The 111,545-nt window shown below is 66.6% G+C and carries 106 protein-coding genes and 2 tRNA genes (2 of these 108 cut by a window edge); 58 read left to right on the top strand and 50 right to left on the bottom strand.

Features of this window, described 5'->3' with window-relative positions; all coding sequences use genetic code 11:
- On the top strand, positions 1 to 1,866 hold the 3' portion of the coding sequence (locus QRN13_RS00245) for a glycosyltransferase (protein WP_284876378.1). It extends 228 nt beyond the left edge of the window; the window shows 1,866 of its 2,094 coding nt (coding positions 229-2,094); its start codon lies beyond the left edge, outside the window; its stop codon occupies positions 1,864 to 1,866.
- A 50-nt stretch (positions 1,867 to 1,916) separates the two neighbouring features.
- On the opposite strand, the gene QRN13_RS00250 is transcribed toward QRN13_RS00245, so the two are convergent.
- Together QRN13_RS00250 and QRN13_RS00255 are read right to left on the bottom strand one after the other, a co-directional pair.
- Complete coding sequence (locus tag QRN13_RS00250) at positions 1,917 to 6,257, bottom strand: M57 family metalloprotease (RefSeq protein WP_284876379.1); 4,341 nt, start codon at positions 6,255 to 6,257, stop codon at positions 1,917 to 1,919.
- A gap of 118 nt (positions 6,258 to 6,375) precedes the next feature.
- Entirely contained in the window at positions 6,376 to 7,752 is a 1,377-nt protein-coding gene (locus QRN13_RS00255) for a glycosyltransferase family 4 protein (RefSeq protein ID WP_284876380.1), read from the bottom strand.
- Positions 7,753 to 7,798: 46 nt separating this feature from the next.
- Here QRN13_RS00255 and argB point away from each other — a divergent pair, with 46 nt between their 5' ends.
- From argB to dapD, 3 genes are read left to right on the top strand one after another with little or no spacing between them, the layout of a single operon-like run.
- Positions 7,799 to 8,728, top strand: coding sequence for an acetylglutamate kinase (gene argB / locus QRN13_RS00260; RefSeq protein WP_284876381.1), 930 nt, complete (start codon positions 7,799 to 7,801; stop codon positions 8,726 to 8,728).
- Positions 8,725 to 9,384 (top strand): pyrimidine 5'-nucleotidase, encoded by a 660-nt coding sequence (locus QRN13_RS00265; RefSeq protein WP_284876382.1) that lies wholly within the window; start codon positions 8,725 to 8,727, stop codon positions 9,382 to 9,384. Before argB ends, QRN13_RS00265 begins: the two co-directional genes overlap by 4 nt.
- Positions 9,381 to 10,250: a 2,3,4,5-tetrahydropyridine-2,6-dicarboxylate N-succinyltransferase gene (dapD, locus tag QRN13_RS00270; RefSeq protein ID WP_284876383.1), complete on the top strand. Its 870-nt coding sequence runs from the start codon at positions 9,381 to 9,383 to the stop codon at positions 10,248 to 10,250. Before QRN13_RS00265 ends, dapD begins: the two co-directional genes overlap by 4 nt.
- Here dapD and QRN13_RS00275 read toward each other — a convergent pair whose 3' ends face one another.
- From QRN13_RS00275 to QRN13_RS00305, 7 genes are all read right to left on the bottom strand, one after another.
- Positions 10,251 to 11,555 (bottom strand): sensor histidine kinase, encoded by a 1,305-nt coding sequence (locus tag QRN13_RS00275; RefSeq protein WP_284876384.1) that lies wholly within the window; start codon positions 11,553 to 11,555, stop codon positions 10,251 to 10,253. It abuts the gene before it with no gap.
- Positions 11,556 to 11,741: 186 nt separating this feature from the next.
- On the bottom strand, positions 11,742 to 12,242 hold the full coding sequence (locus tag QRN13_RS00280; protein WP_199059360.1) for a YciE/YciF ferroxidase family protein: 501 nt from the start codon (positions 12,240 to 12,242) through the stop codon (positions 11,742 to 11,744).
- Positions 12,243 to 12,341: 99 nt separating this feature from the next.
- Positions 12,342 to 14,270 carry a threonine--tRNA ligase gene (thrS, locus tag QRN13_RS00285; protein ID WP_153924503.1) on the bottom strand — a complete coding sequence of 643 codons (1,929 nt, stop codon included), beginning with the start codon at positions 14,268 to 14,270 and terminating at the stop codon, positions 12,342 to 12,344.
- The gene (gene yidD / locus QRN13_RS00290; protein ID WP_082503497.1) at positions 14,267 to 14,503 is read right to left on the bottom strand and encodes a membrane protein insertion efficiency factor YidD; all 237 of its coding nucleotides are present in this window, start codon (positions 14,501 to 14,503) and stop codon (positions 14,267 to 14,269) included. The genes thrS and yidD overlap by 4 nt, the downstream gene beginning before the upstream one ends.
- Before the next feature lie 79 nt (positions 14,504 to 14,582).
- Positions 14,583 to 15,038: an iron-sulfur cluster assembly scaffold protein gene (locus tag QRN13_RS00295; RefSeq protein WP_284876583.1), complete on the bottom strand. Its 456-nt coding sequence runs from the start codon at positions 15,036 to 15,038 to the stop codon at positions 14,583 to 14,585.
- 54 nt (positions 15,039 to 15,092) lie between these two features.
- Positions 15,093 to 15,752, bottom strand: a complete 660-nt coding sequence (locus QRN13_RS00300) for an HAD-IA family hydrolase (protein WP_284876385.1) — start codon at positions 15,750 to 15,752, stop codon at positions 15,093 to 15,095.
- Between the two features lie 42 nt (positions 15,753 to 15,794).
- Positions 15,795 to 16,631 carry a tetratricopeptide repeat protein gene (locus QRN13_RS00305; RefSeq protein WP_284876386.1) on the bottom strand — a complete coding sequence of 279 codons (837 nt, stop codon included), beginning with the start codon at positions 16,629 to 16,631 and terminating at the stop codon, positions 15,795 to 15,797.
- Between the two features lie 85 nt (positions 16,632 to 16,716).
- Between QRN13_RS00305 and QRN13_RS00310 the strand changes: the two genes are divergently transcribed.
- Positions 16,717 to 18,099: a leucyl aminopeptidase family protein gene (locus QRN13_RS00310; RefSeq protein ID WP_284876387.1), complete on the top strand. Its 1,383-nt coding sequence runs from the start codon at positions 16,717 to 16,719 to the stop codon at positions 18,097 to 18,099.
- A gap of 83 nt (positions 18,100 to 18,182) precedes the next feature.
- Positions 18,183 to 18,965: a C40 family peptidase gene (locus tag QRN13_RS00315; protein ID WP_284876388.1), complete on the top strand. Its 783-nt coding sequence runs from the start codon at positions 18,183 to 18,185 to the stop codon at positions 18,963 to 18,965.
- On the opposite strand, the gene mmcB is transcribed toward QRN13_RS00315, so the two are convergent.
- The 4 genes from mmcB to thpR are packed head-to-tail and all read right to left on the bottom strand — an operon-like array spanning position 18,962 to position 21,153.
- On the bottom strand, positions 18,962 to 19,405 hold the full coding sequence (mmcB, locus tag QRN13_RS00320; RefSeq protein ID WP_055754257.1) for a DNA repair putative endonuclease MmcB: 444 nt from the start codon (positions 19,403 to 19,405) through the stop codon (positions 18,962 to 18,964). The genes QRN13_RS00315 and mmcB overlap by 4 nt on opposite strands.
- Before the next feature lie 45 nt (positions 19,406 to 19,450).
- On the bottom strand, positions 19,451 to 19,975 hold the full coding sequence (locus QRN13_RS00325) for a lipocalin family protein (protein ID WP_284876389.1): 525 nt from the start codon (positions 19,973 to 19,975) through the stop codon (positions 19,451 to 19,453).
- A gap of 57 nt (positions 19,976 to 20,032) precedes the next feature.
- Positions 20,033 to 20,617, bottom strand: a complete 585-nt coding sequence (locus tag QRN13_RS00330; RefSeq protein ID WP_284876390.1) for a GNAT family N-acetyltransferase — start codon at positions 20,615 to 20,617, stop codon at positions 20,033 to 20,035.
- Positions 20,614 to 21,153, bottom strand: coding sequence for an RNA 2',3'-cyclic phosphodiesterase (thpR, locus tag QRN13_RS00335; RefSeq protein WP_284876391.1), 540 nt, complete (start codon positions 21,151 to 21,153; stop codon positions 20,614 to 20,616). The genes QRN13_RS00330 and thpR overlap by 4 nt, the downstream gene beginning before the upstream one ends.
- A 130-nt stretch (positions 21,154 to 21,283) precedes the next feature.
- On the opposite strand from thpR, the gene QRN13_RS00340 reads away from it, so the two are divergent.
- The gene (locus QRN13_RS00340; protein WP_055754260.1) at positions 21,284 to 22,033 is read left to right on the top strand and encodes a Bax inhibitor-1/YccA family protein; all 750 of its coding nucleotides are present in this window, start codon (positions 21,284 to 21,286) and stop codon (positions 22,031 to 22,033) included.
- A gap of 171 nt (positions 22,034 to 22,204) precedes the next feature.
- Positions 22,205 to 22,948: a hypothetical protein gene (locus QRN13_RS00345; protein ID WP_284876392.1), complete on the top strand. Its 744-nt coding sequence runs from the start codon at positions 22,205 to 22,207 to the stop codon at positions 22,946 to 22,948.
- 1 nt (position 22,949) lies between these two features.
- Here the strand turns inward: QRN13_RS00345 and QRN13_RS00350 are convergent, their stop codons facing one another.
- Both QRN13_RS00350 and QRN13_RS00355 read right to left on the bottom strand, forming a co-directional pair.
- Complete coding sequence (locus QRN13_RS00350; RefSeq protein WP_184279866.1) at positions 22,950 to 23,285, bottom strand: DUF2794 domain-containing protein; 336 nt, start codon at positions 23,283 to 23,285, stop codon at positions 22,950 to 22,952.
- A gap of 319 nt (positions 23,286 to 23,604) precedes the next feature.
- Positions 23,605 to 24,936: a trypsin-like peptidase domain-containing protein gene (locus QRN13_RS00355; RefSeq protein ID WP_284876393.1), complete on the bottom strand. Its 1,332-nt coding sequence runs from the start codon at positions 24,934 to 24,936 to the stop codon at positions 23,605 to 23,607.
- A 171-nt stretch (positions 24,937 to 25,107) separates the two neighbouring features.
- Here QRN13_RS00355 and QRN13_RS00360 point away from each other — a divergent pair, with 171 nt between their 5' ends.
- The 4 genes from QRN13_RS00360 (at position 25,108) to QRN13_RS00375 (ending at position 28,047) form a co-directional block, all read left to right on the top strand.
- The gene (locus QRN13_RS00360) at positions 25,108 to 25,407 is read left to right on the top strand and encodes a DUF6356 family protein (RefSeq protein ID WP_284876394.1); all 300 of its coding nucleotides are present in this window, start codon (positions 25,108 to 25,110) and stop codon (positions 25,405 to 25,407) included.
- Between the two features lie 81 nt (positions 25,408 to 25,488).
- The gene (rlmN, locus tag QRN13_RS00365) at positions 25,489 to 26,649 is read left to right on the top strand and encodes a dual-specificity RNA methyltransferase RlmN (protein ID WP_284876395.1); all 1,161 of its coding nucleotides are present in this window, start codon (positions 25,489 to 25,491) and stop codon (positions 26,647 to 26,649) included.
- Positions 26,650 to 26,760: 111 nt separating this feature from the next.
- Entirely contained in the window at positions 26,761 to 27,201 is a 441-nt protein-coding gene (locus QRN13_RS00370; RefSeq protein WP_017506264.1) for a DUF350 domain-containing protein, read from the top strand.
- Positions 27,202 to 27,213: 12 nt separating this feature from the next.
- Positions 27,214 to 28,047, top strand: a complete 834-nt coding sequence (locus QRN13_RS00375; protein ID WP_284876396.1) for a S1 family peptidase — start codon at positions 27,214 to 27,216, stop codon at positions 28,045 to 28,047.
- A gap of 56 nt (positions 28,048 to 28,103) precedes the next feature.
- Here QRN13_RS00375 and QRN13_RS00380 read toward each other — a convergent pair whose 3' ends face one another.
- Positions 28,104 to 30,968, bottom strand: coding sequence for a M16 family metallopeptidase (locus QRN13_RS00380; RefSeq protein WP_284876397.1), 2,865 nt, complete (start codon positions 30,966 to 30,968; stop codon positions 28,104 to 28,106).
- 247 nt (positions 30,969 to 31,215) lie between these two features.
- Between QRN13_RS00380 and QRN13_RS00385 the strand changes: the two genes are divergently transcribed.
- A complete protein-coding gene (locus QRN13_RS00385; RefSeq protein WP_284876398.1) occupies positions 31,216 to 32,937 on the top strand; it encodes an ATP-binding protein in 1,722 nt (573 codons plus the stop codon).
- Here the strand turns inward: QRN13_RS00385 and QRN13_RS00390 are convergent.
- Positions 32,934 to 33,803, bottom strand: a complete 870-nt coding sequence (locus QRN13_RS00390) for an isoaspartyl peptidase/L-asparaginase family protein (protein ID WP_284876399.1) — start codon at positions 33,801 to 33,803, stop codon at positions 32,934 to 32,936. The two genes, QRN13_RS00385 and QRN13_RS00390, sit on opposite strands and share 4 nt — an antisense overlap.
- Positions 33,804 to 33,902: 99 nt before the next feature.
- Between QRN13_RS00390 and QRN13_RS00395 the strand changes: the two genes are divergently transcribed.
- Entirely contained in the window at positions 33,903 to 34,904 is a 1,002-nt protein-coding gene (locus QRN13_RS00395) for an NADPH:quinone oxidoreductase family protein (RefSeq protein WP_205682180.1), read from the top strand.
- Position 34,905: 1 nt separating this feature from the next.
- Here QRN13_RS00395 and QRN13_RS00400 read toward each other — a convergent pair whose 3' ends face one another.
- Positions 34,906 to 35,304 carry a YkvA family protein gene (locus tag QRN13_RS00400; protein ID WP_055754271.1) on the bottom strand — a complete coding sequence of 133 codons (399 nt, stop codon included), beginning with the start codon at positions 35,302 to 35,304 and terminating at the stop codon, positions 34,906 to 34,908.
- Positions 35,305 to 35,359: 55 nt separating this feature from the next.
- On the opposite strand from QRN13_RS00400, the gene QRN13_RS00405 reads away from it, so the two are divergent.
- Both QRN13_RS00405 and QRN13_RS00410 read left to right on the top strand, forming a co-directional pair.
- On the top strand, positions 35,360 to 36,142 hold the full coding sequence (locus QRN13_RS00405; RefSeq protein ID WP_284876400.1) for an SDR family NAD(P)-dependent oxidoreductase: 783 nt from the start codon (positions 35,360 to 35,362) through the stop codon (positions 36,140 to 36,142).
- A gap of 118 nt (positions 36,143 to 36,260) precedes the next feature.
- Positions 36,261 to 36,335 (top strand) — tRNA-Gly (locus tag QRN13_RS00410).
- Positions 36,336 to 36,410: 75 nt separating this feature from the next.
- On the opposite strand, the gene QRN13_RS00415 is transcribed toward QRN13_RS00410, so the two are convergent.
- Positions 36,411 to 36,875 carry a DUF3429 domain-containing protein gene (locus QRN13_RS00415; protein ID WP_284876401.1) on the bottom strand — a complete coding sequence of 155 codons (465 nt, stop codon included), beginning with the start codon at positions 36,873 to 36,875 and terminating at the stop codon, positions 36,411 to 36,413.
- Between the two features lie 95 nt (positions 36,876 to 36,970).
- On the opposite strand from QRN13_RS00415, the gene QRN13_RS00420 reads away from it, so the two are divergent.
- From QRN13_RS00420 to QRN13_RS00430, 3 genes are read left to right on the top strand one after another with little or no spacing between them, the layout of a single operon-like run.
- Positions 36,971 to 37,327 carry a thiol-disulfide oxidoreductase DCC family protein gene (locus QRN13_RS00420; protein ID WP_055807269.1) on the top strand — a complete coding sequence of 119 codons (357 nt, stop codon included), beginning with the start codon at positions 36,971 to 36,973 and terminating at the stop codon, positions 37,325 to 37,327.
- Positions 37,328 to 37,339: 12 nt separating this feature from the next.
- The gene (locus QRN13_RS00425; protein WP_284876402.1) at positions 37,340 to 38,878 is read left to right on the top strand and encodes a cryptochrome/photolyase family protein; all 1,539 of its coding nucleotides are present in this window, start codon (positions 37,340 to 37,342) and stop codon (positions 38,876 to 38,878) included.
- Positions 38,842 to 39,702, top strand: coding sequence for a M48 family metallopeptidase (locus tag QRN13_RS00430; protein ID WP_284876403.1), 861 nt, complete (start codon positions 38,842 to 38,844; stop codon positions 39,700 to 39,702). The genes QRN13_RS00425 and QRN13_RS00430 overlap by 37 nt, the downstream gene beginning before the upstream one ends.
- Here the strand turns inward: QRN13_RS00430 and QRN13_RS00435 are convergent, their stop codons facing one another.
- Genes QRN13_RS00435 through ccmA form a run of 6 tightly spaced genes read right to left on the bottom strand, consistent with a single transcriptional unit; the run spans position 39,703 to position 42,896 of the window.
- Positions 39,703 to 39,966: a hypothetical protein gene (locus QRN13_RS00435; protein WP_284876404.1), complete on the bottom strand. Its 264-nt coding sequence runs from the start codon at positions 39,964 to 39,966 to the stop codon at positions 39,703 to 39,705.
- Between the two features lie 45 nt (positions 39,967 to 40,011).
- The gene (locus tag QRN13_RS00440; protein ID WP_284876405.1) at positions 40,012 to 40,572 is read right to left on the bottom strand and encodes a DsbE family thiol:disulfide interchange protein; all 561 of its coding nucleotides are present in this window, start codon (positions 40,570 to 40,572) and stop codon (positions 40,012 to 40,014) included.
- Entirely contained in the window at positions 40,569 to 40,802 is a 234-nt protein-coding gene (gene ccmD / locus QRN13_RS00445) for a heme exporter protein CcmD (protein WP_284876406.1), read from the bottom strand. Before ccmD ends, QRN13_RS00440 begins: the two co-directional genes overlap by 4 nt.
- 4 nt (positions 40,803 to 40,806) lie before the next feature.
- The gene (locus tag QRN13_RS00450) at positions 40,807 to 41,526 is read right to left on the bottom strand and encodes a heme ABC transporter permease (protein ID WP_284876407.1); all 720 of its coding nucleotides are present in this window, start codon (positions 41,524 to 41,526) and stop codon (positions 40,807 to 40,809) included.
- Positions 41,527 to 41,565: 39 nt separating this feature from the next.
- Positions 41,566 to 42,276, bottom strand: a complete 711-nt coding sequence (ccmB, locus tag QRN13_RS00455; protein WP_284876408.1) for a heme exporter protein CcmB — start codon at positions 42,274 to 42,276, stop codon at positions 41,566 to 41,568.
- Entirely contained in the window at positions 42,273 to 42,896 is a 624-nt protein-coding gene (gene ccmA / locus QRN13_RS00460) for a heme ABC exporter ATP-binding protein CcmA (RefSeq protein ID WP_284876409.1), read from the bottom strand. The genes ccmB and ccmA overlap by 4 nt, the downstream gene beginning before the upstream one ends.
- A 208-nt stretch (positions 42,897 to 43,104) precedes the next feature.
- Here ccmA and acnA point away from each other — a divergent pair, with 208 nt between their 5' ends.
- On the top strand, positions 43,105 to 45,831 hold the full coding sequence (gene acnA / locus QRN13_RS00465) for an aconitate hydratase AcnA (protein ID WP_284876410.1): 2,727 nt from the start codon (positions 43,105 to 43,107) through the stop codon (positions 45,829 to 45,831).
- A gap of 78 nt (positions 45,832 to 45,909) precedes the next feature.
- Here the strand turns inward: acnA and QRN13_RS00470 are convergent, their stop codons facing one another.
- From QRN13_RS00470 to QRN13_RS00480, 3 genes are all read right to left on the bottom strand, one after another.
- Entirely contained in the window at positions 45,910 to 47,283 is a 1,374-nt protein-coding gene (locus QRN13_RS00470; RefSeq protein ID WP_284876411.1) for an NAD-dependent succinate-semialdehyde dehydrogenase, read from the bottom strand.
- 93 nt (positions 47,284 to 47,376) lie between these two features.
- The gene (locus QRN13_RS00475; RefSeq protein WP_284876412.1) at positions 47,377 to 47,628 is read right to left on the bottom strand and encodes a hypothetical protein; all 252 of its coding nucleotides are present in this window, start codon (positions 47,626 to 47,628) and stop codon (positions 47,377 to 47,379) included.
- 63 nt (positions 47,629 to 47,691) lie between these two features.
- Positions 47,692 to 48,591 (bottom strand): hydrogen peroxide-inducible genes activator, encoded by a 900-nt coding sequence (locus QRN13_RS00480; RefSeq protein ID WP_284876413.1) that lies wholly within the window; start codon positions 48,589 to 48,591, stop codon positions 47,692 to 47,694.
- Positions 48,592 to 48,736: 145 nt separating this feature from the next.
- Between QRN13_RS00480 and katG the strand changes: the two genes are divergently transcribed.
- Complete coding sequence (gene katG / locus QRN13_RS00485; RefSeq protein WP_284876414.1) at positions 48,737 to 51,007, top strand: catalase/peroxidase HPI; 2,271 nt, start codon at positions 48,737 to 48,739, stop codon at positions 51,005 to 51,007.
- Positions 51,008 to 51,076: 69 nt separating this feature from the next.
- On the opposite strand, the gene QRN13_RS00490 is transcribed toward katG, so the two are convergent.
- Positions 51,077 to 51,850 carry a glutaminyl-peptide cyclotransferase gene (locus QRN13_RS00490; RefSeq protein ID WP_284876415.1) on the bottom strand — a complete coding sequence of 258 codons (774 nt, stop codon included), beginning with the start codon at positions 51,848 to 51,850 and terminating at the stop codon, positions 51,077 to 51,079.
- 5 nt (positions 51,851 to 51,855) lie between these two features.
- The gene (locus QRN13_RS00495) at positions 51,856 to 52,683 is read right to left on the bottom strand and encodes a TerC family protein (protein ID WP_055807309.1); all 828 of its coding nucleotides are present in this window, start codon (positions 52,681 to 52,683) and stop codon (positions 51,856 to 51,858) included.
- 344 nt (positions 52,684 to 53,027) lie between these two features.
- Between QRN13_RS00495 and QRN13_RS00500 the strand changes: the two genes are divergently transcribed.
- The 7 genes from QRN13_RS00500 to QRN13_RS00530 all read left to right on the top strand — a co-directional run bounded on the left by QRN13_RS00500 (position 53,028) and on the right by QRN13_RS00530 (position 59,684).
- A complete protein-coding gene (locus tag QRN13_RS00500; protein ID WP_284876416.1) occupies positions 53,028 to 53,582 on the top strand; it encodes a F0F1 ATP synthase subunit delta in 555 nt (184 codons plus the stop codon).
- Positions 53,583 to 53,654: 72 nt separating this feature from the next.
- Positions 53,655 to 55,187 (top strand): F0F1 ATP synthase subunit alpha, encoded by a 1,533-nt coding sequence (gene atpA, locus QRN13_RS00505; protein ID WP_055754289.1) that lies wholly within the window; start codon positions 53,655 to 53,657, stop codon positions 55,185 to 55,187.
- A gap of 33 nt (positions 55,188 to 55,220) precedes the next feature.
- Positions 55,221 to 56,099, top strand: coding sequence for a F0F1 ATP synthase subunit gamma (locus QRN13_RS00510; protein ID WP_066628192.1), 879 nt, complete (start codon positions 55,221 to 55,223; stop codon positions 56,097 to 56,099).
- A 37-nt stretch (positions 56,100 to 56,136) separates the two neighbouring features.
- Entirely contained in the window at positions 56,137 to 57,675 is a 1,539-nt protein-coding gene (atpD, locus tag QRN13_RS00515) for a F0F1 ATP synthase subunit beta (protein WP_055754291.1), read from the top strand.
- 2 nt (positions 57,676 to 57,677) lie between these two features.
- Entirely contained in the window at positions 57,678 to 58,196 is a 519-nt protein-coding gene (locus QRN13_RS00520) for a hypothetical protein (RefSeq protein ID WP_284876417.1), read from the top strand.
- Positions 58,196 to 58,465 (top strand): ATP synthase F1 subunit epsilon, encoded by a 270-nt coding sequence (locus tag QRN13_RS00525; RefSeq protein ID WP_039243854.1) that lies wholly within the window; start codon positions 58,196 to 58,198, stop codon positions 58,463 to 58,465. Before QRN13_RS00520 ends, QRN13_RS00525 begins: the two co-directional genes overlap by 1 nt.
- 85 nt (positions 58,466 to 58,550) lie before the next feature.
- Positions 58,551 to 59,684 carry a serine hydrolase domain-containing protein gene (locus QRN13_RS00530; RefSeq protein ID WP_284876418.1) on the top strand — a complete coding sequence of 378 codons (1,134 nt, stop codon included), beginning with the start codon at positions 58,551 to 58,553 and terminating at the stop codon, positions 59,682 to 59,684.
- Here QRN13_RS00530 and QRN13_RS00535 read toward each other — a convergent pair.
- Genes QRN13_RS00535 through QRN13_RS00545 form a run of 3 tightly spaced genes read right to left on the bottom strand, consistent with a single transcriptional unit; the run spans position 59,669 to position 63,197 of the window.
- Entirely contained in the window at positions 59,669 to 61,183 is a 1,515-nt protein-coding gene (locus tag QRN13_RS00535) for a DHA2 family efflux MFS transporter permease subunit (RefSeq protein WP_284876419.1), read from the bottom strand. The two genes, QRN13_RS00530 and QRN13_RS00535, sit on opposite strands and share 16 nt — an antisense overlap.
- 25 nt (positions 61,184 to 61,208) lie before the next feature.
- Complete coding sequence (rarD, locus tag QRN13_RS00540; RefSeq protein ID WP_284876420.1) at positions 61,209 to 62,135, bottom strand: EamA family transporter RarD; 927 nt, start codon at positions 62,133 to 62,135, stop codon at positions 61,209 to 61,211.
- A 15-nt stretch (positions 62,136 to 62,150) separates the two neighbouring features.
- Complete coding sequence (locus QRN13_RS00545) at positions 62,151 to 63,197, bottom strand: aspartate-semialdehyde dehydrogenase (protein WP_284876421.1); 1,047 nt, start codon at positions 63,195 to 63,197, stop codon at positions 62,151 to 62,153.
- A 143-nt stretch (positions 63,198 to 63,340) separates the two neighbouring features.
- Here QRN13_RS00545 and zapE point away from each other — a divergent pair, with 143 nt between their 5' ends.
- Together zapE and QRN13_RS00555 are read left to right on the top strand one after the other, a co-directional pair.
- Positions 63,341 to 64,432: a cell division protein ZapE gene (gene zapE / locus QRN13_RS00550; RefSeq protein WP_284876422.1), complete on the top strand. Its 1,092-nt coding sequence runs from the start codon at positions 63,341 to 63,343 to the stop codon at positions 64,430 to 64,432.
- Positions 64,433 to 64,467: 35 nt separating this feature from the next.
- The gene (locus QRN13_RS00555; protein ID WP_284876423.1) at positions 64,468 to 64,968 is read left to right on the top strand and encodes a YbjN domain-containing protein; all 501 of its coding nucleotides are present in this window, start codon (positions 64,468 to 64,470) and stop codon (positions 64,966 to 64,968) included.
- An 85-nt stretch (positions 64,969 to 65,053) separates the two neighbouring features.
- On the opposite strand, the gene mdh is transcribed toward QRN13_RS00555, so the two are convergent.
- The gene (gene mdh, locus QRN13_RS00560) at positions 65,054 to 66,016 is read right to left on the bottom strand and encodes a malate dehydrogenase (protein WP_066553143.1); all 963 of its coding nucleotides are present in this window, start codon (positions 66,014 to 66,016) and stop codon (positions 65,054 to 65,056) included.
- Between the two features lie 138 nt (positions 66,017 to 66,154).
- Between mdh and QRN13_RS00565 the strand changes: the two genes are divergently transcribed.
- Complete coding sequence (locus QRN13_RS00565; protein WP_284876424.1) at positions 66,155 to 67,048, top strand: SIMPL domain-containing protein; 894 nt, start codon at positions 66,155 to 66,157, stop codon at positions 67,046 to 67,048.
- Positions 67,045 to 67,446 carry an HIT domain-containing protein gene (locus tag QRN13_RS00570; RefSeq protein WP_502868564.1) on the top strand — a complete coding sequence of 134 codons (402 nt, stop codon included), beginning with the start codon at positions 67,045 to 67,047 and terminating at the stop codon, positions 67,444 to 67,446. Before QRN13_RS00565 ends, QRN13_RS00570 begins: the two co-directional genes overlap by 4 nt.
- On the opposite strand, the gene QRN13_RS00575 is transcribed toward QRN13_RS00570, so the two are convergent.
- On the bottom strand, positions 67,443 to 68,279 hold the full coding sequence (locus tag QRN13_RS00575; protein ID WP_284876426.1) for an aldo/keto reductase: 837 nt from the start codon (positions 68,277 to 68,279) through the stop codon (positions 67,443 to 67,445). The two genes, QRN13_RS00570 and QRN13_RS00575, sit on opposite strands and share 4 nt — an antisense overlap.
- Before the next feature lie 47 nt (positions 68,280 to 68,326).
- Here QRN13_RS00575 and QRN13_RS00580 point away from each other — a divergent pair, with 47 nt between their 5' ends.
- Positions 68,327 to 69,325, top strand: coding sequence for an alpha/beta fold hydrolase (locus QRN13_RS00580; RefSeq protein ID WP_284876427.1), 999 nt, complete (start codon positions 68,327 to 68,329; stop codon positions 69,323 to 69,325).
- Here QRN13_RS00580 and QRN13_RS00585 read toward each other — a convergent pair.
- Positions 69,295 to 69,759, bottom strand: a complete 465-nt coding sequence (locus tag QRN13_RS00585) for an AprI/Inh family metalloprotease inhibitor (protein ID WP_284876428.1) — start codon at positions 69,757 to 69,759, stop codon at positions 69,295 to 69,297. The genes QRN13_RS00580 and QRN13_RS00585 overlap by 31 nt on opposite strands.
- Before the next feature lie 78 nt (positions 69,760 to 69,837).
- Here QRN13_RS00585 and QRN13_RS00590 point away from each other — a divergent pair, with 78 nt between their 5' ends.
- Both QRN13_RS00590 and QRN13_RS00595 read left to right on the top strand, forming a co-directional pair.
- On the top strand, positions 69,838 to 71,589 hold the full coding sequence (locus QRN13_RS00590; protein WP_284876430.1) for a type I secretion system permease/ATPase: 1,752 nt from the start codon (positions 69,838 to 69,840) through the stop codon (positions 71,587 to 71,589).
- Positions 71,586 to 72,929 (top strand): HlyD family type I secretion periplasmic adaptor subunit, encoded by a 1,344-nt coding sequence (locus QRN13_RS00595; RefSeq protein WP_284876431.1) that lies wholly within the window; start codon positions 71,586 to 71,588, stop codon positions 72,927 to 72,929. Before QRN13_RS00590 ends, QRN13_RS00595 begins: the two co-directional genes overlap by 4 nt.
- Before the next feature lie 4 nt (positions 72,930 to 72,933).
- On the opposite strand, the gene QRN13_RS00600 is transcribed toward QRN13_RS00595, so the two are convergent.
- The gene (locus QRN13_RS00600; protein ID WP_284876432.1) at positions 72,934 to 73,920 is read right to left on the bottom strand and encodes an LLM class flavin-dependent oxidoreductase; all 987 of its coding nucleotides are present in this window, start codon (positions 73,918 to 73,920) and stop codon (positions 72,934 to 72,936) included.
- 102 nt (positions 73,921 to 74,022) lie between these two features.
- On the opposite strand from QRN13_RS00600, the gene QRN13_RS00605 reads away from it, so the two are divergent.
- From QRN13_RS00605 to recA, 7 genes are all read left to right on the top strand, one after another.
- On the top strand, positions 74,023 to 74,301 hold the full coding sequence (locus QRN13_RS00605; RefSeq protein WP_284876433.1) for a ribonuclease: 279 nt from the start codon (positions 74,023 to 74,025) through the stop codon (positions 74,299 to 74,301).
- Between the two features lie 75 nt (positions 74,302 to 74,376).
- On the top strand, positions 74,377 to 74,877 hold the full coding sequence (locus tag QRN13_RS00610) for a hypothetical protein (protein WP_284876434.1): 501 nt from the start codon (positions 74,377 to 74,379) through the stop codon (positions 74,875 to 74,877).
- Entirely contained in the window at positions 74,874 to 75,671 is a 798-nt protein-coding gene (locus QRN13_RS00615) for a phosphatase PAP2 family protein (RefSeq protein ID WP_284876435.1), read from the top strand. Before QRN13_RS00610 ends, QRN13_RS00615 begins: the two co-directional genes overlap by 4 nt.
- Before the next feature lies 1 nt (position 75,672).
- Entirely contained in the window at positions 75,673 to 76,623 is a 951-nt protein-coding gene (locus QRN13_RS00620; RefSeq protein WP_284876436.1) for a right-handed parallel beta-helix repeat-containing protein, read from the top strand.
- A 67-nt stretch (positions 76,624 to 76,690) separates the two neighbouring features.
- A complete protein-coding gene (locus QRN13_RS00625) occupies positions 76,691 to 78,541 on the top strand; it encodes a M20/M25/M40 family metallo-hydrolase (protein ID WP_284876437.1) in 1,851 nt (616 codons plus the stop codon).
- Positions 78,542 to 78,620: 79 nt separating this feature from the next.
- Positions 78,621 to 80,261, top strand: coding sequence for an MHYT domain-containing protein (locus QRN13_RS00630; protein WP_284876438.1), 1,641 nt, complete (start codon positions 78,621 to 78,623; stop codon positions 80,259 to 80,261).
- Positions 80,262 to 80,430: 169 nt separating this feature from the next.
- A complete protein-coding gene (recA, locus tag QRN13_RS00635) occupies positions 80,431 to 81,513 on the top strand; it encodes a recombinase RecA (protein ID WP_055807377.1) in 1,083 nt (360 codons plus the stop codon).
- Positions 81,514 to 81,918: 405 nt separating this feature from the next.
- Here the strand turns inward: recA and QRN13_RS00640 are convergent, their stop codons facing one another.
- From QRN13_RS00640 to QRN13_RS00655, 4 genes are all read right to left on the bottom strand, one after another.
- The gene (locus tag QRN13_RS00640) at positions 81,919 to 84,111 is read right to left on the bottom strand and encodes a 3-hydroxyacyl-CoA dehydrogenase NAD-binding domain-containing protein (RefSeq protein WP_284876585.1); all 2,193 of its coding nucleotides are present in this window, start codon (positions 84,109 to 84,111) and stop codon (positions 81,919 to 81,921) included.
- A 17-nt stretch (positions 84,112 to 84,128) separates the two neighbouring features.
- A complete protein-coding gene (locus QRN13_RS00645; RefSeq protein WP_284876439.1) occupies positions 84,129 to 85,334 on the bottom strand; it encodes an acetyl-CoA C-acetyltransferase in 1,206 nt (401 codons plus the stop codon).
- A 204-nt stretch (positions 85,335 to 85,538) separates the two neighbouring features.
- The gene (locus tag QRN13_RS00650; protein ID WP_284876440.1) at positions 85,539 to 85,760 is read right to left on the bottom strand and encodes a hypothetical protein; all 222 of its coding nucleotides are present in this window, start codon (positions 85,758 to 85,760) and stop codon (positions 85,539 to 85,541) included.
- Positions 85,761 to 85,818: 58 nt separating this feature from the next.
- Positions 85,819 to 87,054 (bottom strand): PQQ-dependent sugar dehydrogenase, encoded by a 1,236-nt coding sequence (locus tag QRN13_RS00655; RefSeq protein ID WP_284876441.1) that lies wholly within the window; start codon positions 87,052 to 87,054, stop codon positions 85,819 to 85,821.
- Between the two features lie 189 nt (positions 87,055 to 87,243).
- Between QRN13_RS00655 and QRN13_RS00660 the strand changes: the two genes are divergently transcribed.
- Positions 87,244 to 87,320 (top strand) — tRNA-Met (locus tag QRN13_RS00660).
- Between the two features lie 75 nt (positions 87,321 to 87,395).
- Positions 87,396 to 87,707: a hypothetical protein gene (locus QRN13_RS00665; protein WP_055754317.1), complete on the top strand. Its 312-nt coding sequence runs from the start codon at positions 87,396 to 87,398 to the stop codon at positions 87,705 to 87,707.
- 7 nt (positions 87,708 to 87,714) lie between these two features.
- Here QRN13_RS00665 and QRN13_RS00670 read toward each other — a convergent pair whose 3' ends face one another.
- Positions 87,715 to 88,380: a TlpA family protein disulfide reductase gene (locus tag QRN13_RS00670; RefSeq protein ID WP_284876442.1), complete on the bottom strand. Its 666-nt coding sequence runs from the start codon at positions 88,378 to 88,380 to the stop codon at positions 87,715 to 87,717.
- Here QRN13_RS00670 and argH point away from each other — a divergent pair.
- From argH to QRN13_RS00695, 5 genes are all read left to right on the top strand, one after another.
- The gene (gene argH / locus QRN13_RS00675; RefSeq protein ID WP_502868563.1) at positions 88,379 to 89,818 is read left to right on the top strand and encodes an argininosuccinate lyase; all 1,440 of its coding nucleotides are present in this window, start codon (positions 88,379 to 88,381) and stop codon (positions 89,816 to 89,818) included. The two genes, QRN13_RS00670 and argH, sit on opposite strands and share 2 nt — an antisense overlap.
- On the top strand, positions 89,815 to 90,045 hold the full coding sequence (locus QRN13_RS00680; RefSeq protein ID WP_066628127.1) for a hypothetical protein: 231 nt from the start codon (positions 89,815 to 89,817) through the stop codon (positions 90,043 to 90,045). The genes argH and QRN13_RS00680 overlap by 4 nt, the downstream gene beginning before the upstream one ends.
- 1 nt (position 90,046) lies before the next feature.
- Positions 90,047 to 91,321, top strand: coding sequence for a diaminopimelate decarboxylase (gene lysA, locus QRN13_RS00685; protein ID WP_284876443.1), 1,275 nt, complete (start codon positions 90,047 to 90,049; stop codon positions 91,319 to 91,321).
- A 49-nt stretch (positions 91,322 to 91,370) separates the two neighbouring features.
- Positions 91,371 to 92,027 carry a hypothetical protein gene (locus QRN13_RS00690; protein ID WP_017504919.1) on the top strand — a complete coding sequence of 219 codons (657 nt, stop codon included), beginning with the start codon at positions 91,371 to 91,373 and terminating at the stop codon, positions 92,025 to 92,027.
- A gap of 78 nt (positions 92,028 to 92,105) precedes the next feature.
- The gene (locus QRN13_RS00695) at positions 92,106 to 93,095 is read left to right on the top strand and encodes a cation diffusion facilitator family transporter (protein WP_284876444.1); all 990 of its coding nucleotides are present in this window, start codon (positions 92,106 to 92,108) and stop codon (positions 93,093 to 93,095) included.
- Positions 93,096 to 93,099: 4 nt separating this feature from the next.
- Here QRN13_RS00695 and QRN13_RS00700 read toward each other — a convergent pair whose 3' ends face one another.
- Positions 93,100 to 93,957, bottom strand: coding sequence for a glutamate racemase (locus QRN13_RS00700; RefSeq protein WP_045809950.1), 858 nt, complete (start codon positions 93,955 to 93,957; stop codon positions 93,100 to 93,102).
- A 129-nt stretch (positions 93,958 to 94,086) separates the two neighbouring features.
- Between QRN13_RS00700 and QRN13_RS00705 the strand changes: the two genes are divergently transcribed.
- Positions 94,087 to 96,273 (top strand): M3 family metallopeptidase, encoded by a 2,187-nt coding sequence (locus QRN13_RS00705; RefSeq protein ID WP_284876445.1) that lies wholly within the window; start codon positions 94,087 to 94,089, stop codon positions 96,271 to 96,273.
- 138 nt (positions 96,274 to 96,411) lie between these two features.
- Positions 96,412 to 97,377, top strand: coding sequence for a magnesium and cobalt transport protein CorA (locus QRN13_RS00710; RefSeq protein WP_055807418.1), 966 nt, complete (start codon positions 96,412 to 96,414; stop codon positions 97,375 to 97,377).
- On the opposite strand, the gene ppc is transcribed toward QRN13_RS00710, so the two are convergent.
- Complete coding sequence (ppc, locus tag QRN13_RS00715) at positions 97,378 to 100,077, bottom strand: phosphoenolpyruvate carboxylase (protein WP_350224828.1); 2,700 nt, start codon at positions 100,075 to 100,077, stop codon at positions 97,378 to 97,380.
- Positions 100,078 to 100,279: 202 nt separating this feature from the next.
- On the opposite strand from ppc, the gene QRN13_RS00720 reads away from it, so the two are divergent.
- Both QRN13_RS00720 and QRN13_RS00725 read left to right on the top strand, forming a co-directional pair.
- Positions 100,280 to 101,470: a divergent polysaccharide deacetylase family protein gene (locus QRN13_RS00720; RefSeq protein WP_284876446.1), complete on the top strand. Its 1,191-nt coding sequence runs from the start codon at positions 100,280 to 100,282 to the stop codon at positions 101,468 to 101,470.
- Positions 101,470 to 101,946: an RNA pyrophosphohydrolase gene (locus tag QRN13_RS00725; protein WP_284876447.1), complete on the top strand. Its 477-nt coding sequence runs from the start codon at positions 101,470 to 101,472 to the stop codon at positions 101,944 to 101,946. Before QRN13_RS00720 ends, QRN13_RS00725 begins: the two co-directional genes overlap by 1 nt.
- A 49-nt stretch (positions 101,947 to 101,995) precedes the next feature.
- On the opposite strand, the gene QRN13_RS00730 is transcribed toward QRN13_RS00725, so the two are convergent.
- The gene (locus QRN13_RS00730) at positions 101,996 to 102,475 is read right to left on the bottom strand and encodes an Hsp20 family protein (RefSeq protein WP_284876448.1); all 480 of its coding nucleotides are present in this window, start codon (positions 102,473 to 102,475) and stop codon (positions 101,996 to 101,998) included.
- Positions 102,476 to 102,746: 271 nt separating this feature from the next.
- Here QRN13_RS00730 and QRN13_RS00735 point away from each other — a divergent pair, with 271 nt between their 5' ends.
- From QRN13_RS00735 to QRN13_RS00745, 3 genes are all read left to right on the top strand, one after another.
- A complete protein-coding gene (locus QRN13_RS00735; protein WP_284876449.1) occupies positions 102,747 to 103,553 on the top strand; it encodes a class I SAM-dependent methyltransferase in 807 nt (268 codons plus the stop codon).
- A 95-nt stretch (positions 103,554 to 103,648) separates the two neighbouring features.
- The gene (locus QRN13_RS00740; protein ID WP_284876450.1) at positions 103,649 to 104,569 is read left to right on the top strand and encodes a class I SAM-dependent methyltransferase; all 921 of its coding nucleotides are present in this window, start codon (positions 103,649 to 103,651) and stop codon (positions 104,567 to 104,569) included.
- Positions 104,566 to 105,615, top strand: coding sequence for an alpha/beta fold hydrolase (locus QRN13_RS00745; RefSeq protein ID WP_284876451.1), 1,050 nt, complete (start codon positions 104,566 to 104,568; stop codon positions 105,613 to 105,615). The genes QRN13_RS00740 and QRN13_RS00745 overlap by 4 nt, the downstream gene beginning before the upstream one ends.
- Here the strand turns inward: QRN13_RS00745 and QRN13_RS00750 are convergent.
- The 4 genes from QRN13_RS00750 to QRN13_RS00765 form a co-directional block, all read right to left on the bottom strand.
- Entirely contained in the window at positions 105,612 to 106,838 is a 1,227-nt protein-coding gene (locus QRN13_RS00750; RefSeq protein WP_284876452.1) for a S41 family peptidase, read from the bottom strand. The two genes, QRN13_RS00745 and QRN13_RS00750, sit on opposite strands and share 4 nt — an antisense overlap.
- Positions 106,839 to 106,903: 65 nt before the next feature.
- Positions 106,904 to 107,479 carry a hypothetical protein gene (locus QRN13_RS00755; protein ID WP_284876453.1) on the bottom strand — a complete coding sequence of 192 codons (576 nt, stop codon included), beginning with the start codon at positions 107,477 to 107,479 and terminating at the stop codon, positions 106,904 to 106,906.
- Positions 107,480 to 107,554: 75 nt separating this feature from the next.
- A complete protein-coding gene (hisN, locus tag QRN13_RS00760) occupies positions 107,555 to 108,340 on the bottom strand; it encodes a histidinol-phosphatase (RefSeq protein ID WP_284876454.1) in 786 nt (261 codons plus the stop codon).
- Between the two features lie 70 nt (positions 108,341 to 108,410).
- Positions 108,411 to 108,791 (bottom strand): helix-turn-helix domain-containing protein, encoded by a 381-nt coding sequence (locus QRN13_RS00765; protein WP_284876455.1) that lies wholly within the window; start codon positions 108,789 to 108,791, stop codon positions 108,411 to 108,413.
- Positions 108,792 to 108,979: 188 nt separating this feature from the next.
- On the opposite strand from QRN13_RS00765, the gene QRN13_RS00770 reads away from it, so the two are divergent.
- Positions 108,980 to 109,234: a GlsB/YeaQ/YmgE family stress response membrane protein gene (locus QRN13_RS00770; RefSeq protein WP_055754335.1), complete on the top strand. Its 255-nt coding sequence runs from the start codon at positions 108,980 to 108,982 to the stop codon at positions 109,232 to 109,234.
- A gap of 143 nt (positions 109,235 to 109,377) precedes the next feature.
- On the opposite strand, the gene QRN13_RS00775 is transcribed toward QRN13_RS00770, so the two are convergent.
- Positions 109,378 to 109,884, bottom strand: coding sequence for a hypothetical protein (locus tag QRN13_RS00775; RefSeq protein WP_284876456.1), 507 nt, complete (start codon positions 109,882 to 109,884; stop codon positions 109,378 to 109,380).
- A 153-nt stretch (positions 109,885 to 110,037) separates the two neighbouring features.
- Here QRN13_RS00775 and QRN13_RS00780 point away from each other — a divergent pair, with 153 nt between their 5' ends.
- Positions 110,038 to 111,545: the 5' portion of a GNAT family N-acetyltransferase gene (locus QRN13_RS00780; protein WP_284876457.1), read on the top strand. The gene runs 148 nt beyond the window's last position; the window shows 1,508 of its 1,656 coding nt (coding positions 1-1,508); its start codon is at positions 110,038 to 110,040; its stop codon lies beyond the right edge, outside the window.

Genomic DNA, 111,545 nt, shown 5'->3' on the forward strand with positions numbered 1-111,545 from the left:
CGGCCCAGCTATGCCCACGCCTACCTCCAACTCGGTTTGCTCCTGCAGGAGCAGGGGCGAACGCGCGAGGCGGAAGACATTTTCGCTCAGGCCCTATGCATGGAGCCAGGTTTCACGCCTGCTCGCGACAAGCTGATCGCCATCGGAGCGCGCCATCGCTTGCCAGAGGCGGACTACGGCCGATCCGCTGCTACGGACGTGGCGGGTCGCATCAGCGCCAATCTGACCGCCGCCGCCGAAGAGGTCGGACGCTACGCCGTCGTTTCGTCCTATCCTGCGAGGGCCTACGACGCCTTTGCAAAGGCCTATCCCGTGAGCCCCCCGCCCGCCGGAGGTGGAGACCTCGCGGACCTCACTGTGTTGGTAGATGCTGCCGATGGATCGCCGTCGAAGCTACGTCGAACCTTGACCAGCCTGTTGGATCAGCGCGATGGCGCCTGGCGTGCCATCGTCCGAGGCGATGCGCGCCTTTTCGAGCACTCGGTCACGAGCTACCAGGCGTTCGAGTCCCGGATTCAGTACGAGTCGGCCGATCAGGCGATCATCGCTCAGGTGATGCAGGCCTCCGCCATTCTGCAGGTTTCCAGCGGCCTTGTCCTTGACCGCGAAGCGGTGGGATGGATTCGCCTGGCCCTGGCGTCAACGACGCAGGCCGCCGTGATTTTCGATCAGGACCAATTCAGGGAGCATTGGCGCGACGGCATGGAGCGGTTTGATCCGGCGCTTTTCCCGCGTCAGGACGTTCTCGAGATGGAGACATGCCCGATCGTTCCCGCCGCTGTCGCGGTCAAGCCGGCGCTCTACCCGGAACTTTGCGCCGGCCTGGGACAAGAAGGCTCTCAGCTTCGTCGATCGCTTCTCATGCAAGCGTCACGCGGCAGCGGCGTCGCCAATGTGCCGCGAATTCTCTTCAGCGTTCCAGCCGATCAGGTCCGCCTGGAGAACAACACCTCGGGCGGGACAGATCTGGCCGCTGTTCCCGAGGAGCCGATCACAGTCATAATCCCGACCCGCGATCGGGCCCACCTTCTTCAAGCTGCGGTTCTGAGTCTCGTCAGAAAGGCGTCAAACAGGCGCCGCTTGAGTTTCATCGTGATCGACAACGGTTCTTTGGAACCACGATCAAAAAAGCTGTTCGACCGGCTGCGTACCCGGTTCGGAGTAAAAGTGCTGGTCAGCCCCGGTGCCTTCAACTGGCCCCTTCTGAATAATCTGGCCGCTGACACCTGCCAGGACGGCATTCTGGTGTTCGCAAACAACGACGTGGAAATGACGACGCAAGGCTGGGATGAGGTTTTGCGATCCAACTTCTCCAGAAGGGAGACCGGTATCGTTGGCGCGCGGCTGCTTTTTCCTCGCGGCACCGTACAACACGCCGGCATTGTTTTGGGTGCAGGGGACGGACGGCCCGTCCATGAAGGCGAGGGAGCGGACGCGACAGATCCGGGGCCGCTGGGGCGTTGGCGACGACGACGAACCGCAGCCGCCGTGACGGGGGCTTTTATGGCTGTGCGACAAACCGTGTTCAACGCCGTAGGTCGTTTCGATCCTCGCTTTTCCATCGCCTACAACGACATCGATTTTTGTCTGGCCGTCAGAAGGACGGGCCTGGAGGTCGTTTACGACCCTGCTGTCGAACTGGTTCACCATGAATCCGCGACGCGCGGTCGAAACGACAATTGCGAAAAGGTCGCGTGGGATGACGACGAGCTTCGAGATTTGCATCGCAAATGGGGAGCGATGCTGACATCCGACCCCACCGTGAACCTGCAATGGAGCAGCGCGATGGGGCGGCCTTACGAGGGGTTCCGCGATATCAGCTCGCGGAGAGTCCTCGACCATCTCGCGCAAAGCGGAGCGGCCTGAAGCGGGGCGGGACGCGACCTGTTTTCGAGACCGCGTCCGGGGCGCTCCTGTCAGAGAATATGGTCATACATCATGAGCAGGGCCTCATGATCTTGGACCCGAAGGTGGAGATTGTGGGCCGGAAGGTGGAGGTCGGCCTCCATATCATTGAGGCATATGACCGGCCCCTGAGCTTTGGAGTCAGACGCAAAATCCCAAAGATGCGGAACGGTTTGCGGCTCTCCAATCAAGGGGGTGTCGGGACTCCAATGTTCCCCGTCCCCGGCTTGCAGGTGAGGCAGCACCAGGGGTTCACCATCGAACTTGACCGCAGGGATTTCCGAGGCGCTGGCGCTGGCGCTGGATCCAGTCGACAGATTCACAACGTAACTGCCAATGGCGGCGCCGTTGCCGCCAACCACGATGTAATATATGCCGCCGTAGGATGTGAACGACACTCGTCCGTCTGCGCCGGGCCCGGAATCGTTATCAAACGCCACATACCGGCCAAGAGCATCGTAAATGGCGACTAAGCCGTCAGACAGTGTGCCGGCACCGCTGCCAGCGCCCCGAACGTCGATGGTGACGGTTTGCCCCGCCGCGACATCGACCTGATACCAATCCCGATCGCCGTTCTGGTCTATCCGGCCCGACGCCTGCCCTTGAAGGAGGACATGCGAGGATTGCTCGCGGCCAAAATAACTGTCGCCAACACGGGACTGCCGCACGCCCGTGCTTACCCAGTGAGACAAGGCCTGATCCGGCGTCAGGCCGCCCAGATCAACATAGGACAGCAGGTACGCCACGGAATCAAAGCCTGACGTGGCGCGACCTTCGTAGTTGCCGTGTTGGATGTAATGGGTCAGGGCGCCGCGCGTATCGGCTCCCAGCCAATTCGCCAGATCGACGTTGACGGCCAGATATTGCATCGCGTTGAAGCTTTGGGTGGCCCGACCTTCGAACACGCCGTTCTGCAGATAATGAAGGGTTGCGGCGGCGCTGTCGGCGCCAAGCCAACGCGCGAGATCAAGATTGCTCGCCAGATATTGCAGGCCGTCGAAGCTCTGGGTGGATCGGCCCTCCGAAAGACCGTGTTGGACGAAGTGAAGCGCCGCCGCATTGGCGTCAGCTCCAAGCCAGCGGGCTAAATCGATATTGCTGGCGGCGTATCGGAGCGCGTCAAAGGACGCTGTCGATCGGCCTTCGCCATAGCCATGCTGAATATAGTGCGTGGTCGCGGCATTGGAGGCGGCGCCGAGCCAGCGCGCCAGATCGACATTGCTGGCCAGATACTCGATCGCGTTAAAGTTGGTCGTGGAGCGACCCTCGGCGAAGCCATGCTCGACAAAGTGACGAGCGGCCAGCCCTTGGTTTACGCCGATGTAGTTGATGAGGTCGACGTTGCCCGCGACGTAGGTCAGGCCATTGAAGGTCGAAAGCGAACGTCCTTCGGTTCGGCCATGTGCCTCGTAATGGCGGTAGGCGTCTGCCGGACGCGAGCCATAATAGGAGATCAAGTCGGTGTTGCTGGCGACGTACCGATAGACGTCGAAACTGCGCGCTGCGGCCGTCTCGATCGAAATGGCCGTGCCCGACCCGAACCGGATCATCTCGATGCTTGAAAGCGTGTCAACGTCGTTGGGACCTTGGTAAACCGACCACCCCGAAGCGGTTTGCTGGAAATAGTAATCGGTCGCCTGGCCTGACAGAACCAGGGTATCAACACCCGCACCGCCGTCGATAACGTCCGATCCCGGGCTTCCGATGATGAAGTCGTCGCCGCCGAGGCCGCGAATGATGTCGTTTCCGGACGTTCCAGAAAGCGTATCAGCCGCCTCCGTCCCGTTTATTCCGTCGGCCTGCAGGAAGACTACGCGATCGGAAAACTGAATACGCTCGACGTTGATCAAAGTATCCGTACCATGCCCGGCGCCGGACACAGTTGTTACGCCGTTAACGGTCGAGATGGTGAGATCGCCCGACACATCATTGTAGACAACTGTGTCGAACCCAGCGCCACCGTCGAAGCGATCGTTGCCGTTCCCGCCAATCAGCGTATCGTCGCCGTCCTCCCCGTAAAGCAACGAGCCGATCACGCTGGACGCCACCACGCTATGGCCCGGCACGGACACATGGAGGGTGTAAGTCCCGCCGGCTGGCGGCGGCGTGCTGGCGAAGCTGACGCCCGAGCCCTGACTGCTCCATTGGCCCACCTGAACGTAATAAGTGCCGCTGGACAAGAAGTTGTAGGTGATATCTGAATCGGTCGAGGCGCCGTCCTTCAGGTCGCCGTCGTCGTTCTGAATCATTTCGACGCCGTTGGCGTCAAAGATGCGGATGACGGAGTCGAAGCTGGCACCGTCGATGTCAAATGTCACGGACTGGCCCGCCGTCACGGTGAAGGCGTAATATTCGTACTGACCCGACGAAGTTGCTACCACGGTGGCGTGCGGGATCAACTGGTTGGAAACGCCCGCCCTGTCCACCAGATCGAAGCTGTTATCCAGCGAAACGGCTGTGGCTATCGTGCTGTTTACGACGTCTCTAGCCTTCACGACGTCGGGCGCGCCGTCCGTGACGCCTGCGCCGGCGACGAGGGTGTCGTTGCCGCCGCCTCCACGCAGCGTATCCGAACCGCCGTTGCCGCGCAGGATGTTGGCGTTGGCGTCGCCAATCAGCGTGTCGTTGAAGGCCGAGCCGTTGACCTGTTCGATCTCTCTGAGAGTGTCCGATCCGGCCGCCCCCGTGGCGGTTCCGATCGACAGATTCACGATCACACCACCGCCAGCCACGGCGTAATCGGCCGTGTCCCATCCCGCCCCGCCGTTGAGGGTGTCGTCGCCCTGTCCTCCGACCAGGGTGTCATCTCCCTCTCCGCCGTTCAGAACATCGTTACCGGAGCCGCCGCTGAGATAATCGCTCCCTCCCAGGCCATTCAAGGTGTCGTTGCCGCCGGCGCCGCCCAGGCTGTCGGCGAAGTCGGTGCCATTGATCGTGTCGTTTGTCGCGTCGCCGACCACGATTAGGCCGCCTGTCGGCTGCGCCGCGACCGTCTGATCCGCAAATCTAAGAAACTCCACGTTGGTTACGGTCGTGGTGAAGCCGTTCCCGATGATCGTTCCGGTTTGTCCGTTCCAACTGATGGTGTAGTTCGCGCGCGCTCCAGCGAACACGACCGTATCTGTGCCCAGGCCGCCGTCTATGGTATCGTCGCCGCCGTTGCCGGTAATGGTGTTGCTAGCGGAATTCCCGTAGATTCTGTCCGCCCCGGTCCCGCCGATCGCGTTTTCAATCACGGCGCCCAAAGCGATAGAGACGTTACCAGTCAAGCCGCCTACGCTTGAAAACCCGCCTTGGCGCAAATCTATAGTCTGTGTGACGGTGTAGCCGGAGAAGTCCAGCGTGTCCGTCCCGCCCGCATCCCATACCGCGAAGATCATGCGGTTGTTGGTTCCTGGCGCATACCAAGGCGCACCCGCATTGGAGTTGAAGCCGTATACCGTGTCACCCGTTCGGGTGCTCATATTCGCCCCGTATAGGCGCTGAATGGCCGCTATGTCGTCGAGCAACGGGGCGGAAGCATAAGACCCGGCAAAAGATGCGCCTGTGTTGGATTCAGAAAAATAGCTCATCAGCGTATACTGACGAGAGTCTTCAAAGTATACTGCATGCTGGGCGTATGTTATCGAAACGCCCTCACTTGCATTGTAGTCGGCGGGATGTCGAAGTCCTAGCGCGTGTCCGATTTCATGCGTTAGAACCTGCTGTCCGTAACCCAGCAAAACGGGCGAAGCGTTGTAGGATAATGAGGAGTTGATCCAGACGTCGCCGGAGCTTGAGGTGACGTTCGCGTTTCCCGGCAGATAGGCGAAAGCCGCCGCGCCAGCAGAGCCGCTGGAGTAGTTGCCGAAAAGTATTATGGCGTTGTTTGAATACCCAGTGCCATCGTCCACACGTAGGAACGTAATGTTTGCCACATCCGACCAGGAGCGAAGCGCCAGAAGCGTCGCTGATATTTGGGCTGCGGTGAACTGCGTAAACCCAGCAGTGTCGTCCGGCATAGTCGTCGGGCCAGTCGAACGGAAAGCGAAGGAGACCGAGGCGGCGGTGCCGAGAGGTTGGCCGGCAAGCCAGGACAAGTTTCCTCGGGTAATCTGTGCGCCCGCATCCGTGGTCAGCAGAGATGGCTTCCCGTTGGGGTTAAAGCCTCCCCGATCATCGGGCCCGACAATGGCAGCCAAGTGCTGATCACCACCGAGGCTGGCCGATACGATGCGGCCGCAGCACCCGCAAGGCGCGAAGGCGGATATTCCGTCGCCTGTAGGACCGTAGCCGGTGGCGCCGCCTTGGTCGGCGTCCTCGACAAAGCCTTGAAGGCTGGGATTTCTCACGCCTGGGAAGTTGTCGAACATCGGACGCTCTCGAGCTCTGTATACCCACTCACTCTATTGGACGTGGGTGCGGATGCAAGCCGGAAGCGATTGGTGGAGAATCGGCACACTTTGTCGGGCCGAAACTTTGTGCACAGTGTCAATCCGTAACGCCGACTTTGGCGTACATGTCTCGCAAGCGGTTCTGATAAGCGCCGGGAGAGAAGCGAGTTGCTTGCGACAGTCCGGCATCTTCAAGCGCCGAGCGAAGATCTCCGTCGGAGTCCAAAGCAAGGATACCTGCGGCGATGGCGGCGATGTCATTTGGCTCCACAAGGACTGCAGCCTCGCCGGCGACTTCCCTCAAGCTGCCATTCGAAGATGTGAGAACTGCCGTAGAGACGGCCATTGACTCCAAAACCGGCAAGCCGAAGCCTTCATAGAGGGATGGAAACAAAGTCGCTTTTGCCCCGCGTATCAAAGCCATGAGCATAGGGCGCGACACATATTCGAGGAACTGGATACGGTCCTTTTGAGCGGACTGCCGACGGAACTGATTAAGTAAAACCAATTCATCATCGCCAAGCCAGCCTGGCCCTCCTACCACCACAAGTGGCGTCTGCACGCCGGAGGCGAGATAGGCTTCAACCAGCCGCCCAAGATTTTTTTTGGGTTCGACGGCACCGAAGTGAAGAAAATACCGCTTCCACTCAAGCGCAAAAGTACTTTCGATCTGTCTCTCCGCTCGTACCCTGACCTCGTCGCCGGTCTCGGGTTGCGCGATCGCTTGATAGGTGTTGGTCACTCGATCTTCCGGCACACCCAGAATGCGCACGACGTCCTGTCGTGTCGTTTCTGATATGACGGCGATATGATCGGCCTTTCGGACCGCAGCCCTGTGGAGCGACAGGAAGGCATCCCGGTCGTGCAAGGTGGTGTGAGGAAGTCGAACGGGGATCAGGTCGTGGATGGTGTAGATGTTTGGGATCGACGCCGCGACCAGCGGCATCGGTGTCGTCCAGTGCATGACGTCGGGCGATTTTAAGAATTCCTCTCTGCTGAACCGGACCTTCGTAAACTGTCTTTCAGACTTGAAGCGGCGTTGCGCGGTCTTAAAAAGATTTTGAGCCGCCCAATAACCCTCTGCCGGCAAAGCGTTCGGCCAGATAACTTCGTTTGAAGGTGTGATTGGTTCAACGGTCATGCCCCAACGGCTCCACCAGAGCTTGAAATCACGCAAGATGCGCTCTTTCCGGCGCAATCTTGCCGTAGAAGTTTCGCGATTAAGCAGAGCGGCTTCGTTCGCGATGTTGTCGGATGATCGTGGAGCCGACGGGCCGAACATTATCTGCACTTTATGGTCTATCTGATCGACCGCCTCCGCCAGATTTCGGCCGTAGGTAGCTATGCCTGTGCCTCGCGGCAGGGCGATGTTGAAACCGTCGATACAAATGCGTCCCAAGTCGTCGGTCCCATAATCGAAAATGGGGGAATAATGCGCGCGTTGATCCGTGCCTAGAGACAAGATGAAGTCCACGTTCAGACGTGACTCTCCGTCCATCCCCCGCTATCTCGCGCGCGTGATGAACGAAACAGAACGCCAGTCCGAGGAACGCAGCTGGGAGACGGCGAAGACGCTCGCCGAGGCCTTGCCGTATATTCAGGTGTATGACCGCGAGACTGTGGTCATCAAATACGGCGGTCACGCCATGGGCGAGAGCGCCGTGGCGCGTCAGTTTGCGGCCGATGTGGTGCTGCTGAAGCTAATGGGCGTGAACCCGGTGGTGGTGCATGGCGGCGGGCCGCAGATCAGCGCCATGCTGGACAAGGCGGGGGTGAAATCCAGCTTCGTCGACGGGCTGCGGGTCACCGATCCGGCGACGATGGAGGTCGCCGAGATGGTGTTGTCGGGCGCGGTCAATAAGGAGATCGCCCACTGGATCACCATGGCCGGCAAGGAGGCGGACGTGCGCGGCGTCGGTCTGTCGGGCAAGGACGCCGGTTTGCTGACCGTCGAGAAGACGCGTCGGACGAAGCGCGATCCCGACAGCATGATCGAGCACGAGGTCGACCTGGGCTATGTCGGCGAGCCGACGAAGGTGGATCCCAAACTGATCGCGGGCTTGATCGCGTCGGAGACCGAAGACTGGGTGCCGGTCATCGCCCCGATCGGCGTGGCCGAAGACGGCCAGACCTACAACGTCAACGCCGACACGGTGGCGGGCGCGGTCGCGGGGTCGCTGAACGCCAAGCGGATGCTGCTGCTGACCGACGTACCGGGAGTCAAGGGCGCGGATGGTGACATCATCCGTCAGATGACGCTGGACGAGGCGCAAAACCTGATCGACATCGGCGTGGCCACCGGCGGCATGATTCCCAAGCTCGAGACAGCCATGGCGGCCGTTCGCGCGGGCGTCGAAGCCGTAGTCATTCTGGACGGGCGTCGGCCGCACGCCATGCTGGTCGAGTTGTTCACCGAGTTCGGCGCCGGCACCCTGGTGAAGGCGTCTTGAGCGACCTGTCGCATGTGCGCGCCTGGGTGTTCGACATGGACGACACCCTGTATCCGCGCGAGCAGGGTCTGATGCGGCTGGTCCAGGCGCGCATCAACGCCTTCGTGGTTGAGGCCGTCGGGCTGGAGCCCGAGGCCGCGGCCGCGATGCAGCGTCAGTTCTTGGACGAGCACGGCACAACCCTGGCGGGGCTGATGGCCAACTATGCAGTCGATACCGAACGGTTCCTGCGCGAGGTGCACGACGTGCCACTGGATGGGGTCGAGCCCAATCCGCGTCTGGCCGAGCGGCTGAAGGCGCTGCCCGGCCGTTGCTATGTCTTCACCAACGGCGCGCGTGACTACGCCCACCGTGTGCTGGACCGGATCGGCGTCGCTGACTGTTTCGAAGGCGTTTTCGCCATCGAGGATGGGGATCTGACGCCCAAGCCCAATCCCGCGACCTTCCGCCGGATGCTGGAGCAGTTCGGCATCGATCCGCACCGATCCGCCTTCTTCGAGGACACGCCCAAGAACCTGGAGCCGGCCAAGGCGCTGGGCATGTCGACGATCCTGATCGGCGACGGCCATGGCAAGCCGATCGGGCCGCATATCGACCATGTGGCCCCGGACCTTTTCGACTTCCTTTCCGATCTGAGCTTCAAGGACGCCGCATGACCGATCTGTCGCATCTCGAATCCGTCGTCGAGGCCGCCTGGGAACAGCGCGCCGAGGTGTCCGCCGCCACGCATGGCGAGGTGCGCGACGCCGTTGAAACCGCCTTGGCCCTGCTGGATTCCGGGCAGGCGCGCGTCGCCTCGCGTGGCGCGGATGGCGTCTGGACCACGCATCAGTGGCTGAAGAAGGCGGTGCTGCTGTCCTTCCGCCTGAACGACAACCAGATCATGCGGGCGGGCGCGCCATCCGTCATGCCGCTGTCGGTGGATCATCGCGTCGCCGTTGGTCCCTTCTGGGACAAGGTGCCCAATAAGTTCGGCGACTGGACCGCATCGGATTATCAGTCGGCCGGCTTTCGCTCGGTGCCCGGCGCCATCGTCCGTCACGGCGCGCATATCGCCAAGAACGTGGTGCTGATGCCGTCGTTCGTGAACATCGGCGCCTTCGTCGATGAGGGCTCGATGATTGATGCCTGGGCCACGGTCGGCTCCTGCGCCCAGATCGGCAAGAATGTGCACCTGTCAGGCGGCGCGGGCATCGGCGGCGTGCTGGAGCCGCTGCAGGCCAATCCGACCATCATCGAGGACGGCTGTTTCATCGGCGCCCGCGCCGAGGTGGCCGAGGGCGTGATCGTGCGTGAAGGCGCGGTCCTGGCCATGGGCGTCTATCTGTCGGCCTCGACCAAGATCTTGGACCGGGCGACAGGCGAAGTCTTCCGGGGCGAGGTGCCGGCCTATTCGGTGGTCGTGCCGGGTTCGCTGCCGGATCCGAATGGCGGGCCGTCGTTGTACTGCGCCGTCATCGTCAAGCGTGTGGACGCGCAGACGCGGGCCAAGACCGGCGTCAACGAACTGCTGCGCGACTGATCAGGCGGCGGCGCGGACAGGCTGCATCGCAGGCGCGTCGAACGTCGCGTGGAGGGTGAAGGTCGATCCCTGGCCGGGGATCGACGTCACCGTGATCTCGCCGTCCATCAGGGCGGCCAGACGCTGACAGATGCTGAGGCCCAGGCCGGTGCCGCCGAACTTGCGGGTGGACGACCCGTCCACCTGAGAGAAGGGTTGGAACAGGCGCGTCAGATCGTCGGCGGCGATGCCGATGCCGGAATCGACCACACCCAGCCGCAAGGTCGTGCGACCCTCGCCTGCCGGCTCGCTGTCGATAATCAGGCGAACCTCGCCCTGGGGCGTGAACTTGATGGCGTTGGCCAGCAAGTTATGCGTCACCTGCGCCAGGCGCAGCGGGTCCATTCTGAGAAGCGGCGGCAGCTCGCCGCGTATGTCGGTCGTGAAGGTCAGTCCGCGCGCTTCGGCCTGGGCCTTGAATGGGCCCGTCAGGCGGGCGGCGAGGGTCTCGGCTTCGACATCGACGAAGTCCAGTTCCATCTTGCCGGACTCGATCTTGGTGATGTCGAGGATGTCGTTCAGCAGCACCATAAGCCCTTCGCCGGAGTCGCGGATGACCCCGACGAACTCCTTCTGACGATCGCTGAGCTCGGACATCTGCAACAGTTGCGCAGCCCCCAGAACCCCGTTCATCGGCGTGCGAAGCTCATGAGAGATGACGCCCAGGAAGTTGGACTTGGCGGCGCTGGCGGCGTTGGCCGTGTCGCGGGCGGTTTCCAATTCGGCGATCAGTTCGGCCTGCCGGCGGTTGACGGCTTCCAGGTCGCTGTCCTTCATCTGGGTGATGGCCACCTTAATCAACAAGGCCAGCGCCAGGACCGGGATCATGCTGACGACCACCCAAAAGCCCGGTGTGCCCCACAATTTCGCGAACAGCAGCACCACGACCACCGAATAGGGCGCTGATGCGATCAGGGCCTCGCGGGGGGCGGCGCGCATCTGGGTGAAGACCAGCACATAGCCGGCCATCAGAAGAGCCACGCCCAGCGGCACGCCATAGGCGCCGCCGTAGAGGAAGGCGAGCAGAGGCGCTGCTGACCAGGCGATGCAGGAAATGGTGGCGGCCGTCAGCTTGATCCGGCCGTGAAGCCCCTCATCCCGCAACACCAGCACACGTTCGGCGAAAGTCCGCAGCAGGCCCGACGCGGTCGCCGCTGCAAACCACAACACTGCAGTCGCCAAACCGGTGACGGTGAACAAGGCGACCGCCCAACTGGCGATGATCAGATACCGCATATGACCGTTGGCGATCAGATGCTGCAGCAATGAGCGATCTTGGCCTGGCGTGTGGTTCGTCATCGTCGGATCTCGGGGTTCGATGACGCATCGTCGCCCAAATCCGACTAAGAGACTATGAACGCTAAGCTTTATGCGTGAAGTGTCCGGCGTCGGACATAGCGCGGAATGAGCGGAAAGGCAGGAAGCGGTCGTCAGCAGCCTCCCATCCCTGTATCAGGCGGCCGTCTTCATGGCGTCCGTATTGACAGCCGCGTCGGCGATGCCGGTGAGGTCTTCGTCTGTCTGGGCTTCCTCCTGAAGCGTCTCGTCCAGAAGGGCGGCGGCGTCCTTCAAACCCAAAACCAGAGCCCAGCGTTTCAGTGTGCCGTAGCGGGTGATCTCATAATGTTCGACCGCCTGGGCGGCGGCCAGCAGGCCGGCGTCCAAAGCTGCAGTGTCCTTATATTCCTCCATGATCTCGTCGCCTTCGGCCAGGATGCCCTCAATGGCGTCGCAGGTCTTGCCACGCGCGGGCTTGCCGATCAGCTCAAAGACCTGTTGCAGGCGTTCAATCTGGCCTTCGGTCTGACCTTTGTGCTTTTCGAAGGCGGCCTTCAGCTCTGGCGACTGAGCCGCACGGGCCATCTTGGGCAGGGATTTCAGGATTTTGCGCTCAGCGTAATAGATGTCTTTGAGCGTGTCGTGGAACAGGGTGTCCAGGGTCTTGTCGGCCATGGTGAGGTCTCGCATCTGTGATGGAGCGCAGGCGCGCGCCGCATCACAAGCAATCCATCCCATTAGTGTTCCTATGCGCGAATTCGCGCGCGCAGCGGATCAGCCCGCGCGCTTCAGATCCGGCGGGGTCGCTTCGTCGGTCAAGATGCGGATGGCCTCCTCGACCGTGACCAAGGTCTGGGCCTGAGAGCCCAGGCGGCGGATGGCGACCATGCCGTCTTCCGCTTCCTTCCTGCCAACCACGGCGATGACCGGGACCTTGCCGACCGAGTGTTCACGCACCTTGTAGCCGACCTTTTCGTTGCGCAGGTCGATCTCGGTGCGCAAGCCGGCGGCCTTGAACTTGGCCATGACGTCGCGGGCGTAGTCGTCGGCGTCAGACGTGATGGTCGCCACCACAGCCTGGGTCGGGGCCAGCCACAGCGGGAAGGCGCCGGCGTAGTTCTCGATCATGATGCCGATGAAGCGCTCGAACGAGCCCAGGATCGCGCGGTGCAACATGACCGGGCGGTGCTTCTGGCCGTCCTCGGCGATGTAGGTGGCGTTCAGGCGTTCGGGCAGGACGTAGTCCAGCTGGATCGTGCCGCAGGTCCACTCGCGGCCGATGGCGTCCTTGACGATGAAATCCAGCTTGGGCGCGTAGAAGGCGCCGTCGCCCTCGGTGACGACCGGCTCGGTCCCAGCAGCACGGGCGGCCTCGGCCATCAGGGTCTCGGCCTTGTCCCAGAATTCGTCCGTGCCGGCGCGGTTTTCGGGGCGGGTGCCCAGGCTGATGTAGGCGGTCTCCATGCCGAGGTCGGCATGGACGCTGCGGGCCAGTTTGATGAACTCGGCCGTCTCCTCGACGATCTGGTCCTCGCGGCAGAAGATATGGGCGTCGTCCTGGGTGAAGCCGCGCACCCGCATCAGGCCGTGCAGCGATCCGGACGGCTCATAGCGATGGCAGGCGCCGAACTCGGCCATGCGCAGCGGCAGTTCTCGGTAAGACCGCTGGCCCTGGTCGAAGATCTGAACGTGACCCGGGCAGTTCATCGGCTTCAGGCTCAGTTCCTCGCCCTCAACCGTCTCGCAGACGAACATATTGGGGCGATACTTGTCCCAGTGGCCGCTCTGTTCCCAGAACTTGCGGTCCAGCACCTGGGGCGTCTTGACCTCGACGTATCCGGCGGCGTCCAGGCGGCGGCGCATATAGGCTTCCAGAACGCGCCACAGGACCCAGCCCTTAGGGTGCCAGAAGACCATGCCCCGGCCTTCTTCCTGCATATGGAAGAGCTCCATCGCCTTGCCGACCTTGCGGTGGTCGCGCTTCTCGGCCTCTTCCAGACGCTGCAGATGGGCGTCCAGATCCTCCTTGGTGGCCCAGGCGGTGCCGTAGATGCGTTGCAACTGCTCGCGCTTGGAATCGCCCCGCCAATAGGCGCCGGCCAGCTTGGTCAGTTTGAACGCCTTGCCGACGTGACGCGTCGAGGGGAAGTGCGGGCCCCGGCACAGGTCGATCCAGTCGCCCTGTTTGTACAGGGTGATGGTCTCGGTCCCCGGCAGGTCGCGGATCAGCTCGGCCTTGAACTTCTCGCCGCGCGCCTCGAAGAATTGGATGGCGTCATCCCGCTCCCAGACCTCGCGTTCGAACTTGGCGTCGCGATCCACGATCCGGCCCATCTCTTTTTCGATGGCGGCGAAGTCATCGGTCGAGAAGGGCTCTTCGCGGTAGAAGTCATAGTAGAAGCCGTCCTCGATCGCCGGGCCGATCGTGACCTGGGTGCCGGGGAACAGGGTTTGTACCGCCTCGGCCAGGACGTGGGCCGTGTCGTGGCGGATCGTATAGAGGGCGGCGGGGTCGTCGCGCATGATCAGGCGAAAGTCGCCGCCCGTCTCCAGCACCCGGCCCATGTCGCGTTGCTCGCCATTCAGTTCGGCCAGCACGGCCTTCTTGGCCAGCGAAGGCGAGATCGAGGTCGCGACGTCGCGCGCCGTCGAACCGGCCGGGTATTGGCGCACCGCGCCATCGGGGAATTTCAAGTCGATCATGGCTTCGTCTTTACTGGCGGAACCGGGTCGTATCCCGACCCGCCGAAGGGATGGCATTTACAGAGCCTGCGCACGGTGAGCCACCCCCCCTTTACCGGGCCGTGCTGGATCAGGGCGTCGCGCCCGTAATCCGAACACGTCGGCAGGAACCGGCACTGCTGGCCGATCAGGGGAGACAGCGTCAGCTTGTAGCCCCGATGGGCCGCGCGCACGCCGCGTTCATAGAGAGACATATGTCCCTTCGCCGGGGGCTTGAGAGGTTCGCCGCGCTTATCCCCTGTCATCGCAGGGGGATCAACCGGTCGTCGCCCGTCAGGCCGCGCCGGCGAGACGAGTTCGGGCGGCGAGGGCATTGTTTACCGCCTCCAGGGTCGCTTCGATGGAGACGAGGGTCGAGGCGTGGCGGGCAGGGTAGTCGGCGACCTGTTTCAGCAGACGCAAATCCTCGAACCGACCGACGGGTCCGTCGCCGCCGGATTTCAGCATGGCGGCCATGGCGTCGCGGGCGTCCTCGAGATCATCGACCGACGCGCCGATCACAGAATGACCCAGCACCCCGGCGGCGGCCTGGCCGAGGGCGCAGGCTTTGACGTCCTGGGCGAAGTCGGCGATGCGGCCTTCGTCGTCCAGCGTCACATCTACCGTCGCGCGCGACCCGCACAGTTTCGCCACCCGTTCCCCGGTGCCCTGAGGCGTTGGCAGACGCCCCGCATGCGGCAGGTTCGCCGCCAGCGACAGGATGCGGGCGCTGTAGAGGTCGTCGATCATGGGGCGAAGATAGGCGCTCAATCCTCCCCCGTGAAGCGCAGCCTGATGCGAGGATTACAGCGTCAGGACGAGACGCCCGTCGGATCGGACCTCCAAACTCGCATCCGCATAGTCCCCCAGAGTGGGATGATCTGTCTCCAGCCGATGGGTCCAGGCAGCGGTGACGACCAGCACGTCGGCGCCGGCCGCCTCGCCCGCCTCGATGCCGGCCTCGGCGTCCTCGAACACCAGGCAGTCGGCGATGTCGAAGCCCAGGGTCGCGGCGGCCTTCAGATAGCCTGCGGGGTCGGGCTTGCCGCGTTCGACGTCCTCGGCGGTGACCATGACGGCGGGCGGCGTGACGCCTGCGGCCTTCAGCCGGGCGCGCGCCAGGGGGACCGAGGCGGACGTGACCACGGCCCAGCGGTCGGGCGGCAGGCGTTTGACGAAGTCGACGGCGCCGGGAATAGGGGCGACGCCGTCCACGTCCTCGATCTCGCCGCGCTCGACCCAGGCGACCTCGGCCTCCAGGTCGATATCGGGCAGGTTCTGGCGACGAATGGTGTCGATCGCGCGCACGCCGTGGATCGTAGGGATGAAGGCAGCGGCATCCAGCCCGTGGCGCTCGGCCCAGCGGGTCCAGACGCGCTCGGCGGCTAGGGTCGATGTGATCAGGGTGCCGTCCATGTCGAACAGGAAGGCCCGATAGGCGCGGGACGCGGGGAGGGCGGTCATGGCCTCATCCACCATGCGGGCGATCAGACCGCAACGGGCGGATCAGCCGCCTTGCAGCGAATTCCACGTGCGGGCGGTGTCGGTCGCGGGCGACGGACTTGCCGCGCCGCCGCCGGACGTCGCCGCGCCGCCCGTGCTGCGCGAACGCAGCCATTGCAGGTTCTGCTCGGCCTGTTCGGGCGGCAGTTCGCGGCGCAGGATCTGTTCGGCCTCGCCCATCTTGCCCTGAAGGCCCAGCACCATGGCCAGGTTCTGGCGCACCTTGGCCGAGGCGGTCGGCTGGGCCACGGCGCGGCGCAGCAGGGTCTCGGCGCCCGGCGCATCGCCATGCGTCAGGGCGGCCGTGGCGGCGTTAGTCAGGACGTCGGGGTTGTCGGGCGACAGGGCCAGGGCCTGGTTCCAGGCGGCGCGGGCGTCGTCGGTGCGACGCACCTGCTCATAGGCCACGCCCAGAAGGGAGTAGGGGCGCCAATCGCGCGGCGCCAGGTCGCGCGCCTGCTCCAGCGGCGCGACGCCATAAAAGGCCTGGCCGCGCGCGATGTGGGCGCGGCCCAGTTCCAGCAGGGCGTCCAGATTGTTGGGCTGGACCGTCAATGTCGCCTGGGCGGCCTCGGCCGCCTGATCGTATCGACCCAGCTCACGCAGGGCCTGGGCCAGTTTCACGCCCGCCACGGCGTCGGTCGGATCGGCCTGCTGCTCCGAGGCCCAGAAGACCGAGCGCGACAGGGCGTCCATCCGGTCATAGGTGGCCCGCACCGAAGCCGACGACGGCGCGCGAGCCTGGGCCGCGGTCGCCGCCGTCGGATCAGCCGCCAGCGTCGGCGTGCCGGACAGGGCGATCAGGGCGACGGTTGCGAGAAGGGCGGGCATGCGCGACATGGGTCAGGTCCAGACGGTCCTAGAGGTCTCGCCCTAGAATCGCCGGTTCGCGTCAACCGATGGTTAACTTCGTTTCGAGGGCCTCATGTCCGTCTCGCATCCCCTGTTGGTTGCCGCCCAAGACGGCGACGGCGCCATCCCGATCCGCTTCGTTCAGGCGGGCGGCGTGCTGAACGATCCGGCCCGCCGCTGGGGCGCCCTGCACGGGTTCGAAGGCAAGCCGGGCCAGCTGTTGGTCGTGCCGGACGCGGACGGTGAGATCGGCCAGGTGGTCGTCGGCGCGGGCGCGACCTTTGACCCGATGAGCGTGCGGGGACTGTCGGCGCGGCTCCCGGGCGGCCTGTATCGGCTTGAGGTCGCCGCCCAGGACGCGGAACTGGCGACCCTGGCCTTCCTGCTAGGGGCCTATGTCTTCGACCGCTACAAGGCCCGGCCGGACCGGACGCCAGTGCGTCTGGTCGCGTCGGACGGGGTGGATGTCACAGAGGTCTCGCGCATCGCCGCCGCCTGCGCCCTGGCGCAAGAAATGGTCGATACGCCCGCCGCCGACATGGGGCCGTTGCAGATCGAAACCATCGCCCGCGAGATCGCAGAGAGCGCCGGCGCCGAGATCACCGTCACCACCGGCGACGCCCTGCTGGAAGACAACTATCCGGCCGTCCACGCGGTGGGGCGCGCCGCCGCCCCGCACCGGGCGCCGCGCCTGATCGAGATCGGCTGGAAGCTGGACCGGACCGACCTGCCGCTGGTCGCCCTGGTCGGCAAGGGGGTGGTGTTCGACACCGGCGGTCTGGACCTGAAGCCCGCCGCCGGCATGCGCAATATGAAGAAGGATATGGGCGGATCGGCCCATGCCCTGGCGCTGGGGCGGCTGGTGATGCAGGCGGACCTGCCCGTGCGGTTGGTGGTCATCGTCGCGGCGGTCGAGAACGCCGTGTCGGCCGACGCCTTCCGGCCCGGCGACATCCTGCACAGCCGCAAGGGTCTGACCATCGAGATCGGCAACACCGACGCCGAAGGTCGGTTGATCCTGGCCGACGCTCTGACACGGGCGGCCGAGCACCAACCCGACCTGACGCTGGACTTCGCCACCCTGACCGGCGCCGCGCGGATCGCCCTGGGACCGGAACTGCCGCCGCTTTATACAGACGACGAAGCCCTGGCTGGGGGGCTGCTTGCTGCGGCGGGTCAGGTGCGCGATCCCCTGTGGCGGATGCCACTGTGGCCCGGCTATCGCGGCGCGCTGGACGCCGAGATCGCGGATCTCCGGAACGACCCGGCCGGCTGGGCCCAGGCCGGATCGGTGACGGCCGCCCTGTTCCTGCAGAAGTTCGCTCCGACCACGGGGGCCTGGGCGCACATGGATATCTTCGCCTGGAACCCCCGCGCCCGTCCCGGCTATCCAGAAGGCGGCGAGGCCCAGGCGCTGAGAGCCTGCTTCCAATATCTCAGAACGCGGTTCTGTTGATTTTCTTTCGCAAAAGCGTCTCGCGTTAACGGCCCCTAAGCCATCGGGGGATAAGGCTGTGGGTTCAGCAATGCGAGTTCACGTTGACCGACGTCCTCGACCTTCTTCCGCCCGGCGACCGCCTCGTTCGCCCTGACCTCGCCGAACAGGCGCTGGAAGGGCTGGTGCGCGCAGACGCCTATCGGGCGACCGAGGCCATGCATTGTCGTGTCGCCGTGGCCGACATCCTGTCGGACGCCGACGGTCGGATCGACCAGCTGCTGCATGGCGAGATCTTCGACGTTCTGGATCGGGCGAACGGCCGGGTCTGGGGCCGGGCGCGCCGCGACGGCGTCGTCGGCTGGGTCGTATTGGACAGTCTGTCGGCCGGCGCGCCGTTGGCGACGCACTGGATCGCCGCCGTGGATGCGGCCCTGCCGCTGAACGCTCTGGTGGTCGAGACGAAGGATGTGGCCGAGGCTGATCTGAAGCCGATCGGCGCGTTCGAGACGGATCTGGTCGCGGTGGCCGAGCGGCTGCTCGGCCGTCCGCATGAGTTGGGCGCGCGGTCTTCGATCTCCACCGACTGTTCCGGCCTGGTGCAGCAGGCCCTTCTGGCATGCGGCCTGCCCGGTCCCCGCCGGTCGGACGCGCAGGCCCACATGGGTCGAGCGGTGTTTTCGTCGGACCTTAAGCGCGGCGATATCGTCGTCTGGCTGGCGCCGAACGACGATCAGGACTGGACCGGCCATTCGGCGCTGATGCTGGATGGCGAACGCATCATTCACGCGACAGGCGGCAAGGGCGTGGTGATCGAGCCTTTGGCTGAGGTCGAGGCGCGTCTGGCCGCCGAGGGTTTCGCAACCGCCGTCTTCCGCCGACTTTAGTCCCGCAAAGTCCGCATCGCGCCCAACCGGGCGAAGGCCAGCGTCAGCGCCTTGCGGCGGGCGGGCGCCAAGCCGATCACCGGCGCGTCTCGCACGACCGCCCCGCCGAAACCGTCTGCGACGATCAGGCCCGGTTCGTCGGGCAGGATGTCCTGCGGAAACTCGGGCGCGACGGCGAAGAAGAAGGCGTCGCAGAACGGTCCGTATTCGTGCCATTTGCGATCGACGCGATAGTCCTCGACGCCCGACTTCACCTCGCAGATGACGATGTCGCCCTTGCGCCCGATCGCCATGACATCGGCGCGGCGACCGTTGGGCAGGCAGACTTCCAGAAGCGGCGCATACCCCATGTCCATCATCAGCCGCGCCGCACCGCGCGTGACCGAAAGGGTGGTCTCGGGACGGCTGAAGACGAGTTCGAGATGGGCGACGGCGGACATGCCGACAGCTTATGTTCCTCCTACGTTCCTATCGCAAGCGGTGCCTTAGAGGCCGGTGTGGACCAGGCGGCCGGTGCTGAAGCCCAAGGCGCGGACGCGGCTCAGAATGCGGTCGCGCTCAGCCTGCGAGGCATTCTGGTTGCGGTGCCAGATCCACCAGTTCGATTTGTCCGGCAGACCCATGATGGCCCAGCTGTAGTCCGGGGCATGGTCGTAGACCCAGTAGTTCTGACCCGCCAGGCCGCCGAAGCTGAGCAGGCCGGTCAGGCTGAACCGGAATTTCGCATTGGTCGTGGTGTCGGTGACGCGGGCGTTGGCGCGCAGCGTCTCGACCTTGCCATCGGCGCGGCGGGTGCAGGTCACGGCGATGGCGTAGCGGTCGGCGGCGTCGCGCGGGGTGAAGTCGATCTGAGCGCGGCTGCAGTCCTTCTGGACAGTGTTGTGATTGCGCTCGATCTCGAACCAGCGGCCGTCGAAGCGGTTCAGATCGACGTTCGACGCCTGGGCGAATGCCATGGCGGGCAGGAAGGCGAGGGCGGCGGAGGCGGCGATCAGGCTGGCGCGAAACATGGGCGTATCCTCGTTCGGTTTGGAAGGGATACGACGCGCCGACGCGTTCGGTTGTGATCAGCGCTTCAGGCGCGTCCGATTGATCGCCCATTCGTCGCGGGTCTGGCCCCACAGATCGATGGCGATGTCCTGGAGCGGTTCGGGCAGGGCGCCCGGCCCGCGATTGCGCGATCCCAGCCGTGTCGCGACCGCCGCCGAGGGCAGGTTCTCGGGCGCGATGCAATGGATCACGTCGTCCCAGCCCAGCACCTCGAAGGCGTAGTCCATCGTGGCTGCGGCCGCTTCGACGGCATAGCCCTTGCCGGTGGCGTCGCGATGCAGGCTCCAGCCCACCTCGCGGCCGGGCCAGCCATAGGGGTGCAGCGGCCCGATACGGCCGATCCACTGGCCGGTCTCCTTTTCCAGGATGGAGAACATCCCCTCTCCGGTCAGGGCCCACATGCCCGCGACGGTGCAGATCAGGCGCCAGACCTGGGGTGCGGGCTGGGCCCCGCCGATGAAGCGGGCGGTCTCGGGATCGGCCATGAACTCAGCCCAGCGCGGAAAGTCCTCAACCGCCGGCGGACGCAGGATCAGTCGTTCCGTCTCCAGCGTCGGCCCCAATGTCACATGGGGCGGAACGGTGTATGCGGCAGTGGTCACAGCAGATACTCCCGCTCCAGTTCGTAATAGCTGCCGCTGTCGGTCAGGACGCTGGAATAAAGGCCGAAGCGGTCGATGCGGATCGGCGGCGAATGCAGCAGATTGTGCCCCGACACCCAGGCGCCGAGCCGGTCGGGATTGGTCTGGGTTTTCAGATAGGCCAGGGTCACATGCGGTTTGTAGGTGCGCGCCTCCATGCCGATCCCGGCGCGTTCTCCGGCGGCCTTACAGCGGCCGGCGAGAACCGACAGGCGCTCATTGGGCGTTTCGACCCCGGCCCACAGCGTATGGCTGCGGTGGTCGTCGCCGAAACAGCCGACGCCCTTCAGCGCGATCTCGAACGGGCCGCCCGTCACGCGCGTCAGCTCCGACGCCAAATCGTCGGCGCGGCGTTCATCGATCTCGCCATAGAAGGCGAGCGTGACGTGCAGGGCGTCCAGCGGCCGCCACCGTGCGCCGGGCAGGCCCGATTGCCGTCGTTTAAGCGTCTCTGCGACGTCGGGCGGCAGGGTCAGGGCTGTGAACAGACGAAGCATGCGACCGAAAGTAGCGGCCGGAACACAAGCCTCCAAGTCCGGTTTTCCTTGCAGCGCGGGCCTCGGCTCACGATATTCAAAGCCTGTGACCGGAGAAGCCTCTCCGGCCAATCGGAGAAAGTTCGTCGCCATGAGCGATTTCAACAACGGTTACGCCCGTCCTCTGCCGCAGACGGCCGACATGTCGGTCGACGCCGGCCTGCGCAGCTTCATGCTGGGCGTCTACAACAAACTGGCTCTGGGCCTCGTGGTCGCCGGCGCCCTGGCCTATGTCACCGGCAATGTGCCGGCGGTGCAGCAGCTGCTGTTCGTCCAGACGGCGGACGGCCGGATCGGCCTGACCATCCTGGGCATGATCGTGCAGTTTTCGCCGCTGGTGATGCTGTTCGGCTCGATGTTCTTCATGAAGAACCCGACCGCCAAGGGCGTGAACATGCTCTATTGGGCCGTGGTCGCCACGATCGGCGCGGGTCTGGGCATCCTGTTCCTGCGCTATACGGGCGGTTCGCTGGCCACCACCTTCCTGGTGACGGCGGCGGCCTTCGGCGGTTTGAGCCTGGTGGGCTATACGACCAAGAAGGACCTGACCGGCATGGGCACCTTCCTGATCATGGGCGTGATCGGCCTGATCATCGCCTCGATCGTGAACATGTTCCTGCAGTCCGGGACCTTCTATCTGATCATCTCGGGCCTGGGCGTGCTGATCTTCTCGGGTCTGATCGCCTACGACACCCAGCGTCTGAAGATGACCTATTACGCCTTGGGCGGAGACCAGAACGCGATGGGCGTGGCGACCGGCTTCGGCGCTCTGAGCCTGTTCATCAACTTTGTGAACCTGTTCCAATTCCTGCTGGCCTTCATGGGCGGCAACCGGAACTAAGGTCTGTCGAAAAACGGATACAGAAAGGGCCCCTCGCGGGGCCCTTTCTTTTTGAGTGATGGTATGGATACGTCAGGGTTGTGCTGATTAGTCGCCCCGAATTGAAAGCGCTTTATGAGCCGTCGAACCTTATCGCTCCTTCTTGCCCTGTGTGCGCTGGGCGGCCCTGTCATGGCGCAGGAGCGCCCCGCACTCGTCCAGACATTTTCAATCGCCGATACAGGGCGGTTGGGTCAGGCGATCTGGCGTCAGGACGGCGCGGCCGCACGCGCTACCGATGCGCTGCTGGCGCAATCTGGCGGTCAGGCGCCCGAAGGGTTGATCGGCTGGATCGTGACGCCGGAGGGTGACGCCCAGCGGGTCCGTTTCTTGGCCGGCTCACCCGATGCGCCGCGTGCGCTCAAGGACGTCGTCGTCGACTCGCAGTTCAAGGCCGGTGTCGTCATCGACGCTGAATATCCCGAACTGACGCCCGAGGAGCTGGCCCAGTTCGCGGCGCGCAACTCAGCGGCCCAGGCCGTCGGTCCGCTACGATGCGCCGCGCGGTATAATGCTGTGGTGCTGAAAGACACGGATGGCGAGGGCTGGCTGGTCTGGCTCCTCGCCTCTACGACACAGGCGAATATCGTGCCGATGGGCGGCCACTACCGCTTCCATGTGAGTGCGGACGGCAAGACCGTGGAGAAGCGCGAGCAGCTATCCGGCGGTTGCCTGGATATGGATCGACGGCAAGCCCAACAAGGGGGCCAAACCGTCGGTCTGGTCACCAATATCGTCGTGGCGCCGCAACCGCTGGAGGTGCACGTTTTTCTGTCACTGCTCAATCGACTGCCGATCTACGCAATGGCCGGCGACAAGCTGTGGGCAGTCGAAGGCGCGCGCATCCGTGACGCAACACCGCCCGCCCGCCGATGATCTACTCGACCACCTGAAACCGGCGACCGTCGAAGACGCGCAGCACCTGGGCCAGGTCGCGGCCGCGTTTCAGGATTTGGCCGCCTTCGCCGATGACGGCCCACTGGCCCTGGCGGGTCTGGAGGGCAGGTCGCTTTTCGATCCGGTAGAGCGGGGCGTCGCCGCTGCGGCGAAAGACGGCGAACTCGGCGAAATCCTTGTGCCCGACCATGGCGTAGTCGCGCCATTCGCCCTGCGCGACCATGCGGCCATAGACCCTGAGGATCGGGTCCAGTTCGCGACGGTCGAAAAAGACGGGGCCGGGCGCCGGCGTCGTGTCGTGAGGGTTCAGACTCATAGGCTCAACTTAGGCCGCTGGCGGCCCGACGCCAGAGGCGGCCAAGAAATCGACGCAGACACGAAATGGCCCCGTTTCGGTCCTTCGCCCGCCCGTATGCGCAACGAAATATCGACCATCGGCTCGTCGGAGTTCGGAAGCGTCCCGGATCCTGAACAGCCCCCCCAGCCCCCCTGGATGTTTCCAGTTTACGGGCTCCGGCGGCCGATGCTTCCTCCAAGCGAGCGCCCGCCCTGCCTTTCCCCTCCCCCTCCCTGGCAAGGCGGGCGTTTCGCTGTCTGGAGCCTGCCAGCAGCGAAACGTCGGCGTTTGATCCCGCCTAGAGCGACAGGGTCAGGTTCAGGGTCTCTCCGTTTCTGAGCACGGTCGCTTCGACCGATCCCGAGGCGCCCTGCAGGGCGGTGGCGGCCGCGCGAGCGTCGGCGACGGGCGCGCCTGCGATGGCGGTAATCACATCGCCAGCCGTCAGTTCGGCCTGAGCGACGGGCGAGCCGGCCGCGACGGCCGTGACCTGGGCGCCGCCGTCCTGGTCTCGCAGCGTCGCCCCATAGGCCAGCACCGACTGGGCCCCAACGATCACGGGCTGATCAGCGGGTGTCTCGACCGCCAGCGACGTGGTCGCCTCGCGGCCGCCGCGCAGATAGGAGACGCTGAGATCCGAGCCCGGCGCGGCGATGCCGATGGTGGCGTTGACCGAGCCGGCGTTGGCGACGGGGCGGCCCTGGATCCGGGTAATGACGTCGTTGTGGCGCAGGCCCGCCCGTTCTGCCGGCGATCCCGGCGCGACATCGGCGACAACGGCTCCGCGCACGATGCCCAGGTGCAGATCGCGCGCGCGTTCGGCGTTCAGCGAGCCGAAGATGGCCCCGGTCGCGCCGCGCTTGACCTCGCCGTTCTTCTTCAGCTGGTCGGCGACATAGAGCATGATCCGCGTCGGCACGGCGAAGGCGATACCGTCGTTGCCGCCGCCGAGGCCTCCTGACAGGATCGAGGTGTTGATGCCGATCAGCCGGCCCCGGCTATCCAGCAGCGGCCCGCCGGAGTTGCCCGAGTTCACGGCCGCGTCGGTCTGGATGTAGTCCTCGACCGCATCGCCCAAGCCTGAGCGGTTCAGGCCCGAGATGACGCCCATGGTCAGGGTCTGGTCCAGGCCAAGCGGATAGCCGACCGCGAAGGCCAGGTCGCCGGTGCGCAGGGTGTCGGAATCCACCGTCTGGACCTGTTTGAGGTTCAGCGGCCGACCGTCAGGCGTGATGCGAAGCACGGCGATGTCGGTCGCCTTGTCCGCCCCCACGAGCACAGCGTCGAACAGGCGGCCGTCCGTCAGATCGACGGTGAACTTTCGCCCGCCCTCGACGACGTGATTGTTGGTGATCACCAGCCCCTCGGCCGCATCGACGATGACGCCGGAGCCGGAGGCGTAGGGTTTGGGGTCGGCCGCGTCCGAACTTGGACCACGCGACTGGCCCAAGGTCGTGACCTGAACCACCGCCGGAAGCGAGCTCTCGAGCCCCGACGAGAAGCTGAAGACCCCGCGCCGGGCGTCATAGGGCAGGCCTGCCGCGCCCGATTGCGCCAGCACCGGCGTCGCTGAGGCCAGCAGGGCCAGGGCGACGGCCATGGAAGAGGCGGGCGAAAGGCGGATCGGCATGGGCATTTCCTTGATCGAACGCCGACCCTAGACCGAGTTTTCGTTTCTGACGATGGGTCTGAAGCGAGCGGGTCGCGCGTCGGTCACGTCCAATGAACAGATCGCGATGGGGGTTGCGTCGCCGGCCGTCCGGCGTGACCATAAGGCGACGAAGCAGGGAAGGCCGCCGCCATGAGCCAGACGACGATCGACCGCCGCCGTTCGGGCTCGACCCCGTTCGACCGCCTGTTCCGCGACCACCCGCGCGAGGTCGACGAGGCCTATCTTCAGCACATGGTCGCTTCGGCGGGTTTCGGCTTCAAGCTTTTGGGTCTGGCGGGCGCCGCGTTCGCCCACGCGATCGTGCCGGGCGTGCACAAGGCCACCGTCTCGACCGCGATCCGCAGCATGGCCAAGGATATGGGCGGCCGCGCCGAGGAGGCGCGCGAGACCCGGATGCGCGACGCCGGCGTCTGGGACGTGGGCCTCTAGGGCCGTCGAATCCGTCCCGGCCATGCAATCGCCGGGATCCGTGCTATATAGGCCGGCTAAACCTCACGCAGGATCGCCGCCTTGAGCATCACGCTCGATCTTTCGCGCGTCTCGAACGCGCCCGCCGTCAAGGCGCTCGTCAACCTCAGCGGTCTGACGCGCGCCGGCCTGCGCCAGGCCCTGATCAACGCGAACGTCTGTCCGCCCGAGAAGGCCAAGATGCGCGCCAGCCAGGTGTGGAGCTGGATCCACCACTTTGGTGTGACCGAGTTTTCGGCCATGAGCAATGTCGCCAAGGACATGCAGGCCAAGCTGGCCGAGCATTTCACCCTGGCGCGCCCCGAGGTCGTCGAACGCCAGGTGTCCAAGGACGGCACGCGCAAATGGCTGATCCGCACCGCGCCGGGCATCGAGATCGAGACCGTCTATATTCCCGACGTGGGCCGGGCCGGCGCCCTGTGCGTGTCCAGCCAAGTCGGCTGCACCCTGAACTGCACCTTCTGCCACACCGGCACGCAGAAGCTGGTGCGCAACTTGACCGCCGCCGAGATCGTGGCCCAGGTCCAGGTCGCGCGCGACGACCTTGAGGAATGGCCGTCGCCCAAAGAAGACCGGCGCCTGTCCAACATCGTCTTCATGGGCATGGGCGAGCCGCTCTACAATCTGGACCACGTCGCCGACGCCATCGACATCATCTCGGACAATGAGGGCATCGCCCTGTCGCGCCGTCGGATCACGGTGTCGACCTCGGGCGTGGTGCCGCAGCTTCAGGCCTTGGGCGACCGAACGGCCGCCATGCTGGCCATCAGCCTTCACGCCACCAACGACGCCCTGCGCGATGTGCTGGTGCCGCTGAACAAGAAGTACCCGCTGGACCAGCTGATGGCGGCGATCCGGGCCTATCCGGGCCTGTCGAACGCGCGTCGGGTGACGTTCGAATACGTCATGCTGAAGGGCGTCAACGACAGCCCCGAAGAGGCGCGCGCCCTGCTGAAGCTGATCGAGGGCATTCCGGCCAAGATCAATCTGATCCCGTTCAACCCCTGGCCCGGCGTCGAATACGAATGCTCGGACTGGAAGACGATCGAGCGCTTCGCCGCCATCCTGAACAAGGCCGGCTACGCCTCGCCCATCCGCACCCCCCGCGGCCGCGACATCCTGGCCGCCTGCGGTCAGCTGAAGTCCGAAAGCGAGAAGGTCAGGGCCAGCGCGCTTAGGAAGGCGGAGCAGGCAGCGGCGTGATGCTCATGTCCTCTTTTGAGGAGAGGACACAACCTTCGGACACATAATGTCACGCAGTGTGTCCCCGGCGCGCTTGCGGATTGGGGCGACAATCGGGCAAGGCGTCTGGGCATGGACCCCTCCTTGTCGAATGTCCTTTCCAGCGCCGAGGTGCAGGCTTTCGCCTCGGGCTTCCCGGTCATGGTGATGCACCTGATCGTGACCCTGCTGCTGCTCGCGGCGGGGGCGACGGTCTATGCGCTGCTGACGCCGTGGAAGGAGGTCGCCCTGATCCGTCAGGGCAATGTCGCCGCCGCCATCGCCTTCGCCGGCATTCTGGTGGGATTGGCGGTGCCGCTGGCGGTATCGCTGTCGGTGTCGACCTCGGTGCGCGACATCGCCATCTGGGGCGTGGCGACGGTGGTGCTGCAGCTTCTGGCGTTCCGGGTCGTGGACCTCCTGCTGACGGGCCTGCCAGAGCGGATCCGCCACGGCGAGATTTCGGCGGCGGTGGTGCTGCTGGGCGCCAAGCTGGCGACGGCCGTGATCCTGTCCGCCGCGCTGACCGGCTGATCGGCTGGAGCGATGCAGTTTCCCCGCCTGCCGGACTGGGCCATCTATGGAGCGGTGGCGGCCGTGTTTCTGGCGGTGTCCTTGGGGCGACGCGAGAACGCCGACGCGCCGCCGGTCGCGGAGACCGACGCCGATGTCGCCGAGGGCGCGCTGCTGGGTCCCATCACCCCCTTTGACGCCGCCGTCACCGTCGATGCGGGCGAGGCGCCGTTCAAGCCGTCGTCGGGCACGGCCTTCTCCATCGCAGGACGGGGGCGCTGGGTGACGGCGCGCCATGTCGTCGAGGGGTGCCGCAAGCCGGCGTTGGTCGTCGGCGAGGGGCGGGCGGTCGCGGCCGACGTCCGTCTGGCGCCGCGCGCCGACGTCGCCTTGCTGATCACCGACGGCGGTCCCGCCGCGCTGCCGGTCGCGGTCGAGGCGCCGCTGCGCAAGGGTCAGCGCGCCTTCCATCCGGGCTTTCCGCAAGGGCGTCCCGGCGAGGTGACGTCACGCCTGCTGGGACGCGAAACCCTCAAGGTCTTCGGGCGAGGGGCGCGCGACGAGCCGGTGTTGTCCTGGGCCGAGGTCGGGCGCACCAACGGGCTTGAGGGTACATTGTCGGGCCTGTCCGGCGCGCCGGCTTTGGATGCGCAGGGCCGCGTCGTGGGCGTCACCATCGCCGAGGCGCCGAGACGGGGCCGGATCTATACGACGGCGCCCGAAACCTTCGGGCCGGCGATCCGCGGCGAACAGACGCCGGCCGACGACGCGCGCGGTCAGGCCATCACGACCGAGGATTACGGCCAAGTGTCCAACCGGCTAAGGCGCGATCTGCGCGTGGCGCAGGTGGTGTGCCTGTCGGTCTAGCAGACGAGGCGTGATGGCCCGCCACGCAGAGGCGACGGGCCGTCCAGCTTTCAGTTCTACTTCAACGAACCGCTGTTCAGGTTCAGGGCGCCGGCCTCGATGACTTCGAGGTTGGGGTGTTTGGCGCGCAGATCGTCCAGGAACTTCGAGCCGTCACCGACGATGACCAGGCTGGCGCGGTTGACCGGCAGGTGTTCGGCGAAGGCGGCCTCGACCTGTTCGGGCGTGACGGCGCGAACTCGGCCGGCGTAGTCGGCGAGGTCGCTCATCGGCAGATCATAGAGCGCCAGGTTGGCGACCAGGGCGCCCAGGCCGTCCACCGTCTCCAGCGAGCGGCCGAAGCCGCCGATCAGGGTGGCGCGGCGCGGGGCCAGATCGGCCTGGGTCGGGGTCTCGGTTCCCAGCTTGGCGATCTCGGCCAGGATCAGATCGGCGACCTCGTCGGCGGTCTCGTTCTTGGTCTGGGTCGAGGCCGTGAACAGGCCCGCATCCGCCCGTGCGCCCAGCGACGACGAGGCGCCGTAGGACAGACCGCGCTTGATGCGGATTTCCTGGTTCAGGCGCGACGAGAAGCCGCCGCCCAACAGGGTGTTGCCGACCGTCAGCGGGAAGAAGTCCGCATCGGTGCGCGACACACCGCGAACGGCGGCGACGACCGCGGCCTGACCGGCGCCGGGCTGGTTCACCACGACGATGCGCGGCGCCAGGGGCTGACCGGCCGGATTGGTCGCAGCGGCCGGGGCCGCGCCGGCCGGGCGCCAGTCGCCGAACGCCTGTTGCGCTAGGGCGCGGGCGGCGGCCGGCGTGATGTCGCCCGAGAAGACCAGGGTCGCGTCCGACGGCCGATAGCGGGCGGCGTGGAAGGCGGCGACGTCGGCCGCCGTGATGGCCGGAACCGTCTGCTGGGTGATCGTCGCGCCATAGGGGGCGTCGCCGTAGATGACGCGGCCGACCGTCATGCCGGCGATGGACGCCGGCTGGCTGAGGGCGACGCGCAGGCCGTCCAGGGTCTGGGCCTGCTGACGTTCAAGCTCTTCGCCGGCGAAGGTCGGGTTCTTCACCAGATCCGCCATCAGGGCGACGGTCGCCGGGAAGGCGTTCGACGGCGCGTTGGCGTAGACGTTCGAGAAATCGACCCCAGCCGATGCGCCCACGCTGGCGCCCAGCTGTTCGATCTGGGTGGCGATTTCCGGCGCCGTCCTGGTCTTGGTGCCCTGGGTCAAAAGGGCGGCGGTCATGGCGGCGACGCCGGCCTTGCCCGTCGGATCATCCGACGAACCGGCGTCGAAGCTGAGGCGGGCCGAGACCAGCGGCACGCTGTCGGTCGGGGCGACCAGGACGCGCAGGCCGTTGTCCAGGCGGAAGTCGGCGACGGTCGGCGTCACGGGTGCGACCTCGGCGCCCGGCTGGGGCAGGGGCTTGCGCTCCGCCTCGGGCAGCAGGACGGCGGGCGGGCCGGCGAGGGCCAGGTCGGCGACCTTCACGGGGGCGTCCACGTTCATCTTCTGGACCGAGGCGGGGTTCTGATCGTCGGCGGCCAGGAAGGTGATCGTCGACTGGCGCTGCGGCGTCAGATATTTGCGGGCGACGCGCTGAATGTCGGCGACGGTGACGGCCTGGATCTGGGCGACCTCTTCGTCGGCGGCGGCGGCCGAGCCGGTGTTGATCAGCGAGAAGCCCAGGGCGGTCGCGCGGTCGTCGACCGTTTCGCGGCTGCGCAGCGTATTAGCGACGATCTCGTTCTTGGCCTCGGCCAGTTCAGCGGCGCTGACAGGCGTGTCGCGTAGCTTGCCGATTTCTTCGTTCAGGGCGGCGATGCCTTCCTCGGCAGTGTGACCCTGGGCCATTATCGCCAGGGCGGACAGATTGCCGGCCTGCTGCGAGAAGTCTGGGGTCGAGCCGATCTGGGCCGCGATCTGCTTGTCATAGACAAGCGAGCGATACAGGCGGCTGGATTCGCCGGTGGACAGGATGCCGTCCAGAACGGTCAGGGCGGCGCGGTCGGCGTCAGCGTATTTCACCGTCGGCCAGGCGACGACGGCGGCCGGCAGCGGCACGTTCGGCGCATAGTAGGTGACGTTGCGCGGACCCGCTGGCTCGGGCTCGACGACATTGTTGGTCGGGATCGGCGTGGTCGGATTTTTCAGCGGGCCGAAATACTGATCCACCCAGCGGTCCAGTTGAGCCTGGTCGAAGTTGCCGGCCACGATAAGATAGGCGGCGTCGGGACGATAATAGGTGGCGTGGAAGCGGCGAACGTCTTCCAGCGACGAGGCCTCCAGCTCCTCGATCGAGCCGATGCCCGGACGGCGATAGGGGCTGTCCTTATAGATGGTCTCGGGCACGAACAGGCCGAACAGACGACCATAAGGATTGGCCAGAATCCGCTGACGGTATTCCTCCTTCACCACGTCGCGCTCGGCGACGAAGGTCGGCTCGTCCACGACCAGCGAACCCATGCGGTCGGCCTCGGCGAACAGCATCCGCTCCAGGTGGTTGGCGGGCACGGTCTCGAAATAGGCGGTGGTGTCGTCGGCGGTGAAGGCGTTGTTGGAGCCGCCCACGTCCTCGGTCAGCCGGTCGAAGGTCTCGGGCGGCAGGTTGGTGGTGGACTTGAACATCAGGTGTTCGAACAGGTGGGCGAAGCCCGAGCGGCCGGCCGGGTCATCCTTGGAGCCCACTTTGTACCAGACCTGGACCGTGACGTTCGAGGTGTCGGCGTCACGCGCCGAATAGACCTCCAGCCCGTTCGCCAGAACGCGCTTGGTGAAGCCCAGCGGCGGCACGCTCACGCCCTGCGGCGCCTGCCCGGTCGATTGAGCGGCGGCAGCGGCGGGCGCGGCGCCCTCTGCGAAGGCGGGGGCGGCGAGGCCGAGAAGGAGGGCCGAGGCGGCGGCTGTGGCGATCAGGCGGGATTTCATGAGAGGCTCCGAAGCCCGGAACGCCGGGCGCCGAGACCGTATCAGCGATTGGGCGTCTTGCACCTTACCGAGCTGTAATGAACCGGATAAGGCGCGGGTCGTTCATGGACAAACCCCCGACGGCGCTCTATTCGCCAAGAGGTCGCATCCCAGCGACCACCCAAGCCGAGGACGCGTGCCGAGACGAGCGAAAGCGACTTCTGTCTCCGACGAAAAGATCGCGGTCTGGGCCTTCGTCCTGCAAAATATGGTTACTCCGCCCGCCGTTCTCTACGGCAGTTGGGCTGCCGCCGGGCTGATCCTGGCGGCCCTCGGCCAGCCGTGGGTGGGGCTGGGGTTCGCCCTCGTCGGCATGGCGTTCGACGCCTGGGCGCAAGGGCGCGTCAGGCGCTACCAGAAGGCTGAGGCGCCCGTCGCGGGCTGGCCGCCGCTGCTGATGGCCATCGTGGCGATCCGCTTCGCCCTGGGGGTGTCCGGGCCGCTGATCGCCTGGCTGATGAATCCCCGCGCCGATGTGATGCTGGTGGTGGTGCTGATCCAGGTCTGGTCGATCGGTGTGGCCTTCGTTCAGTTCAGCGCGGCGCCTCGGCTGTTGGCGCTGGCGGCGGCGCCGATCTGCGCGACCGTGCTGGTCGTGATCTATCCCTCGCTGATGGGGCCGCACGGGCTGGCGGTGGCGGCGGCCTTCGTCATGCTGGCGACGATCCTGTTCATCATCTCGCGCGCGACCCACGCCCTGTGGTGCGATCTGTTCGCGGCGGACCAGCGCAATAAGGCGTTGCTGATGGACGTGCAGGCGGCGCATGAGGCGGCCGTGCTGGACCGCGACGCCGCCCGATGCGCGCGTCAGGAGGCGGACGAGGCCAATGCCGCCAAATCCCGCTTCCTGGCCAATATGAGCCATGAAATCCGCACCCCTCTGAACGGCGTCATCGGCATGGCGCAGATCATGGCGGGCGACGCGCTGGAGGATCGGCAGAAGGCGCGACTGGAGATTCTGGATCGGTCGGCCCACACGCTGCTGGACCTGATCAACCAGATTTTGGACCTGTCGCGGATCGAAGAGGGGCAACTGGAGATCGTGCCGCAGCCCATCGACGCCGACGCCCTGATCCACGAGGTGGCCGAGGCGGTCAGGCCGCTGGCGGAAAGCAAGGGACTGGCCTTCCATGTCGTGTCGACGGGCTTGGGATGGGTCAGCGCCGATCCGGTCCGGCTGCGTCAAATCCTGTTCAACCTGCTGTCCAACGCCATCAAGTTCACGGCGGAGGGGCAGGTGGCGTTGAATGTCGCGCGCACGGACGCCGGGGCGGTGTTCCGTGTGTCGGACACGGGGCGGGGCATACCGGCGGACCAGATCGGGCAGCTTTTCACGCGCTTCGCCCAGATCGAGGCGGCGGCCGTCGACCGGCGTGACGGGGCCGGGTTGGGCCTGTCGATCGTGGCGACCCTGGTGGAGCTGATGGGCGGCCGGATCGAGGTGGAGAGCGAGGCGGGCGAAGGGGCGATCTTCGTCGTCACGCTGCCGCTGACGCCGGCGCAACCTGTGAAGGCCGGCGAGGATGCGCCGGACGCCGAGCCAGAGCGGGCGCTGCGGGTGCTGGTCGCCGAGGACCATCCGGTCAATCAGCAGGTAATCCGGGGCCTTCTGGGCCAGGTCGGGATCGAGGTCGAGATCGTCGATGACGGTCTTCAGGCGGTCGAAGCGACGCAAACGCGCGACTGGGACCTGATCCTGATGGATGTGCAGATGCCGAACATGGACGGTCCGACGGCGACACGGACGATCCGGCAAGGCGAGGCCGACCAGGGGCTGGTCCGCACGCCGATCATCGCCCTGACGGCCAATGCGATGGTGGAGCAGGTCGAGGCCTATCTGGCGGCGGGCATGGACGCGGTGGTCAGCAAGCCCGTCGATCTGAAGGTTCTGCTGACCACCATTTCCGACGTGATGTCCGCAAAGACCTAGTCGCGGAAGACCTGGACGCCGATCTCGCCGGCGGGCGTCAGCCAGGCGTGCTTCATGCCCTGGCTGTTGAAGGGGGCGGCGATGTTTCCGGCGGCGTCCAGAGCGATCATGCCGCCGTCGCCGCCCATGGATCCGATTTCGTCGATCACGGCCTGGGTCGCTTGGGCCAAGGTCTGGCCGGCGGCGACGCGCCAGGCGACCTGGGCGGAGGCGGCGACGCGGATGAAATATTCCCCCTGGCCGGTGCAGGACGTTGCGGCGTGGGCGTCGGCCCAGGTTCCGGCGGCGGGGATCGGAGTGTCGCCGACGCGGCCCGGCATCTTGCCGAAGACGCCGGCGGTCGAGGTGGCGGCGGCGAGACGGCCCTGGCTGTCCAGCACGCAGGCGCCGACGGTGCCGTGGCTGAGGGTTCCGGGCGGATGGTTGTCCTCACCCTTGCCCGCCCCGGTGAACCAAGCGGCCTCGTCAGCGATGGGCTCCAGCCCTTGGTCGTGGGCGAACAAGGCCGCGCCCTCGCCGACCAGCATGACGTGGGGTGTGCGGTCCATCACGGCGCGGGCGGCGACGACGGGGTTGCGGAAGCCTTGGAGTGCGGCGACGGCGCCAGCGCGTTTGGTCGATCCGTCCATGATGCTGGCGTCCAGCTCATAGGCGCCGGCCAGATTGGGCGAGGCGCCCTTGCCCGCGACGTATAGACCGGAATCCTCCAGCATGACGACGGCGGCGGTGGCGACGTCCAAGGCGCTTTCGCCAGCGTCCAGACGAACCTTCATGGCTTCCACCACCTCGCGCATATGCAGGACCTCGGCGTCGTAGTTGCGTTCGCGCCGGGCGCCGGCGCCGCCGTGGAGGATGAGGGCGGTCATGTCGTCTTCCTGAGCCTTGTCTTTATCGCCTCTTTCAAACGGGCGTGGCGCTCTTTAGCGTCGCGATGAAGGCCGCGCCATGTCGGCCAAGGAGGAAAGATGCGCGCTGTTCTGTCCAAGACGCCTGGTGGCCCCGAAACCCTGGTCGTGGAGGACGTGCTCGACCCGACGCCCAAGACAGGCGAGGTGATCATCGAGGTCAAGGCGGTGGGGATCAACTATCCCGACACCCTGATCATCGAGGACAAATACCAGTTCCGGCCCGAGCGGCCCTTCTCGCCGGGCGCCGAAGTCGCCGGCGTGGTCGAGGCGGTGGGCGAGGGCGTCAAGGGCGTGCGCAAGGGCGACCGGGTCATCGCCGTGCCGGGCTGGGGCGGGCTGGTCGAGCGGCTGGCGGTGCGGGCCGAGACGGTCATCCCCATCCCCGACGCCATGAGCTTCGAAGAGGCGGCGGCCCTGATCATGACCTATGGCACCAGCTACTATGCGCTGAAGGACCGGGCGCAGCTGAAGGCGGGCGAAACCCTCTTGGTGCTGGGTGCGGCCGGGGGCGTCGGCGCCGCCGCCGTCGAACTGGGCAAGGCTATGGGGGCCAAGGTGGTCGCCGCCGCCTCGACCAACGACAAGGTCGAGTTCGCGCTCGAATTGGGCGCCGACAACGGCCTGATCTATCCGTCGGGACCGATGGACAAGGCGGCGCAGAAGGAACTGTCGGGCGAGTTCAAGCTGGCGACCGGCCGCGACGGGGCGGACGTGGTCTATGACGCGGTGGGCGGCGACTATGCCGATCCGGCGCTGCGGGCCATGGACTGGAACGGGCGTTATCTGGTGGTCGGCTTCCCGGCGGGCATTCCGTCCCTGCCGCTGAACCTGACGCTGCTGAAGTCGGTGTCGGTGATCGGCGTCTTCTGGGGCGCGGCGGTGATGCGCGATCCCAAGGCCCACGCCGCCAACATGGCCGAACTGATGCAGATGTACGCCGACGGCAAGATCAGGCCGCGGGTCTCAAAGACCTTCCCGCTGGAAAAGGCCGGCGAGGCGATCAAGGCCCTGGGCGACCGTCAGGCGCTGGGCAAGATCGTGGTGACAGTCGAGAGCTGAGCTATTTCGCCTTCAGCCGCTGGACCGCGTCCTCGGCCTGGTCGCGGTGGCGGCGTTTGATGTTGGCGCCGACTAGGGCCAGAAGGGCGGTGATGACGGCCGCGTCGTCGGTATAACCGATGCCCGCGAAGATGTCGGGAATGGCGTCCACCGGCATGACGAAATAGGCCAGGCCCGCGAAGATCATGCCCTTGGCCGCCATCGGCGTCTGCGGATCGCGCGCGGCGTACCAGGCGGCCAGGGCCTGGTCCGCAAAGGGAATGCGGGCGGCCGTGCGCTGGATCTTGGGCCAGAAGCCCTTGGCCACGCGGGCCTCGTTGATCTTCACCACCGACGGCACGAGCGCCTTTTTCGGGTCCAGGACATCCGACGGATCGGCGGGTTTGGCTTTGGCGGTCATGGCCGCTAAATCCTCAAACGAAACTCAGGTTCACGACAATATAGGAACGATCAGGATGAAACTCGACAACACCATCGCCGCAGTGGTCACCGGCGGCGCCTCGGGCCTGGGCGAAGGCACCGCGCGCGCCATCGCGGCGACGGGGGCCAAGGTCGCCCTGTTCGACCTGAACGCCGAACGCGGCGAGGAAATCGCGAAAGAGATCGGCGGCGTCTTCTGCCAGGTGGACGTGACCGACGACGCCTCGGTCGCCGCCGCCTTCGAAAAGGCCCGCGCCGCCCACGGCCAGGAACGTCTGACCGTCAACTGCGCCGGCATCGCCACAGGCCAGAAGACCGTATCGCGCAAGAAGGACACCGGCGAGATCAAGGCCCATGACATGGCCCAGTTCGAGCGCACCGTACGGGTCAACCTGTTCGGCACCTTCCGCGTTTTGTCGCAGTCGGCGGCGGGCATGGTGACGCTGGAGCCGATGGCGGATGGCGAGCGCGGCCTGATCGTCAACACCGCCTCGGTGGCGGCGCAGGACGGCCAGATCGGCCAGGCGGCCTATTCGGCGTCCAAGGGCGGCGTCTATGCGATGACCCTGCCGATCGCGCGCGATCTGGCCCAGGAAGGGGTGCGCTGCAACACCATCCTGCCCGGGATCATGTGGACGCCGATGATGGCCGGCATGGACCAGAAGATCCAGGACGCCCTGGCCGCCGCCATCCCGTTCCCCAGCCGCTTGGGCACGCCGGCCGACTATGCGTCGCTGGTGCTGGAGCTGGCGCGAAACATCTACATCAACGGCGAATGCATCCGTCTGGACGGCGCCATTCGTCTGGCGCCGCGCTGAGGCGCGGGGGGCGTGAGCGGGACTTGATCGCTTTTTGCAAATTCTCTCTTGCAGGACCGATCAACCCTCCGCTATACGCCCCCTCCTCGACGGGGAGCGCACCTAGCTCCTACGGAGTGCGGGCGTAGCTCAGTGGTAGAGCACAACCTTGCCAAGGTTGGGGTCGAGAGTTCGAATCTCTTCGCCCGCTCCAAGTCGAGACGAATAAAATCAGGGGCCTGTCGGTTGCGGCAGGCCCCGATTTTTTTGACCGCTGCCTGAGATGTTTTCAGATCAGTCCGGCGACGAGCGTCAGCGCGCCCAGGCCGATCGACAGCGGCGCGCGCAGCGCGAGCCAGCCCTCGGGCGTCAGACCGGCCGCCTTCAGCTTCAGATCGATTAGGACGCTGGCGGCGATGAAGACGCCCAGCATGACCAGCGACACGGCCGGATCGGAACCCGCCGCCCAGACGACGCTGGTCGCCAGCGCGAGAAGCGAGGGCGCCACAGAGGCGATCCAGACCCATTTGGGCGCCTTCAGGCCCGTCGCAGCCGCCAGTCCCCACCAGACGCCGCCTAGGAAGCTGAAGATTAGGGCGGCGTAGGCGTAGGCCAGGCCGAGGGCGACGGTCTGCTGGTCAGCATCGCCTGCAAGGAGGACGACGACCGCCGCCGCCTGGGGCAGCAGGCCGGCGAAACCCAGGATGCGGGCGAGCGGCGGCAAGCGATGTCGGCCGCTGGGTTCAATCGTCATCGGACACCTGTCGAGGCGGGTTGCGATCCAGACTGTAGAGGACGCCCGTATAGGATGGCGAGCCCGTTCGCCGTCGCCGAGAGCCTTCGCCCGTCATGACTCCCTTGCTCGTCTGGTATGATGGCGGCTGTCCCCTGTGTCGACGCGAGATCGCCCTGATGCGCCGGCTGGATCGACGCGGCGCGATCCGCTTCGTCGATGTGTCGGATGGTCAGACAAGCTGCCCGCTGGATCGCGAGACGCTGCTGGCGCGATTCCACGCGACGGAGAACGGAAGACTGCTGTCGGGCGCGGCGGCGTTCGCGGCGATGTGGCGGGCGATCCCGCTGTTGCGGCCGCTGGGCCTGGCCGCACGCATCCCCTCAGTCCTTGCGGCGTTGGAGCAGGCGTACCGGGTGTTCCTTCGCCTGCGTCCTCGACTTCAGTCTCTCGCTCGCAAATGGGCCCGGTGATGGGAATAACGCATGTCCGTGCTTAGGCTGGTGCTGGGCGATCAGCTGTCGGACGACCTGTCGGCGCTGAAGGATTTGAACCCGGACGTCGACACGGTTCTGATGGCCGAGGTTCGCGACGAGGCGACCTATGTCCGGCATCACAAGCAGAAGCTGGCCCTGGTCTTCGCCGCCATGCGCAATCACGCCGAGCGGCTGAAGGGGCGGGGCGTCAATGTGCGCTATGTGCGCATCGACGATGCGGACAACAGCGGCTCGATCACTGGCGAACTGGCCCGGGCGCTGGACGACGGCGCTTATGAAACGGTGGTGATGACCGAATGCGGCGAGTGGCGGCTGGCCGAGCATCTGGCCGCCTTTGCGGAAGGGGCGGGGCTGCCGGTCGAGATTCGCGAGGATCGCCGCTTCATCAGCAGCCACGACCGTTTTCGCCGCTGGGCCTCGGGCAAGTCGCAGCTGCGCATGGAGTTCTTCTATCGCGAGATGCGCCGCGCGACGGGCATACTGATGGACGGCGATCAGCCGGAGGGCGGGCGCTGGAACTATGACGCCGAGAACCGCAAGAAGCTGGCCAAGGGCGTGACGCCGCCCGATCGCCTGCGCATCCCGCCCAACGCCGTGGCGTGCGAGGCGATCGCGGATGTCGAGCGGTTGTTCGGCGACCATTTCGGCTCGCTGGACGGGTTCGGCTGGGCTACAACGGGGCAGGAGGCGGAAGCTTCGCTGAAGCACTTCCTGAAGGATGTCCTGCCGTCGTTCGGGGACTGGCAGGACGCGATGGCGGAGAATGAGCCATGGATGTGGCATGGGCTGATCTCGACGTCGATCAACCTGGGCCTGCTGGATCCTCTGGACGTCTGCAAGCGCGCCGAGGCGGTCTATCGGGCGGGAAAGGCGCCCCTGAACGCGGTCGAAGGCTTCATCCGGCAAATCCTGGGATGGCGCGAGTTCGTGCGCGGCATCTACTGGCTGAAGGCGCCGGAGTATCGGGCGCGCAACTTCCTGGACGCGGACCGCAAGCTGCCCTGGTTCTATTGGTCCGGCGAGACCGACATGGCCTGTGTCGCCGACGTGGTGAAGACCACGCGCGACAACGCCTACGCCCACCATATCCAGCGGCTGATGGTGACGGGCAATCTGGCCTTGCTGCTGGGCGTGCATCCCGATCAGGTCGACGACTGGTACATGTGTGTCTATGCCGACGCCTATGAATGGGTCGAGATGCCCAATACGCGCGGCATGGCCCTATTCGCCGATGGCGGCATCGTAGGGTCCAAGCCCTATGCGGCCTCGGGAGCCTATATCGACCGGATGAGCGACTACTGCGGGGCGTGTCGCTACGACGTGAAGAGCAAGAGCGGCGATGCCGCCTGCCCGTTCAACCGGCTGTACTGGGGCTTTCTGGAGCGCAATCGCGGCCGGCTGCGGGACAATGTGCGGCTGGCCATGCCCTATCGCACGCTGGAGAAGTTCGGGGAGGCCAAGCGCAAGGCCCTGGCGGCCGAGGCGGAGGCATGCCGAACCCTGCTGGGCGCCACGCCGATCGATTGACGGTGGAACCTCAGGCCCAGCGCGACCATTTGCCTTGCTGTTTCGTCCTGCTCGAAGAGGCCGCCGCCGTGATCCTGCCCCGCCGTTCCGCCCTTGTCCTGGCCGCCGCCGTCGCGGCCTCGGCCCTGTCCGCCTGCGCCTATAACGAAGCCCTGGGCCGTAATCAGCTGCTGCTGGTGGACAACGCCGCCCTGTCCCAGCAATCGACCGCGGCCTGGCGAGAAGCTATCGCCAAGCCAGGCGTGATGACGACCGGCGCGCAGGTCGACCGAATCCGGCGCGTCGGCGACCGTCTGGTCCAGGCGGCGGGTCTGGGCGGTCGGACCTGGGACTATGCGGTGTTCACGGAAGCCAGCCCCAACGCCTTCGTCCTGCCGTCCGGCCAGATTGGCGTGACGACCAGCCTGTTGGCCCTGGTCCAGAATGACGACCAGCTGGCCAGCGTGATCGGTCACGAAATCGGGCACGTCGTCGCCAACCATGCGGCCGAGCGCGCCTCGAACCAGACGGTGACCAGCGTCGGTCTGGCGGCTGTCGGCGGGGCGGCGGGTCGCTATGGCGATGCGGTCAACGCCTATGGCGGTCTGGCCGCCCAGTACGGCCTTCTGCTCCCCTATTCGCGGCGCGACGAGCTGGAGGCCGACCGTCTGGGCGTGGACTATATGGCCGGGGCCGGTTTCAAGCCGTCGCAGGCGGTGGCGCTATGGCGATTGATGGCGGCGCAGCGTCAGACCCAGACGCCGCAGTTCGCTTCGACCCACCCTTCGGATGCGACCCGGATCGAGGCGTTGCAGCAATATATCGCCAGCCGCGGCTGGAACTGATCAGACCCGGATGTCGAGGTAGGAGCCGGGGCGCATGATCCGCGGCTCCTCGCGCTGGGCCGGGGCGGGGGGCGCCTCCACCGGCCGGGCCGGGTTGGCGGTTCGGATCGTGGACATGACGGCGGCGGCCGGGACCGGCGGCTTGGGCGCCGCAGTCTGCTCCATTGCAGCGCGGAAGAAGGCCGCCTGAGCGCTGCGGCCGCTCGGCAGATCAAGGCCCTGGGCGGGTGTGTTCAGAGGCAGGCCGGGACGAATCGCGCTCATGCCGACATGGTTAACGGAAACCCTCGAAAAAGGGTTAACGCCGCCTCACCGCTTTGTCGGCGCGGGGCGGGGCGGGGCCTGCATGGAGGCGACCAGTCGGTCGATGTCGGCGTCGTTCAGCAAGGGGCCGGACTGTTTGGCGGTGATGCGCCCCATGGCGTCGACGGCGAAGGTCTCGGGCACGCCGGAGATGCCGAGGTCGAGACCCGCGCGACCCTCGCGGTCCACCAGCACCATGGCATAGGGGTCGCCCAGTTCGTCGAGGAAGGCGCGGGTGGCGACCGGCTCGTCCTTGTAGGCGATGCCGACTACGGCGACGCCGCGCGCCTTCAGCGCCAGCAGCTTGGGATGTTCGATCCGGCACGGCGCGCACCAGGAGGCGAACACATTGACCAGCATGGGCCGGCCGACGCCGGCGGTCTTCAGGTCCAGATTGCCCGGTCCCGCCTGGTCGCCCGACAGCAGGGGCAGGACCGTCTCGGGGATGGTCTGGCCGACCAGGGCGTCGGGCTTGAACGCCGGATCGCGCTTCAGCGACCACCCGACGAACAAGGCCGCCAGAGCCGCGAGGACCGCCAGCGGGATCAGGGCCAGCCAGCGGTTCACGGGCGAAGCCCTGTTTCTTTTGGCCCTATCGCGCTTCGCGCTGCTTGAGGGCGGTTGGTGTCCGCTGCTTCTGGGTGTGTGCCTTGGTCTGCCTCAAGCCGGGCCAGTTCGCGCTTCCATTTGCGGCAGGCGACGACGGCGCGGACGGTCAGGACGGTCAGCACCAGGGCGCTGACGCCCCAGGCGGGCCAGACGAAGGCGGCGTAAGGGGTCATGTCGAGATCGAGCATGGCTTCAGGCCTCCTGAGCCAGACGCGCGCGCAGGGTCATGACGCGGCGGCGGCGGATCTCGGTGCGAATGGCCGTCAGCCACAGGGCGAGGAAAAGAACCCCGTAGGCCGCCAGCATGGTCAGGAAGGGCGGCAGATAGACGGGGTCCAAGCCCGACGATCCGGGGTTCAGAAAGCTGGCGGGCTGGTGCAGGGTGTTCCACCAATCGACCGAGAATTTCACGATCGGCAGATTGATCAGGCCGACCAGACCCAGGACGGCGGCGGCGCGCCCAGCCTTTTGCTCGTCATCGATCGAGGCTCTCAGCGCCATATAGCCGAGGTAGAAGAGAAACAGCACCAGAACGCTGGTCAGGCGCGCGTCCCACACCCACCAGGTCCCCCACATCGGCTGGCCCCACAGCGAGCCGGTGAACAGGGCCAGGGCCGTGAAAGCCGCGCCCGGCAGGGCGGCGGCGCGGGCGGCGGCGTCGGCCAGGGCGTGACGGAAGACCAGCGCAAAGAAGCTGGACACGCCCAGCGCCGCATAGGCGCCCAGGCCCAGGGTGGCGGCGGGGACATGGACGAACATGATCCGCACCGTGTCGCCTTGCTGATAATCGGCCGGAACGGTGAAGCTGAGCCAGGCGCCGACGCTTAGCAGCACGGCGGCGAGCCCCCACAGAACGGGCGTCAACGGGCCGGTGAAGGCCATGAAGCGCTGCGGATTGGACAGGCCGAACATCGGTTCAGCGCTTACGCGGCGAAGGGGCGACGGGCAAGCTCACCCTTGCGCGTTGCGAACGGCGGCGGCTCCGGCGAAGGGCGCGACGACGGCGGCGAACAGGACGTAGGCGCAGAGCAAGGCCAGCGCCGGGCCGACCGGCTGGCCCGATCCAGCGCGCTCCAGGGCGCCAGCGCCGAAGACGACCGGGGGAATGAACAGCGGCAGGACGACGACGGCGATCAGCAGCCCGCCACGCTTGGCACCCAGCGCAAGGGCGGCGCCCAGCGCGCCTGTGAAGGCGAAACCGGCCCCGCCGATCAGGGCGGTCAGGGCGACCAGCGGCGTCAGCGACGCGGGCAGGCCAAGCGCCAGGGCGGCGACGGGGGCGGTCAGGGCAAGCGGCAGACCGACGGCGATCCACTGCGCCAGGGCCTTGATCAGGACGACCTGCTCCAGCGCCAGATGGCCGAGGGCGAGCAGATCCAGCGCCCCGTCCTCCATGTCGCGCTCGAACAGCCGCTCCAGCGACAGCAGGGACGCAAGGGCGAGCGCCAACCAGGCGACGCCGCCGGCGACAGGGCCGAGCGTGCGCGGATCGCCGCCGGCCGCCAGCGGCAGTACGGCGGTCAGACAGGCGAAGAAGCCGCAGGCCAGCAACGGGCCGCCGCCCCCGCCCCAGGCCAGATCCAGCTCGCGCTCCAGCAGCACGCGCGTCGCGCCGCGCAGACCGGGCGGACGCGGTTCCTGATCGGCGTCGCGGCGGCTCATTTCAGCGCCCCCAGATCGAGAGAGCGGGTCGGCAGCGGCAGGGGGTCGTGGACGGCGGCGACGATCAGGCCGTCGGCGTCCAGATGACGCTGCATCTGCTCGGCGAAGGCTTCGCGCCAGCGCGTGTCCAGCGGCGCCATGGGCTCGTCCAGCAGCCACAGGGCGCGCGGGGATCCGACCAACCGGCCCATGGCCAGGCGGCGGCGCTGACCGGCGGACAGACGCCGGACCTCCAAGTCCAGAAGTGGCTTCAGGCCGAAGGCCTCGACGGCATGGTCGACGCCGTACTGGGTGTGGCCCAACCAGTCGCACTGAAACCCCAGCTCTTCGCGCGCGCTGCGGCCGCCTTTCAGCCCGTCCAGATGGCCGAGAAAATGGGTTTCGCGTCCGCGCGCCTGCCGGTCATCCAACTTATTGCCGTCGGCGTCCTGGAAGGCGACCGTCCCGGCGTCTGGCCGCAACAGGCCGGCGATCGCGCGCAGCAGGCTGGTCTTGCCCGCCCCGTTTGCGCCCGTCAGGGCCAGCACCTCGCCGGCGCGCAAGGTCAGGTCGAGGCCGTGAAACAGCCGACGCTCGCCGCGCGAGACAGTCAGGGCGGAGAGGGTGAGGGTGTGGATCATCGCGTTTCACCCGCCGCGCCAAATCTGCGAACCCTTCTCAATGTCCACGTCAGGGGTGTGGACACATGGACGGTGCGGCGCGGCGGGGCTATAGGCACGGTCGCCGCAGCAGGCTTTCGCCGCGCGCGCAGGGGCCCTGTGAGCCGCTGCGTCTGCCGCGCGAAGGCGCAACCGGATTGTCGGGCGGCGCTGACCAGAGGAACTCTCCATGCCGTCGATCGACAGCTTCAAGACCCGCCAGGACCTTTCCGTCGGGCGTAAGAAATACGCCTATTACAGCCTTCCCGCCGCCGAGGAAGCCGGTCTGACCGGGATTTCCCGCCTGCCGCGCTCGATGAAGGTGCTGCTGGAGAACCTGCTGCGTAACGAGGACGGCGTTTCGGTCACCGAAGACGACCTGAAGGCCGTCGCCGCCTGGGTTGAGAACAAGGGCTCGGTCGAGCACGAGATCGCCTTCCGGCCGGCCCGCGTTCTGATGCAGGACTTCACCGGCGTGCCCGCCGTGGTCGATCTGGCCGCCATGCGCGACGCCATGAGCGCCCTGGGCGCCGACGCCGCCAAGATCAACCCGCTGGTGCCGGTCGATCTGGTCATCGACCACTCGGTCATGGTCGACAACTTCGGCACATCGAAAGCCTTCGGCCAGAACGTCGAGCGTGAATATGAGCGCAACATCGAGCGCTACAACTTCCTGCGCTGGGGTTCGTCGGCCTTCAACAACTTCCGCGTCGTGCCGCCCGGCACCGGCATCTGCCACCAGGTAAACCTGGAGAACCTGGCCCAGACCGTCTGGACCCTGGACGAAGGCAAGAAGACCGTCGCCTATCCCGACACCGTCGTCGGCACCGACAGCCACACCACCATGATCAACGGCCTGGCCGTCCTGGGCTGGGGCGTGGGCGGCATCGAGGCCGAGGCGGCCATGCTGGGCCAGCCGATCCCGATGCTGATCCCCGAGGTCATCGGCTTCAAGCTGACGGGCGCGATGCCCGAAGGCACGACGGCGACCGACCTGGTGCTGACCGTCACCCAGATGCTGCGCAAGAAGGGCGTGGTCGGCAAGTTCGTCGAGTTCTTCGGCGACGCCCTGCCGAACATGACCATCGAGGACCAGGCGACCATCGCCAACATGGCTCCGGAATACGGCGCCACCTGCGGCTTCTTCCCGGTCTCGGCCGCCACCATCGGCTATTTGACCGCCACGGGCCGCGACAAGGCGCGCGTCGCCCTGGTCGAAGCCTACGCCAAGGCCCAGGGCCTGTGGATCGACGAGAATTCGGAAGACCCGGTCTTCACCGACGTGCTGGAACTGGACATCTCGACCGTCGTGCCGTCGCTGGCGGGTCCGAAGCGTCCGCAGGACCGCGTCGAACTGACCACCGCCGCTCCGGCGTTCGAAACCGCCCTGACCGACGTCTTCGCCCGTCCGTCTGACGCCGAGCGTGTCTCGGTGGATGGCCAGAAGTTCACCGTCGGCGACGGCGACGTGGTCATCGCTGCCATCACCTCCTGCACCAACACCTCTAACCCGTCGGTCCTGATCGCCGCCGGTCTGGTGGCGCGCAAGGCCAATGCGCTGGGCCTGAAGGCCAAGCCCTGGGTCAAGACCTCGCTGGCCCCCGGCTCGCAGGTCGTGACCGACTATCTGACCGACGCCGGCCTGCAGAAGGATCTGGACGCCCTGGGCTTCAACCTGGTCGGCTACGGCTGCACCACCTGCATCGGCAACTCGGGTCCGCTGGATCCGGCCATCTCCAAGGCGATCAACGACAACGCCCTGGTCGCGACCTCGGTCCTGTCGGGCAACCGCAACTTCGAAGGTCGCGTGAACCCCGACGTCCAGGCCAACTATCTGGCCTCGCCGCCGCTGGTCGTGGCCTACGCCATCGCCGGCTCGATGCGGATCGACATCACTAAGGATCCGATCGGTCAGGACAAGAAGGGCAACGACGTCTTCCTGAAGGACGTCTGGCCGACCACGCAGGAAATCGCCGACATCCAGCGCAAGTCCGTCACCCCGGCCATGTTCGCCAAACGCTACAAGGACGTGTTCAAGGGCGACAAGCACTGGCAGGCGATCAAGGTCACCGGCGGTCAGACCTATGAGTGGGACGACAGCTCGACCTACGTCGCCAACCCGCCCTACTTCGAAGGCCTGTCGATGGACCTGACCCCGGTCCAGGACATCGTCGAGGCGCGCGTCCTGGCCATCTTCGGCGACTCGATCACCACCGACCACATCTCTCCGGCCGGTTCGATCAAGAAGACCTCGCCCGCCGGCGTCTATCTGACCAACCACGGCGTCGAGGCGGCCGAGTTCAACAGCTACGGCGCCCGTCGCGGCAACCACGAAGTCATGATGCGCGGCACCTTCGCCAACATCCGCATCAAGAACCGCATCACGCCCGAGATCGAAGGCGGCGTGACCAAGCACTTCCCGTCGGGCGACACCATGTCGATCTATGACGCGGCCATGCGGTATCAGTCGGAAGGCCGCCCGCTGGTCGTCTTCGCCGGCAAGGAATACGGCACCGGCTCGTCGCGCGACTGGGCGGCGAAGGGCACGCGTCTGCTGGGCGTTCGCGCGGTCATCGCCGAGAGCTTCGAGCGCATCCACCGTTCGAACCTGGTCGGGATGGGCGTCGTGCCGCTGCAGTTCAAGCAGGACGGCTGGCTGAAGCTGGGTCTGACGGGCGAGGAAATCGTCACGATCCGCGGCCTGTCGGACGCCAACATCGGCAAGCTGAAGCCGCGTCAGGACCTGTGGGTCGAGCTGTTCCGCCCGTCGGACGGCAAGATGGCTCGCTTCCCCGTGCGCTGCCGCATCGATAACCAGACCGAGCTGGACTATCTGCTGGCCGGCGGCGTCATGCCCTACGTGCTGCGCAACCTGGCGCGCGGCCCGGAAACCGAAGCGCCGATCGCCGCCGAATAGGTCGCGGTTCATCCAGACAAGAAAAGAGGGCCGGCGGAGCGATCCGCCGGCCCTCTTCGGTTTGCCGAAAGGCGGTGGTCAGTCGGCGCTGACGACCACCAGCTTGCGGTTCACGAACTCCTTGATGCCGACATCGCCCAACTCGCGGCCGAAGCCCGAGCGTTTGACGCCGCCGAACGGCAGTTCGGGCATGGAGGTCGTGGTGGTGTTGATGAAGACCATGCCGGTCTCGATCCGAGAGGCCAGTTTGCGGGCGCGGTCCGTGTCGCCCGAGAAGATCGAGCCGCCCAGGCCGAAGTGAGAATCGTTGGCCAGGGCCACGACCGCATCGTCATCCTCGACCACGAAGACCTGGGCGACGGGGCCGAAGAACTCCTGATAGAAGGCCGGGTTATCGCGCGCGACGTCGGTCAGGACGGTCGGCTCGTAGAAGAAGCCGGTGAGGTCGGCGGGCTTGCCGCCGGTCAGCGCCTTGGCGCCGTGCTGGATCGCCTCGTCGACCTGTTTGGTCAGGGTCTTCAGCGCATCCTCGGACGACAGCGGGCCCAGGTCGGTGGCCTCGTCCAGCGGATCGCCCATGACGGCCTTCTTCATGCCTTCGACGAAGCCGGTAATGAAGGCGTCGGAGACCGACTTCTGGACGATGAAGCGTTTGGAGCCGGTGCAGACCTGTCCGGCGTTGGACAGGCGGCCTTCGACGCCTGCCGCGACCGCCTTTTCGATGTCGGCGTCGTCCAGCACCACGAACACATCGCTGCCGCCCAGTTCCAGCGTGGACTTCTTCAGCATTTCGGAGGCGCGGGCCGAGACCTTGGCGCCGGCGCCCTCCGATCCGGTCAGGGCCACGCCCTGGATGCGGTCGTCGCCGATCAGTTCCGCGACCTTGTCCGAGGAGATGTAGAGGTTGGCGACGAAGCCTTCGGGCGCGCCGGCCTCGCGCACCAGTTCGGCGAACCGGGCGGCGCAGCGCGGCACGATGCCCGCGTGCTTGTAGAGCACGGGATTGCCGACCGCGATGGCGGGAGCCACCACGCGGATCAGCTGATAGATCGGGAAGTTCCAAGGCTCGACCGCCAGCAGCACGCCGATCGGGTGAAACTCGACCCAGGCCTCGCCTAGTTCGCTGTCGATCTTTTCGGGCTTGAGGAAGTCGGCCGCCTTCTCGGCATAGTAGGCGGCGATGCCGGCGCACAGATCAATCTCGCCCTGCCCCTGAGCCAGGGGCTTGCCCATCTCCTCGGCCATGGTGCGGGCCAGGTCGTCGCGGTTTTCGGTCAGAAGGCCCGACAGGGATTTCAGCACGGCGAGGCGCGGCTGGATGTCGCCCTTCGACCAATCCGAATGGAACAGCCCGTCGGCTTTTGCCAAGGCGGCCTCGACGGCGTCGTCGGTGTGTTCGGGATAGTCCTCGACCAGTTGTTCGGTGAAGGGATTGAGGGTGCGATAGGCCATGGGGCGTCCTGAGGCTTCGGTCGGACGCCCGGGGCGGCGCCGATCCGTTGTCAGGAAAGCAAACGCGACCTGTCGGGGCGGGTTGCCTGGCGGTCAGTCCGCGTCGCTGAACGGCGGCGGCAGCTGGCCGGACTTGAAGACGATCGTCGGCTCTTCGTCGTAGTCGCCCATTTCGGTGTCGGCCGAGATGGCGAAGGCGACGACGCCCAGACGCAAGGGCGCCAGCCGTTCGGCCTTGCGGCGCGCTTCTTCTGCGTCCTTGCAGCCGACCTGCTGTTCGGCGCGGAGGGCCTTGCCCCGGCCCTGAACATAGGCCTGGACGATGTAGACGGTTTCGGTTGCCATGCGCATTCCAAGTCGCCTGTTCGGCGCTCAGGTCAACAGGGCCGGTCCAGTTTCAGTCCAGCTTCAGTCCAATTTCAGGGCCTCGGCCAGCAGCCGGGCCTCGGCGGCGCGGCTGGAGCCGGCGCGCCAGGCGACGACGATCTCGCGATGGGGCGGGGCGCCGTCGGCCTGGTTCTCGAAGGCGCGAATGGCGACGGAGGGGTTGTCGGCCAGGCCGGCCTGCACCGCCATTTTCGGCAGGAAGGAGACGCCGAGGCCCGAGCCGACCATCTGAACCAGGGTGTGCAGGCTGGTGGCCGCAAAGACGTCGTCGCCGCGCGGGGCCTCGATGTCCAAGGCCGCCAGGGCATGGTCGCGCAGGCAATGGCCGTCTTCGAGCAGGATCAGATCCTCGGCCCGCAGCGAGCCGGGACGGATGGGGCCGGGCGCGGCCAGGGCATGGTCGGCGGGGGCGGCGGCCATGATCTCGTCATCGCCGATGCGGGCGTGGGCGATGCCCGGCGCGTCGTAAGGCAGGGCGATGACGGCGGCGTCGATCTGACCCGCCTTCAGCGCCGCGATGAGGCGGGGCGTCAGGTCCTCGCGGATGTAGAGCTTCAGGCTGGGATAGGCGGCCTTCACCGACGGCAGTTTGGCGGGCAGCAGGAAGGGGGCGACGGTCGGAATGACGCCCAGGCGGAAGCGGCCCGAAAGCAGCCGGCCGGCGTTCTTGGCCGCCTCGACCAGATCCTCGGTGCGGGCCAGGACGTCCTCGGCGCGGCGAACGGCCTCGGCTCCAACGGCGGTCATGATCACGGCGCCTCGCGCGCGTTCGACCACCGGCGCGCCCAGAATGCGCTCAAGCTCCTGCACCCCGGCGCTGAGGGCGGGCTGGCTGACATGGGCGGCCTCGGCGGCGCGCGAGAAGCTGCCGTGTTCGGCCAGGAGCTTGAGATACTGGAGCTGACGCAGGGTGGGGAGCATGGAAGCGAAATAGGCCCGTCCTATGCTGACGCCAAGGATAATCGATTGGCTTTATCCGTTTGACCCGTGTCGTATGACCCCATCATCTACAGGGCGATGGAAAATCGCTCGCCGTCGTGCGCCAGAGCAGCAGGGAGAAAACATCATGACCGACGAAGCCAAATGCCCCTTTTCCGGCCGGACGCCCCGGTCGGTCGCAGGCGGCGGCGTTCAGAACCGCGATTGGTGGCCCAACCAGTTGCGAGTCGATTTGCTGAACCAGCATTCGACCAAGTCCGATCCGCTCGGCGGGTCGTTCGACTACCGCGAGGCCTTTTCCAAGCTGGACTATGAGGCGCTGAAGGCGGATCTGCGCGCCCTGATGACGGACTCCAAGGACTGGTGGCCGGCCGACTTCGGCCATTATGGCCCGCAGTTCATCCGCATGGCCTGGCACAGCGCCGGCACCTATCGCGTCGGCGACGGTCGGGGCGGCGGCGGGCGGGGCCAGCAGCGGTTCGCCCCGCTGAACTCCTGGCCCGACAACGTCAATATCGACAAGTCGCGTCGCCTGCTGTGGCCGATCAAGCAGAAGTACGGCCAGGCCATCTCGTGGGCCGACCTGATGATCCTGACCGGGAACGTCGCGCTGGAGACGATGGGTTTCCGCACCTTCGGCTTCTCCGGCGGCCGCGCCGATACCTGGGAGCCGGATCAGGACGTCTACTGGGGTCGCGAAACGACCTGGCTGGGCGGCGACGAACGCTATGCCCACGGCTCGGACGGGGTGGTGAAGCCGGGCGACGAGGCTGTGCTGGTTTCGGACGATGACGCCGACGGCGACGAGCATACGCGCGATCTGGAGAACCCGCTGGCGGCGGTGCAGATGGGCCTGATCTATGTCAACCCGGAGGGGCCGGACGGCAATCCCGATCCGATCGCGGCGGCGCGCGACATCCGCGACACCTTCGCCCGGATGGCGATGAACGACGAGGAGACGGTCGCCCTCATCGCGGGCGGCCACACCTTCGGCAAGACGCACGGCGCGGGCCCTGCCGACCACGTCGGCGCAGAGCCTGAAGGCGACGGCCTGGAGGCGCAAGGCCTGGGCTGGACCTCCAGCTTCGGCACGGGGCACGGCGCCGACGCCATCACCAGCGGCCTGGAAGTCACCTGGACCCAGACGCCGGCTCAGTGGAGCAACTTCTATTTCGAGAACCTGTTCGGCTTCGAATGGGAGCTGGAGAAGTCCCCGGCGGGCGCGCATCAGTGGGTGGCCAAGGACGCGGGCGAGATCATCCCCGACGCCCACGATCCGAACAAGAAGAAGCGGCCGACGATGCTGACGACCGACCTGTCGATGCGGTTCGACCCGGAATACGAGAAGATCTCGCGCCGGTTCCTGAATGATCCGCAAGCGTTCGCCGACGCCTTTGCGCGGGCCTGGTTCAAGCTGACGCACCGCGATCTGGGGCCGCGTTCGCGCTACGTCGGGCCGGAAGTCCCGAGCGAAGTCCTGTTGTGGCAGGATCCGGTGCCGGAGGTGGATCATCCGCTGATCGACGCGACGGACGCGGCGGCTCTGAAGGCCAAGATGCTGGACTCGGGCCTGAGCGTCGCCGAACTGGTCGGCACGGCCTGGGCCTCGGCCTCGACCTTCCGCGGCGGGGACAAGCGGGGCGGGGCCAACGGCGCCCGCATCCGTCTGGCGCCGCAGAAGGATTGGGCCGTCAATCAGCCCGAACAGCTGGACCGGGTGTTGAAGACGCTGGAGCGCATCCAGACTGAGTTCAATCAGGCGCAGACGGGCGGCAAGAAGGTCTCTTTGGCCGACCTGATCGTGCTGGCCGGCAATGCTGGCGTCGAGCAGGCGGCCAAGGCGGCGGGCCATAACGCCAGCGTGCCCTTCACGCCCGGCCGAACGGACGCCAGCCAGGCGGACACGGATGTCGAATCCTTCGGTTATCTGGAGCCGGTGGCCGACGGCTTCCGCAACTTCCAGAAGGCCCGCTATGCCGTGCCGGCCGAGTCGCTGCTGATCGATCAGGCGCAGCGGCTGACGCTGACGGCGCCGGAGATGACGGTGCTGATCGGCGGCCTGCGGGCGATCAACATCAATACGGGCGGCGCGACGCACGGCGTGCTGACCGAGCGGCCGGGCGTGTTGTCCAACGATGTGTTCGTCAACCTGCTGGACATGGACGTGAAGTGGGCGGCGACCTCGGACGCCAAGGACGTCTTCGAAGGCCGCGACCGCAAGACGGGCGAAGCCAAGTGGACCGGCACGCGTGTCGATCTGGTGTTCGGCTCCAACGCCGTGCTGCGCGCGCTGGCCGAGGTTTATGCTGGGGCCGACGCCGAAGGGAAGTTCGTCTCGGACTTCGTGGCGGCCTGGACCAAGGTGATGGAGCTCGACCGGTTCGACCTGCACGGCTGAGCCGGGGGCAGAGGCTGAAAAAGAAGAGGGCCGGGCGCGTCGCAGCGTCCGGCCTTTTCTTCGCGCGGATCAGCGCAGCTTGATCTCGAACAGCTGCGGCCAGCGTTTGCCGGTAACGAACAGGCGTTTGCCCGCCGCGTCCCAGGCGATGCCGTTCAGGACGTCGTCGTTGGGGTCGAGGTTCGCGCCATTAGGGACCAGGGCGGTCAGATCGATGAAGGCCTTGACCACGCCGGTCTCGGGATCGATGCGCGCGATGCGGTTGTCCTGCCAGATATTGGCGAAGACCTCGCCGTCGATCCATTCCAGTTCGTTGATCTGATCCAGCGGCCGGCCGTCGGCGGTGACGGAGACGCGGCCGGTCTCGGCCAGGGTTTCGGGGTCCAGAAAGCGCAGCTGGTCTGTGCCGTCGCTCATGATCAGCCGGCGCCCGTCGGTGGTCAGGGCCCAGCCCTCGCCCGGATAGGAGAAGCCGCCTAGAGGCGAGAAGTCGTCCAGCTTCCAGATGAAGCCGATGTGGTTTCGCCACGTCAGGCTGTAGAGCTTGCCGTTCAGCGTGGTCATGCCCTCGCCGAAATAGATGGTCGGCAGGTCGCGCTGACGCTCCACGCGTCCGGTCTCCAGATCGACCTTGCGGATGAAGGACGGATACAGGCCCGTGCTCTCGTAAAGGCCGCCGTCGTGGAAGAAGAGGCCTTCGGTGAAGGCCCCTGTGTCGTGGGGATAGGCCCGCACGACCTCGTAGGACTGGACCGGCACTTCGGCCCTGACCGGCAGGGCGACGCCTGTCGTCAGCAGCAGACCGGCGACAAGGCCGGCGAGCCGGGACGACAGGCGCATCATGAGCCTCAGCCCCGCTCGGCGGCGGCTTCGGCCTCGGCCTTCTGGGCGCGGGCCTCGGCGGCGTTCGCCTCGCTGCGGGCCAGTTCGGCCTTTTCCTTCTTGGATGCGGATTTGCGACCCAGCATGTTCAACGCCTCAACACCGGCCGAGAAGGCCATGGCCGCATAGATGTAGCCCTTGGGCACATGATAGCCGAAGCCGTCGGCGATCAACACCATGCCGATCATCAGCAGGAAGCCAAGCGCCAGCATGACGACGCTGGGGTTCTTGTTGATGAAGTTGGCCAGCGGGTCGGCGGCCAGCAGCATGACGGTCACGGCGACCAGAACGGCGACGACCATGATCGGCAGGTGCTCGGTCATGCCGACGGCGGTCAGGATCGAGTCGATCGAGAAGACGATGTCCAACAGGATGATCTGGAAGATGGCCGCGCCCGCGTTGGCGATGACCACGTCCTTCTTGTCCATGACATCGTGGCTGGGGGTGGGATCGACCGTGTGGTGGATTTCCTTGGTCGCCTTCCAGACCAGGAACAGACCACCCGCGATCAGGATCAGGTCCTTCCAAGAGAATTCATTGCCCATGACGGTGAAGACCGGCTGCACCAGACCGACCAGCCAGGCGATGATCGACAGCAGGGCCAGACGCATGATCAGCGCCAAGCCGATACCGATGCGCCGCACCTTCTGCCGCTGATGCTCGGGCAGTTTGTTCGACAGAATTGAGATGAAGATCAGGTTGTCGATGCCGAGCACGACCTCCATCACGATGAGGGTCACCAATGCGGCCCAGGCGGCCGGATCGGAGAGCAGGGGGGTTATGCTGTCGAGCATGGGGTTTCCTGGTGGAGGACAAAGCTTGAGCGGAAAGCGCTAGGGCCGACGCAGGTTCCGATCAAGCGATGGGGTGCGGCGTCATGGTCGCACCCCCCTGGGCGCGGTCGTCCTCCCCACGCTGTATGGAAGGAAACGGCGGTGCGCTTTCTCCCTGCGGCATCGGTGCGCCTTCACGCAATGTTGCGAGCGGCGAAACCCCGTGCTATCAGGCGCCCGGCTTGAAGGGGGCGTATTTACGGATACGGCCTCCGTCGTGCTTTCCGTAAGCATTTCAAGCTTTTGACCGTTGCGAGCCTCGCAGTCGGTTGCGACCCTGACACAACGACCTCGGACCCTAATCAGTGGCTGATGATTTCAGAACGACGGAAGTCGGCGATCGCTACGCACAGGCGCTGTTCGACCTGGCGCTGGAAACCGGCCGCCTGGACGCCGTCCGCGCCGACCTGAAGTCGCTCAAGGCGGCCTGGACCGAAAGCGCCGACCTGCGTCGTCTGGCCACCTCGCCCGTCATCGCCGCGCCCGACCAGGCCAAGGGTCTGGTCGCTATCGCCGTCAAGGCCAAGTTCGAGCAAACCACGACCAACTTCCTGGGTCTGCTGGGTCAGAACCATCGCGCCAATGATCTGCCTGCCGTGATCGCCGGGTTCGAGGCGCGCTACGCCAAACACGCCGGCGTGGTCGCCGCCGAGGTCGTCTCGGCCCAGCCGCTGGACGCCAAACAGGTCGCCGCCATCACCGCCGCCCTGTCCAAGAGCTTGGGCAAGGCGCCGGAACTGACCGCGCGCGTCGATCCGTCGATCCTGGGCGGCCTGAAGGTCAAGGTCGGTTCGAAACTGTTCGACGCCTCGCTGAAGACCAAGCTCGACCAGATGAAGTTCGCCCTCAAGCGCGCCTAAACGCGCTCCCGCCACCAAGAATGCGCGCCTGAACGGCGCACCCGCAGAAGACTGAAGAACAGAGAGCCTGTCATGGACATCCGCGCCGCTGAAATCTCGGCCATCCTCAAGTCGCAGATCGCCAACTTCGGCGTCGAAGCCGATGTCTCCGACGTCGGCAGCGTGCTGTCGGTCGGCGACGGCATCGCCCGCATCCACGGCCTGGACAATGTCCAGGCTGGTGAAATGGTCGAGTTCACCAAGGCCGGCGTGAAGGGCATGGCCCTGAACCTCGAGCGCGACAACGTGGGCGCCGTGATCTTCGGCGCCGACGCCGCGATCGCCGAAGGCGACGACGTGCGCCGCCTGGGCGAGATCGTGGACGTTCCGGTCGGCAAGGGTCTGCTGGGCCGCGTCGTCAACCCGCTGGGCGAGCCGATCGACGGCAAGGGTCCGATTCAGTTCACCGAGCGCCGCCGCGTGGACGTCAAGGCGCCCGGCATCATCCCGCGCAAGTCGGTTCACGAGCCGATGCAAACCGGCCTGAAGGCCATCGACACCCTGATCCCCGTCGGCCGCGGCCAGCGCGAGCTGATCATCGGCGACCGTCAGGTCGGCAAGACCGCCGTCGCCGTCGACACCATCCTGAACCAGAAGAACGTCAACAAGACCGACGACGAGAGCGCCAAGCTCTACTGCATCTACGTCGCCATCGGTCAGAAGCGTTCGACCGTCGCCCAGATCGTCAAGACCCTCGAGGAGTCGGGCGCGCTGGAATACACCATCGTCGTCGCCGCCACAGCGTCGGAACCGGCCCCGCTGCAGTTCCTGGCCCCGTTCGCCGGCACCGCCATGGGCGAGTTCTTCCGCGATAACGGCATGCACGCCCTGATCGTCTATGACGATCTGTCGAAACAGGCTGTGGCCTATCGCCAGATGTCGCTGCTGCTGCGCCGTCCGCCCGGCCGTGAAGCCTATCCCGGCGACGTCTTCTACCTGCACAGCCGCCTGCTGGAGCGTTCGGCCAAGCTGAACGAAGATTATGGTTCGGGCTCGATGACCGCCCTTCCGATCATCGAAACCCAGGCCAACGACGTCTCGGCCTACATCCCGACCAACGTGATCTCGATCACCGACGGTCAGATCTTCCTGGAATCGGACCTGTTCTATCAGGGCATCCGTCCGGCCGTGAACGTCGGCATCTCGGTGTCGCGCGTCGGCTCGTCGGCCCAGACCAAGGCGATGAAGAAGGTCGCCGGTTCGATCAAGGGCGAGCTGGCCCAGTATCGCGAGATGGCCGCCTTCGCCAAGTTCGGCTCGGACCTGGACGCCTCGACCCAGAAGCTGCTGGCGCGCGGCGCCCGTCTGACGGAACTGCTGAAGCAGCCGCAGTATTCGCCGCTGGCGATGGAAGAGCAGGTCGTCTCGGTCTACGCCGGCACGCGCGGTTACATCGATGGCATCGCAGTCGGCGACGTGGGCCGTTTCGAGAAGGAGCTGCTGGCGCGCATCCATGCGAACCACGCCAGCCTGCTTGAAGGCATCCGCACCAAGAAGGACCTGACCTCGGACCTCGAAGCCGAGCTGAAGGACATCCTGGCCGCCTTCGTCAAGACCTTCGCCTGAACCCGTCTGGTAAGCTGAGAGAGTAAGCGCCGGATGGCCAGCCTCAAGGAAATGCGCAATCGGATCGGAAGCGTGAAAGCCACGCAGAAGATCACGAAAGCCATGCAGATGGTCGCCGCGGCCAAGCTGAAGCGCGCCCAGGACCAGGCCGAAAGCGCCCGGCCCTATGCGCAGAAGATGGCCTCAGTCATCGCCAATCTGGCCGCCGGCGTCTCGGGCGCCGACGCGCCCAAGATGCTATCGGGCACGGGCCAGGATCAGCGCCACCTGATCGTCGTGGCGACAGCGGACAAGGGTCTGGCGGGCGGTTTCTCGACCAACGTCATCCGCGCCGCGCGCGAGCGGATCAACAGCCTGATCAACGCCGGCAAGGATGTGAAGATCATCGCCGTCGGCAAGAAGTCGCGCGATCAGCTGGCGCGTCTGTACGGCGACAAGGTGGTCCACACCTTCGAACTGTCGGACCACAAGACGATCGGCCTGCCGTCGGCCCAGCCGGTCGCCGAGATGATCGCCACGGCGTTCGAAGAGGGTCAGGCCGATGTGGTCACCCTGTTCTACAGCCAGTTCAAGTCGGTGATCCAACAGGTCCCGACGGCCAAGCAGCTGATCCCGGCCGTGGTCGAGGGTGACGCCCAGCCGATCGACCTGAACGGCGCGGTCTATGAGTACGAGCCCTCGGAAGAGGAAATCCTGGAGACCCTGCTGCCGCGCGCGCTGACGACCCAGATCCTGGCCGCGCTGTATGAGAACCAGGCCGGCTTCTTCGGCTCGCAGATGGCGGCGATGGACAACGCCACGCGCAATGCGGGCGACCTCATCAACGCCCTGACGCTGCAATACAACCGCAAGCGCCAAGCCCAGATCACCACCGAGCTGATCGAGATCATCGCCGGCGCCGAAGCCCTCTGATCCCGACCGAACAGACATTCCGATACGGACCCTGACCATGACCGACACCGTCGCCCCCAAGAAACCCGCCGCCAAGAAGCCCGCCGTCAAGAAGGCGCCTGTCGCCGCGACCGCGCCCGGCGCGGCCGTCGCCACGGGCAAGATCGCCCAGGTCATCGGCGCCGTCGTCGATGTCGAGTTCGACGGCCACCTGCCGGCGATCCTGAACGCCCTGCACACCCAGAACATCGACCAGAAGACGGGCGAGCCCTTCACCCTGGTTCTGGAAGTCGCCCAGCACCTGGGTGAGAACATGGTCCGCGCCATCTCGATGGACACGACCGAAGGCCTGACGCGCGGCCAGCCCGTGACAGACACCGGATCGTCGATCCAGGCGCCGGTCGGCCCCGGCACCCTGGGCCGCATCATGAACGTCGTCGGCCAGCCGATCGACGAAGCCGGCCCGATCGCCACCACCGAATACCGCCCGATCCACAAGGAAGCGCCCAGCTTCGAAGAGCAGTCGACCTCGTCTGAAATCCTGGTCACGGGCATCAAGGTCATCGACCTGATGTGCCCCTACACCAAGGGCGGCAAGATCGGCCTGTTCGGCGGCGCCGGCGTGGGCAAGACCGTGACCATGCAGGAGCTGATCAATAACATCGCCAAGGCGTACGGCGGTTACTCGGTTCTGGCCGGCGTGGGCGAGCGCACCCGCGAAGGCAACGACCTATATCACGAGATGATCGAGTCCAACGTGAACGTGGACCCGTCCAAAAACGGCGGCTCGACCGAGGGCTCCAAGTGCGCCTTGGTGTACGGCCAGATGAACGAGCCCCCCGGCGCCCGCGCTCGCGTCGCCCTGACCGGCCTGTCGATCGCGGAATACTTCCGTGACGAAGAAGGCAAGGACGTGCTGCTGTTCGTCGACAACATCTTCCGCTTCACGCAAGCCGGTTCGGAAGTGTCGGCTCTGCTGGGCCGCATCCCCTCGGCCGTGGGCTATCAGCCGACGCTGGCCACCGAGATGGGCAACCTGCAGGAGCGCATCACCTCGACCAAGAAGGGTTCGATCACCTCGGTCCAGGCCATCTACGTGCCCGCCGACGACCTGACCGACCCGGCGCCCGCCGCCTCGTTCGCCCACTTGGACGCAACGACGGTTCTGAGCCGCGACATCGCCGCCCAGGCCATCTTCCCGGCCGTCGACCCGCTGGACTCGACCTCGCGGATCATGGACCCGCTGGTCATCGGCGACGAACACTACAACGTCGCCCGTTCGGTTCAGGAAGTGCTGCAGCAGTACAAGGGCCTGAAGGACATCATCGCCATCCTGGGCATGGACGAGCTGTCGGAAGAGGACAAGCTGGTCGTCTCGCGCGCCCGCAAGATCCAGCGCTTCCTGTCGCAGCCCTTCTTCGTGGCCGAACAGTTCACCAACTCGCCCGGCAAGTTCGTCGAGCTGGCCGACACGATCCGCTCGTTCAAGGGCATCGTCGCCGGTGAATACGACCACCTGCCGGAAGCCGCCTTCTACATGGTCGGCTCCATCGAAGAGGCCGTCGCCAAGGCCGAGAAGATGGCGTCGGAAGCCTGATCATGAGCAAGGCTCTCGTCAGCCTCATTCTTCTCGCTCTGGCGACGCCCTTGTCGGCGCAGGCCCAAGTCGGTGGAGAATTCGAGGCGATGGCGGGAGCCTGCGAGGCCTTCGTGGCCGAAGGGCGTTTTCCGCCCGCTTCGGATGAGGCGAGATTCTTTCTCCAGAAGGGCTTCAAGTCAGCCGCATCGACGGTTCAAACGGATGAGGTTTCACGAACCTACACCTTGTCCGGGACGCCGATTGACCCGGTTCGGATTATGGTGGTGCGGCCCTCTCAACCAGGTGGCGAGAGCTGTTCGGCGCTCGACCTGAATGGGCCTGAAGCCGGTGATGGTTACATCACAAAGGCCAGGACCACACAGACTTGGACCTTCGATAGCGATTCAAACGACGTCAACGGCAAGGGTGTTCTTTTCAGGAAGAACGTCGCCGAAAGCGTGATTTACATGGCGATATGGGGCACGGGCGGGACCTATCCGATTTCCGTCGCCACCTATCAAATCGGAACATCGGACTGATGGCTGGCAAACTGAACTTTTCCCTCGTCTCGCCGGAACGCGAGGTCTTCTCGGGCCTCGTGGACCAGGTCGATGCACCGGGCGTCGAGGGCGACTTCGGCGTGTTGCCGGACCACGCGCCCTTCATGACCGCCCTGCGCGAGGGTCTGGTGACCGTCTATAACAACGGCTCAAAGACCCAGTACGACGTTCACGGCGGTTTCGCCGACGTGAACGGCGAAGGCCTGACCATCCTGGCCGAACAGGCCACCGAGGTCGTCGCGGCCTGATCCTGTCGAAGGATCGAACGATTTGAGGCCTCCCGTTTTGGCGGGAGGCCTTTTTCGTGGGCGATGGCCGCGCTAGGACCGGCCCATGACCGATCTCATCGACATCCACGGCGTCTGCGCACCCGGCTACGAGGCCGTGCGCGAGGCGTTCGCCGCCAACTTCACCGACACGCCCGAGGGGCTGAACGAGCAGGCGGCGCGGTTCAGCGTGCTGGTCGAGGGCGAGGCGGTCGTCGATCTGTGGGCGGGCCATGCGGATACGGCCAGGACGACGCCGTTCACCGACGCCACCCTGACCTCGGTGTTTTCGACCGGCAAGGCGGTGATGGCCATCCTGATGGCGAGCGCGGTCGAGGCCGGGCAGATCGACTATGACCAGCCGGTCGCCTCGCTGTGGCCCGAGTTCGGCGCGGCGGGCAAGGCGGAGGTCACCGTCGCCCAGCTGATGAGCCACCAGTCGGGGCTACCGGGCTTTTCCGAGGCGGTCGATCCAACGATCTGGTTCGATGTGTCCGCGGTTCTGTCGCGTCTGGCGGCCCAGGCGCCGATGTGGGCGCCGGGCACCGCCTCGGGCTATCACCCGATCACCGTCGGCTATCTGGCCAATGAGCTCTATCGCCGCGCGACCGGCCGGACGATGGGCCAGGCGCTGCGCCAGGACTTCGCGGAGCTGGACCTGTGGATCGGCCTGCCGGAAAGCGAGCATGGACGGGTGGCGCAGATGCGCAAACCCACGGCGGCGCCCAGCCTGGGGACCATCGATCCGATCAAACAGGCCGCCTTCCTGGATCGCGGCTCGGCGCCGGGCGGGCGCGGTTCTGCGGCCTGGCGCGAGATGGAGATTCCGTCGGCCAATCTGCACGGCACAGCCCTGGGCCTGGCGAAGATGCTGGGCGTGGTGGCCAATGGCGGCGTGCTGGACGGCCGGTCGGTGCTGTCGGCGGGAACGTTGGATCAGCTGACGCGCGAGCGCATCCACGGGCCGGACAAGGTGCTGCCCTATACGATCAGCTGGGCGGCGGGTCTGATGCGCAATGACGGACTGAAGGTGTTCGGGCCGAACGACGCCTTTGGCCATTATGGCTGGGGCGGGTCGATGGTCATGGCCGATCCCTCGCGAAAACTGTCGGCGGCCTATGTCATGACGCGCCAGTCGCCGCACCTGATCGGCGACCCTCGGGCCAAGCGGTTGCTCGACGCGCTTTACGCCGCCTTCTGAACCGGGCCGGGCGCGGTCAGCAGGCCGATCAGGCCGGCCAAGCCCGCGCAGCCGGCGCAGGTCAGGATCACGGCCCGAAACGCCGCGTGGAAGGCGTCGCGGGCGATGGGCGTGATCGCGCCGCCCGACATGCCCTGGGCCAGCTGGGCGCGGGCGTCAGGCAGATTGGCGACCCCGGCGAAGACCGCAGACAGCACCAGGCCTAGGAGGGCGACGGCCAGAAGGCTGGCCACGCGCGCCACTGCATTGTTGACGCCCGAGGCCACGCCGGTGTGGCCCGCCTTGACCGCCCCCATCACCGTCGCCGTCAGCGGCCCGACCGCCAGGGTCATGCCGATCGCCAGCACCGTCATCCCCGCCAGCGGTCCATCGACATAGCCGGCGCCCGGCTCAGGCACAGCCAGAAGCGCCAGTCCGATCCCCGCCAGGGCCGGACCGACGCTGAGCGACAGACGCGCGCCGAACCGATCGGCGACCCGACCCGCGAGGCCGGAAAACAGGCCCATGACGGCGGCGAAGGGCAGCATGGCGGCCCCGGCCTCGGTCGCGCTCCAGCCGTGAACCCGGATCAGATCGAAGGGCAGGAAGAACATCGCCCCGCCCAGGGCGAAATAGAGCAGCAGGGTCAGCAGATTGATCCCGCTGAACACCGAAGACGAAAACAGGCCCAGCGGCATCATCGGGTGGCTCTGGCGCGCCTCGGCCCAGACAAAGGCGGCCAGCAGCGCCGCGCCCACGACCAGCCCGGCCAGGATGACGGGCGATGCGAACCCCAGATCGGGCGCGGCGGTCAGGGCCCAGGTCAGGGCGCCCAGCCCGGCGACGGCCAGAACCGCGCCCAGACCATCCAGACCGCGCGCGTCGGGATCGCGGCTCTCGGGCGTGGCGGCCAGGGTCACAAAGGCGGTCAGGATCGCCAGCGGGACGTTGATCCAGAAGATGGCGCGCCAGTCGGCGGCGTCGGCCAGCCATCCCCCGATCAGCGGCCCGACCATGCCGGTCAGGGCCCCGAACCCGGCCCAGGTCCCAAAGGCCTTGCCGCGCTCCTCGGGCGGGAAGGTGGCGCCGATCACCGCCAGGGCGCCGGGCGTCAGCAGGGCCGCACCGATCCCCTGGATCGCCCGGCCGGCGACCAGGGCTTGGACGGTGGGCGCCAGGGCGCAGCCGATGGAGGCCAGGGCGAAGATCGCGACCCCGATCAGAAAGACCCGCCGCCGTCCGAACCGATCGCCGGCCGCGCCGCCGATCAGAACGAGAGCGCCGAGGGTCAGCAGATAGGCGTTCGACACCCACTGGACCGCCGCCGTGCCGGCCGCGAGATCCCGCTGTACGGCGGGCAGGGCGACGCCCAGCGCCGAGCCGTCGATGAAGGTCAGGCTGGAGCCCAGCACCGTCGCGGCCAGCACCCAGCGTTTGCGCGCCGCCGACAGCGGATGGGCCGGTTCGGCGGCGGCGTGGACCTGTCCGCCTTCGCAGGGGCCCGGTTGGGCGGTCGTCATGGCCTCGCCTCCGTGTGGGCGAAGGCTACGCCGGTTCCGCCGTGGTCTTCAACGCCTCGCGTGCGGCGCGGCTGCGATTGAAGGCGGCCAGGGCGAAGACGCCGGCGCCGGCCCAGATGAAGACGAAGGAGACGATCCGCAGCAGGGTCAGCGGCTCGCCGGTCGCGACGCCGCAGGCGAACTGCAGCGTGGGGGCCAGGAACTGGATGAAGCCGACCGTCGATAGGGGCAGACGCCGCGCCGACCAGGCGAACAGCGCCAGCGGAATCACGGTCGCCGGGCCGTTCACCAGCGCCCAGATCAGGCCGGAGGGCGAGGCGAACCCGACCGCCTGACCGTGGGTGGTCAACCAGGCCAGGAAGACCGCGCCGATGGGCAGCAGCACCAGACATTCCACGAACAGACCGGTCTGGGCCGAGGCGGGCACGCGCTTTCGGATCACCGCATAGGCGCAGAAGGTGACGGCCAGTGTCAGGCCGATGATCGGCAGATGCCCGAGGGCGATGGTCTGGATCACGACCCCGATGGCGGCCAGACCGATGGCGAGCGCGCTCCAGCGGTCAATCTTCTCGCGGAACAGCACGGCGCCGGCCGCCATGTTGAGCAGGGGATTGATATAGTAGCCGAGGCTGGCCTCCAGCGTCGCGTGATGCGTGGTGGCGAAGACGTAGAGGCTCCAGTTCGTGCCGATCAGCAGCGCGGACAGGGCCAGCCAAGCCAGGGTGCGCGGCGTGGCCAGCACCCGGCGCGCCTCGCCCCATTGCCCGGCCAGCAGCAGGACCAGGCCGGCAACGAAGACCGACCAGACCGCCCGGTGCGCCAGGATTTCGGGCGCGCCGAAGCCGTGCGCCGCCATCGCCATGAACAGCAGCGGCAGAAGCCCCCACAGGGTGTAGCAGGCGATGGCCGTGCCGACGGCGCGGCCGTCGGCAGGGGGTGCGTGGGCGTTCATGACGGTTGAGACCGCCTAGACCGTGATCGAACGATATCCCGATGACGACTTGATCACGCCGGTCTCGTCCAGCAGTTGGGCGATCTGGACCGCGTTGAGGGCGGCGCCCTTGCGCAGGTTGTCGGACACGACCCAAAGGTTCAGACCGTTCTCGACGGTCGTGTCCTTGCGGATGCGGCTGACATAGACGGCGTGTTCGCTGGCCGCGTCGACGGGGGTGATATAGCCGTCGTGCTCCTGTTTATCGATGACCAGCACGCCCGGCGCCTCGCGCAGGATAGCGCGGGCCTCGTCGGGTTCGATGGGGCGGTTGAACTCCACATTCACGGCCTCGGAGTGACCCACGAAGACGGGCACGCGCACGCAGGTGACGGTGACCTTGATGTCGGGGTCCAGCATCTTGTGCGTCTCGTCCGACATCTTCTTCTCCTCGTCGGTGGAGCCGTCCTCGAGGAAGGAGCCGATGTAGGGGATGACGTTGAAGGCGATCTGTTTGGGGAACTTCTTGGGCGTGGCGTCGCCCAGGCCGTAGATGGCCTTGGTCTGGTTCCACAGCTCGTCCATGCCTTCCTTACCGGCGCCAGACACCGACTGATAGGTCGAGACCACGACCCGCTTGATCTTGGCGGCATCGTGCAGCGGCTTCAGCGCCGTCACCAGCTGGATGGTCGAGCAATTGGGGTTGGCGATGATGTTCTTCTTGGTCGCGTCCTTGATGGCGTCCGGATTCACCTCGGGCACGATCAGCGGCACGTCGGGGTCCTTGCGGAAGGCCGAGGAGTTGTCGATCACGATAGGACCGGCCTTGCCGATCTTCTCGGACCATTCCTTGGACACCGCGCCGCCGGCGGACATCAGGACGATATCGACCTTTGAGAAGTCGAACTGCTCGATGTCCTGGCATTTGATGGTCTTGTCGCCGAAGGAGACCTCGACGCCCTTGGACTTGCGCGAGGCGATGGCGTGGATTTCATCGACGGGGAATTCCAGCTCCTCGAGGATGTTCAGCATTTCGCGGCCCACATTGCCCGTGGCTCCGACGATGGCGACGCGATAACCCATGATGCTTGGTCCTTCGGACGCGCTACCGCTCGGCTCAGCGGAGCCTTGCTGCATGAGCGCGGTTTGGTGTGTGCTGTGCATTTAGGCGTTCGCAGCCGCGAAGCAATCGCTTTTCACTGTGCCGGGCTTTAAGCAGTCCTCCCATGACCTCCCGTATCCGCAACGCCTACGACATCCGCGTGGAAGAGGGCGTGCTGACGCCCGATCCAGCGCAGGAGAGCGTGATCACGGCGCTGGAGCGTCTGGAGGTCGATCTGGCCAAACGCGGCCTGTTCGGCAAGGCGCCGGAGGTGCGGGGCATCTATCTCTACGGCCCGCCCGGACGCGGCAAGTCGATGCTGATGGACCTGTTCTATTCGGCGACGCCGGAGCCGCGAAAGACGCGCGCGCACTTTCACGCCTTTATGGCCCGCATCCACGATCTGGTGAAACAGTGGCGCGAAGGGGATGCGAAGACCCGCAAGGCCGTATTCGGAACCCATAAGGGCGACGACCCCATCCCGCCGATCGCCAAGCTGATCGCGTCGGAAGCCCGGCTGCTGTGTTTCGACGAACTGCAGGTCACCGACATCGCCGACGCCATGATCCTGGGCCGGTTGTTCGAAGCCCTGTTCGAGGATCGGGTGGTGCTGGCCATCACCTCGAACCGCGCGCCGGAGGAGCTCTACAAGAACGGCATCAACCGCCAGCTCTTCCTGCCCTTCATCGACATCATCCGCGAGCGCTGCGTGGTCGTGGAGACGGCCGGGGCGCGGGACTGGCGGCTGGACCGGATGACCTCGGCCCAGGTCTGGCACACGCCGGACGACCGCGCGGCGTTCGAGGCGTTATGGCGCGAGCTGAAGGGGGGCGAACCAGAAGAGCCGGCGCACCTGAGCGTGTTGGGCCGCGATGTGGTGGTGGAGCGCACCGTCGGGTCGATGGCGCGGGCGACGTTTAATGACCTGTGCGCCAAGCCGCTGGGGCCGCAGGACTATCTGGCCATCGCCCAGCGGTTCCACACCCTGTTTCTGGAAGACGTGCCGATCCTGGGTTCGGCCAACCACCACGAGGCGCGGCGTCTGGTGACGCTGGTGGACGCCCTCTATGAGGCCAAGACCAAGCTGATCGTGCTGGCGGCGGCCAAGCCCGAGGCGCTCTATACCGAAGGGGTGGGGGCGTTCGAGTTCGAGCGCACCGTGTCGCGCTTCAACGAAATGCAGAGCAAGGACTGGCTGGCGCACGTCCGCGAATGACAGCTAGGGTAAGGGCTGACCCTCGGAGTGTTTCCATGCGCCGTCTCGCCCTCGCCGCCGCCATTTCTTTGACCTTATCGCCGCTGACGGCGGGAGGAGCGTTCGCCCAGACGGCGCCGGCTGCGGCCAGTCGCGGGCTGACGCCGGCCGAGGTCGCGACGTGGATCACCGGGCTGGGCGGGCGGGTCGGGCCGGTGCAGACCGAGAACGGCCTTACCTTCTTCACCGTGACCAATGCGGGCCTGACCTGGGCGGTCTTCTTCTACGGCTGTGAAGCGTCTGGCTGCGGCGAAGTTCAGTTCAGCGCGGTGGTGCCGGGCGCCGGGGCCACGCTGGACAAGGTCAACGCCTGGAACCGCGACAACCGCTATCTGAAAGCCTTCCATACAGCGGCCGAAACGCCGACGGCGACGGTGCAGTACGATATCGTCGTGCTGTCGGGCGAAGGCGTGGCGCAACTGGCGGACCCGCTGACGGTCTGGCTGCAACTGCTGCCCCAGTTTGCGGCAGGCATGGGCTACGTCCCGCCGCCATGATGTCCCTCTCCCGGTGGGAGAAGTGAAAAGAAAAAGGGCCTGCGGATCGCTCCGCAGGCCCTTCGTCATTCGATCGTCGCGTGGCTTACGCCAGCGAGCCGTCGATATCTTTACAGGCCTGCAGCAGGCCCTGGACCGAGGCGACGGACTTTTCAAACATCGCCTTTTCTTCGTCGTTGGTGGTGAACTCGACGATCTTCTCGACGCCGCCGGCGCCGATCAGGGCGGGGACGCCGACGTAGAGGTCCGACAAACCGTATTCGCCCGACAGCCAGACGGCGCAGGGCAGGACGCGCTTCTGGTCCAGCAGGTAGGACTTGGCCATCGCAATCGCGCTTTCAGCCGGGGCGTAGAAGGCCGAGCCGGTCTTCAGCAGGGCCACGATCTCGCCGCCGCCCTTGCGGGTGCGCTCAACGATGGCGTCCAGTTCGTCCTGCGACAGGAAGCCGGCGGCGACGGCGTCCGGCAGGGGCAGGCCGCCGACGGTCGAGTGGCGCACCATCGGCACCATGTCGTCGCCGTGACCGCCCAGGGTCCAGGCGTGGATGTCCTGGACCGACACGCCGGTCTTTTCAGCCAGGAAGTAGGCGAAGCGGGCCGAGTCGAGCACGCCGGCCATGCCGACGACCTTCTCCTTGGGCAGGCCCGAGAACTTCTGCAGAGCCCAGACCATGGCGTCGAGCGGGTTGGTGATGCAGATGACGAAGGCGTTGGGGGCGTGGGCCTTGATGCCCTCGCCGACGGCCTTCATGACCTTCAGGTTGATGCCGATCAGGTCGTCGCGGCTCATGCCCGGCTTGCGCGGCACGCCGGCGGTGACGATGCAGACGTCGGCGCCCGCGATGTCGGCATAGTCGTTGGCGCCCTTCAGGGCCACGTCCTGGCCGAAGACGGCCGAGGCCTCGGCGATGTCCAGCGCCTTGCCCTGCGGGGTGCCTTCGGCGATGTCGAACAGGATCACGTCGCCCAGGGCTTCGCGCGCGGCCACGTGGGCCAGGGTTCCGCCGATCATGCCGGCGCCGATAAGGGCGATCTTCGCGCGAGCCATGGATGTCTCCGTTTATTGCGTGTGCGAAAGGGGATTAATCGTGCGGGCGGTCTAGACCCCTCGCGCGGCTGTCGCAAGAACCTCGCTTTACGGCCTTGGTCAGGCTTGCGAAGGTCCGGCGACAACCGGAGGATTTCGATGCGCCGTTCATTCGCTTTCGCCCTGCTGCTGGCCTCGGTCGCCACGCCTGTGCTGGCCCAGACGCCGCCCGCGACCATCGGCGACCGCTATATCCCCGCGCCCTGGTGGATGCGCGATCCGGTCATCGCCTCCGTCGGCCAGGTGCGGGTGGAGATCCAGGCCAACCGCGCCTTCGTTTCGGCCAGCTTCCAGTCGGTGGACCGCAGCGTCGCCGAGGCCTCGCGCGCCGCCGCCGATCAGGTTCGGGCGCTGAGCCAGGCGATGTCGGCCTATGGGGCGGACAAGGTGCGCGTCGAGACCAGCGTCACCACCCGGCCGCTCTATGACCAGTACCGCGACGAAAACGGTGTGATGCGCGACAACACCCGCGCGGACCGCGTGGCCCGCTATCAGGCCGACGCCTCGGTCAGCGTGACGGTGCGCGATGTGCGCCTGATCGAGCGGGTCTATGCGACCATCGTGGCTTCGCGTCCGACCTCGATCGGACAGGTCAATTTCAACCTGGAGCCGGACAACAGCTGGAAGGCCAATCTGCAGGCCGAGGCGATCAAGGATGCGCGCCGCCGAGCCGAGGCGGCGGCGACCAATGCGGGCGCCACCCTGGGCCGGGTCAAGATCATCGATCCGTCGGGGCGGGTTTGCCAGACGGACGTGCTGGCGGGCTGGCCTTCATACGCCGCAGGGGGCGGGCAGGAGACGACGGTAGACGACATCGTGGTGACGGGGTCGCGATCGGAAGCGCGCATGGAATATGCCGCGCCGCCAGCGCCGCCCCCTCCGCCCGGAGGCGGGGCGCCCAGCGAGGCCCAGATCGAGGCGGCGCGTCTGGCGCTGCAACCGCCGTTGCAGGTGATGACCGACAGCGCCTGCGTCATCTATGGTCTGAACTGATGGGGTTTTCCGTTGCGCCCGCCTTCGAGGCGGGATCGGTCGCCGCCGCCGAATGGCCCTTGTGCCATGTGCGGCTTCAGGACGACGCCCGCTTCCCCTGGCTCATCCTTATCCCCCGCGTCGAGGGGGCGGTGGAGCTGGAAGACCTCAGTGTCGAACAGCGGACTATGTTGATGGAGGAGACGGTGCGGGCCGGGGCGCTGGTTCGGCGGCTGGGCGCGGTCGAAAAGCTGAACGTGGGCGCCATCGGCAATGTGACAGCGCAGTTGCATGTGCATGTGGTCGGCCGCCGACGCGACGACGGTCTCTGGCCCGATCCGGTCTGGGGGCGCGGGCGGGTTGTTCCGTATACAGACGGTGAGCGGGCCCGGCGGCTGACGATCGTCGCCGGCGGCTAGATAATATCCAGCGGCACGGCGTGTTTCGGGGGCGGGAAGGCTGCATCCAGCCGTTCCAGATCCTCCAGGTCGAACTGGATGTCCAGGGCGTCGGCGTTGGCCTCGACGTGTTCGACGGAACTGGCCTTGGGGATGGCGATGACGCCGTCGTGGCGCAGGACGGCGGCCAGCGCCACCTGGGCCGGGCTGGCGGAATGGCGATTGGCGATGTCGCGGATCAGGGGCTGCTCCAGCAGTTCACCGCGCCCAAGCGGCGAATAGGCCATCATCGGCATGTCGCGCGCCTGCATCCACGGGAAGAGGTCGAACTCCACCCCGCGCGAGGCGAGATTGTAGAGCAGCTGGTTGGCGGCGCAGTCCTCGCCCCCCTCGATCTCCATCAACTGCTCCATGGCGCGCAGATCCAGGTTCGACACGCCCCAGCGGGCGATCATCCCTTCGTCGACCAGATCGCGGAAGGCCTCGACGGTCTCTTCCAGCGGCACATGGCCTTCCCAGTGCAGCAGATAGAGGTCCAGCCGCTCGACGCCCAGCCGTTCCAGCGACTTCTCGCAGGCCAGCATCATCTTCATTTCCGACGCATTCTCAGGCCGGACCTTGGAGACCAAAAAGACCTCATCGCGGCGTCCGGCGATGACCTCGCCCACCAGACGTTCCGAGCGGCCGTCGCCATACAGTTCAGCCGTGTCGATCAGGGTCATGCCCAGGTCGATGCCGCGCGCCAGAGCCTGCTGCTCCTCATCGCGCCAGGCCGCGTCGTCGCCCAGCTCCCAGGTGCCTTGGCCGAGGGCGGGAACGGTCGTACCGTCCGCAAAGGTGACGAGGCGGGTCATGTCCGTCCTGACGATAATGAGCGGCGAAGACGCCGTCGGAGGAAGCGATGCGAACCCGGCATATCAAGACCGACGGTCTGGTCCAACAGGTTCTGGAGGCCGGGTTCGAGGATGACAACGCGCCGCTGGTCCTGCTGATCCACGGCTTTCCCGAACTAGGGATCAGCTGGCGCGCCCAGGTCGAGGCGATGTCGCAGGCGGGCTATCATGTCGTCGCCCCGGACATGCGGGGCTATGGCGGGACGGACAAGCCGGCGGGGGTGGAGGCCTACTCGATCCTGCATCTGGTCGGGGACATGGTCGATCTGGTCCGGGCGCTGGGCAAAGGGCCTTGCGTCGTCGTCGGGCATGACTGGGGCGCGCCGGTGGCCTGGCATTGCGCCTTGTTTAGGCCGGATCTGTTCACGGCGGTCGCGGGGCTGTCTGTCCCGTTCCAGCCGCGCCGACCCAAGGGACCGCCCACGGCCGCCATGGCCGCCATCTCGAAACGGGCCGGGCTGGGCGACCTCTACATCAGCCGATTCCAGGCGCCCGACGCGCACATGGCGTTGGACGCCGATCCGGCGATGGCGCTGAGGAAACTGTTCTATGCCTACGACAGCGCGACGCCGGCCGAGCGCAGATCGACCGGCTTCATGCCCGAGGGCGTGGCTCTGCTCGACACCATCGCCGACGACGCGACCCTGCCGCCATGGATGAGCGAGGCGCATTTCGACGAATATGTGCAGGCTTTTTCGGCGGGCGGGTTCGAAGGGCCGCTGAACTGGTATCGGGCGATGGACCTGAACTGGTCGCTGACGGCCTTAGTGCAGGACCAAAAGATCACCCCGCCTGCCCTGTTCATCGTCGGCGAGGACGACCCGGTGCGCCACTACGCCGGCGGGCACGAAGCGGGCCTGAAGGACTGGGCGCCGAACCTGATCCGCTCGGTCGTCGTGCCGGGCGCGGGTCACTGGATCCAGCAAGAACGGGCGGATGAGATCAACCGCCTGCTGCTGGACTTTCTGGCCGAGGTTCAGGCCATGGGGGCGCGTTCCAGCCTGTAGACTCGTCCAGAGGCGTCGCGGCCTTCGAAACGATCGACGTCGATCCGGCGAAAGCCGATCAGCACGGCGTCCCCCTTTGTCAGGAGATCGAAACCTTCTCTCGTCACACGCCAGTGTTTGGCCGACGACAGGTTCGCCGACCCGCATCGGCTAGCCAGAATCGGCAGCTGACCAGCGTTCGAAACCGGATCGAGCGTCAGACGGCAGGTCGTCGGTAGATCGGGTCCGACAAGCTGATAATGCCCAAAGACATCCCGGATCGTCAGCGAATTCGCCTCGGACATTACGGCCTCCTTTGCGCTGCACGCGCCCGTAATCAATCCAACGACTGTTGCGAGAGCAACGACTGCGACCAAGTTCGGCAAGGACTTCAATCTCATCGCGCGCAACCCCATGCGTTTCGCTGGACGATCGGACAGTTGGACATCAACCATCGCTACGCCATTATGTCATGTCTATGGTCGCCGTCACGGTTTGCGTAGCCGTGTTGGACATGGAGCCGAAAGCCCGTCGTGTTGAAGTCACTGCTTCCAGAACGTCCCGGCGCGGGACCGTTAATCGAGGCCTTCAGGGCGTGTCGGGTTCACTTCGTCTGGGCGGCCGTATTCAGCGCCCTGATCAACTTCCTCTATCTGACGCCGACCCTTTACATGATGCAGGTCTACGATCGCGTCGTGCCGACCGGCGGTTTGACGACTCTGACGCTGATGACGGCGGTCGCGGTCTTCGCCCTGGCCTGTCTGGCGGCGCTCGACTGGCTGCGGGCGCGTCTGTTGCTGAGGGCCGGGCTACGGCTGGACCGGCTTTTGTCCACGCGTATCCTGTCGCGGGTCGTCAACCTCCAGAGCAAGGCGCCCAATACCCAGGCGCTGCGAGAGTTCGACAATGTCCGAGGCGCCGTGTCGGGTTCCGGAGCCCTGGCCCTTTTCGACGCGCCCTGGACGCCGCTTTATCTGGCCTGCTGCTTCCTGCTGCATCCCTGGATCGGGGTGCTGACCCTGGTCGGGGGCATTGTCCTCTTCATTCTGGCCTGGCTGAACGAACGCGACAGTCGCTCCAGATTGTCAAAGGCCATCCAGTCCAGCACGGCGGCCTATGCAGCGCAGGAAAGTGTGGCTGCCCAGTCCGAGGTCGTGCGCGCCCTGGGCATGAGGAAAGCCAGCATCGCAGGACAAATCGAGCAGCGCCGCAACGCCGTCGCTCAACAGTCTGAAGCGCAGCTGGCCGGTGGAAAATACTCCGGCGCGATCAAGTTCGTTCGGCTGGTTCTACAATCCGCCGCCTTGGGCTTGGCGGCCCTGTTGGTGGTGAAAGGCCAGATTTCGCCAGGATCGATCATCGCCTCATCGGTGCTGCTCAGCCGCGCCGTCGCGCCGGTCGAGCTTCTGGTGGGGGCCTGGCCCGGTCTGGTCCAGGCGCGGGCGAGTTGGAATAATCTGGTCGATCTGTTCGGCCAGACGGAAGGAGAGGAACGACCGCGCACGGCCCTGCCACCGCCGGCGGGTCGGCTGAAAGTCGAGGGGCTCGTAGTGCGGTTGCCTGAGATCGAGCAACCGTTGCTGAAGGGTGTGAGCTTGGCGCTGGAGCCGGGACAGACCCTGGGCGTGATCGGCCCCAGCGGGTCGGGCAAGACGACACTGGCGCGCGTCATCGCCGGTGCGCTGCGGCCCACAAGCGGAATCATTCGCTTGGACGGCGCCGAGTACGATGCCCGCGACGGCGATGACCTAGCTCAGTTCATCGGATACCTCCCGCAGAATCCCAGTCTGATGGCGGGCTCGATCCGTGACAACATCTCCCGGTTCGCCGCCGCTGTCGGTGTCGAAAAGGCTATCATCGACCAAGGCGCGGTCGCTGCCGCCATGGCGGCCGGTGCGCACGACATGATCCTGCATCTGCCCAAGGGCTATGACACCGTGCTTGGCCCGCTGGGGTCTGGCGTCTCCGCCGGTCAGGCGCAGCGGATCGCATTGGCGCGCGCCCTTTATGGCGACCCCAGCCTGCTGGTGCTGGACGAGCCCAACTCGAACCTGGATCAGGAAGGCGAGAGCGCCTTGATGGTTGCGGTCGTGAAGGCCGCCGCCAGAGGCGCGGCGGTGGTCATCGTGGCGCACCGCGCCGGCGTATTGGCCCGCGTGGATCGCCTGTTGATGATGCGTGACGGCGCCTTTCAGATGGAGGGCCCGCGCGACGAAATCCTGGCGCGGATCAGTCGCCCCTCGATGCCCGTTGCGGCGTCTGCACAAAGAGGCGCCGCGACATGAGCAGCCTGATCGATAGCTTCATGCGCAAGAGCGCCGACGATGCGCCCGATTCCCCCCGGCCGGAGTTGATGCTCGGCATCGGCATCATCGTCGTCTTCTTCGTCGGCTTTTTGGGCTGGGCCGCGTTCGCGCCGCTGGATGCGGGCGCTTTTGCACAGGGTCAGGTTTCCGTTTCGGGTAATCGTCAGGCCGTTCAGCATCGCGACGGCGGCGTGGTCGGCGCTCTGATGGTCGCCGAGGGGGACAAGGTGCGGCGCGGACAGGTGCTGGTCAGGCTGAACGCCGGTGAGTTGACCGCCAGCGAACGCGGCGCCGCCAGCCAGGTGTTCGCGCTCCTGGCTCAACGCTCTCGGCTGATCGCCGAACGCGATCGGCTGCCGACCCTGCCGATCCCGCCCGAGTTCGCGGGTCTGCCGCCCGAGGACCAGGCGTTGGCCGACGAGGCCATGCGCCTTCAGCGGCTTCAGTATGCAGCACGCGGCGCGGGTCGTTCGACCGAGACTGGGGTGTTGAACCAGCGAATCGGCCAGCTTCGCGATCAGATGGACGGCTACCAGCGCCAGATCGAGGCGAACGCCACGCAACAGCGCCTGATCGCTGAGGAACTGGAAGGCCTGCGATCCTTGGCTGCGCAGGGCTATGCGCCGCTGACCCGTGTCCGGGCGCTGGAACGGACGGCGGCGGCTCTTGAAGGCGAACAGGGATCCTTGCGGGCGCAAGTGGCGCGCACGCGCGAGCAGATCGGCGAGGCTCGCCTTCAGACGCTGGGCGTGTCCACCAAGCTGAACGAGGATGTCGCTGAACAGCTGAGACAGGTGGAAATCCAGCTCAATGACCTGCGTCCCAAGATGATCGAGTTGCGCGACCAACTGGCGCGCGCCGAGATACGCAGCCCCGCGACCGGCCAGGTCGTCGGCCTGTCCGTGTTTACACCCGGCGGGGTCATCCAGCCGGGACAGACCCTGATGGAAGTCGTGCCCGACGAGGCGTCTCAGGTCATTGTGGCGCAGGTCGATCCTGCCGACATCGACAATCTGCGCGTCGGTCTGGATACGGAGGTCAAATTCCCCGGCCTGCGAGAGCGCAACCCACCCATCGTCCACGGCCGGGTCACGCGCATTTCCGCCGACAGCTTTACAGATGAGAAGACCGGGCGAAGCCACTACCGCGCCGAAGTCGTGGTTCCGCAGTCGGAACTGGAGAAGCTGGGGTCCGCCGCCCGCTCCATACGCGCCGGCATGCCGGTTCAGGTCGTGATGTTGACGCGCAAACGCACCGTCCTGGCCTATCTGGTCGAACCTCTGGTGCAGAGCCTGTGGCGATCAGGCTCCGAACAATAGGAGGCTAAAGCTGCTCGCGAATCTCGCCCACGATCTCCAGACTGCGGATGTGGGCGGCGTTGTCGAACATCATGCCGGTGATCATCAGCTCGTCCACGCCGGTCAGGGCGATGAAGTCGGCAAGCTGGCGTTTGATCGTCTCCGGGCCGCCGATGGCGGAATAGAGCAGGCGGCCCTTGGCGCCCGCGATCTGCTGCGGCGTCAGGATCGTGGTGATGTCGTCGACGGGCGGCGGCAGCTTGCCCGGCTTGCCGGTCGAGAGGCGGGCGAAGCTCTGCTGCATCGACGTGGACAGGCGCACGCCCTCGGCGTCCGTGTCGGCTGCGAAAACGTTGATCGCGGCCATGGCGTGGGGCTTGGCCAGGCGGTCCGAGGGGACGAACTCGCGGCGATACAGGGCCAGGGCCTCCAGCAGCAGTTCGGGCGCGAAATGGCTGGCGAAGGCGTAGGGCAGGCCGAGCTGACCGGCGAGCTGGGCGCTGAACAGGCTCGAGCCCAGAAGCCAGATCGGCACGCGCAGGCCGGCGCCGGGCACGGCGCGGACGGGCTGGTTCTCAGACGCCGGTTCGAACCACTGGATCAGTTCGACGACGTCGCGCGGAAACTGATCGGCGCCTTCGAAATAGCGCCGCAGCGCACGGGCGGTGGCGCCGTCCGTGCCGGGCGCGCGGCCCAGGCCGAGGTCGATGCGGCCAGGGAACAGGGTCTCCAGTGTGCCGAACTGTTCGGCGACGACCAGGGGCGCGTGGTTGGGCAGCATGACGCCGCCGGAGCCGACACGGATGCGCTCGGTCCCCGCCGCGACATGGCCGATGACAATGGCGGTGGCGGCGCTGGCGATGCCGGGCATATTGTGGTGTTCGGCCAGCCAGAACCGCTCATAGCCGAGCCGGTCGGCGGCCTGGGCCAGGGCCAGGGTTTCGTCCAGGCCGCGTCGGGCGTCGCCGCCTTCGACGATGGGGGAAAGGTCGAGAACTGAAAACGGGATCATGACGCCTAGATCGGGTCTGTCCCTCGGGGTTCAAGGGCGAGGGTCTGGAACCGCAACCGGATCAGGCGCTTTAACCTCATCTCGACGAACGGAGACTGCGTCATGACCGACACCGATCCCACCAAGCCCGAAGCGGATTGCGACGACGCCCGCGAAGCCGCCGACATGGGCGAAAAGCCGGATCTGGGTCACAAGGCGGATACGCTGATCGACGCGCTGGACGGCAGTGACTCGGGATCGGACACGCGGGCAGGCTCGCTGCGCGGCGGGTCGGCAGCAGGCACGGATGACGACCCCGATTCCGCCAAGATCAATGCGCGTCTGGCCCAAGAAGGCTCGGCCGATAAAGGGGCGGCTGACCAGGACGACGCCGCAGACTGAGCGGGCGCCTTGTCGCCGCCGCAACCATGCGCCACGGTGGCGCTCTGACCCTCTCGGTCCAAGGACGATCTCTCGATGACGCTTCGCTTGGCGGCCTCTGCGGTCGTGGTTCTGTTTTGCCTCGCAGGATGTGATCGCTCGGCCCAACCGGTCGAGGCCAAGACTGCGCCCGAAGCGTCGGCGCCGACCGTCGCCGATGCGACGCCTCCAGCAGTCGAAGCGCCCGCCGTTGTTGGGGGGGCTGCGCCCGCCGCCGCCGCCGACGGCGCGCCGTCCTTTGCGGTCCTCTATCCCGGCGCTCAGGTGGACGGACAGCCGCTGGCCGCTGGCGGCGAGGCCGGGCCGGGCGGCCTGGTTACCTTCACCACGACCGCTTCGCCGGACGATGTCGTCGCCTTCTATCGCGAGCGCGCCGAGAAGGCGGGCCTGCGCTCCGTCGCCGGAATGAACCAGGGCGACACGCGCGCCTATGGCGCGGCGGCGGACGCTGTGAACGGCGCCTCCCTGCAGATCGTCGCCACGCCGACCGAGACCGGCGAGACCTCGGTCCAGCTTGGCTGGAGCGCTGGTCAGTGAAACGGGTCGCCGCCCTGGGTGCGGCGACGGCGATCCTGCTGGCCGTGGGGTGCGCCGGGGCGCCCAAGCCGGACGGCGCGATGCCGACAACGGGCTTTCTGGGCGATGAAGCGATCGCTCAACTGACCGATGCGGTCCCGCCAGCCCCGGTCCCGGGGTCCGTAGCGGACCTGGCGGACAAGGCGGCCTCGGCGCGGTTTGTGGCGCTGGAGGACGGCGACCGCTGGCTGCTGGCGACCGCCCATGCCGAGCTGCGCCCGCCCCTGGCCTTACAACATTTCGACTGCGCCTTGGGCGTGCGGCTGGGGTCGGCCGACACCCCGGCGCTGGACCGCGTGATGGCGCGGATTTTCCATGATGCGAACAGTGCGGCCGAACGCGTCAAGGCGCGCCAGGTGCGGCTGCGGCCGGTCGGCGACGATCCCGATCGCCGCGCCTGCCAAACCCTGACGCCGGCGGCGAGACGCAGCGCCTCCTATCCGTCCGGCAGCGCAGCGGTCGCGACGGCCTATGGCGAGGCCTTCGCGGCTCTGGAGCCGGACCGTGCGGAGGCCGTGCGCCGGATTGGCCACGAGATCGGGGTCAGCCGCCTGATTTGCGCCATGCACTATCCGACCGATGTCGCGGTCGGCGAACAGATCGGGCGGGATGTTGCGGCCAGGGCTGTGGCCACCCCGGCCTTCCAGGCGGACATGGCGGCGGCAAGGGCTGAGCTGGCGGCCGCGCGTCGTAGCGGCCTGACCAATCCCGGTTGTGCGGCCGAGCGCGCGGCCCTGGCGATCCCTCTGCCCTGATATGACGGCGGCGCTGGCTCTCGCCCTCCTGACCTTTCAGGCTCCGGCCGACCGGCCGTGCACGCCGCAAGAGGTGGCGGCGCTGACGGCGCCATCGACGCAGCCGTATCGCCTGACGTGCCAAGCCGACCTGTCGGGCGTCGATATCCGCCGCCGCGTGCTGATCGAGGGCGCGGAAGGCTCAGGGGCGTCACTGGATTGCGGAGGCGGGTCCATCCGCGCGCCGGGCCCGGCGACGACCGCCGCCCCGACCATCGCCGTCTGGTCTCGCCGCGAGGGCGATCGGTGGTCGCGGCCGGTCGATGTGACGATCCGAAACTGCACCGTCGTCGGCAATGTGCGGATTTGGGGCATGGGGGCGGGCGGATCGATGCGCGATCTGCTGGCCTCTTCACGCACCGCGGGACATACGCAAGCCGCCCAGTCCGCCGCGCCGATCCGCGTCACCCTGGACCGGGTCCGGTTCGAGGGCGTGGGGACCATTCCCCTCTATGTCGGACCGGGAGTGACGCGCACCACGGTGACGCGGTCCCGCTTTGTGGGCCGTTCGACCTCGACCGCCGTCTATCTGGACGCCGAGACCGCAGGCGCGCTGATTCAGGACAACGATTTCGATATCCGCACCGGGCGTGAGCTGATCGCGGTGGACGGGTCGGGCGCCAACCGCATCGTCGGCAATCGGTTGGCGTTGCACGGCAAGGGCGGGGTGTTTCTGTACCGCAATTGCGGCGAGGACGGCGTGATCCGCCACCAGACGCCGTCGTATAATCAGATTACGGACAATCTGTTCACCGGCGCGGGCTGGCTGAGGCCACGCACGGTTGTGATCGGGTCGCGCGAGGGCGGACGACGCTACTGCGGCGACGACCGCGGCTGGCCGTTCGGGTCCAGCGCGGACGACGGCGACGGGGCTACGGGCAATCTGACGGCGCGGAACATCGTGCGGCGCTGATCGGATGCCTTGCGCAAAGCAGTGGTTCGGGGCTGATTGCGGGATAGAGCGATCCGGGGGATTGGATATGCGGTGGGTGTTGTTTCTGGCGTCCCTTGTGGCGGCCCTCGGCTTGGCGGTGCTGACCGCCCAGACGCCCAAACCGCTGCCCGCCTCGACGCCTGCGGTTCAATTCTCGGCCGCGCGCGCCATGATGGACGTGAACCGGATCGCACGAGCGCCGCATCCGGTCGGCTCGGCCGAGCATCGGCAGGTTCAGACCTATCTGGTCCAAAGGCTGACGGCGCTGGGACTTCAGCCCAGCCTGCAGACCGGCGCCCTGTCGCCCGCCGCCGTCGCGCGGCTCGAGCGTGAGGGTGGAAATGCGGGCGGCGTTCAGGCCGTTAATATCGTCGGTGTCCTGCCGGGACGGAATCCGGCCCTGCCTGCCGTCGCCATCATGGCGCATTACGACACCTCGCCGACCTCGCCCGGCGCCGCCGACGACACCTCCGGCGTGGCCGCCATTCTGGAGGCCGTGCGCGCGATCAAGGCGCGGGGCGTCGCCGAGCGGACGCTGGTTGTCCTGTTCACCGACGCCGAGGAGCTGAATCTGGACGGGGCGCGGGCCTTTTTCAGCGAGCATCCGCTGCGCGATGACATCGGCGCGGTGATTAATTTGGAGGCGCGGGGCGGCGGCGGGCGCGCCATGATGTTCGAGACCGGACCCGGCAACGCCCAGACCATCGCCCGCTATGCTCAGACGACCCAGAGGGCGATGGGCGGGCCGTCCAGCAACGCCCTGGCCATCTTCGTCTATCGGCTGATGCCCAATGGCACGGACTTCACCGTGGCGGCGGGTCGCAAGCTGGCGGGGATCAATTTGGCCTTCATCGGCCGCCCGGCGCAGTACCACGCGCCGTCCTCGACGCCGCAGGCGCTGGATCAGGGCAGCGTGCAGCACATCGGCTCCCAGGCGTTGGAAATGGCCGATGACCTGTTGCGGGCGCCGACCCTGCCGCAGGCGACGCAGAACGCGGTCTATGCCGACGTCTTCGGCCTGTTCGTCGTGCAGCATTCGCCGGCGATCGGCTGGCTGCTGCTGACCGTCGGAGTCCTGGCGACGGCCTTTGCCGCCTGGGGCGCGCGCCATGTCACGGGCTTGCGAGCGACGTCGGTCGTGCGGGGTGCGGCGGATGGTCTGTGGCTGTTGGCGAGCGCGGTGGTGGTGGGACAGGCGGTGCGCGTTCTGGCCGGGCCGATCGGCCGTCGCGTGGATTCGGCCGACCTCTATTACACCTTGCTGCGTCGCCTGCCGGTCCTGGAAATCGCCGTGGCTCTGGCCATGCTGGCCCTGGTTATGATGCTGACCGCGGGGCGACGCCTGATGGGCCGGTGGGGCGCAGCTGGAGTGATACTGGCCGCATTCGCACTTGCAGCGGCGCTGGGCGGTTTCAGCCTGCCGGTCCTGGGGGCGACGGTGATCGCTCTGGCGCTCAGCCTGACGCGGCCTAAACTGCAGGACGTAGACGCCGTTTGGGGCGGCTGGCTGGGACTGATCGTCCTGGTTCTGGCCTTGGGCGGCGGGGTGCAGACGGTGGCGCCGGAAGCCGCCTTCCTGCTGCTGTGGCCCGGTCTGATCGCCGCCCTGGCCGCCGCATCGACGGCGGTTATCGGCGCTCGCCTCGGCTCGTGGGCGTCCTTCGCACCCGCCGTCGTAACGACGGCGGTGGCCGGCGGGTGGTTGCTGGTTCAGGGGCATGGCGTCTTCCTGGGAGTCGGCATGGACATGCCTGGCGCGGTGGGGCCGATTGCCCTGATGATCGCGATGCTGGTCCGCCCGCTGGCGCCTCGCTTGGGCCGGGCCTTGCCAATCTTCGCCGCCGCCGGTCTGACGCTGGCCGTCGCGGTCGCCGTGGGCGCAAGGTTGGTCGCTTGATCCGGATGCGTTTCGCAGTCGTCCGAGCGATGAAACCCGGCTAAGGCTATCGCTGCTGTTTCTTGGGGCTTCGGCGCGCTTGCACCACCTTCACGTCAATGCGTTCACCGTCCTGTCGCTGGCGATCGCGATTTTGGGCGCATGGACGGCTCTGGATCTGTTCAATCGAACCCGCGACCAGATCGGCGCGACGCGGTTGCGTTGGCTGGGCGTCGCCGCCCTGGCGCTGGGCGTCAGCATCTGGTCGATGCATTTCATCGCCATGCTGGGGTTCGAGGTCGAAGGCCCCGTCTTCTATGATCCCGGCCTGACGCTGGTGTCGTTCCTGCTGGCGACGGCCGGCACGTCCGCGGCCTTCGTGACGGCGGGGACGGCGCAGGCCAGCCCCCTGCGGCTGGCGCCGGCGGCCCTGCTGATGGGCGGCTCGATCGTCGCCATGCACTATGTCGGGATGGCGGCGATGCGGATGAACGCCGTCCTGAGTTACCAGCCCGTGCTGGTCGCCCTGTCGGTCGTGGTGGCGGTCGCCGCCGCCTATGCCGCTCTGATCGCGGCCCGTCAGGAGCGGGGTCTGGCCTGGCGCGCGGTCGCCGCCGTGATCCTGGGTCTGGCCATCGTCTCTATGCACCATATCGGCATGGCGGCCCTGATCCTGACCCCGATCGCCGACGCGGGGCCGGTGGAGGGCGGGGCGTCGCCGGTCGTCTTGGCGGTCGCGGTGACGACCGGGGCGGTGACGCTGCTGTTTCTCGCGCTCGGCGCCTCGATCGTGGATCAGCGGGCCAATGTTCTGGCGGCCGTGGACGCCGGCGGCGTCGGCTTCTGGGAAGCGACCCTGCCGATGAAGACGACGATGATGTCAGGCCGCGCGCGCGAAATCCTGTCCATCGATCCGTCCTGCCGCCTTGGCCCGAGCGAGGTCGGCGACCGTCTGTCGCCCGAGGATCTGCCGTTGCATCGTCAGGCGCTGCAGCGCGCCCTGGCGGGGGAGGGCGAATACGATCAGGAATGGCGTCTGCCGGCCTCTGGCCGGTGGATCCATCTGCGCGGACGCCTGATCCGCAGTCGTTCGGGCCGGCCGATCAAGATGTCGGGCGTCATCACCGACATCACCGATCGCCGCGAGGCCTTCGCCGCCTTGGCCGACAGCGAACGCTTGCAGCGATTGCTGATCAACGAACTGAATCACCGGGTGAAAAACACACTGGCCACGGTGCAGTCCATCGCCCACCAGACCGCGCGGCGCACGCCGGATGTCGCCACCTTCACCGCCCTTTTCGAAGCGCGGCTCGTGGCCCTGTCCAACACTCAGAACCTGCTGACGGCCGCGAACTGGGAGCATGTCGATCTGCGCGCCATGCTGGCTCAGGAACTGGCCCCTTATGCCGAGGAACAGGTCCGGCTGACCGGTCCGGCCGTCGATCTGAACGCGCAACAGACGTTGGGGATGGGGATGGTCTTTCACGAGCTGGCGGTGAACGCCGCCAAATACGGCGCCCTGTCGAACGCCTCGGGCTGTGTGCGGATCGACTGGTCCGTGGCGGAAGGCCATCTGCTGCTGGATTGGGTGGAAAGTGGCGGGCCGACGGTGTCGCCGCCTCAGCGCAAGGGCTTCGGTTCGGTGCTGATCGACTCGACGATCAACCGCTCGCTGCACGGCTCGGCGGTCATGACTTATGACCCCGAGGGCGCGAGCTTCAGCCTGCGCCTTCCGCTTTAGATGGCGTCAAAAACGGTCGTAGGATTTGGCTGTTCTCGTTTTGATCAATGAGAACATCTTGTGAACCAGAACAAACCATGCACATAGTCCGCCTCACGAAACGGGGGCGGGTCCAGGCGGGTCTCTCCCAAGCTGAATGACGGGAATCATGGCAAGGGAGACGAAGGCAATGGCTTCACAGGCGGCACTCAAATTGGTGGGCAAGGACGACGGCGACAAGCAACGCGCCCTGGAGGCGGCGATCGCGCAGATCGATCGCGCCTTCGGCAAGGGCTCGGTGATGAAACTGGGCAAAGCGGGCGTGGTCGCCGAGATCGACAGCGTCTCGACCGGCTCGCTGGGCCTGGACATGGCGCTGGGCATCGGCGGCCTGCCGGTCGGGCGGGTGATCGAGGTGTTCGGCCCGGAATCCTCGGGCAAGACGACCTTGGCTCTGCACACCGTCGCGGAAGTGCAGAAGAAGGGCGGGGTCGCCGCCTTCGTCGACGCCGAACATGCGCTGGACCCGGTCTATGCCCAGAAGCTGGGCGTCAATCTGGATGATCTTCTGGTGTCGCAGCCGGACACTGGCGAGCAGGCGCTGGAGATCGTGGATACGCTGGTTCGGTCGGGCGCCGTCGATATTGTGGTCGTCGACTCCGTCGCGGCCCTGACGCCGCGCGCCGAGATCGAGGGCGAGATGGGCGACAGCCTGCCGGGCCTTCAGGCGCGCTTGATGAGCCAGGCGCTGCGCAAGTTGACGGCCTCGATCTCCAAATCGAAATGCATTGTGCTGTTCATCAACCAGATCCGTCACAAGATCGGCGTCATGTACGGCTCGCCCGAGACGACGACGGGCGGCAATGCGCTGAAGTTCTACGCCTCGGTGCGTCTGGACATCCGCCGCACCGGCGCGATCAAGAACCGTGACGAGGTGGTCGGCAACACCACCCGGGTCAAGGTGGTCAAGAACAAGGTCGCCCCGCCATTCCGCGAGGTCATCTTCGACATCATGTACGGCGAAGGCATCTCCAAGCTGGGCGAAGTCATCGACCTGGGCGTCAAGGCCGGCATCATCGAGAAGTCGGGCAGCTGGTTCAGCTATGACTCCACCCGGATCGGTCAGGGCCGCGAGAATGTGCGCGAGTTCCTGAAGCAGAATCCGGACATCGCGGCCTCGATCGAAAAAGCCGTGCGCGCCTCGACCAACAAGATCGCCGACGAACTGCTGGGCACGCCCGAGCCGGACGAAGGCCAGGACCTGGAAGGCTGACGCCGGCCTCCGAGGCTGGGCGGACTTTCAGAGTTCGTCTTGTCTCGGTCCGGTCTTTTCACCGCTACTCCGTCGCCCCTAGCGACCCGCCACCGACCCCGCGAAGGGCGGCGGAGCGACCCGCTCGACCTCGCGTCGAGCGGGTCTTTTTCTTTTGTGAGCGGTGCTGATCTTTCTTTCGTCATTCCGGGCGAAGCGTAGCGGAGACCCGGAACCCAGCGGCGCGCATAAGCGCGAAGCTGTCGCGGACTCGACGCCCCGAGATCCTGCGATGGAACGATCGCCGCCGGCGCCGCTGGGTCCCCCGGTCGCGCTTCGCGCGCCGGAGGATGACGAAAGTCAAACGCCAAACGAAAACGGGCGACCCGAAGGCCGCCCGTTCCGTCTGTGGACGTCCGCGACCGATCAGGCGGCGGCCTTCTCCGGGGCGAACTTGCCATAGAAGGTTTCGTTCTTCGCCGCCATGTCGCGCAGCAACTGCGGGACCTTGAAGCGGTCGCCATAGGTCGCGGCCAGACGGTCTGCGGTTTCGACGAATTTGGCCAGGCCGATGCCGTCGATCATGCTGATCGGACCGCCGGTCCAGGGCGCGAAGCCCCAGCCCAAGATGGCGCCCAGATCGGCTTCGCGCGGATCGTCGATGACGCCTTCTTCCCAGCAACGCGCCACTTCGACGGCCTGGCGATACAGCAGACGTGTCTTCAGCTCGTCGATCTGAGCGAAGGCGGTCGCCTCTTCCGGCTGATCGATGCCCTTGGTGGTGGGGGCCAGTTCGCCCAGACCCTTCCAGATCGTCTTGGGCTTCTGATCGTAATCGTAGAAGCCCTTGCCGTTCTTGCGACCGAAACGCCCGCCCTCGACCATCTTGGCGACGATGTCGGCGCCTTCCGACGGAACGTATTTGTCGCCCAGATCCAGCGCCGTCTGTTTGGCGATCTTGTAGGACAGGTCCAGGGCGACGTCGTCGTGCATCTCCAGCGGGCCGCGCGGCATGCCGGTCATGCGACCGACATTGTCGATCAGCGCGGGGCCGTAGCCCTCTTCCAGCATCGCCATGCCCTCCATCAGGAAGGTGGAGAAGCAGCGCGAGGTGTAGAAACCGCGGCTGTCGTTGACGACGATCGGCGTCTTCTTGATCTTCAGCACATAGTCCAGCGCCTTGGCGATGGCGGCCTGACCCGTCTTTTCGCCCAGGATGATCTCGACCAGCATCATCTTGTCGACGGGCGAGAAGAAGTGGATGCCGATGAAGTCCTCGGGCCGCACCGAGGCCTCGGCCAGGCCGGTGATCGGCAGGGTCGAGGTGTTGGAGCCGAAGACGGCGCCCTCGGCCAGTTGCGCCTCGGCGCGCTTGGTCACGTCGGCCTTGATCTCGCGGTTTTCGAACACGGCCTCGACGACCAGGTCCGAGCCCTTGATCAGATCATAGTCCGTCGTCGCCGTGACCGAACCCAGCAGGGCGTCATACTTCTCCTGCGTCAGCTGACCGCGCGACAGGCGCTTCTTCAGCAGCTCCTCGACATGGGCCTTGCCCTTGTCGGCGGCTTCCTGCGTCTGGTCGATCAGGATGGTTTCGATGCCGGCCAGCGCCTGCACATAGGCGATGCCCGCGCCCATCATGCCGGCGCCGATGACCGTGACCTTCTTCGGATCGGACTTGGGCACGCCGGCCGGGCGAACGGCGCCCTTGTCCAGCTCCTGCTTGGACAGGAACAGCGAACGGATCATGGCCTGCGCCTGCGGCGTCATCAGGGTCTTGATGAAGTAGCGGGTCTCGATGCGCAGGGCCGCGTCCATCGGCACCTGGGCGCCTTCATAAACGGCCTTCATCAGGTTCACCACGGCCGGATAGTTGCCGTAGGACTGCTTGCGCAGCATGGCGTTGCCGACCATGAAGTTCTGGATGCCGGCCGGGTGATAGGGGCCGCCGCCGGGCAGTTTGAACGACTTCTCGTCCCAAGGCTGGACGGCCTTGCCGCCGTTCTTGATCCAGGCCTTGGCGGCCTCGATCGACTGGCCCTTTTCGACAACTTCATGGACGATGCCGGCGCCCTTGGCGTCGTTCGGGCGGAAGGACTTGCCCTCGCTCATCGCCATCATGGCGTTCTGGACGCCGACCAGGCGCGTCAGGCGCTGGGTGCCGCCGCCGCCGGGGAACAGGCCGACCTTGATCTCAGGCAGGCCCAGCTGGATCTTGTTGTCATTCTCGACCACGCGGTAGTGGGCCGCCAGGGTGAACTCCAGCCCGCCGCCCAAGGCCAGGCCATTGATCGCAGCTGCGATCGGCTTGCCCGAGGTTTCCAGCGCACGGAAGGCGCCGTTCAGCTTCCAGCCGGCGTCGAACGCCTTTTGCAGGTCGCCGCCGCCCGACAGCACGCCGCCGGCCATGTCGCCCAGGTCCGCGCCGGCGCAGAAGCCCGAGGCCTTGCCCGAGGTGATGACGGCGCCCTTGATGGCGTCGTCGGTCTTGATGCGTTCGACCAGCTCGGGGATTTCCTTCATCACCGAGGAGGTCAGGGTGTTCATCGAACGGCCCGGAACATCAAAGGTGATCAGGGCGATGCCGTCGGCGTCGACGTCGATCTTGAAGTTTTCCATATCCATTTGCTCCTGGATCAGACGCGTTCGATGACGGTGGCGGTGCCCATGCCGCCGCCGATGCACAGGGTGACCAGGGCGGTCGACTTGTTCGAGCGCTCCAGCTCGTCCAGCGCGATGCCGGTGATCATGGCGCCGGTGGCGCCGAGCGGGTGGCCCATCGAGATGCCGCCGCCGTTCACGTTCATCTTGGCGTGGTCGATGTCGAGCGCCTGCATATAACGCAGGACGACTGCCGCGAAGGCCTCGTTCAGCTCCCACAGGTCGATGTCGTCGGGCGTCATACCCAGCTTGCCCAGCAGTTTGCGGGTCACATATTCCGGGCCGGTCAGCATGATCGACGGCTCCGAACCGATCGAGGCGCCGCCCAGGATCTTGGCGCGCGGCTTCAGGCCCAGGGCCTGACCGGCTTCCAGCGAACCGATCAGCACGCCGGCCGAACCATCAACGATGCCCGAGGAGTTGCCCGGCGTGTGGACGTGGTTGACGCGTTCGACCTCGGGGTAGCGCTGGTTGATCACGCCGTCGAAGGCCATTTCGCCCATCATGGCGAAGGAGGGGTTCAGGCCGCCGAGCGCCTGCATGTCCGTGTTCGGACGGATCGTCTCGTCATGATCCAGGATGGTCAGGCCCAGCTGGTCCTTCACGCTGATCACCGAGTTCTTGAACCGGCCCTCGGCCCAGGCCTTGGCGGCGCGCTTGTGGCTCTCGACCGAATAGGCGTCCACGTCGTCGCGGCTGAAGCCGTATTTGGTGGCGATCATGTCCGCCGAGACGCCCTGCGGCACGAAATAGGTCGGGAAGGCCGAGGAGGGATCGGTCGGCCAGGCGCCCATGTCCGAACCCATGGGCACGCGGCTCATGACCTCGACGCCGCCCCCGACGGCGAAGTCGGCCTCGCCGGACTTCACCTTGGCCGTCGCCATGTTCACGGCTTCCAGGCCTGAGGCGCAGAAGCGGTTGATCTGGACGCCCGCCGTATATTGCGACCAGCCGGCCGAGAGTACGGCCGTGCGCGCGATGTCGGCGCCGAGTTCGCCCACGGGCGTGACGCAGCCCAGGATGACGTCATCGACCTTGGAGGTGTCCAGGTCGTTGCGGTCGCGCAGGGCTTCCAGCACCTGGGTCGCCAGGCTGAGGCCGGTGATCTCGTGCAGCGAGCCGTCCTTCTTGCCCTTGCCGCGCGGCGTGCGGACGGCGTCGTAGATATAGGCGTCAGCCATGGAAGTGCGTCTCCATCTTTGGGCCCATCCTCAACATGCGGCAGGTCGCGGCACGACGGACAAGGCGGTTCCAAGCGTGGACGCCAAGAACCCTACGTTTACGTCAACGTCAAGTAATAAGCCGCGTGATCGCGACCGGTTGCGGCGGATGCTTTGACGGACTGAAGGTATGAGAGCGTGGGAACGCCGGCCGAGCGCCCGCTGTCAGCGAGGTGGAATACGGGTGGCGCCGCCAGTGATCTTGCAGGCGTATTCGGTCTGGGGACGGCCGGTCTGAACGCCAGTCGGCGTCAAAATGCCTTGGTCACGCGTGCAGGCGGCCTCCAGGGCGTTCAGCTCCTGCTGATAGCTATTGGTCGCGCCCATCGTGCTGCAGCCCGAAAGCAGCGGCAGGACAATGGCGGCGGAAAGGATGAGGATACGCATGGTTCGCTGCTCCCTTTGGAGCGTCAACCGCTCCGCATAGCCCCCCGGCCCTCGAAGACTACTGCGTCGCCGACAGCCTGACCAGCTTGCCGTTCTGCTCGTCGGTGATGGCCCAGACCGACCCGTCGGCGCCGACCGCCACGTCGCGGATGCGCTCGCCCAAGTCTGTCAGCAGGCGTTCCTCGCCCACCACCCGGTCATTCTGGATGACCAGACGCGCAATATGTTTTTCCTTCAGGCCCGCGACCAGGAGGTTGCCGTCCCAGCCGGGGAACATGGCGCCCTGATAGAAGGTTGCGCCGCCGGGTGCGATCACCGGATCCCAGTAATAGACGGGCTGTTCGGTGCCATCCTTTTGCGTCGCGCCGCTGTTGATCTTACCGCCCGCATATTCGACGCCGTAGGCCGCATCCGGCCAGCCGTAGTTGGCGCCGGCCTTGTCCAGATTGACCTCGTCGCCGCCGCGCGTGCCATGTTCGATGGTCCAGATGGCGCCCGTTCCCGGCTGAACGGCAACGCCCTGGACGTTGCGGTGTCCCAGGCTCCAGATTTCCGGCAGGGCTCCGGCGCGGCCAACGAAGGGATTGTCTTGCGGGACCGTGCCGTCGGCGTTGATGCGGATGGTCTTGCCCATGTGCGAGCCTAGATCCTGCGCCTGGGGCCGCATGGGCTTGTCCGAGCGCTCGCCCAGGGTGATGAACAACTTGCCGTCCGGCGCGAAGGCCAGGGACGACCCGAAATGCTTGTCGCCGTCATAGACGGGCAGGGCGCGGAAGATGACCTGAACATTCTCGACGCGCGATCCGTCGTCCAACAGTCGACCGCGCGCGACCGAGGTGGCGTTGCCGCCCTCGCGCGGTTCGGCATAGCTCCAATAGATCATGCGATCCTGCGCAAAGCTCGGCCCGACGATCACATCCAGCAGGCCGCCTTGACCGCGCGCATCGACAGCGGGCAGGCCCGCGACCGGTTCGCTGACCTGGCCTTGAGCGGTGATGATGCGCAGACGGCCCGGCTTTTCGGTGACCAGCCAGCGGCCGTCGGGCAGGGCCGCCAGACCCCAGGGGTGGACAAAGCCCGAGGCGACAACCGTATGGGTCATGGCCTGTTCGGTCTTGACGCCCGGCGCGCGGGTCTGGCCGGCGAAGGCCGCTTGTTGATCGGGATTGTTCGCCGGACGGGTTTCCAGCGGGGCCCCGGCCTGAGGCGCAGCACCGGCGCTTTCGCTATTTGCGCCACAGGCGGCGGCGAGAACGAGCAGGGATGTCGAGGCGGCGGCGACGATCAGGCGCATGAAGGGCGAGCTCCGGCTGGGCTGTGGGCGGTCGCTAGGAAACGGCAGGGCCAGCGTTACCGTTCCTGTGGCAGGGCGTCTTGCGCTCTATCGCCGCAGGTTCTGGTCCGAGACGACTTGAACCGCGCGCCCGACGGCGATATAGGCACCCCTCTTTCGCGCTGGCCCCCGGCCTCGCGCAGGGCCCGGGACTGGGTAGCTCAGATGGTTAGAGCGGTGGATTCATAACCCACAGGTCGGCGGTTCGATCCCGCCTCCAGTCACCACCTCATTCCCGCTGCAACCTGCGCCGTTGTGCTGCGTTTTCCGGTCGAGATTTCAACCTTGACCGGAGTTTCGTCGTGACGATCCGAACCAAAGCCCTGATGGCGGCCGTCGCCGCAATGACGCTGGGCGCAGCCGCCTGCACCCAGGCCGAGCAGGAAAAGACCGAGGCGCATGCCGAGGCTGCGGCCGACAAGACGGCCGATGTGGCGTCTCAGGCCGGCGAAGTGATCGAGGGCGGCGCGATGAAGGCGGCGCAGGCGGTCGAGAGCGGCGCCGGCAAGGTCGCCGACAAGCTGGAAACCGAACAGGCCGAGGCTGCGGCCGAGGGCAAGCCTGGCGCGATCAATCCCGCGACCGACCAGCGCGTGCCGGCCAATAACAACTAAAAGTCGATCAGGCGGGAGGCGGCGCGCCGCCCTCCGCCAGGATCGCATCGATCAAAGCGCGGGCTTCTTGGCTGGACCAGTCCGCCTCACCCTTCATGACAGCCCGAATGCGGCCCTGACGATCCAAGATAATGGTCTGCGGCATGGCGCCCTTGCCGGGGAACTCGAACGGCAGCTGGAATTTGGCGTCGCTGTAGAAGGGCAGGGGCGCGTGATCGGCCAAAAAGCGTTTCCCCTCGGCTGCGGCTTCGGGTGTGGCGTCCACGTTAATAGGCAGGACGACCAGATCCTCGTTCGCCTCATAGGCTTTCGCCAGCGCCTGGAGCGTGGGCATTTCCGCCTTGCACGGCGCGCACCACATCGCCCACAGGTTTACTACGATGACCTTTCCCTGAAAGGCTGAGAAACGAACGGCTGTGCCGGTGCCGTCGCGGAACGCGTATTCGGGCGCGGGCTTCGCCTCGGCCGGGGTCGACAACGCGGCCAGGGATCCAACCGCGAAGCGCGCCAGGTCGCTTTTTGGCGCCGCAGCGGCGGTTGTGGTCTGTTCGACTTGCGCCTTCTGGCGATGATTGGCGTATAGCGACATCGCCATGCCGCCGGCGCCGGCGATGGTGCTGACGACGACGACCGCGCCGACGACCGCCCAGATCGCCTTTCTTGAGCCGCTCATGACCGAAACACCTTCTTCCGACGCCAATCCATCCGGCGGTTCGACTGCGCCGGTGAAGCCCGCGGGTCAAGACATGTGGGGCGGACGCTTTTCGTCGCGCCCCGCCGAGATCATGCAGGCGATCAACGTTTCCATCGGCGTGGACCAGCGCCTGTGGCGTCAGGATCTGGCCGGATCGCGGGCTCACTGCCGCATGCTGGCCAAGCAGGGCATCATTGCGCAGGCCGATGCGGACGCGATCCTGGGCGGGCTGGAGGTCATCCAGTCCGAGATCGAGGCCGGGACCTTCCCCTTCCGCGATCAGTTCGAGGACATCCACATGAATGTGGAGGCTCGCCTCAACGAGCTGATCGGCGAGCCGTCGGGGCGTCTGCACACGGCGCGCAGCCGCAACGATCAGGTGGCGGTCGATTTCCGCCTGTGGGTGCGCGACGCCTGCGATCGCTCGGTCGCGCAGTTGAAGGCCTTGCAGGCTGGGCTGCTGACGCGCGCCGAGCAGCATGCGGGCAACCTGATGCCCGGTTTCACCCATCTGCAGACCGCCCAGCCGGTGACCCTGGGTCACCATCTGATGGCCTATGTCGAGATGTTCGGCCGTGACGCGGGGCGTTTCGCCGACGCCCGCGCCCGGATGAATGAGAGCCCGCTGGGGGCGGCGGCCCTGGCCGGTTCTCCCTTCCCCATCGATCGCCAGGCGACGGCGGCGGATCTGGGTTTCGACAGGCCGATGGCTAATAGCCTGGACGCCGTGTCGGACCGCGACTTCGCGCTGGAAAGCCTGGCCGCCGCTTCAATCACGGCCGGGCATCTGTCGCGCTTGGCCGAGGAGATCGTGGTCTGGATGACGCCGATGTTCGGTTTCGCCAGCCTGCCCGACGACCTGACCACCGGCTCGTCGATCATGCCGCAGAAGCGCAATCCGGATGCGGCCGAACTGGTGCGGGCCAAGACGGGTCGGATCATGGGGTCTCTGGTCGCCCTGTCCACGGTGATGAAGGGCCTGCCGCTGGCCTATTCCAAGGATATGCAGGAGGACAAGGCGCCGGTGTTCGAGGCGTTCGACGCCCTGGACCTGGCCCTGGTCGCCATGACGGCGATGGTGTCGGCGCTGCAACCCAACACCGAACGGATGGCCCAGGCGGCGGGCGCAGGCTTTTCCACCGCGACGGATCTGGCCGACTGGCTGGTGCGCGAACTGAACCTGCCGTTCAGAAAGGCGCACCACGTGACCGGCGCGGCGGTCAAACGTGCGGAAGGCCTAGGCGTGGATCTGTCGCAACTGCCGCTGGAAGAAATGCAGAAACTGGAGCCGGGGATCACCGAAGCGGTTTACAAGGTGCTGACCGCCGGGGCTTCGTGCCAAAGCCGCCAAAGCTATGGGGGAACCGCGCCGGAACAGGTCCGTGCGCGCATCGCCGACTGGAGAGACCGCCTGTGAAGAAGACCCTCATCGTCGCGGGCGCGCTCGCCCTCCTGACCTCCGCCTGCGGCCGAATGGCCGATCTGGAATCGCCGGTGCGCGAGACGGAGCGTGCGCCGCGCAGCAGCCGCGCGCCGGGTCTGCCCGAGCCGGCGACCATGAACCGTCCGTCCAGCAGCGTGCCGATCGACGGCGGCCCGTCCAACCCGATCGGCGCCGGCGCCGCCCAGAACGACCCGCGGTAAGTTGCACCATTTCGACCTGAAGGACGGCGCCCTCCATGCCGAGGGCGTGCCGCTGGAGCTGATCGCGGACGAGGTCGGCACACCGGCCTATGTCTATTCGACCGCGACGCTGAAGCGGCACTACGGCCTGCTGCGCGCCGCCGCCGATGCGCATCGCGACGCTCTCGGCGAGGCCCTGATCGCCTTTGCGGTCAAGGCCAACTCCAACCTGTCGGTGCTGGCGACCCTGGCGAAACTGGGGTCGGGCGCAGACACGGTGTCCGAGGGCGAAATCCGTCGCGCCCTGGCCGCCGGCGTGCCGTCCGACCGGATCATCTTCTCCGGCGTCGGCAAGACCGATGTGGAAATGGCCTTCGCCATCAGCGTCGGCGTGCGTCAGATCAACGTCGAATCCGGCGCCGAGCTGGATCGGCTGATCGCCGTCGCAGCCATGATGGATGCCTCGCCGGCCATCGCCATCCGGGTCAATCCGAACGTGGGCGCGGGTGGTCACGCCAAGATCACCACGGGCGGCAAGGGCGACAAGTTCGGCGTGCCGGTCGAGGAGGCGATGGATCTCTATGCCTGCGCCTCGGCCTCGCCCCATGTCACGCCGGTGGGGCTGGCCTGTCATATCGGCAGCCAGATCACTGACCTTAAGCCGCTTGAGGCCGCCTTCGAGGTCTTGGCGGACATGACACGCAAGCTGCGGGCGCAGGGTCATGCCGTGACCCGCCTGGATCTGGGGGGCGGGCTGGGCGTGCCCTATTCCGGTGGGACCGAGCCGCCGTCGCCGGCCGAGTATGTCGCCATGGCCGCGCGGGTTCTGAACGGGCTGGACGTTGAGGCGGCGTTCGAGCCGGGCCGGCTGCTGGCCGCCAACGCCGGCGTGCTGCTCAGCCAGGTGATACAGGTCAACGAACGCTCGGACGGACGGCGCTTTCTGGTGCTGGACGCGGCGATGAACGACCTGATGCGGCCGGCCCTGTACGACGCCTTCCACGACATCCAGCCGGTCAATCCGCGCGAGGGCGGGGCGACGGCCTATGACGTGGTCGGGCCGGTGTGCGAGACGGGCGACACCTTCGCGCGTGACCGCGCGCTGCCTCCGCTGGAGGCCGAGGACCTGATCGTCTTCACCGGCGCGGGGGCTTACGGCGCGGTGATGTCCAGCGAATACAACAGCCGGCCCCTGATCCCCGAAGTGCTTGTGGATGGCGATCAGTGGGCCGTGATCCGGCCACGCCCGACCTATGAAGAGATGCTGGACCGCGAGCCGTTCGCCGATTGGCTTTGATCGCCGATTCTTCTCGACCGTTATAAAGTAACACGCTATAGGGCCGGTCATGTCTCCCGGTCCCGAACAGTCCGTCATGCTTTCCCTGCTGGGCGGCGGCTTCGTTGCGGCCTTTCTGCATGCGGCCCTGCCGACCCACTGGCTGCCGTTCACCCTGGTCGGGCGGGCGCAAGGCTGGCGACCGTCGCGGATTCTGATGGCGGTGACGGCGGCGGGGTTGGCCCATATCGCCACGACGGCGGTGGTCGGTGGCCTGATCGTAGCGGCGGGTCTGGCGCTGGATCAGTGGATCGAGGGCGTGCTGCCTCACCTTGCGGCAGTGCTGCTGTTTCTGTTCGGCGCCTTCTATCTGGCGCGCGCGACCCTGAAGCGCCCGGCCATGGCTGGTGGTCCCGCCGTCGAGACGCCCGAGCCGGCCGTGTCCGACAAGGCCGCCTTCCTGGGTCTGGTCGCCATGATGGCGGTCTCGCCGGGTGAAGTGCTGCTGCCCATCTATCTGTCTTCGGCCTCGGCGGGGCTTGGCGCCCTGGCGCTGCTGACGGTGGTGTTCGCGGCGGGGACGATCGCCGGCATGGCGGTCTTCACGGCCCTGGCCAGCGCTGGCGCCTCGATCCTGCGGCTGGAGCGATGGGCGCGATATGAGGGAGCGGTGCTGGGCGTGGCCTTGATCGCTCTCGGCCTCGTTGTCGCCATGCACCAACACTGAAGCGATATTACATGATAACATTCAACGCGTTATCATGTAGCGGCTTGGCTGTTTCGCCAGAGGGCGTATAGGCGAGCCATGAAGGCCGCGCACGACCACAGCCCCAGCCACCGGCATGACCACGATCATGCGGATCACGGCCACGGGCATTCTCACAGCCATCACGGACATAGCCACGGCCACGGCGGTCATAGCCACGGCCCGGTGGACACCGGCGACTGGCGCTATGCCGTCGGCTTGGTGGTCAATCTGCTGTTCGTGGCGTGCGAGTTCGGCGCGGGGCTGATCGCGGATTCGACCGCCCTGTTGGCCGACGCCGGGCATAACCTGTCGGACGTGCTGGGTCTGGCCATGGCGGGCGGCGCGGCCTGGCTGGCGCGACGCGGCGCACATGGGGCGGCGGGCGGTCGGCGGACCTATGGTTTCGGCAAGGCGACGGTGCTGGCGGCGCTGGGCAATGCGTTGCTGCTGATCTTCGCCTGCGGGGCCATCGCGTTCGAGGCCGTGCGGCGATTCAACGAGCCTGCGCCGGTCGGCTCGGGCGTCATCATGGCGGTCGCCGGCATCGGCTTCGTCATCAACCTGGGCACTGCGCTGCTGTTCATGAAGTCGCAGCACGATCTGAATGCGCGCGGCGCCTATCTGCACATGATGGCTGACGCGGGCGTGTCGCTGGGCGTGGTGCTGGCGGGCGGGCTGATCATGATGACCGGCTGGTCGGTGGTCGATCCGCTGGTCAGCCTGGCGATCGTCGTCGTGATCCTGTGGTCGACCTGGGGCCTGCTGAAGGACTCGGTCAATCTGGCCATGGACGGCGCCCCGACGGGCGTGGACGTGCCGGCTTTGGAACAGGCGCTTGTCGGCTTGCCGGGCGTACGAGCCGTGCACGATCTGCACGTCTGGGGACTATCGACGACCGAGACGGCCCTGACCGCCCACCTGGTCCACGACCGCGCCGACACGGCGGCCCTGATCTGCGAGGCTCAGGCCGTGGCGAAGCGTTACGCCATCGGCCATACGACCTTGCAGCTGGAGACCGAGCCGCTGCCGGATTGCCCGGGCTGCTGAGCCCTTAGGCCTGTTCGAACGTCACCGGCGCGCCCCAGAATTGGGACACCAGTTCCGACTGCGGCCCGGCCTGGCCGGTGGTCAGGAAGTCGCGACGCCCGCTGTCGCCCAGATCGTATTCGGGGTGCGCCTTGAAATAGCGCTCCAGCGCGTCAGCCACCGCCGTCGGCTGTTCGATCAGAACGGTGCCGGCCGGCAGAGCCTGGGCGAACAGTTCGGCGACGATCTCATAGTGGGTGCAGCCCAGGATGGCCTTGTCCGGGTGGCGGCCGATGCGGCGACGCAGCGCATCGACGTGGTCGTCGATCACCACCTTCAGCTCCTCCGGCGGCGCGCCCAGCTCGATCAGACCCGCCAGGCCGGGGCAGGGCTCGGAAAAGACGGCGATGTCCTCGCGCCGCTTGTCGATCTCGATCTCATAGACGCGGCTGATAGCGGTGGCGGCGGTGCAGAAGACGCCGGTGATGTCGATGGAGGCGACCTTCTCGCCCTCCTGCGGGCGCTCGGCCTCGAAGCTCCAGGGCTTGCCGGTCGCCGCCTCGATGGTCGGGACGATGATGCCGAGGATATTGACCGGGCGGCCAAGACGCTCGCGCAGACCCGGCAGCCAAGTCTGTTGCAGACGGCGAAGCGCAATGGCGCTGGCGGTGTTGCAGGCCAGGACGACGACGGAGGCCCCGGCGTCGAACAGCCGCTCGCAGCCGGTTTTCGTCAGTTCGACGATGTCTTCGCCGCCGCGCCCGCCATAGGGGGCGTGGGCCTGATCGGCCAGATAGACGAAGTCCCGCTGGGGGAAGCGTCGGGTCAGTTCGCGATGGACAGTCAGGCCGCCCACGCCGGAGTCGAAAACGCCAATAGCCATGGCCCGGCTTTAGAACAGTGCGACGACGTATCCAACCGGATTGGCGACAAGTTTATCCCCGCGTCAGGTGACGGGGGCGATTCGTGCGCCTAAGTGTATCGCAACCATGATCTTGTTTCGGAGCATTCCATGCATAGACGCCAGCTTCTCATCGCGGGCGGCAGCCTGATGGCCCTGTCGGCCTGCGCTTCCACAGGCGCGACCTCGGGCGGGTCTGCTGCGGCGCCGTCCGCCGCCAGCGTCGCCGAGGAAGCGCGCATCGCCCGCGCCGTCCTGCCCAGCCAGACGCCGCGCGCCGAGCTGCTGCAGGCCTGGACCGGGGAGTATGATGGCGTTCCGCCCTTCGACAAGGTGACGCCGGCCAAACTGCGCGAAGCCATGCTGGAAGGCATCGAACTGCAACGCGCAGACATCGCCGCCATCGCGAACAACCCGGAGGCCCCGACCTTCGCCAACACCATGGCGGCGCTGGAGCTGGCCGGCGAGCCGCTGGACCGGGCGTCCAACGTCTATGGCGTGATGACCTCCAACATCGGCGGCGAAGCCTATGACGCGGTCGACACCGAGCTGTCGCCGCTGCTGTCGGCTGCTTCGGACGAGATCACCTTCAACGAGAAGTTGTTCCAACGGGTCAAGACCGTCGCCGACACCGCGGACGTAGCAGGCCTCAGCGCTCAGCAGAAGCGTCTGGCCGAGCGTCGCCGCGACGCCTTCATCCGTTCGGGCGCCAATCTGGACGCGGCCGGCAAGGCCGAACTGGGCCGGATCAACACCGCCCTGTCCAACGCTTTCACCCGCTTTGGCCAGAAGGTCGTCGCCGACGAGAACGCCTGGACCCTGATCCCGAACGAAGCCGGTCTGGCGGGCCTGCCGGCCTCGAACAAGGCCGCCGCCGCCGGCGCCGCGCGCAGCCGCAATCTGCAAGGCTGGGCGATCCTGAACACGCGTTCGGCGGTCGATCCCTTCCTGACCTTCGCTGACGACCGGGCCCTGCGCGAGCAGGTCTGGAAGAAGTTCGTCAATCGCGGCGACAACGGCGACGCCAACGACACCAACTCGACCATCGCCGAGATCGTGAAGCTGCGCGACCAGCGCGCCAAGCTCTTGGGCTATCGCAACCACGCCGAACTGCGCATGCAGGACACGATGGCCAAGACCCCGGCCAATGCTCAGGCCCTGATGGATCGCGTCTGGGCGCCGGCCAAGGCGCGCGTCGCCGAGGAAGTCGCGGACATGAAGGCGATCGCCGGTTTCGACATCGAGCCGTGGGACTACCTCTACTTCGCCGAGAAGGTGCGTAAGGCCAAGTACGATCTGGATCAGAACCAGCTGAAACCCTACTTTGAGCTGAACGCGGTCCGCGCCGGCTCCTTCGCCATGGCCGAGCGCCTGTACGGCTTCCAGTTCAAGAAGCTGCCCAAGGGATCGGTGCCGACCTTCGAGCCCGACGTCGAGGCCTACGAGGTCTATGACAAGAGCCGGGACGGCCGCCTGATCGGTCTGTATTACACCGACGACTACGCCCGCCCAGGCAAGCGTTCGGGCGCCTGGATGACCACCTACCGGTCCTTCTCGCAGCTGGACGGCGCCAAGGTCATTCTGGCGTCGAACAACAACAACTTCACCAAGCCGGAGCCGGGCGAGCCCGTGCTGATCTCGCTGGACGACGCCGAGACCCTGTTCCACGAGTTCGGCCACGCCCTGCACTATCTGTCGTCGGTGGTGACCTATCCGTCGTACGGCAATACGCCGCGCGACTTCGTGGAATATCCGTCGCAGGTGCACGAGCACTGGGTGCTGAGCCGCCCGATCCTGGACGGATATCTGAAGCACTATCAGACGGGCGCGGCCATGCCGGCCGAACTGGTCAACAAGATCGAGGCCGCCGCCACCTTCAACCAGGGCTATGCGACGGTCAGCTACCTGTCCTCGGCCATCGTCGACATGGACCTGCACACCCAGGCCGTGCCGCCGACCGACATCGACGCGTTCGAAAAGGCCAGCTTGGCGCGAATCGGCATGCCCAAGGAGATCGTGATGCGGCACCGCCTGCCGCAGTTCAATCACCTGTTCACGTCGGACGCCTATTCGGCGGGCTACTACAGCTATCTGTGGTCCGAGACGATGGACGCCGACACCTGGGCCTATTTCGAAGAGTCGGGCGACGTGTTCAATCCGGACATCGCCGGCCGCTTCAAGTCGATCATGCTGGCCCCTGGCAACACCACCGATCGCGCCGAAGCCTATCGCGCCTTCCGCGGTCGCGACCCGGACGTGGCGGCCCTGCTGAAGGTCCGGGGCTTCCCGGTTTCCTGATCAAGGGCGCTACCGCGCTTCGCGCGAGTTGAGCGCATTCGTAAACCTAACGGCCGGCGGAGCGATCCGCCGGCCGTTTCGTTTGGCGGAAACCTGGCCTAGAGCAGGTCGAGACCTGCGCAGATCCCGGAACCCCGCATGACCGTCGTCGCCTCCTACGTCTATCGTGACGGCCAGCGCGTGCGAGAGGCGCCGCTGACGCCCGAGGGGTTGGCGCTGGAGCCGGGCGAGTTCGTCTGGGTGGGGCTGTACGATCCGACGGACGCCGAGATCGACGTCCTGGTGGAACGGTTCAAGCTGCATCCGCTGGCGGTCGAGGACGCCCTGGCGGCGCACCAGATGCCCAAGGTCGAGGTCTATGGTCGCGAACTGTTCGTGGTGGCGCGCACAGCGATGAAGATCGATGACCGGCTGGCCTATGGCGAAACGCACGTCTTCGTCGGCGACGACCATGTGGTCAGCATCCGTCACGGCTCGGCCCGCGCCCACAACCATTTGCGCACACAGCTGGAAGCCTCGCCCTTGCAGCTCAAGAAGGGTCCCGATTTCGTCCTGCACGGCATTCTGGATTTCATCGTCGACGCCTATGCCCCCATCGTCGACGATGTCGAGGACAGCGTTCTGGAGATGGAGCAACGCACGCTGGACGCTTTTCTGTCACGCCTGGAAATCCGCCGGCTCTTCACCCTTCGCCGCGAGCTGCTGAAGTTTCGGCGCATCCTGGGGCCGATGGAAGAGGTGCTGGGACGGCTCCAGTCGCTGGACCTGCCCTGTATCGATCCGGACGTTCGGCCCTATTTCCGCGACGTGGGCGACCACGTGCGGCGGGTGAACAGCCGGCTCGGGGGATTGAACGACATCCTGTCGTCGGTGTTCGAAGTGGCCAACCTGCTGGAGCAGCAGCGTCAGGGCCTGATCACGCGCAAGCTGGCCGCCTGGGCCGCCATCCTGGCCGTGCCGACGGCCATCGCCGGCATCTACGGCATGAACTTCGAGCACATGCCCGAGCTGCGCTGGGAATACGGATACTATGCGGTCCTGGGCGTAATCGCGGCCATCTGCGCGGCGCTGTATGTGACGTTCAAACGGACGAAGTGGCTGTAGTCAGCCGCTGTTTCGCAGGCCTGCCGCCACGCCGTTGATGGCCAGAAGGATGCCCTCGCGGACGCGGGGGTCGTCGTCGCCTGCGCGGCGGCGGCGGATCAGTTCGATCTGGACGTGGTTCAGTGGCTCGACATAGGGCATGCGCAGCCGGATCAGCCGGTCCAACTCGGGCTGGCCGCCCAGCAGGGCGTCATGGCCGGTGACGGCCAAGATGGCGTCGTGGGTGCGCTGCCACTCCTCGCGGATTTCACCATAGATGCGCGACGCCAGAGAGGCGTCGGGGACCAGGGTGGCGTACCGGCGGGCGATGGTCATGTCGGACTTGGCCATGACCATCTCCATGTTCTGGACCAGGGTCTTAAAGAAGGGCCAGGCCTCGGCCATCGCCTTCAGCTCGCCCATGTCCTTGCCCTGCACCGCCGAGCCGAAGCCGAACCAGCCGGGCAGCATGACCCGGCTTTGCGACCAGCTGAACACCCAGGGAATGGCCCGCAGATCCTCGATCCGCGTCGAGGCGGTGCGCGACGACGGGCGCGAGCCGATCTTCAGATCGGCGATCTCGGCGATGGGGGTGGCGGCGCGGTAGTAGTCGACGAAGCCGTCGGTCTCATAGACCAGCTTGCGATAGGCGGCCATCGAACGCGCCGACAGGTCCGACAGGGTCGCGCCGTGTTTGGCGGTGAAGGCGTGATCGGTGCCCTTGCCCAGCGAGGCCAGCATGGCGCCGCAGGTCAGGGCGTCCAGATTGCGAAGCGCGATTTCCGGCTCGCCGTATTTGTTGGCGATGACCTCGCCCTGCTCGGTGGTGCGGATGCGGCCCTGGACCGTGCCTTCAGGCTGGGCCAGGACGCCGGCGAAGGACGAACCACCCCCGCGCCCGACCGTGCCGCCGCGCCCATGGAACAGTTGCAGCTTCAGCCCATGCTTCTGCGTCACCTCGACCAGGGCGCGCGAAGCCTCGTGCAACTCCCAGCCCGAGGTCAGGTAGGAGCCGTCCTTGTTCGAGTCAGAATAGCCGATCATCACCTCCTGCACGCCTCGCGCCTTGGCGACTGCGAGGGCCGACGGCTCCTGCAACAGCCGCTCCAGGGTGGGGCGCGCGGCGCGAAGGTCTTCGATGGTCTCGAACAGAGGCGCGGCCTGGATCGGGCAGGCGGCGGGGTCTTCGGGTCGGTAGAGACCGACCTCCTTGAGCAGCAGATAGACTTCCAGCAGGTCGGAAGCCGCGTCGGTCTTGGACACGATATGAGTGCGGATGGCCTGCGGGCCGAAGGCGGCGAGCGCTGTCGCGGCGGCCTGAAGGATGGCGCGTTCCTTCAGCGTTTCCGGCTCATAGTCGGCATAGGGGCTGAACAGCAGGCGCGACGAGGCCAGTTCGGCGGCCAGCACCTTCAGGCGGCCTTCTTCGTCCAGCGCCAGATAGTTGAGTTCGACGCCCGCGACCTTCAGCAGGTCGGCGACAACACGTTCATGGACGTCGGCGTTCTGGCGCATGTCCAAGGTCGCCATGTGGAAGCCAAACACCTCGACCGCCGTGATCAGATCGCTGAGCCGGTCGTCGGCGAAGACGCCGCCGTGGTGCGACACCAGGCTGTCGTGAAGCGTCTTCAGATCGGCTTCGAAGGCGTCGGGCCCCGGATAGGGTTCGGCCTTGACCGCGGGGCGACGGGGCGGGGGGGCGTCGCCCAGCTTCTCGTGCGTGGCGGCGAGGCGGGCATAGACGCCGGTCAGGGCGCGGCGATAGGGCTCGTCCGCGCGGTGGGGCGAGGGGTCGTGGGCGGCGTCGGCCAGGGCCTGAAGCGCGGGCGACACCTGGGCCAGTTCGGCCGCGAGGCTGAGTTCGGCGCCCAGGGCGTGCACCTCGTCCAGATAGAAGGTCAGCACGGCCCGCGCCTGGGTGCGGAAGGCGGCGGCCATCACCGTGGCGTCCACGTTGGGATTGCCGTCGCGGTCGCCGCCGACCCAGGTGCCGACGCGCATGAAGGGCTTCAGCTCGGGCGCCTCCAGCAATCGCCGCCAAGCCGACAACTGCTTTGGCGCGACGTGCAGGAAGATGCGGTCCAGGAAGGAGACGACGGTGTCGATCTCGTCCTGCACCACCAGGCCCTGGGTGCGGACCAGGCGCGTGGCCCACAGGATGACGATCTGGCGGCGCAGCGGTTCTGCGATGGCGTCCAGGGTGCAGGCGTCGCCGGCCTTGTCGCAGGCGTCCAGCAGGTCGGTGATGGCGGCGATGCGGTCGATGACGCTCTTGCGCCGGACCTCCGACGGGTGGGCGGTCAGGACGGGCGAAATCAGCGACTGATCCAGTAGGGCGCGCACGGCCTCGCGGTCCACGCCTTGATCGGCCAGACGCTTCAGCGCGCCTTCGGGCGTGTCGGGCCGGGCGCCGGCCTCGGCCTGGCTCTGGGCGCGGCGGCGGGTCGAGCGGTCCTCGGCGATATTGGCCAGCAGAGAGAATAGGGCAAAGCCGTGCGCCAGACCGGCCGCCTGATCCACCGACATGGCGGTCAGCAGCTTCTCCAGCCGCTTGGCGGGGTGCGAGGCCGGGTCGCGGTGATAGGCGATCGAAGCCTGTCGCACCGCCTCGACATGGTCGAACAGGGCCTGACCGCCCTCGTCGCGGATGATGTCGCCCAGAATGCCGCCGAGCAGTCGGACCTCGTCACGCAGGGCGTCGTCGGCGGCGGGGCTCATCATCTCAAATATCCTGGGACCGCTCTGGGTCGGCGCGGGGAGGTCGGCATCTGGAAGGGCAAAGTCGCCCGCGTCAACGCACGATCCGTGACAGCCGCTCCCGGAAATCACCGCGGCGATCATGGTGAACCGCCCGTTAGGGTTTCTTAACCGACGGCGCCCGATGATGCGGGCGTAGGATTCCAGATCGGTTCCACTCTTGCCCATGTTCGCCAAACGCCAATCCGCACTCGCCGCCACCGCCGGGACCGCCCCGCGCGCCAAGGACGGCCCGAGCCTGAAGCCTGTCGTCGACGCCCTGAGGAGGCCGCCGGTCGCGGCTGGTCTGGCAGGCTTGCTGCTGCTCAGCACCAGCGCCCTGTTCCTGACGGTGCTGGGTGATCCCAAGGCGGGAACACCGTCGGCCCATGTCGCGCTGGAACGCGAGGCACCCGCAGCGCAAGCGCCGGCGCCGACGGGCTTCGAAGCCTTCTCCATGGGCGCGATGGGGCTGTATCAAAATCTGGCGGGCGGCGCTGATCCGGCTGCGGGCGGCGACGCCGTCATCACCCTGCCGGACGGCGGCAGCGTCTCGGGTCAGGGCGCGCCCATCACGGCGCCGGTCCACGCCGCCTCGCCCTTGGCCAAGGCCCCCATCGCCGGCCTGTCGCAGCCCGGATCCAACGGTCCCCTGCCGATGATCGCGCCCGACGGCCGCGTGCCGGCCCAGGCCTATGCCCGACCTTTCCGACCGAACGGCAAGCCGCGCGTGTCGTTGATCGTTGGCGGCTTGGGCCTGAACGCCGTCACCACCCGCGCGGCCATCGAACGGTTGCCGCCGGAGGTCACGCTCAGCTTCGTGCCCTATGCCGACAATCTGCAGGGCTGGATCGACCAGGCGCGCGCGCAGGGCCATGAGGTCATGCTGGAAATGCCGATGGAGCCGACCGGCTATCCCGACAACGACCCCGGCCCCTATACGCTGCTGGCCGACGGCGGCGCCGACGACGTGACCGCCAAGATGGACTGGCTGCTGAGCCGCGCCACCGGCTATTTCGGCGTGACCAACTATCTTGGCGACCGTTTCGCCGGCTCGGACACGGGCATGAACGCCTTCCTGAGCGTCCTGCGCCAGCGCGGCGTCGCCTTCCTGGACGACGGCTCGTTCCAGCGTCGACCGGGCGCTTGGGCGCGGGCCAGCGCGGATCGCGTCATCGACCGGACCCAGTCGCCCGCCGCCATCGTCGCCGCCCTGAATGGTCTGGAAGCCCAGGCCAAGCTACGCGGTTCGGCCCTGGGGGCCGGCTTCAGCTATCCGGTGACGGTCGAGGCCGCCGCCCGCTGGACCGCCGGTCTGGAACAGCGCGGCCTGCAACTGGCGCCGGCCTCGTCCATGTCGATGCGGCCGGGGCGCTAGTGTCCGATCTCGACGCCTATCGGCCCAATGTCGGGGTCGTGCTGTTCAACCGCGAGGGCCTGGTGTGGTACGGCCAGCGCCACGCCACGCCCGGCCCGCATAACTGGCAGTTCCCGCAAGGCGGCGTCGATGCCGGAGAGGATCTGGAAGCGGCCGCCCGCCGCGAACTGCATGAGGAGACCGGCGTCACCTCGATCGAACTGCTGGCGCGGACGGACGACTGGATCCTGTACGACTTCCCGCCCGAAGCCATGAACAACGCCAAGGCCTGGCGCGGTTTCAAGGGTCAGAAGCAGCGATGGTTCGCCTTCCGCTTCACCGGCGACGAAGCCGAGATCGATCTGGCGGCCGACGGCGAAGTCGAGTTTGACGCCTGGCGCTGGGGGCCGCTGTCGGACGCCTGCGACCTGATCGTGCCGTTCAAACGCCCGGTGTATGAACAGGTCGTCGCCGCCTTCTCGCACTTGGCGGCATAGAAAAAGGGCGACGCGAACGCCGCCCTTTCATAGTTGGCCTTGAAACGGCTTAGGCCGCTGCAGCCTTCTTCTCGGCCTGGCCTTCGATCAGCGGCTGGCTGGCGCCGATCTCGACACGGCGGGGCTTCAGCGCCTCGGGCAGTTCGCGCTTCAGCGAGATCGACAGCAGACCGTTGACCAGATTGGCGTCGTTGACGACGACATAGTCGGCCAGCTGGAAACGGCGCTCGAAATCGCGCTCGGCCAGGCCGCGATGCAGATAGGTCTTCTGCGTCGCCGTATCGTCGTTGGCGGTCTTGCGGCCGGTCACGGTGAGCAGGTTTTCCTTCACCTCGATGTTCAGCTCGTCGGGGCTGAAGCCGGCGACGGCGATCTCGATGCGATAGGCGTTCTCGCCCGTGGTCTCGATGTTGTAGGGGGGATAACCCGTATCCTGGCTGGTCGCGCGCGAGGCGTTTTCCAGCAGATTGGCCAGACGGTCGAAGCCGACGGCCGAACGGTACAGCGGGGTGAAATCATAGGTACGCATCAGCATCCTCCTGAGGATCAGCAAGGTTGAGCCGCCCGGCGTTTTGGCCCGGGCGGTAGGGGATCAGATCGACGACCCGAAACCGGCGCCGTCAGTCTGGAGAACCCGAAATCGGCGTCCTCGGAAGCAAAGATGGGAACCGGCGAAACGGCGTCAAGGGCGCCGCCCGCACGATTTTGCTTGCGTCAAATCCGCCTGTGTCTCGTGAAGTTCATTTGCGCGGGCGGCCCGTCTGCCTATGGAGAACGACCTGAACCTGGAGCCCTCGATCATGCGCCTTGCCGTCTACGGCCTCGCCGCCGTCCTGCTGTCCGCCGCCCCCGCCCTGGCCCAACAGTCGCCCCAGACCCAGGGCGCGTGGACGCCGCCGCGTTCGGCCCTGTCCAGCGCCATGCCGACCTTCTCCGACGACACGGCCTTGCAGACCGCCATCGCGGCCGAGACCCGGCCCGCCGCCGACCGGGCGCGCGACGTCTATCGTCATCCGTATGAATCCCTGACCTTCTGGGGTCTGACGCCGGGCATGACGGTGGTGGAGATCGAGCCGGGCGGCGCCAGCTGGTGGCGGCACATCCTCGAACCCTATGCGGCGGCGACCGGCGGGCGTTATGTGCCGGTCAATCGCCCGCTGGAAAGCATGGGCGTGGCGGATGGAACCGCCGACTTCATCCTGGTGGCCCGCGCCTTCCACAACTGGTCGCGCGACGGCCGGACCCAGCCGTATCTGCAGGCCTTCTTCAAGGCCTTGAAGCCCGGCGGCGTGCTGGCCGTCGAACAGCACCGCAGCGCGGAGGGTCTGAATGTCGCTGACGTCGCCTCCACCGGCTATGTGCCTGAAAGCTATGTGATCCATGAGGCGCGCAACGCCGGCTTCGTGCTGGAGGCGCGCAGCGAACTGAACGCCAATCCCAAGGACGACCACGATCACCCGTTCGGGGTCTGGACCCTGCCGCCGATCCGCCAGTCGGCCGCGCGCAACGATCCGTCCGGCCGCACTCTGACGCCCGAGGAACGCGCCGCCTTCGACGCCATCGGCGAGAGCGATCGGATGACCCTGCGTTTCCGCAAGCCCGAATAGGCCGTCTTGCGTTTTGACCGGACCTGCGAACCCGATTAAGCCCAAGGCGTCAGGGTGCGTCGGATGCGGGTCCCGGCGTCCTGCGGAGGTTTTGAATGGCTGATCGTCTGGCGAGCGCGAGCGGATTGTCGCGTCGGTTTCTGCTGAGCGGCGCTGCGGCGCTGGGGCTGACCGGCGTGGCGGCTTGCGGGCGTAAGGACGAGGCCGCAAAGGCGCCCGCTGCGCCGCCAACATCTGCCGGGCCGCCGGAAGGCTCGCTGGAATGGGCAGTTGAGGGATCGTGGCGCTCGGCCCAGGACAAGGCGCGTGACGCCTTTCGTCACCCGATGGAGACGCTGCGGTTCTTCGGCCTTCAACCCAAGATGACGGTGGTGGAGTTCTGGCCCGGCAGCGGCTGGTACACCGAAATCCTGGCCCCCTATCTGGCCAAGGGGGCGGGAATCTATGTCGCCGCCCTGTTCCCAGAAGGACCGACCGCCGATCCGGCCCAGGCCGTGCTGAACACCGCCTTCCGCACGCGGTTCTCCAGCGACAAGAAGCTCTATGGAGAACCGCAGTTTTCGGTCTTCGGCGCGGGGTCCGGTCCGGTAATCGCAGCGGGCACGGCCGAGATGTGCCTGTTCATGCGAACCCTGCATGGCTGGATGGCGGCGGGCATTGCGGAAAAGGCCTTCGCCGACGCCTTCGCCGCCCTGCGCCCCGGCGGCATCCTGGGTGTCGAGCAACATCGACTGTCCCCAGCGGAGGATCAGGATCCGGTCGCGGCCAACGGCTATGTCCAGGAAGCCTTCGTGCGCCAGTTGGCGGCCGAGGCGGGCTTCGTCTTCGTCGAGGCGTCCGAGATCAACGCCAATCCGGAAGACACCAAGGATCACCCGTTCGGCGTCGACACCCTGGCGCCCACGCGCCTGACGGCGCCGCGCGGCGAACCGGCGGACCCGGCCTTCGATCGATCCAAATACGACGCGATCGGCGAGAGCGATCGCATGACCTTGAAGTTCAGGAAGCCCGAGTGAACCGCGCCCAAGCCTTCGCCGCCAACGCCCCGTTGATGGGGGTTCCCGGCGCCGCCCCGCCGCCCGGCGGAAAGGGCGACTGGTTTCGCGGCGCGGGCGGAATGCGCCTGCGCGCCGGGCTGTGGAAGCCGTCTCATCTCGCTGCGGACAAGGTGCGCGGCACCGTGGTGCTCAGCCCCGGCCGCACCGAGCCGATCGAAAAATACTATGAGGTGATCGGCAACTTCCTGGCGCGCGGCTGGTGCGTGCTGACCCACGACTGGCGCGGCCAGGGGCTGTCGGCCCGCCTGCTGCCCGACCGGCTGAAGGGTCACGCCCGTGCGGTCGAGGAGTTTCTGGACGACTACAACCGCCTGCTGAACGCCTATGAGGACCAGTGCCCCAAGCCCTGGATTATGGTCGGTCACTCGATGGGCGCGTGCCTGAACCTGCTGTCGCTGGAGAGCGGCGAGGACCGGTTCGCCGGCGCGGTTCTGTCCAGCCCCATGCTGCGGATCAAGACCGGCAAGCGGTCGATGTGGTCGGTCAAGCTGGTGGTGCGCTGGAACATTCGCCACGGCCAGGCCGGCGACTATATCCTGGGCGACCCCGACGATCCCTTCGACCACAACTTCGCCGAAGACGCCCTGACCTCGGACGAGACCCGCTATGAGATGTGGCGTCAGCAGCTTTACGCCTGCCCGCACCTGGCCATCGGCGGTCCCACCTATGGCTGGCTGGCCTTTGCGCTGGACGCCGGCGAGCGCGCGCTGAAGCCCAAGGCCCTGAAGGCGGTCAAGGCGCCGGTCGTGATCGTCCAGGCCAGCGCCGACAACGTGGTGTGGAAACAGACCAACCAATGGGCCGCCAAACGCATCCCGCGCGGCCGCTACGTCGAGGTCGCCGGCGCCAAGCACGAGGTCATCATGGAGGCCGACGACCTGCGCGCGGTCTTCCTGAACGAATTCGACGCCATGGCCGATCTGGTCGCCCCTGCGGCCGACGCGGTCACCGTTTCATCGGCGAGGACTGCGGACGTGACGGCGGAGACGTCGTCGGTCGGCTAGGCGGCTGTCGCGGTGGCCAGAACGCGACGGCCCGCCGCCAGAATGTCCTCGGCTTCGGGCACAGCCACGTCCGGCTGCATCAGCCAACGGGGCTGGCCTTTCACGTCATAGACGGGTTCGGCGGAATACTGGGCTTTGAGGCCGGTGCGGTCGAGGGTGATGGGAAAGACCGCCGCGCCCAGCCCCATCATGGGCGTGCCGACGACCGTGGCGCGACCCAGCCCCCGCATGCCCATGGGAAAACCCTCGGCCATGCTGCCGCTCCAATGGTTCGTCAGGACGACGACCGGGCGGGCGTAGGTAAACGGCCCGCGCGGCTCGACCGTCTCGGTCCAGAAGTCGCCGAGGCCTCGCCCCTGCCGCCGCCGCATCAGCGCGTAGGGCTTCGTCTCGTTGATGAACCGGCCCATGATAGGGCGCGCGATGGCGGTATCGCCGCCTCCGTTGTCACGCACGTCGATGATGAGGCCAGGCGCGTCGCGGAACTGGGCCAAGGCTTGATCAAAGCTTTCCGTCACCGCATCGTCCGCAAAGCTGCGGATGGCGACATAGCCGACGCCGTCGTCCAGCCTGCGCCATTCGACATTCGGCTTGGGCGCAGATTGGCGGATCGGAAGAAGCAGGTCGCGCGGCGCGGCTGATCCGGTCGCCACCTGATAGCGACGCGGCTGACCGCGACGGCCGGCGACGGCGCTGTTCAGGGCATAGGCCTGGGCCGCCTGATCCGGCCGGCTCAGGCATTTCGGCAGCAGATCGTGGGCCGCAGCCGCGACCGGGCGGTCGTCCACGGTCAGGATCACGTCGCCGAGACGAAGGCCCACCTCAGACGCCACGCTGTCCTCATCAATGGCGGTCACCACGGCCTGACCGTTGCGCCAATCGGCGATCAGATCGGAAATCGGCAATCTTGGAGAGCCGGCGGGCGGATCCGCTAGCGAGGTATGGGGATCGTAGAGTTCGGCCAGGGTGCGACGCAGGACCTCGCCGAAAGCGTCGTCAGACTCCGCCGATCGCGCCAAGGGGCGATAGAGGGACCGGACTCGATTCCAGTCCGTGCGCTTGTCCGAAAAGAAGCAGTAACGATCCCGTAGAGTTTCCCACAACTCATCAAAATCGTTTAGGAAGGTGACGTCGTGATCGGGTTCGGCCGCCCACGCTGCGCTACTTATCGCCGGTGTCACCGCAGCCCCCAGCGCGGCCTTTAACATGAGGCGCCGATCCATCTTCGTCCCGCTCCATAAGCGATTGTATCGCCACCTTGTGGACCGCGGGCGCGGGATTGAACCAGTCAAACTCTTGTAAGACCCTCGGCGCGCCAGCGTCGGTCGATCGTCTGGGTGACGCCGCATAGCTGCAGGAAGGCGACGGCGACGCCGGGGCCGGTCTCGGCCTTGATCAGCAGCGGCAGGACGATCCATGCGCGCGGGAAGCGCATGACCATCACATCGTCGCTGGCGCGCAGGTGCGGGCAGTATTTCATCGAGCGGTCGACGCAGCGACGGTGCAGGGGCGCGATTGAGCCGGCGTCGATCATCACGCGGTCGTCGGCGATGTCCGCTCGAACCTGACCGCCGCGCGCCCTGAGCTGACCGGCGCAACGTCGCGCGGCGATCTGGGTCCAGCGATCGCCCTCCTGGGTCGGCTCGCCGCACATCGGGCACAGCATGCGCGCGACGGTGAGGCGCTGTCGGACCAGATGGTTCTTCGAATATTGCGGCTTGCCGGCGCCGGGCGCACTGGCCTGCATCAGGGCGAGACGGCCGCCGACGGTTCGGCATGGCGCGGCGCCCGTAATCTCTTCGCCGCTCCAACTCGTGACCCAGGGCACGTCGACGCCGACAACCAGTTTGGACTGCCCAGTCATCGAAATCCGTCCCCTCAACCGTTCGCACCCTGACGCCGTCTCTCGACCTGCGTCAATATGCGCCAGGTGAGAGCTTCATGCGGCCGCGCGTTTCAGCGTCACCAGGGCCTGGTCGATCAGACGCGCATCGCCGACGGCGAGGACCTGACCCCTGTCGTCCGGCGCTGCGCCGCGCCAGTTCACGACCTTGCCGCCCGCCGCCTCGATGACGGGTACGAGGGCCGACCAGTCCCAGGGCTTCAGGCTGGTCTCGGCGACCAGATCCATCTTGCCCGCCGCCACCATGGCGTAGGCGTAGGCGTCGCAGCCCAGGCGCGCCAGGCGGGCGGTCGCGCGCACTTGGGTCCAGGCGCCCAGTTCGGCACCGTTGAAGATGTCGGGGTCCGTGGTCGAAATCACGGCGTCGGTCAGCGTCTCACAGGACCGCACGGCCAGCGGCGTCTCGGTATCGCCGCGCAACAGGCGCGCGCCGGACGGGCCGCCGATGAAGATTTCATCCAGATAGGGCTGGGCGATGACGCCGACGGTCGGCTTGCCGGCCGTGCGAAGGGCGATCAGGGTCGTCCACAGCGGCAGACCCGAAATGAAGGCGCGCGTGCCGTCGATGGGATCCAGCACCCAGACGTGCTCCGCGTCCGGCCGATCCTCGCCATACTCCTCGCCGATGACGCCGTGGTCGGGATAGCGGGCGGCGATCAGGCGGCGAATGGCGGCCTCAGCCTGTTTGTCGGCCTCTGTGACGGGATCGAAGCCGGCCGCGCCGCCCTTGTCCTCATGCCCGATGTCCGAGCGGAAGAAGGGCAGGGTCACGCGCGCGGCTTCGCGCGCCAGTTCGATGGCGAAGGCTTCGTATTCGGTCATGGGATTCCCTTACCGCGCTTTCGCCGGAATGGGCGCCCCTTGAGACGTGCAGATCGGGGAGACGCGCAGATCAGGCAGCGGCTGCGTCGCCCGCATGCAGGGACCTGGCCAGGTCCAGCAAACGCCGGCGGGGCCGTTCGTCCAACTGATAGTAGGCCTGGATCAGATCCAGCGTTTCCTTGCGCGAAAAGACTTCGCCGCCCTTGGGCGTCGGTGCGTCGGCCTCCATCGCCTCGGCCAGGCCATCGTAGAAATAGGCGATCGGCGTTTCCAGCGCCTCGGCCAACTGCCACAGGCGCGCGGCGGAGATGCGGTTGGCGCCGCATTCGTACTTCTGGATCTGCTGAAAGCGGATGCCGACCTGGACGGCCAACTGCTGCTGGGTCAGGCCCAGCAGGCGGCGACGGCGGCGCAGGCGGCGGCCCAGATGAAGGTCGATGTCGTCGGCCATGACGGTGATCCTCGTCTCAACGTCTGTCCCGATGCGGGACGACACACGTCAATCACGGCAATCGCCGTGCCGGATCGCGTCACGGGCGAATTCGACCTTATTGCGGCAAGCTTTGAACGATGACGCAACCGTATGGCCCGAGCCGCATTTACTGCAACAGCTTGGCTTTTAAAGGAAGGAACCACAGCATGGGTCTCGGAATCATTGGTTGGCTCGTCATAGGCATCGTCGCCGGCTGGCTGGCTGAAAAGGTCATGGGTCGCAATCACGGCCTGCTGACGAACCTGATCGTCGGCGTCATCGGCGCTCTGCTCGGCGGCTTCATCTCGAACAACATCTTCGGCACGCCGGTTGGCGGCTTCAACTTCGTCACCCTGATCGTGGCGTTTCTGGGCGCCTGCCTGCTGCTGTTCCTTCTGGGACTGGTCAAGCGTCGCGCTTGATCCGACAGTAGGTCGATAACGAAAAGGGCGGCTCTTACGAGCTGCCCTTTTTGCTGAGCCACTGTCGCCGCTGGGTTGCGAACAGACGAAAGGGCGGCCGGGAAATCCGACCGCCCTTTATCATTCAGCCTTGGAAGACTGACTTACTGCGGCTCGGTCGGAGCCGGCGAGGCGCTGTCCGGAGCCGGGGTCGCCGGTTCCGTGGTCGCCGGTTCCGTGGTCGCCGGATCGGTCGGCTCAGCGGCAGGTTCCGCGGTCGGCGCGGGCGCGGCTGCCGGATCAGCGGCGGGGGCCGCCGGGGCGCCGGCGATCGGAGCGGCGGCGTCAAACTCGGCCTTGGTGTAGGCCACCACGACGCCGGTGCCTTCCTGACGGATGCCGCTCAGCGGCACGGCGCGAAGTTGGCCGTCGGCGCCGCGAACGGTGAGTTCCTGCTTGCCTTCGGCATTGTTCTGAACGCCTTCCAGCTTGCCCAGCTCGCCATCAGGACCGGAAACGCTCGATCCGGGGTTCAGCGACAGCGATTGCTGCGAAGACGCAGCGGCGGAAGGCGCGGCTGCGGGAGCGGGCGTAGTTTCTTGCGCCAGAGCCGGCGCGGCGGTCATGAAGGCGGCGGCGGCGCCAGCCAGAAGAGCGGTCTTGATGGTCATGGGTCATCCCCAGTTGCACGGGCCCGACGCCCGCACCCCTATATACTCGCTCTGTTACGGATTGTTTCGTATGCCCCGAAATGACCTTGGCAGCGCCCCGGTTGGACGATTCTTGGTCTATGTTCGGGCGATCCGCGATTCGAGAGGCCACGTTTGTCCAGCCGCCCCCGGCACACATCCGGTCTGATCCGCCGACTGGCGGGCCTGGCCTTCGAACTGACGCCTCAGATCTTTGCGGTGCTGGCCTTTGGCGCAGGCGCGCTGATGCTGGCCTCTGCGGTCACGCCCGAGTTCGACAGCCGGCTGCGCCAGCTGACAGGCGTCGTCTCTCCCATCCTGATCGACCTGTCGCACTTTGTCGGCAGCATCGCCGGATTTCTGCTTCTGCTCTTGTCGGCGGGTCTATGGCGGCGTCGGCGCGGCGCCTATTGGGCCGCCCTGCTGGTCCTGGCGGCCGGGGCGGTGTTTTCGGTGCTGAAGGGGCTGGATTGGGAACAGGCGACGGATCTGCTGGTCGTCGCCGCGCTCCTGGCGCCGTGCCGTACGGCCTTCAACCGACGCTCGCGGCTCAGCGAGCCGCTGCGGCCGAGCTGGCTGTTGCTGTTGACGGCGGTGGTGGCGGCCATGCTGTGGCTGGGCTTCTTCGCCTATCGCGACGTGGCCTATAATGACGAGTTGTGGTGGCGCTTCCTCAGTGATCGCCAGGCGTCCGGCTTCCTGCGGGCCGGGCTGGTTCTGGCGATCCTGACGCTGGTGGTGGCCGGCCGCTCGCTGTTGAGCTCACCCGGCGCCCACAGTCACGGCCCGGCCAGCAAGACCGACATCAATCGCGCGCTCCAGGCGCTGCAGACGGCCGATACGGCCACGCCCGAGGCCTGGCTGGCCATGTTGGGCGACAAGGCGCTGATGTTCAGCCCATCAGGTTCCAGCTTTCTGGCCTATCGCGTGCGGGGGCGGCGCTGGATCGCCATGGGCGAACCGGCGGGGCTAAAGAGCGAACGGCTTGAGTTGCTGTGGTCCTTCGCCGAAATGGCCGACAGCTACGGCGGGGCGGCGGTCTTCTATTCGGTCAGCGAAGAGGTGCTGGGCGATCTTGCGACCATGGGGCTGGCGGTGCGCAAGGTCGGCGAGACGGCGGTGATCGACGCCCACCGCTTCTCCATCGAGGGTAAGGGCAAGCAGAACCTTCGCACAGCCATCAATCGCGCCGAGCGTGAGGGCTCCTCATTCGAGGTTTTGCCGCCTGGTTCGGCTGCTACGATCGCAGAAGAGCTGCGCGAGATTTCGGACGCCTGGCTGGCCATGCACGAGGGCTCGGAGAAATCCTTCTCCTTGGGGCGCTTCGACGTCGACTATCTGGACCTGACGCCGCTGGCGGTGGTCAAGGAGGGCGGCCGCATCGTCGCCTTCGCCAATCTGCTGACCTCGCCGGACGAAGCGGCGGTGGATCTGATGCGCCATCGGCCGGACGCGCCGCATGGGGTGATGGACTATCTGTTCATTCGCTGCGCCCAGTGGGCCAAGGCCGAGGGCTTGGCCAGCTTCGACCTGGGCATGGCGCCGCTGGCCGGGCTGGAGGATCGTCGCATCGCGCCGGTGTTCGCCCGCGTCGGCGCCCTGGTGTTCGAAGAGGGCGGGGCGCTCTACGGCTTCCAGGGTCT

Source organism: Brevundimonas sp. MEB006b (genome assembly GCF_030209705.1).
In the GTDB taxonomy this organism is placed as follows: domain Bacteria; phylum Pseudomonadota; class Alphaproteobacteria; order Caulobacterales; family Caulobacteraceae; genus Brevundimonas.

Excerpts from the sequence above, each read along its gene's own strand:
- QRN13_RS00250 (WP_284876379.1), bottom strand. The coding sequence starts at position 6,257 with ATGTTCGACAACTTCCCAGGCGTGAGAAATCCCAGCCTTCAAGGCTTT.
- argB (WP_284876381.1), top strand. The coding sequence starts at position 7,799 with ATGAACGAAACAGAACGCCAGTCCGAGGAACGCAGCTGGGAGACGGCG.
- dapD (WP_284876383.1), top strand. The coding sequence starts at position 9,381 with ATGACCGATCTGTCGCATCTCGAATCCGTCGTCGAGGCCGCCTGGGAA.
- QRN13_RS00280 (WP_199059360.1), bottom strand. The coding sequence starts at position 12,242 with ATGGCCGACAAGACCCTGGACACCCTGTTCCACGACACGCTCAAAGAC.
- thrS (WP_153924503.1), bottom strand. The coding sequence starts at position 14,270 with ATGATCGACTTGAAATTCCCCGATGGCGCGGTGCGCCAATACCCGGCC.
- yidD (WP_082503497.1), bottom strand. The coding sequence starts at position 14,503 with ATGTCTCTCTATGAACGCGGCGTGCGCGCGGCCCATCGGGGCTACAAG.
- QRN13_RS00295 (WP_284876583.1), bottom strand. The coding sequence starts at position 15,038 with ATGATCGACGACCTCTACAGCGCCCGCATCCTGTCGCTGGCGGCGAAC.
- QRN13_RS00300 (WP_284876385.1), bottom strand. The coding sequence starts at position 15,752 with ATGACCGCCCTCCCCGCGTCCCGCGCCTATCGGGCCTTCCTGTTCGAC.
- QRN13_RS00305 (WP_284876386.1), bottom strand. The coding sequence starts at position 16,631 with ATGTCGCGCATGCCCGCCCTTCTCGCAACCGTCGCCCTGATCGCCCTG.
- QRN13_RS00310 (WP_284876387.1), top strand. The coding sequence starts at position 16,717 with ATGTCCGTCTCGCATCCCCTGTTGGTTGCCGCCCAAGACGGCGACGGC.
- mmcB (WP_055754257.1), bottom strand. The coding sequence starts at position 19,405 with ATGTCCGCCGTCGCCCATCTCGAACTCGTCTTCAGCCGTCCCGAGACC.
- QRN13_RS00325 (WP_284876389.1), bottom strand. The coding sequence starts at position 19,975 with ATGTTTCGCGCCAGCCTGATCGCCGCCTCCGCCGCCCTCGCCTTCCTG.
- thpR (WP_284876391.1), bottom strand. The coding sequence starts at position 21,153 with ATGCTTCGTCTGTTCACAGCCCTGACCCTGCCGCCCGACGTCGCAGAG.
- QRN13_RS00340 (WP_055754260.1), top strand. The coding sequence starts at position 21,284 with ATGAGCGATTTCAACAACGGTTACGCCCGTCCTCTGCCGCAGACGGCC.
- QRN13_RS00345 (WP_284876392.1), top strand. The coding sequence starts at position 22,205 with ATGGCGCAGGAGCGCCCCGCACTCGTCCAGACATTTTCAATCGCCGAT.
- QRN13_RS00350 (WP_184279866.1), bottom strand. The coding sequence starts at position 23,285 with ATGAGTCTGAACCCTCACGACACGACGCCGGCGCCCGGCCCCGTCTTT.
- QRN13_RS00355 (WP_284876393.1), bottom strand. The coding sequence starts at position 24,936 with ATGCCGATCCGCCTTTCGCCCGCCTCTTCCATGGCCGTCGCCCTGGCC.
- QRN13_RS00360 (WP_284876394.1), top strand. The coding sequence starts at position 25,108 with ATGAGCCAGACGACGATCGACCGCCGCCGTTCGGGCTCGACCCCGTTC.
- QRN13_RS00370 (WP_017506264.1), top strand. The coding sequence starts at position 26,761 with ATGGACCCCTCCTTGTCGAATGTCCTTTCCAGCGCCGAGGTGCAGGCT.
- QRN13_RS00375 (WP_284876396.1), top strand. The coding sequence starts at position 27,214 with ATGCAGTTTCCCCGCCTGCCGGACTGGGCCATCTATGGAGCGGTGGCG.
- QRN13_RS00380 (WP_284876397.1), bottom strand. The coding sequence starts at position 30,968 with ATGAAATCCCGCCTGATCGCCACAGCCGCCGCCTCGGCCCTCCTTCTC.
- QRN13_RS00385 (WP_284876398.1), top strand. The coding sequence starts at position 31,216 with ATGGTTACTCCGCCCGCCGTTCTCTACGGCAGTTGGGCTGCCGCCGGG.
- QRN13_RS00390 (WP_284876399.1), bottom strand. The coding sequence starts at position 33,803 with ATGACCGCCCTCATCCTCCACGGCGGCGCCGGCGCCCGGCGCGAACGC.
- QRN13_RS00395 (WP_205682180.1), top strand. The coding sequence starts at position 33,903 with ATGCGCGCTGTTCTGTCCAAGACGCCTGGTGGCCCCGAAACCCTGGTC.
- QRN13_RS00400 (WP_055754271.1), bottom strand. The coding sequence starts at position 35,304 with ATGACCGCCAAAGCCAAACCCGCCGATCCGTCGGATGTCCTGGACCCG.
- QRN13_RS00405 (WP_284876400.1), top strand. The coding sequence starts at position 35,360 with ATGAAACTCGACAACACCATCGCCGCAGTGGTCACCGGCGGCGCCTCG.
- QRN13_RS00415 (WP_284876401.1), bottom strand. The coding sequence starts at position 36,875 with ATGACGATTGAACCCAGCGGCCGACATCGCTTGCCGCCGCTCGCCCGC.
- QRN13_RS00420 (WP_055807269.1), top strand. The coding sequence starts at position 36,971 with ATGACTCCCTTGCTCGTCTGGTATGATGGCGGCTGTCCCCTGTGTCGA.
- QRN13_RS00425 (WP_284876402.1), top strand. The coding sequence starts at position 37,340 with ATGTCCGTGCTTAGGCTGGTGCTGGGCGATCAGCTGTCGGACGACCTG.
- QRN13_RS00430 (WP_284876403.1), top strand. The coding sequence starts at position 38,842 with ATGCCGAACCCTGCTGGGCGCCACGCCGATCGATTGACGGTGGAACCT.
- QRN13_RS00435 (WP_284876404.1), bottom strand. The coding sequence starts at position 39,966 with ATGAGCGCGATTCGTCCCGGCCTGCCTCTGAACACACCCGCCCAGGGC.
- ccmD (WP_284876406.1), bottom strand. The coding sequence starts at position 40,802 with ATGCTCGATCTCGACATGACCCCTTACGCCGCCTTCGTCTGGCCCGCC.
- QRN13_RS00450 (WP_284876407.1), bottom strand. The coding sequence starts at position 41,526 with ATGTTCGGCCTGTCCAATCCGCAGCGCTTCATGGCCTTCACCGGCCCG.
- ccmB (WP_284876408.1), bottom strand. The coding sequence starts at position 42,276 with ATGAGCCGCCGCGACGCCGATCAGGAACCGCGTCCGCCCGGTCTGCGC.
- ccmA (WP_284876409.1), bottom strand. The coding sequence starts at position 42,896 with ATGATCCACACCCTCACCCTCTCCGCCCTGACTGTCTCGCGCGGCGAG.
- acnA (WP_284876410.1), top strand. The coding sequence starts at position 43,105 with ATGCCGTCGATCGACAGCTTCAAGACCCGCCAGGACCTTTCCGTCGGG.
- QRN13_RS00470 (WP_284876411.1), bottom strand. The coding sequence starts at position 47,283 with ATGGCCTATCGCACCCTCAATCCCTTCACCGAACAACTGGTCGAGGAC.
- QRN13_RS00475 (WP_284876412.1), bottom strand. The coding sequence starts at position 47,628 with ATGGCAACCGAAACCGTCTACATCGTCCAGGCCTATGTTCAGGGCCGG.
- QRN13_RS00480 (WP_284876413.1), bottom strand. The coding sequence starts at position 48,591 with ATGCTCCCCACCCTGCGTCAGCTCCAGTATCTCAAGCTCCTGGCCGAA.
- katG (WP_284876414.1), top strand. The coding sequence starts at position 48,737 with ATGACCGACGAAGCCAAATGCCCCTTTTCCGGCCGGACGCCCCGGTCG.
- QRN13_RS00490 (WP_284876415.1), bottom strand. The coding sequence starts at position 51,850 with ATGATGCGCCTGTCGTCCCGGCTCGCCGGCCTTGTCGCCGGTCTGCTG.
- QRN13_RS00495 (WP_055807309.1), bottom strand. The coding sequence starts at position 52,683 with ATGCTCGACAGCATAACCCCCCTGCTCTCCGATCCGGCCGCCTGGGCC.
- atpA (WP_055754289.1), top strand. The coding sequence starts at position 53,655 with ATGGACATCCGCGCCGCTGAAATCTCGGCCATCCTCAAGTCGCAGATC.
- QRN13_RS00510 (WP_066628192.1), top strand. The coding sequence starts at position 55,221 with ATGGCCAGCCTCAAGGAAATGCGCAATCGGATCGGAAGCGTGAAAGCC.
- atpD (WP_055754291.1), top strand. The coding sequence starts at position 56,137 with ATGACCGACACCGTCGCCCCCAAGAAACCCGCCGCCAAGAAGCCCGCC.
- QRN13_RS00520 (WP_284876417.1), top strand. The coding sequence starts at position 57,678 with ATGAGCAAGGCTCTCGTCAGCCTCATTCTTCTCGCTCTGGCGACGCCC.
- QRN13_RS00525 (WP_039243854.1), top strand. The coding sequence starts at position 58,196 with ATGGCTGGCAAACTGAACTTTTCCCTCGTCTCGCCGGAACGCGAGGTC.
- QRN13_RS00530 (WP_284876418.1), top strand. The coding sequence starts at position 58,551 with ATGACCGATCTCATCGACATCCACGGCGTCTGCGCACCCGGCTACGAG.
- QRN13_RS00535 (WP_284876419.1), bottom strand. The coding sequence starts at position 61,183 with ATGACGACCGCCCAACCGGGCCCCTGCGAAGGCGGACAGGTCCACGCC.
- rarD (WP_284876420.1), bottom strand. The coding sequence starts at position 62,135 with ATGAACGCCCACGCACCCCCTGCCGACGGCCGCGCCGTCGGCACGGCC.
- QRN13_RS00545 (WP_284876421.1), bottom strand. The coding sequence starts at position 63,197 with ATGGGTTATCGCGTCGCCATCGTCGGAGCCACGGGCAATGTGGGCCGC.
- zapE (WP_284876422.1), top strand. The coding sequence starts at position 63,341 with ATGACCTCCCGTATCCGCAACGCCTACGACATCCGCGTGGAAGAGGGC.
- QRN13_RS00555 (WP_284876423.1), top strand. The coding sequence starts at position 64,468 with ATGCGCCGTCTCGCCCTCGCCGCCGCCATTTCTTTGACCTTATCGCCG.
- mdh (WP_066553143.1), bottom strand. The coding sequence starts at position 66,016 with ATGGCTCGCGCGAAGATCGCCCTTATCGGCGCCGGCATGATCGGCGGA.
- QRN13_RS00565 (WP_284876424.1), top strand. The coding sequence starts at position 66,155 with ATGCGCCGTTCATTCGCTTTCGCCCTGCTGCTGGCCTCGGTCGCCACG.
- QRN13_RS00575 (WP_284876426.1), bottom strand. The coding sequence starts at position 68,279 with ATGACCCGCCTCGTCACCTTTGCGGACGGTACGACCGTTCCCGCCCTC.
- QRN13_RS00580 (WP_284876427.1), top strand. The coding sequence starts at position 68,327 with ATGCGAACCCGGCATATCAAGACCGACGGTCTGGTCCAACAGGTTCTG.
- QRN13_RS00585 (WP_284876428.1), bottom strand. The coding sequence starts at position 69,759 with ATGGTTGATGTCCAACTGTCCGATCGTCCAGCGAAACGCATGGGGTTG.
- QRN13_RS00595 (WP_284876431.1), top strand. The coding sequence starts at position 71,586 with ATGAGCAGCCTGATCGATAGCTTCATGCGCAAGAGCGCCGACGATGCG.
- QRN13_RS00600 (WP_284876432.1), bottom strand. The coding sequence starts at position 73,920 with ATGATCCCGTTTTCAGTTCTCGACCTTTCCCCCATCGTCGAAGGCGGC.
- QRN13_RS00605 (WP_284876433.1), top strand. The coding sequence starts at position 74,023 with ATGACCGACACCGATCCCACCAAGCCCGAAGCGGATTGCGACGACGCC.
- QRN13_RS00610 (WP_284876434.1), top strand. The coding sequence starts at position 74,377 with ATGACGCTTCGCTTGGCGGCCTCTGCGGTCGTGGTTCTGTTTTGCCTC.
- QRN13_RS00620 (WP_284876436.1), top strand. The coding sequence starts at position 75,673 with ATGACGGCGGCGCTGGCTCTCGCCCTCCTGACCTTTCAGGCTCCGGCC.
- QRN13_RS00625 (WP_284876437.1), top strand. The coding sequence starts at position 76,691 with ATGCGGTGGGTGTTGTTTCTGGCGTCCCTTGTGGCGGCCCTCGGCTTG.
- recA (WP_055807377.1), top strand. The coding sequence starts at position 80,431 with ATGGCTTCACAGGCGGCACTCAAATTGGTGGGCAAGGACGACGGCGAC.
- QRN13_RS00640 (WP_284876585.1), bottom strand. The coding sequence starts at position 84,111 with ATGGAAAACTTCAAGATCGACGTCGACGCCGACGGCATCGCCCTGATC.
- QRN13_RS00645 (WP_284876439.1), bottom strand. The coding sequence starts at position 85,334 with ATGGCTGACGCCTATATCTACGACGCCGTCCGCACGCCGCGCGGCAAG.
- QRN13_RS00650 (WP_284876440.1), bottom strand. The coding sequence starts at position 85,760 with ATGCGTATCCTCATCCTTTCCGCCGCCATTGTCCTGCCGCTGCTTTCG.
- QRN13_RS00655 (WP_284876441.1), bottom strand. The coding sequence starts at position 87,054 with ATGCGCCTGATCGTCGCCGCCGCCTCGACATCCCTGCTCGTTCTCGCC.
- argH (WP_502868563.1), top strand. The coding sequence starts at position 88,379 with ATGACCGAAACACCTTCTTCCGACGCCAATCCATCCGGCGGTTCGACT.
- QRN13_RS00670 (WP_284876442.1), bottom strand. The coding sequence starts at position 88,380 with ATGAGCGGCTCAAGAAAGGCGATCTGGGCGGTCGTCGGCGCGGTCGTC.
- QRN13_RS00690 (WP_017504919.1), top strand. The coding sequence starts at position 91,371 with ATGTCTCCCGGTCCCGAACAGTCCGTCATGCTTTCCCTGCTGGGCGGC.
- QRN13_RS00695 (WP_284876444.1), top strand. The coding sequence starts at position 92,106 with ATGAAGGCCGCGCACGACCACAGCCCCAGCCACCGGCATGACCACGAT.
- QRN13_RS00700 (WP_045809950.1), bottom strand. The coding sequence starts at position 93,957 with ATGGCTATTGGCGTTTTCGACTCCGGCGTGGGCGGCCTGACTGTCCAT.
- QRN13_RS00705 (WP_284876445.1), top strand. The coding sequence starts at position 94,087 with ATGCATAGACGCCAGCTTCTCATCGCGGGCGGCAGCCTGATGGCCCTG.
- QRN13_RS00710 (WP_055807418.1), top strand. The coding sequence starts at position 96,412 with ATGACCGTCGTCGCCTCCTACGTCTATCGTGACGGCCAGCGCGTGCGA.
- ppc (WP_350224828.1), bottom strand. The coding sequence starts at position 100,077 with ATGATGAGCCCCGCCGCCGACGACGCCCTGCGTGACGAGGTCCGACTG.
- QRN13_RS00720 (WP_284876446.1), top strand. The coding sequence starts at position 100,280 with ATGTTCGCCAAACGCCAATCCGCACTCGCCGCCACCGCCGGGACCGCC.
- QRN13_RS00730 (WP_284876448.1), bottom strand. The coding sequence starts at position 102,475 with ATGCGTACCTATGATTTCACCCCGCTGTACCGTTCGGCCGTCGGCTTC.
- QRN13_RS00735 (WP_284876449.1), top strand. The coding sequence starts at position 102,747 with ATGCGCCTTGCCGTCTACGGCCTCGCCGCCGTCCTGCTGTCCGCCGCC.
- QRN13_RS00740 (WP_284876450.1), top strand. The coding sequence starts at position 103,649 with ATGGCTGATCGTCTGGCGAGCGCGAGCGGATTGTCGCGTCGGTTTCTG.
- QRN13_RS00750 (WP_284876452.1), bottom strand. The coding sequence starts at position 106,838 with ATGGATCGGCGCCTCATGTTAAAGGCCGCGCTGGGGGCTGCGGTGACA.
- QRN13_RS00755 (WP_284876453.1), bottom strand. The coding sequence starts at position 107,479 with ATGACTGGGCAGTCCAAACTGGTTGTCGGCGTCGACGTGCCCTGGGTC.
- hisN (WP_284876454.1), bottom strand. The coding sequence starts at position 108,340 with ATGACCGAATACGAAGCCTTCGCCATCGAACTGGCGCGCGAAGCCGCG.
- QRN13_RS00765 (WP_284876455.1), bottom strand. The coding sequence starts at position 108,791 with ATGGCCGACGACATCGACCTTCATCTGGGCCGCCGCCTGCGCCGCCGT.
- QRN13_RS00770 (WP_055754335.1), top strand. The coding sequence starts at position 108,980 with ATGGGTCTCGGAATCATTGGTTGGCTCGTCATAGGCATCGTCGCCGGC.
- QRN13_RS00775 (WP_284876456.1), bottom strand. The coding sequence starts at position 109,884 with ATGACCATCAAGACCGCTCTTCTGGCTGGCGCCGCCGCCGCCTTCATG.